Source organism: Streptomyces sp. MS19, assembly GCF_047200595.1.
GTDB lineage: Bacteria > Actinomycetota > Actinomycetes > Streptomycetales > Streptomycetaceae > Streptomyces.
Genome location: NZ_JBJZOH010000003.1, coordinates 165,229 through 276,651, shown reverse-complemented (window position 1 = coordinate 276,651; position 111,423 = coordinate 165,229). Strand labels below are relative to the sequence as shown.

At 74.2% G+C, this 111,423-nt stretch carries 109 protein-coding genes and 2 pseudogenes (1 of these 111 only partly in view); 45 read left to right on the top strand and 66 right to left on the bottom strand.

The features are described 5' to 3' along the window. On the bottom strand, nt 1-477 hold the start of the coding sequence (gene trpS, locus ACL02R_RS05380) for a tryptophan--tRNA ligase (RefSeq protein ID WP_412795676.1). The gene continues 537 nt to the left of window position 1, outside the view; the window shows 477 of its 1,014 coding nt (coding positions 1-477); it begins with the start codon at nt 475-477; its stop codon lies off the left edge, out of view. A gap of 169 nt (nt 478-646) precedes the next feature. Between trpS and ACL02R_RS05375 the strand changes: the two genes are divergently transcribed. Both ACL02R_RS05375 and ACL02R_RS05370 read left to right on the top strand, forming a co-directional pair. Further along, nucleotides 647-1,636 (top strand): malate dehydrogenase, encoded by a 990-nt coding sequence (locus tag ACL02R_RS05375; protein WP_412795675.1) that lies wholly within the window; start codon nt 647-649, stop codon nt 1,634-1,636. Nucleotides 1,637-1,728: 92 nt separating this feature from the next. Then, nucleotides 1,729-2,637 (top strand): glycine betaine ABC transporter substrate-binding protein, encoded by a 909-nt coding sequence (locus tag ACL02R_RS05370; RefSeq protein WP_412795674.1) that lies wholly within the window; start codon nt 1,729-1,731, stop codon nt 2,635-2,637. A 26-nt stretch (nt 2,638-2,663) separates the two neighbouring features. Here ACL02R_RS05370 and ACL02R_RS05365 read toward each other — a convergent pair whose 3' ends face one another. Continuing rightward, complete coding sequence (locus ACL02R_RS05365; protein ID WP_412795673.1) at nt 2,664-2,792, bottom strand: hypothetical protein; 129 nt, start codon at nt 2,790-2,792, stop codon at nt 2,664-2,666. Nucleotides 2,793-3,001: 209 nt separating this feature from the next. Here ACL02R_RS05365 and ACL02R_RS05360 point away from each other — a divergent pair, with 209 nt between their 5' ends. Next, nucleotides 3,002-4,354: a sporulation protein gene (locus ACL02R_RS05360; protein WP_412795672.1), complete on the top strand. Its 1,353-nt coding sequence runs from the start codon at nt 3,002-3,004 to the stop codon at nt 4,352-4,354. A gap of 339 nt (nt 4,355-4,693) precedes the next feature. Here ACL02R_RS05360 and ACL02R_RS05355 read toward each other — a convergent pair whose 3' ends face one another. The 6 genes from ACL02R_RS05355 to ACL02R_RS05330 all read right to left on the bottom strand — a co-directional run bounded on the left by ACL02R_RS05355 (nt 4,694) and on the right by ACL02R_RS05330 (nt 8,032). Continuing rightward, nucleotides 4,694-4,921, bottom strand: a complete 228-nt coding sequence (locus ACL02R_RS05355) for a DUF397 domain-containing protein (RefSeq protein WP_412795710.1) — start codon at nt 4,919-4,921, stop codon at nt 4,694-4,696. Beyond that, entirely contained in the window at nt 4,918-5,955 is a 1,038-nt protein-coding gene (locus ACL02R_RS05350) for a hypothetical protein (protein WP_412795671.1), read from the bottom strand. Before ACL02R_RS05350 ends, ACL02R_RS05355 begins: the two co-directional genes overlap by 4 nt. Then, nucleotides 5,934-6,197 (bottom strand): DUF397 domain-containing protein, encoded by a 264-nt coding sequence (locus ACL02R_RS05345; RefSeq protein WP_412795670.1) that lies wholly within the window; start codon nt 6,195-6,197, stop codon nt 5,934-5,936. The genes ACL02R_RS05350 and ACL02R_RS05345 overlap by 22 nt, the downstream gene beginning before the upstream one ends. Next, entirely contained in the window at nt 6,194-6,676 is a 483-nt protein-coding gene (locus tag ACL02R_RS05340; protein WP_412795669.1) for a helix-turn-helix domain-containing protein, read from the bottom strand. Before ACL02R_RS05340 ends, ACL02R_RS05345 begins: the two co-directional genes overlap by 4 nt. Before the next feature lie 268 nt (nt 6,677-6,944). After that, complete coding sequence (locus tag ACL02R_RS05335; RefSeq protein WP_412795668.1) at nt 6,945-7,157, bottom strand: DUF397 domain-containing protein; 213 nt, start codon at nt 7,155-7,157, stop codon at nt 6,945-6,947. Nucleotides 7,158-7,171: 14 nt separating this feature from the next. Then, nucleotides 7,172-8,032 carry a helix-turn-helix domain-containing protein gene (locus tag ACL02R_RS05330; RefSeq protein ID WP_412795667.1) on the bottom strand — a complete coding sequence of 287 codons (861 nt, stop codon included), beginning with the start codon at nt 8,030-8,032 and terminating at the stop codon, nt 7,172-7,174. A gap of 224 nt (nt 8,033-8,256) precedes the next feature. Between ACL02R_RS05330 and ACL02R_RS05325 the strand changes: the two genes are divergently transcribed. The 3 genes from ACL02R_RS05325 (at nt 8,257) to ACL02R_RS05315 (ending at nt 9,843) form a co-directional block, all read left to right on the top strand. Beyond that, on the top strand, nt 8,257-8,688 hold the full coding sequence (locus ACL02R_RS05325; protein ID WP_412795666.1) for an ATP-binding protein: 432 nt from the start codon (nt 8,257-8,259) through the stop codon (nt 8,686-8,688). Between the two features lie 480 nt (nt 8,689-9,168). Next, the gene (locus tag ACL02R_RS05320; RefSeq protein WP_412795665.1) at nt 9,169-9,501 is read left to right on the top strand and encodes a hypothetical protein; all 333 of its coding nucleotides are present in this window, start codon (nt 9,169-9,171) and stop codon (nt 9,499-9,501) included. Between the two features lie 72 nt (nt 9,502-9,573). Then, on the top strand, nt 9,574-9,843 hold the full coding sequence (locus tag ACL02R_RS05315) for a hypothetical protein (protein WP_412795664.1): 270 nt from the start codon (nt 9,574-9,576) through the stop codon (nt 9,841-9,843). A gap of 282 nt (nt 9,844-10,125) precedes the next feature. On the opposite strand, the gene ACL02R_RS05310 is transcribed toward ACL02R_RS05315, so the two are convergent. After that, nucleotides 10,126-10,503, bottom strand: a complete 378-nt coding sequence (locus tag ACL02R_RS05310; RefSeq protein WP_412795663.1) for a DUF3017 domain-containing protein — start codon at nt 10,501-10,503, stop codon at nt 10,126-10,128. Beyond that, nucleotides 10,503-11,378 carry a bifunctional methylenetetrahydrofolate dehydrogenase/methenyltetrahydrofolate cyclohydrolase gene (locus ACL02R_RS05305; protein WP_412795662.1) on the bottom strand — a complete coding sequence of 292 codons (876 nt, stop codon included), beginning with the start codon at nt 11,376-11,378 and terminating at the stop codon, nt 10,503-10,505. The genes ACL02R_RS05310 and ACL02R_RS05305 overlap by 1 nt, the downstream gene beginning before the upstream one ends. Nucleotides 11,379-11,647: 269 nt before the next feature. Here ACL02R_RS05305 and ACL02R_RS05300 point away from each other — a divergent pair, with 269 nt between their 5' ends. From ACL02R_RS05300 to ACL02R_RS05290, 3 genes are all read left to right on the top strand, one after another. Further along, nucleotides 11,648-12,106, top strand: coding sequence for a DUF4234 domain-containing protein (locus ACL02R_RS05300; RefSeq protein ID WP_412795661.1), 459 nt, complete (start codon nt 11,648-11,650; stop codon nt 12,104-12,106). 150 nt (nt 12,107-12,256) lie between these two features. Beyond that, the gene (locus tag ACL02R_RS05295; protein WP_412795660.1) at nt 12,257-12,886 is read left to right on the top strand and encodes an HNH endonuclease family protein; all 630 of its coding nucleotides are present in this window, start codon (nt 12,257-12,259) and stop codon (nt 12,884-12,886) included. Between the two features lie 21 nt (nt 12,887-12,907). Next, nucleotides 12,908-13,159, top strand: a complete 252-nt coding sequence (locus tag ACL02R_RS05290; protein ID WP_412795659.1) for a hypothetical protein — start codon at nt 12,908-12,910, stop codon at nt 13,157-13,159. A gap of 73 nt (nt 13,160-13,232) precedes the next feature. Here the strand turns inward: ACL02R_RS05290 and purH are convergent, their stop codons facing one another. After that, the gene (purH, locus tag ACL02R_RS05285; protein WP_412795658.1) at nt 13,233-14,837 is read right to left on the bottom strand and encodes a bifunctional phosphoribosylaminoimidazolecarboxamide formyltransferase/IMP cyclohydrolase; all 1,605 of its coding nucleotides are present in this window, start codon (nt 14,835-14,837) and stop codon (nt 13,233-13,235) included. Further along, entirely contained in the window at nt 14,834-15,442 is a 609-nt protein-coding gene (purN, locus tag ACL02R_RS05280) for a phosphoribosylglycinamide formyltransferase (RefSeq protein WP_412795657.1), read from the bottom strand. The genes purH and purN overlap by 4 nt, the downstream gene beginning before the upstream one ends. A gap of 131 nt (nt 15,443-15,573) precedes the next feature. Here purN and ACL02R_RS05275 point away from each other — a divergent pair, with 131 nt between their 5' ends. Further along, complete coding sequence (locus ACL02R_RS05275; RefSeq protein WP_412795656.1) at nt 15,574-16,362, top strand: hypothetical protein; 789 nt, start codon at nt 15,574-15,576, stop codon at nt 16,360-16,362. A 459-nt stretch (nt 16,363-16,821) separates the two neighbouring features. Here the strand turns inward: ACL02R_RS05275 and ACL02R_RS05270 are convergent, their stop codons facing one another. After that, a complete protein-coding gene (locus ACL02R_RS05270) occupies nt 16,822-18,291 on the bottom strand; it encodes a DUF6350 family protein (RefSeq protein WP_412795655.1) in 1,470 nt (489 codons plus the stop codon). A gap of 74 nt (nt 18,292-18,365) precedes the next feature. On the opposite strand from ACL02R_RS05270, the gene ACL02R_RS05265 reads away from it, so the two are divergent. After that, nucleotides 18,366-19,079: an RNA polymerase sigma factor gene (locus tag ACL02R_RS05265; RefSeq protein WP_412795654.1), complete on the top strand. Its 714-nt coding sequence runs from the start codon at nt 18,366-18,368 to the stop codon at nt 19,077-19,079. 115 nt (nt 19,080-19,194) lie between these two features. Here ACL02R_RS05265 and sucD read toward each other — a convergent pair whose 3' ends face one another. The 3 genes from sucD to ACL02R_RS05250 all read right to left on the bottom strand — a co-directional run bounded on the left by sucD (nt 19,195) and on the right by ACL02R_RS05250 (nt 21,933). Further along, nucleotides 19,195-20,082: a succinate--CoA ligase subunit alpha gene (sucD, locus tag ACL02R_RS05260; RefSeq protein WP_412795653.1), complete on the bottom strand. Its 888-nt coding sequence runs from the start codon at nt 20,080-20,082 to the stop codon at nt 19,195-19,197. A 17-nt stretch (nt 20,083-20,099) separates the two neighbouring features. Beyond that, entirely contained in the window at nt 20,100-21,275 is a 1,176-nt protein-coding gene (gene sucC, locus ACL02R_RS05255; RefSeq protein WP_412795652.1) for an ADP-forming succinate--CoA ligase subunit beta, read from the bottom strand. A gap of 217 nt (nt 21,276-21,492) precedes the next feature. Further along, nucleotides 21,493-21,933 carry a cobalamin B12-binding domain-containing protein gene (locus ACL02R_RS05250; RefSeq protein WP_412795651.1) on the bottom strand — a complete coding sequence of 147 codons (441 nt, stop codon included), beginning with the start codon at nt 21,931-21,933 and terminating at the stop codon, nt 21,493-21,495. Nucleotides 21,934-22,266: 333 nt separating this feature from the next. On the opposite strand from ACL02R_RS05250, the gene ACL02R_RS05245 reads away from it, so the two are divergent. Beyond that, a complete protein-coding gene (locus ACL02R_RS05245; protein WP_412795650.1) occupies nt 22,267-23,670 on the top strand; it encodes a M23 family metallopeptidase in 1,404 nt (467 codons plus the stop codon). Nucleotides 23,671-23,767: 97 nt separating this feature from the next. On the opposite strand, the gene ACL02R_RS05240 is transcribed toward ACL02R_RS05245, so the two are convergent. From ACL02R_RS05240 to ACL02R_RS05230, 3 genes are all read right to left on the bottom strand, one after another. After that, nucleotides 23,768-24,466 (bottom strand): hypothetical protein, encoded by a 699-nt coding sequence (locus ACL02R_RS05240; RefSeq protein ID WP_412795649.1) that lies wholly within the window; start codon nt 24,464-24,466, stop codon nt 23,768-23,770. 153 nt (nt 24,467-24,619) lie between these two features. Beyond that, nucleotides 24,620-27,088 carry a DNA helicase PcrA gene (pcrA, locus tag ACL02R_RS05235; RefSeq protein ID WP_412795648.1) on the bottom strand — a complete coding sequence of 823 codons (2,469 nt, stop codon included), beginning with the start codon at nt 27,086-27,088 and terminating at the stop codon, nt 24,620-24,622. 49 nt (nt 27,089-27,137) lie between these two features. Beyond that, nucleotides 27,138-27,923, bottom strand: coding sequence for a methyltransferase domain-containing protein (locus tag ACL02R_RS05230; RefSeq protein WP_412795647.1), 786 nt, complete (start codon nt 27,921-27,923; stop codon nt 27,138-27,140). Between the two features lie 102 nt (nt 27,924-28,025). Between ACL02R_RS05230 and ACL02R_RS05225 the strand changes: the two genes are divergently transcribed. Further along, the gene (locus ACL02R_RS05225; RefSeq protein WP_412795646.1) at nt 28,026-28,523 is read left to right on the top strand and encodes an Lrp/AsnC family transcriptional regulator; all 498 of its coding nucleotides are present in this window, start codon (nt 28,026-28,028) and stop codon (nt 28,521-28,523) included. A gap of 13 nt (nt 28,524-28,536) precedes the next feature. Further along, a complete protein-coding gene (locus tag ACL02R_RS05220) occupies nt 28,537-28,926 on the top strand; it encodes an SRPBCC family protein (protein ID WP_412795645.1) in 390 nt (129 codons plus the stop codon). A gap of 24 nt (nt 28,927-28,950) precedes the next feature. On the opposite strand, the gene guaA is transcribed toward ACL02R_RS05220, so the two are convergent. Beyond that, complete coding sequence (guaA, locus tag ACL02R_RS05215) at nt 28,951-30,543, bottom strand: glutamine-hydrolyzing GMP synthase (RefSeq protein WP_412795644.1); 1,593 nt, start codon at nt 30,541-30,543, stop codon at nt 28,951-28,953. Between the two features lie 245 nt (nt 30,544-30,788). Here guaA and ACL02R_RS05210 point away from each other — a divergent pair, with 245 nt between their 5' ends. Then, entirely contained in the window at nt 30,789-31,136 is a 348-nt protein-coding gene (locus tag ACL02R_RS05210; RefSeq protein WP_412795709.1) for a chorismate mutase, read from the top strand. Between the two features lie 361 nt (nt 31,137-31,497). Here the strand turns inward: ACL02R_RS05210 and ACL02R_RS05205 are convergent, their stop codons facing one another. The 6 genes from ACL02R_RS05205 to ACL02R_RS05180 all read right to left on the bottom strand — a co-directional run bounded on the left by ACL02R_RS05205 (nt 31,498) and on the right by ACL02R_RS05180 (nt 42,515). Continuing rightward, complete coding sequence (locus ACL02R_RS05205) at nt 31,498-33,294, bottom strand: GMC oxidoreductase (RefSeq protein WP_412795643.1); 1,797 nt, start codon at nt 33,292-33,294, stop codon at nt 31,498-31,500. Continuing rightward, nucleotides 33,294-34,868, bottom strand: a complete 1,575-nt coding sequence (locus tag ACL02R_RS05200) for a succinic semialdehyde dehydrogenase (protein ID WP_412795642.1) — start codon at nt 34,866-34,868, stop codon at nt 33,294-33,296. The genes ACL02R_RS05205 and ACL02R_RS05200 overlap by 1 nt, the downstream gene beginning before the upstream one ends. A gap of 452 nt (nt 34,869-35,320) precedes the next feature. Then, nucleotides 35,321-35,737: a PGPGW domain-containing protein gene (locus ACL02R_RS05195; protein ID WP_412795641.1), complete on the bottom strand. Its 417-nt coding sequence runs from the start codon at nt 35,735-35,737 to the stop codon at nt 35,321-35,323. A gap of 100 nt (nt 35,738-35,837) precedes the next feature. Next, entirely contained in the window at nt 35,838-38,702 is a 2,865-nt protein-coding gene (locus ACL02R_RS05190) for a serine/threonine protein kinase (protein WP_412795640.1), read from the bottom strand. 115 nt (nt 38,703-38,817) lie between these two features. Further along, on the bottom strand, nt 38,818-40,686 hold the full coding sequence (locus tag ACL02R_RS05185) for a serine/threonine-protein kinase (RefSeq protein WP_412795639.1): 1,869 nt from the start codon (nt 40,684-40,686) through the stop codon (nt 38,818-38,820). A 122-nt stretch (nt 40,687-40,808) separates the two neighbouring features. Next, nucleotides 40,809-42,515 (bottom strand): glycerol-3-phosphate dehydrogenase/oxidase, encoded by a 1,707-nt coding sequence (locus tag ACL02R_RS05180; RefSeq protein ID WP_412795638.1) that lies wholly within the window; start codon nt 42,513-42,515, stop codon nt 40,809-40,811. A 190-nt stretch (nt 42,516-42,705) separates the two neighbouring features. Here ACL02R_RS05180 and ACL02R_RS05175 point away from each other — a divergent pair, with 190 nt between their 5' ends. Continuing rightward, entirely contained in the window at nt 42,706-43,932 is a 1,227-nt protein-coding gene (locus ACL02R_RS05175; protein ID WP_412795637.1) for a nucleotide sugar dehydrogenase, read from the top strand. Between the two features lie 64 nt (nt 43,933-43,996). On the opposite strand, the gene ACL02R_RS05170 is transcribed toward ACL02R_RS05175, so the two are convergent. The 4 genes from ACL02R_RS05170 to ACL02R_RS05155 all read right to left on the bottom strand — a co-directional run bounded on the left by ACL02R_RS05170 (nt 43,997) and on the right by ACL02R_RS05155 (nt 48,210). Next, complete coding sequence (locus tag ACL02R_RS05170) at nt 43,997-45,112, bottom strand: GuaB3 family IMP dehydrogenase-related protein (protein ID WP_362961519.1); 1,116 nt, start codon at nt 45,110-45,112, stop codon at nt 43,997-43,999. Between the two features lie 62 nt (nt 45,113-45,174). Beyond that, a complete protein-coding gene (gene guaB / locus ACL02R_RS05165; protein WP_412795636.1) occupies nt 45,175-46,680 on the bottom strand; it encodes an IMP dehydrogenase in 1,506 nt (501 codons plus the stop codon). 96 nt (nt 46,681-46,776) lie between these two features. Beyond that, the gene (shbA, locus tag ACL02R_RS05160) at nt 46,777-47,352 is read right to left on the bottom strand and encodes an RNA polymerase sigma factor ShbA (RefSeq protein WP_362961515.1); all 576 of its coding nucleotides are present in this window, start codon (nt 47,350-47,352) and stop codon (nt 46,777-46,779) included. A gap of 246 nt (nt 47,353-47,598) precedes the next feature. Next, the gene (locus ACL02R_RS05155; RefSeq protein ID WP_019431595.1) at nt 47,599-48,210 is read right to left on the bottom strand and encodes a response regulator transcription factor; all 612 of its coding nucleotides are present in this window, start codon (nt 48,208-48,210) and stop codon (nt 47,599-47,601) included. Nucleotides 48,211-48,542: 332 nt separating this feature from the next. Here ACL02R_RS05155 and ACL02R_RS05150 point away from each other — a divergent pair. Next, nucleotides 48,543-48,860 (top strand): annotated as a pseudogene (locus ACL02R_RS05150) (WhiB family transcriptional regulator); the annotation flags it as partial. A gap of 193 nt (nt 48,861-49,053) precedes the next feature. Further along, nucleotides 49,054-49,848, top strand: coding sequence for an SDR family NAD(P)-dependent oxidoreductase (locus ACL02R_RS05145; protein WP_412795635.1), 795 nt, complete (start codon nt 49,054-49,056; stop codon nt 49,846-49,848). Between the two features lie 87 nt (nt 49,849-49,935). Here the strand turns inward: ACL02R_RS05145 and groL (ACL02R_RS05140) are convergent, their stop codons facing one another. The 3 genes from groL (ACL02R_RS05140) to ACL02R_RS05130 all read right to left on the bottom strand — a co-directional run bounded on the left by groL (ACL02R_RS05140) (nt 49,936) and on the right by ACL02R_RS05130 (nt 53,419). After that, nucleotides 49,936-51,561: a chaperonin GroEL gene (gene groL, locus ACL02R_RS05140; protein WP_412795634.1), complete on the bottom strand. Its 1,626-nt coding sequence runs from the start codon at nt 51,559-51,561 to the stop codon at nt 49,936-49,938. A gap of 231 nt (nt 51,562-51,792) precedes the next feature. Next, nucleotides 51,793-52,101: a co-chaperone GroES gene (gene groES / locus ACL02R_RS05135; protein WP_362961585.1), complete on the bottom strand. Its 309-nt coding sequence runs from the start codon at nt 52,099-52,101 to the stop codon at nt 51,793-51,795. Between the two features lie 277 nt (nt 52,102-52,378). After that, the gene (locus ACL02R_RS05130; RefSeq protein ID WP_412795633.1) at nt 52,379-53,419 is read right to left on the bottom strand and encodes a polysaccharide deacetylase family protein; all 1,041 of its coding nucleotides are present in this window, start codon (nt 53,417-53,419) and stop codon (nt 52,379-52,381) included. Nucleotides 53,420-53,483: 64 nt separating this feature from the next. Here ACL02R_RS05130 and ACL02R_RS05125 point away from each other — a divergent pair, with 64 nt between their 5' ends. Beyond that, nucleotides 53,484-54,728 (top strand): THUMP-like domain-containing protein, encoded by a 1,245-nt coding sequence (locus tag ACL02R_RS05125; protein WP_412795632.1) that lies wholly within the window; start codon nt 53,484-53,486, stop codon nt 54,726-54,728. 601 nt (nt 54,729-55,329) lie between these two features. On the opposite strand, the gene ACL02R_RS05120 is transcribed toward ACL02R_RS05125, so the two are convergent. The 4 genes from ACL02R_RS05120 to tsaB are packed head-to-tail and all read right to left on the bottom strand — an operon-like array spanning nt 55,330 to nt 57,860. Continuing rightward, on the bottom strand, nt 55,330-55,593 hold the full coding sequence (locus ACL02R_RS05120; protein WP_412795631.1) for a hypothetical protein: 264 nt from the start codon (nt 55,591-55,593) through the stop codon (nt 55,330-55,332). After that, entirely contained in the window at nt 55,593-56,675 is a 1,083-nt protein-coding gene (gene tsaD / locus ACL02R_RS05115; RefSeq protein WP_412795630.1) for a tRNA (adenosine(37)-N6)-threonylcarbamoyltransferase complex transferase subunit TsaD, read from the bottom strand. Before tsaD ends, ACL02R_RS05120 begins: the two co-directional genes overlap by 1 nt. Further along, nucleotides 56,668-57,204 carry a ribosomal protein S18-alanine N-acetyltransferase gene (rimI, locus tag ACL02R_RS05110; protein ID WP_412795629.1) on the bottom strand — a complete coding sequence of 179 codons (537 nt, stop codon included), beginning with the start codon at nt 57,202-57,204 and terminating at the stop codon, nt 56,668-56,670. The genes tsaD and rimI overlap by 8 nt, the downstream gene beginning before the upstream one ends. Further along, entirely contained in the window at nt 57,201-57,860 is a 660-nt protein-coding gene (gene tsaB, locus ACL02R_RS05105; protein ID WP_412795628.1) for a tRNA (adenosine(37)-N6)-threonylcarbamoyltransferase complex dimerization subunit type 1 TsaB, read from the bottom strand. The genes rimI and tsaB overlap by 4 nt, the downstream gene beginning before the upstream one ends. 100 nt (nt 57,861-57,960) lie before the next feature. Here tsaB and ACL02R_RS05100 point away from each other — a divergent pair, with 100 nt between their 5' ends. Both ACL02R_RS05100 and ACL02R_RS05095 read left to right on the top strand, forming a co-directional pair. Then, on the top strand, nt 57,961-58,584 hold the full coding sequence (locus ACL02R_RS05100; protein WP_412795627.1) for a L,D-transpeptidase: 624 nt from the start codon (nt 57,961-57,963) through the stop codon (nt 58,582-58,584). A 207-nt stretch (nt 58,585-58,791) separates the two neighbouring features. Further along, nucleotides 58,792-59,286 (top strand): annotated as a pseudogene (locus tag ACL02R_RS05095) (phosphotransferase); the annotation flags it as partial. Between the two features lie 167 nt (nt 59,287-59,453). Here the strand turns inward: ACL02R_RS05095 and tsaE are convergent. The 3 genes from tsaE to alr are packed head-to-tail and all read right to left on the bottom strand — an operon-like array spanning nt 59,454 to nt 62,336. After that, entirely contained in the window at nt 59,454-59,957 is a 504-nt protein-coding gene (tsaE, locus tag ACL02R_RS05090) for a tRNA (adenosine(37)-N6)-threonylcarbamoyltransferase complex ATPase subunit type 1 TsaE (protein ID WP_412795626.1), read from the bottom strand. After that, on the bottom strand, nt 59,941-61,161 hold the full coding sequence (locus ACL02R_RS05085; protein ID WP_412795625.1) for an alpha/beta fold hydrolase: 1,221 nt from the start codon (nt 61,159-61,161) through the stop codon (nt 59,941-59,943). Before ACL02R_RS05085 ends, tsaE begins: the two co-directional genes overlap by 17 nt. Before the next feature lie 14 nt (nt 61,162-61,175). Beyond that, on the bottom strand, nt 61,176-62,336 hold the full coding sequence (gene alr / locus ACL02R_RS05080) for an alanine racemase (protein WP_412795624.1): 1,161 nt from the start codon (nt 62,334-62,336) through the stop codon (nt 61,176-61,178). Nucleotides 62,337-62,387: 51 nt separating this feature from the next. Here alr and ACL02R_RS05075 point away from each other — a divergent pair, with 51 nt between their 5' ends. Beyond that, nucleotides 62,388-63,851, top strand: a complete 1,464-nt coding sequence (locus ACL02R_RS05075; protein WP_412795623.1) for an NAD(P)H-hydrate dehydratase — start codon at nt 62,388-62,390, stop codon at nt 63,849-63,851. Between the two features lie 649 nt (nt 63,852-64,500). Here the strand turns inward: ACL02R_RS05075 and ACL02R_RS05070 are convergent. From ACL02R_RS05070 to ACL02R_RS05060, 3 genes are read right to left on the bottom strand one after another with little or no spacing between them, the layout of a single operon-like run. Then, a complete protein-coding gene (locus ACL02R_RS05070; protein ID WP_412795622.1) occupies nt 64,501-65,121 on the bottom strand; it encodes an HAD-IA family hydrolase in 621 nt (206 codons plus the stop codon). 5 nt (nt 65,122-65,126) lie between these two features. Then, complete coding sequence (locus ACL02R_RS05065) at nt 65,127-65,495, bottom strand: holo-ACP synthase (protein ID WP_362961484.1); 369 nt, start codon at nt 65,493-65,495, stop codon at nt 65,127-65,129. Continuing rightward, nucleotides 65,492-66,214 carry a glucosamine--fructose-6-phosphate aminotransferase gene (locus ACL02R_RS05060; RefSeq protein ID WP_412795621.1) on the bottom strand — a complete coding sequence of 241 codons (723 nt, stop codon included), beginning with the start codon at nt 66,212-66,214 and terminating at the stop codon, nt 65,492-65,494. Before ACL02R_RS05060 ends, ACL02R_RS05065 begins: the two co-directional genes overlap by 4 nt. Nucleotides 66,215-66,242: 28 nt before the next feature. Between ACL02R_RS05060 and coaA the strand changes: the two genes are divergently transcribed. Further along, nucleotides 66,243-67,199 (top strand): type I pantothenate kinase, encoded by a 957-nt coding sequence (coaA, locus tag ACL02R_RS05055; RefSeq protein ID WP_412795620.1) that lies wholly within the window; start codon nt 66,243-66,245, stop codon nt 67,197-67,199. A gap of 7 nt (nt 67,200-67,206) precedes the next feature. Here the strand turns inward: coaA and glmM are convergent, their stop codons facing one another. The 3 genes from glmM to rplM form a co-directional block, all read right to left on the bottom strand. Beyond that, nucleotides 67,207-68,556 (bottom strand): phosphoglucosamine mutase, encoded by a 1,350-nt coding sequence (gene glmM / locus ACL02R_RS05050; RefSeq protein WP_412795619.1) that lies wholly within the window; start codon nt 68,554-68,556, stop codon nt 67,207-67,209. Between the two features lie 103 nt (nt 68,557-68,659). Next, nucleotides 68,660-69,172 carry a 30S ribosomal protein S9 gene (gene rpsI, locus ACL02R_RS05045; protein WP_362961476.1) on the bottom strand — a complete coding sequence of 171 codons (513 nt, stop codon included), beginning with the start codon at nt 69,170-69,172 and terminating at the stop codon, nt 68,660-68,662. A gap of 42 nt (nt 69,173-69,214) precedes the next feature. Continuing rightward, nucleotides 69,215-69,658: a 50S ribosomal protein L13 gene (gene rplM, locus ACL02R_RS05040; RefSeq protein ID WP_412795618.1), complete on the bottom strand. Its 444-nt coding sequence runs from the start codon at nt 69,656-69,658 to the stop codon at nt 69,215-69,217. A 325-nt stretch (nt 69,659-69,983) separates the two neighbouring features. On the opposite strand from rplM, the gene ACL02R_RS05035 reads away from it, so the two are divergent. Next, nucleotides 69,984-70,877 carry a hypothetical protein gene (locus ACL02R_RS05035; protein ID WP_412795617.1) on the top strand — a complete coding sequence of 298 codons (894 nt, stop codon included), beginning with the start codon at nt 69,984-69,986 and terminating at the stop codon, nt 70,875-70,877. A gap of 54 nt (nt 70,878-70,931) precedes the next feature. Beyond that, complete coding sequence (locus ACL02R_RS05030; protein ID WP_412795616.1) at nt 70,932-71,570, top strand: LysE family translocator; 639 nt, start codon at nt 70,932-70,934, stop codon at nt 71,568-71,570. 3 nt (nt 71,571-71,573) lie between these two features. Here the strand turns inward: ACL02R_RS05030 and truA are convergent, their stop codons facing one another. From truA to ACL02R_RS05005, 5 genes are all read right to left on the bottom strand, one after another. After that, nucleotides 71,574-72,467 (bottom strand): tRNA pseudouridine(38-40) synthase TruA, encoded by an 894-nt coding sequence (truA, locus tag ACL02R_RS05025; RefSeq protein ID WP_412795615.1) that lies wholly within the window; start codon nt 72,465-72,467, stop codon nt 71,574-71,576. Then, nucleotides 72,464-73,633, bottom strand: coding sequence for an MFS transporter (locus ACL02R_RS05020; RefSeq protein WP_412795614.1), 1,170 nt, complete (start codon nt 73,631-73,633; stop codon nt 72,464-72,466). The genes truA and ACL02R_RS05020 overlap by 4 nt, the downstream gene beginning before the upstream one ends. 84 nt (nt 73,634-73,717) lie before the next feature. Continuing rightward, nucleotides 73,718-74,290 (bottom strand): TetR/AcrR family transcriptional regulator, encoded by a 573-nt coding sequence (locus tag ACL02R_RS05015; protein WP_412795613.1) that lies wholly within the window; start codon nt 74,288-74,290, stop codon nt 73,718-73,720. Nucleotides 74,291-74,318: 28 nt separating this feature from the next. Continuing rightward, nucleotides 74,319-74,786, bottom strand: a complete 468-nt coding sequence (locus tag ACL02R_RS05010; protein ID WP_412795612.1) for a GNAT family N-acetyltransferase — start codon at nt 74,784-74,786, stop codon at nt 74,319-74,321. Between the two features lie 1,078 nt (nt 74,787-75,864). Beyond that, the gene (locus ACL02R_RS05005; protein WP_412795611.1) at nt 75,865-76,827 is read right to left on the bottom strand and encodes a hypothetical protein; all 963 of its coding nucleotides are present in this window, start codon (nt 76,825-76,827) and stop codon (nt 75,865-75,867) included. A 304-nt stretch (nt 76,828-77,131) separates the two neighbouring features. Here ACL02R_RS05005 and ACL02R_RS05000 point away from each other — a divergent pair, with 304 nt between their 5' ends. From ACL02R_RS05000 to pstB, 6 genes are all read left to right on the top strand, one after another. Beyond that, nucleotides 77,132-77,944, top strand: coding sequence for a phosphate ABC transporter ATP-binding protein (locus ACL02R_RS05000; protein WP_412795708.1), 813 nt, complete (start codon nt 77,132-77,134; stop codon nt 77,942-77,944). A 97-nt stretch (nt 77,945-78,041) separates the two neighbouring features. Next, nucleotides 78,042-78,710 (top strand): response regulator transcription factor, encoded by a 669-nt coding sequence (locus tag ACL02R_RS04995; RefSeq protein WP_412795610.1) that lies wholly within the window; start codon nt 78,042-78,044, stop codon nt 78,708-78,710. 240 nt (nt 78,711-78,950) lie between these two features. After that, a complete protein-coding gene (locus ACL02R_RS04990) occupies nt 78,951-80,069 on the top strand; it encodes a phosphate ABC transporter substrate-binding protein PstS (protein WP_412795609.1) in 1,119 nt (372 codons plus the stop codon). Between the two features lie 133 nt (nt 80,070-80,202). Next, nucleotides 80,203-81,147 carry a phosphate ABC transporter permease subunit PstC gene (pstC, locus tag ACL02R_RS04985; protein ID WP_412795608.1) on the top strand — a complete coding sequence of 315 codons (945 nt, stop codon included), beginning with the start codon at nt 80,203-80,205 and terminating at the stop codon, nt 81,145-81,147. Further along, nucleotides 81,147-82,295 (top strand): phosphate ABC transporter permease PstA, encoded by a 1,149-nt coding sequence (pstA, locus tag ACL02R_RS04980; protein ID WP_412795607.1) that lies wholly within the window; start codon nt 81,147-81,149, stop codon nt 82,293-82,295. The genes pstC and pstA overlap by 1 nt, the downstream gene beginning before the upstream one ends. 37 nt (nt 82,296-82,332) lie before the next feature. Next, the gene (gene pstB / locus ACL02R_RS04975) at nt 82,333-83,112 is read left to right on the top strand and encodes a phosphate ABC transporter ATP-binding protein PstB (protein WP_412795606.1); all 780 of its coding nucleotides are present in this window, start codon (nt 82,333-82,335) and stop codon (nt 83,110-83,112) included. A gap of 91 nt (nt 83,113-83,203) precedes the next feature. On the opposite strand, the gene ACL02R_RS04970 is transcribed toward pstB, so the two are convergent. Next, nucleotides 83,204-84,061, bottom strand: a complete 858-nt coding sequence (locus ACL02R_RS04970) for a helix-turn-helix domain-containing protein (protein ID WP_412795605.1) — start codon at nt 84,059-84,061, stop codon at nt 83,204-83,206. 298 nt (nt 84,062-84,359) lie between these two features. On the opposite strand from ACL02R_RS04970, the gene ACL02R_RS04965 reads away from it, so the two are divergent. Continuing rightward, nucleotides 84,360-86,765, top strand: coding sequence for a helicase-associated domain-containing protein (locus tag ACL02R_RS04965; RefSeq protein ID WP_412795604.1), 2,406 nt, complete (start codon nt 84,360-84,362; stop codon nt 86,763-86,765). A 324-nt stretch (nt 86,766-87,089) separates the two neighbouring features. After that, complete coding sequence (locus ACL02R_RS04960) at nt 87,090-87,974, top strand: aminoglycoside phosphotransferase family protein (RefSeq protein ID WP_412795603.1); 885 nt, start codon at nt 87,090-87,092, stop codon at nt 87,972-87,974. Between the two features lie 364 nt (nt 87,975-88,338). Here ACL02R_RS04960 and ACL02R_RS04955 read toward each other — a convergent pair whose 3' ends face one another. Continuing rightward, nucleotides 88,339-88,527: a recombinase family protein gene (locus ACL02R_RS04955; RefSeq protein WP_412795602.1), complete on the bottom strand. Its 189-nt coding sequence runs from the start codon at nt 88,525-88,527 to the stop codon at nt 88,339-88,341. Between the two features lie 108 nt (nt 88,528-88,635). Here ACL02R_RS04955 and ACL02R_RS04950 point away from each other — a divergent pair, with 108 nt between their 5' ends. Then, complete coding sequence (locus tag ACL02R_RS04950; protein ID WP_412795601.1) at nt 88,636-90,309, top strand: DNA repair helicase XPB; 1,674 nt, start codon at nt 88,636-88,638, stop codon at nt 90,307-90,309. A 10-nt stretch (nt 90,310-90,319) separates the two neighbouring features. On the opposite strand, the gene ACL02R_RS04945 is transcribed toward ACL02R_RS04950, so the two are convergent. Together ACL02R_RS04945 and ACL02R_RS04940 are read right to left on the bottom strand one after the other, a co-directional pair. Next, on the bottom strand, nt 90,320-91,384 hold the full coding sequence (locus ACL02R_RS04945; RefSeq protein ID WP_412795600.1) for a glycosyltransferase family 4 protein: 1,065 nt from the start codon (nt 91,382-91,384) through the stop codon (nt 90,320-90,322). Then, nucleotides 91,291-92,679 carry a glycosyltransferase 87 family protein gene (locus ACL02R_RS04940; RefSeq protein WP_412795599.1) on the bottom strand — a complete coding sequence of 463 codons (1,389 nt, stop codon included), beginning with the start codon at nt 92,677-92,679 and terminating at the stop codon, nt 91,291-91,293. Before ACL02R_RS04940 ends, ACL02R_RS04945 begins: the two co-directional genes overlap by 94 nt. Nucleotides 92,680-92,843: 164 nt before the next feature. Here ACL02R_RS04940 and ACL02R_RS04935 point away from each other — a divergent pair, with 164 nt between their 5' ends. Both ACL02R_RS04935 and ACL02R_RS04930 read left to right on the top strand, forming a co-directional pair. Then, a complete protein-coding gene (locus ACL02R_RS04935; RefSeq protein WP_412795598.1) occupies nt 92,844-94,166 on the top strand; it encodes a sensor histidine kinase in 1,323 nt (440 codons plus the stop codon). Further along, nucleotides 94,154-94,810, top strand: coding sequence for a response regulator (locus ACL02R_RS04930; RefSeq protein ID WP_412795597.1), 657 nt, complete (start codon nt 94,154-94,156; stop codon nt 94,808-94,810). Before ACL02R_RS04935 ends, ACL02R_RS04930 begins: the two co-directional genes overlap by 13 nt. A 196-nt stretch (nt 94,811-95,006) precedes the next feature. Here the strand turns inward: ACL02R_RS04930 and ACL02R_RS04925 are convergent, their stop codons facing one another. Next, entirely contained in the window at nt 95,007-95,183 is a 177-nt protein-coding gene (locus ACL02R_RS04925) for a hypothetical protein (RefSeq protein WP_412795596.1), read from the bottom strand. 491 nt (nt 95,184-95,674) lie between these two features. On the opposite strand from ACL02R_RS04925, the gene ACL02R_RS04920 reads away from it, so the two are divergent. After that, a complete protein-coding gene (locus tag ACL02R_RS04920) occupies nt 95,675-97,771 on the top strand; it encodes a HelD family protein (protein WP_412795595.1) in 2,097 nt (698 codons plus the stop codon). A 648-nt stretch (nt 97,772-98,419) separates the two neighbouring features. On the opposite strand, the gene ACL02R_RS04915 is transcribed toward ACL02R_RS04920, so the two are convergent. Next, nucleotides 98,420-98,881, bottom strand: a complete 462-nt coding sequence (locus ACL02R_RS04915; RefSeq protein ID WP_412795594.1) for a hypothetical protein — start codon at nt 98,879-98,881, stop codon at nt 98,420-98,422. Nucleotides 98,882-98,964: 83 nt separating this feature from the next. Between ACL02R_RS04915 and ACL02R_RS04910 the strand changes: the two genes are divergently transcribed. Genes ACL02R_RS04910 through ACL02R_RS04895 form a run of 4 tightly spaced genes read left to right on the top strand, consistent with a single transcriptional unit; the run spans nt 98,965 to nt 101,416 of the window. Beyond that, a complete protein-coding gene (locus ACL02R_RS04910; RefSeq protein ID WP_412795593.1) occupies nt 98,965-99,309 on the top strand; it encodes a PadR family transcriptional regulator in 345 nt (114 codons plus the stop codon). Next, complete coding sequence (locus ACL02R_RS04905; protein WP_412795592.1) at nt 99,306-99,980, top strand: permease prefix domain 1-containing protein; 675 nt, start codon at nt 99,306-99,308, stop codon at nt 99,978-99,980. The genes ACL02R_RS04910 and ACL02R_RS04905 overlap by 4 nt, the downstream gene beginning before the upstream one ends. A 56-nt stretch (nt 99,981-100,036) precedes the next feature. Next, the gene (locus ACL02R_RS04900; RefSeq protein WP_412795591.1) at nt 100,037-100,717 is read left to right on the top strand and encodes a YoaK family protein; all 681 of its coding nucleotides are present in this window, start codon (nt 100,037-100,039) and stop codon (nt 100,715-100,717) included. A gap of 48 nt (nt 100,718-100,765) precedes the next feature. Continuing rightward, complete coding sequence (locus ACL02R_RS04895) at nt 100,766-101,416, top strand: metal-dependent phosphohydrolase (RefSeq protein WP_412795590.1); 651 nt, start codon at nt 100,766-100,768, stop codon at nt 101,414-101,416. On the opposite strand, the gene ACL02R_RS04890 is transcribed toward ACL02R_RS04895, so the two are convergent. The 4 genes from ACL02R_RS04890 to ACL02R_RS04875 all read right to left on the bottom strand — a co-directional run bounded on the left by ACL02R_RS04890 (nt 101,379) and on the right by ACL02R_RS04875 (nt 103,974). Then, nucleotides 101,379-102,596 (bottom strand): Cmx/CmrA family chloramphenicol efflux MFS transporter, encoded by a 1,218-nt coding sequence (locus ACL02R_RS04890; RefSeq protein WP_412795707.1) that lies wholly within the window; start codon nt 102,594-102,596, stop codon nt 101,379-101,381. The two genes, ACL02R_RS04895 and ACL02R_RS04890, sit on opposite strands and share 38 nt — an antisense overlap. Nucleotides 102,597-102,724: 128 nt before the next feature. Continuing rightward, complete coding sequence (locus tag ACL02R_RS04885) at nt 102,725-103,261, bottom strand: hypothetical protein (protein WP_412795589.1); 537 nt, start codon at nt 103,259-103,261, stop codon at nt 102,725-102,727. A gap of 10 nt (nt 103,262-103,271) precedes the next feature. Beyond that, entirely contained in the window at nt 103,272-103,568 is a 297-nt protein-coding gene (locus ACL02R_RS04880) for a DUF4031 domain-containing protein (protein WP_362961405.1), read from the bottom strand. 31 nt (nt 103,569-103,599) lie between these two features. After that, nucleotides 103,600-103,974, bottom strand: a complete 375-nt coding sequence (locus ACL02R_RS04875) for a hypothetical protein (RefSeq protein ID WP_362961403.1) — start codon at nt 103,972-103,974, stop codon at nt 103,600-103,602. A 104-nt stretch (nt 103,975-104,078) separates the two neighbouring features. Here ACL02R_RS04875 and ACL02R_RS04870 point away from each other — a divergent pair, with 104 nt between their 5' ends. The 3 genes from ACL02R_RS04870 (at nt 104,079) to ACL02R_RS04860 (ending at nt 106,724) form a co-directional block, all read left to right on the top strand. After that, nucleotides 104,079-105,023 (top strand): MurR/RpiR family transcriptional regulator, encoded by a 945-nt coding sequence (locus tag ACL02R_RS04870; RefSeq protein WP_412795588.1) that lies wholly within the window; start codon nt 104,079-104,081, stop codon nt 105,021-105,023. A gap of 86 nt (nt 105,024-105,109) precedes the next feature. Then, nucleotides 105,110-106,021 (top strand): N-acetylmuramic acid 6-phosphate etherase, encoded by a 912-nt coding sequence (gene murQ / locus ACL02R_RS04865; protein WP_412795587.1) that lies wholly within the window; start codon nt 105,110-105,112, stop codon nt 106,019-106,021. Between the two features lie 115 nt (nt 106,022-106,136). Then, the gene (locus ACL02R_RS04860) at nt 106,137-106,724 is read left to right on the top strand and encodes a phosphotransferase family protein (protein ID WP_412795586.1); all 588 of its coding nucleotides are present in this window, start codon (nt 106,137-106,139) and stop codon (nt 106,722-106,724) included. 12 nt (nt 106,725-106,736) lie between these two features. Here the strand turns inward: ACL02R_RS04860 and ACL02R_RS04855 are convergent, their stop codons facing one another. Further along, nucleotides 106,737-107,060 carry a DUF1330 domain-containing protein gene (locus ACL02R_RS04855; protein ID WP_412795585.1) on the bottom strand — a complete coding sequence of 108 codons (324 nt, stop codon included), beginning with the start codon at nt 107,058-107,060 and terminating at the stop codon, nt 106,737-106,739. Beyond that, the gene (locus ACL02R_RS04850; protein ID WP_412795584.1) at nt 107,057-107,431 is read right to left on the bottom strand and encodes a nuclear transport factor 2 family protein; all 375 of its coding nucleotides are present in this window, start codon (nt 107,429-107,431) and stop codon (nt 107,057-107,059) included. The genes ACL02R_RS04855 and ACL02R_RS04850 overlap by 4 nt, the downstream gene beginning before the upstream one ends. An 87-nt stretch (nt 107,432-107,518) precedes the next feature. On the opposite strand from ACL02R_RS04850, the gene ACL02R_RS04845 reads away from it, so the two are divergent. After that, a complete protein-coding gene (locus tag ACL02R_RS04845; RefSeq protein ID WP_412795583.1) occupies nt 107,519-108,301 on the top strand; it encodes a helix-turn-helix domain-containing protein in 783 nt (260 codons plus the stop codon). A gap of 7 nt (nt 108,302-108,308) precedes the next feature. Here ACL02R_RS04845 and ACL02R_RS04840 read toward each other — a convergent pair whose 3' ends face one another. From ACL02R_RS04840 to ACL02R_RS04830, 3 genes are all read right to left on the bottom strand, one after another. Then, entirely contained in the window at nt 108,309-109,085 is a 777-nt protein-coding gene (locus tag ACL02R_RS04840; RefSeq protein ID WP_412795582.1) for a hypothetical protein, read from the bottom strand. Between the two features lie 147 nt (nt 109,086-109,232). After that, entirely contained in the window at nt 109,233-110,861 is a 1,629-nt protein-coding gene (gene groL, locus ACL02R_RS04835) for a chaperonin GroEL (protein WP_412795581.1), read from the bottom strand. Between the two features lie 272 nt (nt 110,862-111,133). Continuing rightward, nucleotides 111,134-111,337 carry a cold-shock protein gene (locus ACL02R_RS04830; RefSeq protein WP_362961383.1) on the bottom strand — a complete coding sequence of 68 codons (204 nt, stop codon included), beginning with the start codon at nt 111,335-111,337 and terminating at the stop codon, nt 111,134-111,136. Nucleotides 111,338-111,423: the final 86 nt, after the last annotated feature.

Here is a 111,423-nt window from a genome sequence, read left to right as displayed (position 1 = left end):
CTCGATGTGCTGCCGCTGGTCCTCGCCCACCGGCACGCGCTCGGCGTGGTAGAGCAGGATGTCGGCGGCCATCAGCATGGGGTACGTGAACAGGCCGACGGTCGTGGCGTCCGAGCCCTGCTTGGCCGACTTGTCCTTGAACTGCGTCATCCGCGACGCCTCGCCGAAGCCCGTGAGGCAGTTGATCACCCACGCCAGCTGCGTGTGCTCCGGGACATGGCTCTGGATGAACAGCGTGCACCGCTCCGGGTCCACCCCGGCGCCGAGCAGCTGCGCGGCGGCCAGCCGGCTGGACTCGCGCAGCGCGGCCGGGTCCTGCGGGATGGTGGCGGCGTGCAGGTCCACGACGGAGTAGACCGCGTCGTACGTCTCCTGGAGCTCGACCCACTGGCGCACGGCGCCGAGGTAGTTGCCGAGGTGGAAGGACCCGGCCGTGGGCTGGATGCCGGAGAAGACGCGGAGACGATCAGTGGCCATGGGCCCATTCTCTCAGGTCCCCCTGACAACCGGCCCTCCCCCGCCGCCCCGGCCCCGCACGCCCGTACGGCGCCGCCCGCCGCATGGCGCGGGAAGCCGTTCGGTTAACCTGGCGGCGGCCCCGGACCCTCGCCGCCTGAACCGTTCCGACCTCGGAAGGCCACTCATCATGCCCCGCACCCCCGTCAACGTGACCGTCACCGGCGCCGCCGGCCAGATCGGCTACGCCCTCCTCTTCCGGATCGCCTCCGGACACCTGCTCGGCCCGGACACCCCGGTCCGCCTGCGGCTGCTGGAGATCACCCCGGCCCTCGGCGCCGCCGAGGGCACCGCCATGGAGCTGGACGACTGCGCGTTCCCGCTGCTGAGCGGCATCGACATCAGCGACGACCCGAACGTCGCCTTCGACGGCACGAACGTCGCCCTCCTCGTCGGCGCCCGCCCCCGTACCAAGGGCATGGAGCGCGGCGACCTGCTGGAGGCGAACGGCGGCATCTTCAAGCCGCAGGGCCGGGCCATCAACGACCACGCGGCCGACGACGTGAAGGTCCTCGTCGTGGGCAACCCGGCGAACACCAACGCGCTCATCGCCCAGGCCGCCGCCCCCGACGTCCCGGCGGAGCGCTTCACCGCGATGACCCGCCTCGACCACAACCGCGCGCTGACGCAGCTGGCGAAGAAGACCGGCACGGCCGTGGACGAGATCCGCCGCCTGACCATCTGGGGCAACCACTCGGCCACCCAGTACCCGGACATCTTCCACGCCGAGGTCGCGGGCCGTAACGCCGCCGAGGCCGTGAACGACGAGAAGTGGCTGGCCGAGGACTTCATCCCGACCGTCGCCAAGCGCGGCGCGGCGATCATCGAGGCCCGCGGCGCGTCCTCCGCCGCGTCGGCCGCGAACGCCGCCATCGACCACGTCCACACGTGGGTGAACGGCACCGCCGAGGGCGACTGGACCTCGATGGCCGTCCCGTCCGACGGCTCGTACGGCGTTCCCGAGGGCCTGATCTCGTCGTTCCCGGTGACCACGTCCGCCGGCGCGTACAGCATCGTGCAGGGCCTGGAGATCAACGACTTCTCGCGCCCCCGGATCGACGCGTCCGTCCAGGAGCTGGCCGACGAGCGCGAGGCCGTCCGCGGACTCGGCCTCCTCTGACAGAACCCGCCGACACCTGTGGCCCCGGACACGCTCCCGGGGCCACACTGCGTGGTGTCGCGTCCGCCGTCACGCCAGAAGGAACCCACACCATGCGCCGCATACGTCTTCCGCTGTTCGCCGGGGTGGGCGCGCTGAGCCTGCTGGCCACCAGCGCCTGCGGCCTCGCCGACCGGGTCCCTGGCGCGGGCGGCGGCGAAGCGGCGGCCGACCCGGTCCGCATAGCCGTCCCGGAGTGGCCGGGCGGCCGGGCGAACGCGGCGGTGGTCGCGTACGTGCTGGAGAACGAGCTGGAGATACCCGTCGAGAAGGTCTACGCGCCTCAGGAGCAGGCGTGGGACGGGCTCGGCACGGGCGACGTGGACGCGATCCTGGAGGACTGGGGCGCGCTGCCCGACCTGCGAGACCTGTACGTGGACCGGCGCGAGACGGCGGTGGACGCGGGCCCGCTCGGCATCACGGGGCACGTCGGCTGGTACGTGGCGGGCGACACGGACTTCGCCGCCGACCACCCGGACGCGCTCGACTGGCGGCACCTCAACGAGTACGCGGACGCCCTCGGCGGGGAACTGCTGCACGGCGACCCGGGGTTCACGACGCGCGACGACGACATCATCGCCGACCTCGGCCTGGACATCACCCCGGTCGCGGCGGGCAGCGAGGACGCGCTGGTCGAACGGATAGCCGCCGCCACGCGGTCGGGCGAACCGGTCCTCACCTACCTGTGGCAGCCCCACTGGCTGGCCTCCGAGGTGGAGCTCTCCGAGGTCCAGCTCCCCGGCTACTACCCGCGCATAGAACTGCGCAAGTACCTCAACACCGAGTTCGCCGAGGACGGCGGCCGGGCCGCCGACTTCCTGCGCGCGTTCAGCTGGAGCGAGGCCGACCAGAACGAGGTGGCGGCCCTGATGGCCGGCGAGGGCCTGAGCCCGACGGCAGCCGCGGAACGCTGGGCCACCGACCACCCCACCGAGATCGCCACCTGGACCGAGGGCCTCTGACACCGCCCACCGGCACCGTCGGCGTTTCAGCGGTCTTCCTCCTCCGGCGGCAACGTGTCCACATCGCCGTCCGTCTCACCGTACGGGCGGCCGTACGGCGGCACCTCCTCGGCAGGCCGTGCGGTGAACAGGCCGTCCGACGGCTGCTGATCCATCTCGTGACTCCTTCCCTGCGGGTTCCCTGCGGAACGGGACCCGCCCCGGCGGGCGATGACGCCCGGGGGCACGGGCACCAGGAAAGCGATGTCCCGCGCCGGGGGAGGCTCACAGGGGGGCCGAAAACCCACAAGGGGACCGAAAAGCCCGGTACTTGTCCTACGCTCGGCGAGGAAGCGGTGACGTTCCATCACGAGAGGACGACGCAGTGACCCGTTCACCCAACACCTCACTCGCCGCCCTCGTCACCGCCTCCGGCGCCAGCCACAAGGCACTGGCGCACCGCGTCAACCAGCTCGCGGCCGCGGCCGGCCGCCCGACCTCCTACACGCACACGAGCGTGCTGAACTGGCTCGACGGCATGGTCCCGCGGCAGCCCGCCCCCGCCATGCTCGCCCAGGCACTGGGGGAACGGCTCGGCCGCGCGGTCGATGTCGCCGAGATCGGCCTGCCCGCGCAGGGCCCGGGTGGCGACAGCGGGCTGGAGTTACCCCGTGATCCCGCCGACGCCGCACAGCGGGCGTCGGAATTCTGGAGAGACATGCACCGCCGCACTTTCGGCCGGGCGTTCGCCGTCAGCGCCTACACCCTGCCCGTCACACGCTGGCTGATCCAGCCCGCCGCCGCCCACACCCCCGCCCAGGGCGGTGGCCGACGCGTCGGGCAGCGCGACCTGGACGCGTTGTGGGAGCACGCCGAGCAGGCACGGCAGTGGGACGCCCGCCACGGCGGCGGCACCTGGCGCACGAGCCAGGTCGTGGACTGCCTGACCACCCGCGCGGCCCCCCTGCTCGCCGGACGCGCCACCCAGCAGATCGCCGACGGCCTGAACTCCGCCACGGCCGAACTCTCCCGGCTCGTCGGCTGGTCCGCGTTCGACTCCGGCGAACACGCACTCGCGCAGCGGCACTTCGTCCAAGCCCTCAGCCTGGCACGCGCCGGGGGCAACGCCGAGCTGGGCGCGTACGTCCTGGCGACCATGGCGCTCCAGACGATGCGCCGCGGCTACCCGGACGAGGCCATCGACATGGCGCAGGGCGCGGTCCAGCGCGCCGGCCGCGACGCCACACCCCGCGTGCTCGCGTTCGCCCGCCTCATCGAGGCCCGCGCCCACGCCCGGCTCGGCGACGAACGCGCGGCCACTCGCGCCCTGTCACACTGCGAACACCTCCTCGACACCGCACGCGAGCGCCAATCCCCCACGTACATCGCCTACTTCGGCCCCACCCGCATGGCGAGCGACGCGGTGGAGATCTACCGCGACCTCGGCAAACCACGCGTCGCCGCCGGATGGGACGCCCAGTGCGCCATGCCCGCAGGCCACACCCGCGCCGTCGGCCTGCGCCTGTCCGTCACCGCCACGGCACACCTCCAGGCACGCGACCTCGACCAGGGCCTCACCGTCGCACGCCGCGCGGTGGACATCCTCTCCGGCGTCACCTCCGCACGAGCCCGCGAATACATCAACGACATCCACACGGCCCTCACCCCCTGGTCCCACGACCCCCGCGTCCAGACATGGCAAACCCACACCCGCCGCCAGCTGGCAGGAAACCCCTGAAACGGCGCAGCCGTTCGGACATCTCTGGTGGAGGACGCGACGCTGCCGTGCACTCCGGTCACTGCTTCGGCGAAACGAACCGACAGCTCACGCGGGAGCATCACCCGCCTGTGGCGGACGTGCCACAGCGAGCCGTGGCTGCGGCGGGGCCGTCGAGGGCTCCCGCCTTGACGGCCGCGTCCTCGATCTGGCCTGTTCGAGGGTTCTTTCCCAGCAGTGCCACTCGTACGAAGTACATGGCGGATACGGGAGGTTGCCCAGGAAGTCACATGGCTCAGGCTGGGCACTCGCACACGGCGAGTCCAGGCGAGGCGTGCCCCGCCACGACCTCCCGAGCGGTCACCGTGTCACGAACGTATCGGTGGCGACGGCGCCCAGAAACGTGTCCCATGCTCCGCGCGAGACGCGGGTGGGAGGGATGTCCAGGTCCTTGGAGTCGCGGACAGCGACGCCGTCAACGCCGGCGATCTCCATGCAGGCGCTTGCTCGGCGCCCGCCGGCCCGGGGAGACGCGGACCGTCCGGCCCCTACGGCGAGTCGCCGGACGAGGAGCCGCGGGCCGGTCAGGCGGAGGCGAGGAAGCCGGTGGCGCGTTCATCGAGTTCGGCCGCGCAGCGCAGTCCGCGGGTGCGGTAGGGGGCGAGGTCGCGGCGCATGGTGCGGACGGCTTTGCGGGTGCGGGCGGAGGCGACGCCGTTCATGTGGTCCATAGCGCGCGACCAGGTCACGCACGCTTCTTCGACGCCGCCTTGCTTGAGCTGGGACTCGGCGGCGGCGACCAGATCGAGGGCGACGATGCGGGCGTAGGTGCCGGCCGGGCGGGAGGCGGCGGCTCGGACGTAGTGCTGTCCGGCGCGGCGGTGGTCACCGAGGGCTTGGTGGACCTTGGCGGTGCGAGAGGCGACGGTGGCCTCCGGCGGTCCCCAGGCCAGGGCCCAGAACGGCACGTCCTCACCGAGGCCGTCGTCCAGGGCGGTGCGGGCGGCTTCGACTGCGGCGACGGCCTGGCGGCGCCGGCCGGTCTTGGCCAGGGCGTGGGCGTGGGTGATGTCGAACAGCGCCTCGGCACGGGCCGGAACGTGCCCGGCGGCACGGGCGAGCCCGGTCTCGGCGAGGTCCAGGCAGCGCTCGGGCCGGTGCAGCTTCATCCCCTGCTGGGACATGGTGCGCATCACGAACCCGTCCTGACCGGGCTCGCCGGACTCGACCGCCAGGGCGAAGGACTGCGTGTAGTACCGCTGCGCGAGGCCCTGCTCACCGGAGTCGTACGCCTTCCATCCGGCGAGGTGCGCGGCGCAGGAGGCGACGGAGAGCATCTGGCGGCGCAGGCCGTCGTTGTGGAAGCGGGCCCGGCACAGCGGGGCGATGTCGGTGATGAGGTACTGCACGAATGCGGCCCGTCCGTGCTGGCCGCCGAGGCGTTCGTCCATCTCGGTGAACAGGGCCACCATGTCGCGGACCGCGGTGATCTCCGCCGCCCCCGCCGTGGCGCCGCTGCGGACCGCGGCGGTGCGCTCGGCCGTCTCCTTGACGTGGCCGAGGGGAAGCGCGGTGGCGGCCATGGAGTAGGCGGAGGCGGTCAGGAACCGGCGTCGGCGCACGTCAGCCTCTCCGATCGTCGGTCGAGGGCTCCCGCCTTGACGGCCGTGATGAAGGCGGTGAACTCGCGGTGGGCGTAGCACTGGGGTGTGAGGTGGGGAGACTTGGAGTCGCGGATGGCGACGCCGGTGTCAAGGGTCATCAGCTCGACGCAGTTGTCACCGCTCCCGTTGCTGTACGACGACTTGAACCACTTCCCGCCGAGAGGGGTGCTGCGAAGGTCTTCCTTCTCGGGGCTCATCATCGGATCTCTTCCTCAATGGCCTGCATCAGCTTGATGGTCTTCTCCGGACTCAGGGCGTGCTCCGCCAGGTCGTTGTACTGCTGTGTCTGGAGCAGGCCGGGGATGTATGTGCCCGCATGGTGGAACAGCCGCTCGGCCGCGTCCTCGACGTAGAAGTAGCGGTACGAGTCGCCGTGGAACAGGTCGCGGTACCGCTGGTCCTCCCACCAGGCGCGGCCGTACGACCGGCCCTGCGCGATCTTCGCCTGGAGCGCGGCCGCCTCGTCGGTGTCCGCGCCGTACAGGCCGAGCAGCACCTTGAGTTGCCGGTCGGTGGGGAAGGCCCGGCCGCGCTCGATCTTGCTGACGGTGAACCGCGACACCTTCAGCTTCGCCGCCGCGTCATCCTGCCGCAGCCCGGCCCGCCCGCGCAGGCGCTGCAATTCCTCCCCCACCTCACGCATGGCGAAGACCGCATTCGTGGTGCCGGTGGCGGACACGGCCTTCCTCCCGACAGCGGGTCACGGACGGGAATCAGCGTACCGATCTGGTGCGTTCGAGAGGCGTTTAGCGAGAGCGTCACTCGTACGAAGTAATCGATGGGTACAGGAGGTTGCCCGGGAAGTCACGTGACCGATGCTGGACATTCGCACGCTGCCCAGCTCGCCCTCTTCATGACATGGGGTCGCCGGTCGGCCTGACGCACGTCGAAGGGTGCCGGGCGGGGGCGCGGGCACACCGCCGTCGCCCCCTACCCCTCCCGCACGGTCACCCTGCGGTGAAGGTTGCGGTGGCGACGGCGCCCAGGAACGTGTCCCATGCTCCGCGCGAGACGCGGGTGGGAGGGATGTCCAGGTTCTTGGAGTCACGGACAGCAACGCCGTCAACGCCGACGATCTCGGCGATCTCCACGCAGGCGCCGGTGTCGCCGCTGCTGTAGCTCGACTTGCGCCAGGCGTCCGAGGGGAAGTCGTATCGCATGTCAACGGCCTCGACTAACTGTCAACGTCCCGCGCGATGCGCGAGATCAGCTTCAGGGAGTCCTCCGACGATAGCGCTTGCTCGTCAAGGCATCGCACGGTGGTCTTGAAGCGCTGCACGTCTGTGTCACCTTCGAGGAAAAGATGGCCGCCCAGGTACTCGATGAAGGCGAACTCCATCATTGTCGGGGTGGGGTAGGTGAAGAGTTTGAAGCCACCGTCGATCGCTGCGTGCACACCCTGTGAGTGTGGGACCACGCGGACGGTCAACGTGGGCGATGCCGCACGTTCCAGCAGGCTCATCAACTGCTCGCGCTGCACCTTCGAACTGCCGATCTGTCGCCGGACCGCCGCCTCGTCCAAGACACAGGTGAGTTCGGGACCGTTGGCGTCGTCCAAGATCCGCTGGCGCGACATGCGTACGCTGACGGCCGCGTCGATGTCCTCTGGTGGGAGGTCGGACAGGCCGCCGATGAGGGCTCGGGCGTAGTCCTCGGTCTGCAACAGGCCCGGCACGACAGCCGGCGAGAACTGGTACATGGCGGTCGCCGTCGCCTCCAGCTCGATCAACTGGAGAACGGACGGCGGGATGGCTCCCCGGTGCTGGTACCACCACCCGTGCTTGCGGCTCTCCCTGTTCAGCGTGATCAGGAAGTCGAAGATCTCCTCATCCGCCGAGACGCCGTACAGCCGCAGCAGCTCGGCGAGTTCCGGCCTGCTGATGGAACTGGTGCCGGACTCGATGCGGCTCATCTTCGAGTCGTCGGCATCGATGACCTGGCCCGCCTGGCTCTGCGTCACCTTGGCGAGGGAGCGGAGGCGCTTCAGTTCCATACCCAGCAGGTACCTGCGAACGGTCGCTTGTGGCTTGGCCATGCCCTCATCTCTCCTGATCGATCAGGGACCAGTCTGCCCCAACCCGAGCATCGTCCCGCACACACACAGAAGATCAGAACATTTCTGCGAAGTGAGATTTGCTGCACCGTGACTTGCGGATCGGCGAGTCATCGCGCCATGCTTCCCTAACGCTTGGTTCTCGGTGGACCGCTCAGTGTGATCCCCCTGCGCCTGAGCACGTTGCAGACTTCGATGGAGGCGCCATGGCGGTTCTGACCCGATCTCCCGAGCAGCAACATCACACCTACTGCTGGGACTTGTTGGCCCATCCCCGGCAGATCGAGACGTGGCGGCGCACGGTCGCACTGGTGTTGCGGGCGTGGGGGGCCTCGGACGCCACGGTCGAGACGGCCCGGATGGGACTGTCCGAACTCCTTGCGAACGTCGTGCGGCACGCCGGTGACCCGTACTGCCGTCTGTCGGTGGTGATGGGCGGCGGGCTGGTGACGGTCCGGGTGGAGGACCGGTCGCCGTGTGTGCCGGTCGTTCGTGAGCCCGCGTGGGATGCCGAGTCGGGGAGGGGGTTGTGGATGCTGCGGGCGATGTGTCTGGGCTTCGGGTGTGACCGTGAAGTCGTCGGTAAGAGCATGTGGTTCAGCCTCGGTCTCGATCCGGTGGACGAGGGGGCGGTGTGATGGCGGCGTTGCGGTGTGTCGGGAGCGTTCTCGCCGTGGGTGCTGTGGTGGGTGGTGGTGTGCTGCTGGGGTTGGTCGGCGCGTTCCTCTACCTGCTGCGTGTGCTCGCCAAGGCTGGGGAGGGCGAGGGGTGAGGGTGCAGGAGTGGTTGGTGGGTGCCTGCTGGTTGTGGTGTGGGCACCGGGTCACGCTGGTGACCAGGGTGGGTGATGTCGTGGTGGCGTCGCCGCCGGGTGAGGCGCCGTTGTATGCCTGTGGGCGGTGTGTGGAGCAGCTTGAGGCGTCCGTCGCCGACTTCGGGGAGGTGGACGGTCCGGGCCTGTACGTCGTCCCCGGCGAAGCGGCACCTGTTCCCCGGCCTCGGGCGCGGCGGTGGTTCTGCGGGCCGCGCACCCTGCTGGGGCGGCGGTGGCGCGGACTGATCGAGAAGAGTGAGGAGCCCTCCATACCCGGGGCTGCCATGACCAGCGAGGGGGAGAAGTGGTCCACAAACTCATCGGCCAGATCGTGGTGGCGGGCGCGCTCGGAGCAGTATCGGGAATGGTCGCGGCGCTGGGGCCCACCGAAACCGCCCGCCGCGCCCTCGTCCGCACCGACCGGGCCTGGTGGCGGGCCTACCGGCGCGCGTTGATCGCCCTCGGCGAGAACCCGGACGGTTTCGACACCACCGCCCCCGACCCGGCGGACGTCGCCCTCGGCCTCGGCGTCTTCGCCGCACTCGACCATGCCGCACACCTACGACGGGCCATGCCCACCGAAGCCGAACTCGCCTTCCGCATCCTCACCGACCCCGACCCCGACCCCGACAACTGAGCAACCACAGACGCCCGCCCCGGAGGAACCGGACCTGGGGAGGTCACGCGGAGTCACGCTAGGGTGACGCGCATGGTCCATGATTCCGGTCTGCCGGAGCAGATCGAGGAGTCCGAACTGCCAGCCGTGCTCGACGCCGCGCTCGCACGAGCCGCCGACGACGGAGTCACCGTCATCACCCGCGCGGGAAACCCCATCGCCGCCGTCATGTCGATGAACGACCACGACACCGTGGAGGACGAGATCGACCGGCGGCTCGCCGCCCGCCCGCGCCCCGCCGACGACGGCACGCGGTACTCCCTGGCAGACCTCCTGGCCGAGCACGCCGAGGGAGACCGCTGAGCGCGTACGAGGTCTCCTTCACCCCCGGCGCCGAACGAGACCTCAAGAAACTGGACAAGAACGCGCGGTCGGCGTTCTTGGGCGGGACCCGTTCGCGGCGGGGCTCGGTGTGAAGACGATGGCGGGCCGTGGCGATGAGTACCGGTTGCGTGTGGGGGTCTACCGGGTGCTCTGCAAACTCAGCCAGCACAGGCTTCAGGTCATGGTGATCCAGATTGCGCACCGCCGGGAGGCGTACCGCTGAGCCGCCCTCGGGGTCCGGCGTGCTGTGGGCGGGGCGGGTCAGCCGGCCGAGAAGCGGAGGATGTCGTTCAGGAAGGGCAGTTCGAGCCACGGCTCGGGCTCGGCCATCAGGGTCAGCAGCACGATCAGCGCGCCGAGCAGGCCGTACGTCAGCACGTCCGTGAAGCGCGAGCGGACCGCCAGCATGCCGACCGCCGGGAGCCAGCCGCGCAGCACCGCGCCGGTGAGCAGCGCGCCGCCGACGACCAGCAGGCCGATGCGGAACGTCGCCAGCGTCACGAGCAGCCCGAGCAGCGTCGCGCCGAGCACGACGAGCAGCGGCCACTGCCGGATCGGCGCGGGCGCGGAGCCGCCGGCCGTGCGGCGCCCGCCCTCGGGGCGGGCGGTGCTGCGCGTCGGGTACCCGTCGGCGGCCATCAGCCGGCCGCCAGGAGGCCGGGGGCGGCGGCGCGCTCGGCGGCCTCCACCACGTTCTGGAGGAGCATGGCGCGGGTCATCGGGCCGACGCCGCCCGGGTTCGGCGAGAGCCAGCCGGCGACCTCGGCGACGGCCGGGTGGACGTCGCCCGCGATCTTCCCGTTCTCGTCACGGCTGACGCCGACATCGAGGACGGCCGCGCCCGGCTTGACGTCCTCCGGCTTCACCAGGTGCGGAACGCCCGCCGCCGCGACGACGATGTCGGCGCGCCGCAGCTCGGCGGAGACGTCGCGGGTGCCGGTGTGGACCTGTGTGACCGTGGCGTTCTCGCTGCGGCGGGTCAGCAGCAGCGGCAGGGAGCGGCCGACCGTCACGCCGCGGCCGACGACCACGACGTGCGCGCCCTCGATCGCGACGCCGTTGCGGCGCAGGAGGGCGATGATGCCGTTGGGCGTGCAGGGCAGCGGGGCGGGCTCGCCCAGGACGAGGCGCCCGAGGTTGGTGGGGTGGAGGCCGTCCGCGTCCTTGGCGGGGTCGATCAGCTCCAGGACGCGGTTGACGTCGATGCCGCGCGGCAGGGGGAGCTGGACGATGTAGCCGGTGCAGGCGGGGTCGTCGTTCAGCTCGCGGACGACGGACTCGATGTCGGCCTGGGAGGCGGTGGCGGGCAGTTCGCGCTGGATCGACGCGATGCCGACGGCGGCGCAGTCGCGGTGCTTGCCGGCCACGTACTTCTGGCTGCCGACGTCCTCGCCGACCAGCAGGGTGCCGAGCCCGGGGGTGACACCGCGTTCACGGAGTACGGCGACCCGGGCGGCCAGGTCGGACTTGATGGCTGCTGCGGCGGCCTTGCCGTCCAGAATCTTCGCGCTCATGCCCCCATCCTCGCGGATGGGGGGCGCCGGGGACCAATCAGGGACCCCACCGGGCGGGGCGGCCCGGCGCGGCCAGGTCGCGGCTTGGCCACAGGACGGTGAACCGACTGGACATGCCAAGTGGTTGAGCGGTCCAATGTGCTCCGCACGGGCCGGGGGAACGCGTGTTCCCCGCTCGTCGTCGCCCCGCGATCAGGCCCCCCACCGGGGAAGGGACGACGGCCCGAGCGAAGGAACCGTGACTCGAATCCATGAGGAGTCTCACCACTGTGAGCACTGACCACACCCCGCCCGGCGCGTACTCCGCCCCGGGGCCCGGCGGCGCGCGGACCGGACGGGCGATGCGTTCGCGCAACGTCTTCGCCGTCTGGCTCGGCCTGCCCATCATCACGCTGGGCATCTACCACCTGGTGTGGTGGTACAAGATCAACAAGGAGCTGTCGCAGTTCGACAGCCGGATCGAGGTGAATCCGGGGCGTGCCGTCCTGGCGGTCTTCCCCGGTTCGTTCATCTGGATCCCGCCGTTCGTCACGGCCTACAACACGGGCAAGCGCGTCGCCGAGGCGCAGCGGGCGGCCGGCCTGGCGGCGACGTGCAGCCCGGCCATCTCGTGCGTGCTCGTGTTCCTGCTCAGCGCGCACTCGCTGTACCTCCAGTCGGAGATCAACAAGATCAACGACCACTACCGCAACCCCCCGGAGGGGACGCAGATCCCGCTGGTCGCCTGAGCCGCGCGGGGCGTGCGCCGGGTCCGTCCCGGCGTGCGCCCCGGGCGTACGGGGGCGGGGCGGGCATCACCAGGTTTCACTGGGTGTCATGATCACGTCACGCAACGGGTAGGACGGGGGCAGGTGACCCCGTACCCCCGGAGGTACCCGATGCGTTCCCCCCACAACCTCCGCCGCGCGCTCGTCGCGGCCCTCGCCGCGCTCGCGGCCCTCCTGCCGGGGCCCGCCGCCCAGGCCGCGCCGCCCGGCATCCCCGACGCCGACACCGCCCGCACACAGCTCGACGCCCTCACCGTCGCCCCACAGGCCGGGATGTCCGGCTACTCGCGCGACAAGTTCCCGCACTGGATCACGCGCGACGGCTGCACGACGCGGCAGACCGTGCTGAAACGTGACGGCACCGACGTGGCGACGGGCGCGAACTGCCGCGTCGAGTCCGGCAGCTGGGAGAGCCCGTACGACGGGACGACCGTCACCTCGCCGTCCAGGGTGGACATCGACCACACCGTGCCGCTCGCCGAGGCGTGGCGCTCCGGCGCGGCCGAGTGGACCACCCCGCGCCGCCAGGACTTCGCCAACGACCTCGACCACCCCCAACTCCTCGCCGCCAGCGCCTCGTCCAACCGCTCCAAGGGCGACCAGGACCCCGCCGACTGGCAGCCGGCCGCGGCCTTCCACTGCGAGTACGCCCGCATGTGGATCTCCGTGAAGCACACCTGGGAACTGACCGTCGACGAAGACGAGAGAGCCGCGCTGGACGAGATGCTGGGTACGTGCTGACGCATCCGGTATGAACGGGGCATGAGCGAGAAGTACACCGTCTTCACTGCGCCGCGCGGCGGAGTGATGACCAAGGAAGTCGGCGTGATCACCGGCGAGCTGGAGCTGCACACCGACGCCGACGAGCAGGGCACGCTGACCATGCGCATCCGCTACGCGGGCGCCGACGAGTGGTACACGGTGGACGGCGGCCCGTACCGGCTGCACGACCCGCGCGACCACGAGGTGCTGCACGAGGTCCTGGTGCAGCTGCTCCACCGGCCCCAGCCCTGACGTACGGAACGGCCGCGCCGCGGACCGTGAACTCCGGTCGGCGGCGCGGCCGCACGCGTCGGACGGGCGGGCGTCAGTGGAAGAAGTGCCGTGTCCCCGTGGTGTACATCGTGACCCCGGCCGCCTTCGCCGCCTCGGTCACCGCCTCGTCGCGCACCGAGCCGCCCGGCTGCACGACGGCCCGCACCCCGGCGGCGGCCAGCACCTCAAGGCCGTCCGGGAAGGGGAAGAACGCGTCGGACGCCGCGTACGAACCGGCCGCCCGGTCCGCGCCCGCCCGCTGCACCGCCAGCTTCGCCGAGTCCACGCGGTTGACCTGCCCCATGCCGACGCCGACCGTCGCGCCGTCCTTGGCGAGCAGGATCGCGTTCGACTTCACCGCGCGGCAGGCGCGCCACGCGAAGGCGAGCTGCGCCAGCTCGTCCTCCGGCAGCTCCTCGCCCGCCACCAGCTGCCAGTTGCCCGGGTCGTCGCCCGGCGCCTGGAGCCGGTCGGTGACCTGCACCAGCGTCCCGCCGTCCACGGGCCGGAACTCGGTGCGGGCCGCCGGGGGTTCGGGGCAGCGCAGCACCCGGATGTTCTTCTTCTTCGTCAGGGCTTCCAGGGCGCCGTCCTCGTAGCCGGGCGCGACGATGACCTCGGTGAAGATCTCCGCGACCTGCGCGGCCAGTTCGGCGCTGACCGGCCGGTTGACGGCGATGACGCCGCCGTACGCGGACAGCGGGTCGCAGTCGTGCGCCTTGCGGTGGGCCTCGGCGACGTCCGCGCCGACCGCGACACCGCACGGGTTGCTGTGCTTGATGATCGCGACGCACGGCTCGGCGTGGTCGTACGCGGCGCGGCGGGCGGCGTCCGTGTCCACGTAGTTGTTGTACGACATCTCCTTGCCGTGCAGCTGCTCGGCGGCGGCGAGCCCCGAGCCGCTACCGTCGCGGTAGAGCGCGGCGGCCTGGTGCGGGTTCTCGCCGTAGCGCAGGACGTTCTCCAGGCTGAACGCGACGTTCGCGCTCGCCGGGAACAGGTCGCCCCCGCCCTCGGCGCCGGTCTCCGCGAACCAGCCCGCCACCGCCACGTCGTACTGCGCCGTGTGCTGGAACGCCGCCGCCGCCAGCTTCCGCCGCTCGGGCAGCGTGAACCCGCCGCCCTGGGCGGCCGTCAGCACGTCCGCGTACGCCGCCGGGTCCACGACCACGGCGACCGACGGGTGGTTCTTGGCCGCCGCGCGGACCATCGAAGGGCCGCCGATGTCGATCTGCTCGACGCACTCGTCGTTCGAGGCGCCGGACGCGACGGTCTGCGTGAACGGGTACAGGTTCACCACGACCAGGTCGAACGGCTCGATGCCGAGCTTCTCCAGCTCCGCCCGGTGCTCGGCGCGCCGCAGGTCGGCGAGGATGCCCGCGTGCACGCGCGGGTGGAGCGTCTTCACGCGCCCGTCCAGCGTCTCGGGGAAGCCGGTCAGCTCCTCCACCGGCGTCACCGGCACCCCGGCGGCGGCGATCCGCGCGGCCGTCGAGCCGGTGGACACCAGCTGGACACCGGCGGCGTGCAGGCCGGTGGCCAGCTCGTCGAGCCCCGTCTTGTCGTACACGCTGACCAGCGCGCGGCGGATGGGCCGCCGTCCGTCGCCGGTGCCCTCGGGGGCGGTGCCTTCGGGAGATGTGCTGTCGGCCGTCACGGGATGTATACCTTTCGTCCCTCGATGCGGTAGCCGTCGCGGGCGAGCCGGCCCACGACGTCGGCGAGCAGCCGCCGCTCGACTTCCTTGATGCGCTCGTGGAGCGTCGCCTCGTCGTCGTCCTGCTCCACCGCCACCGCCTCCTGGGCGATGATCGGTCCGGTGTCCACGCCGCCGTCCACGAAGTGGACCGTGCAGCCGGTGACCTTCACGCCGTGCGCGAGCGCGTCCCGTACGCCGTGGGCGCCGGGGAAGCTCGGCAGCAGCGCCGGGTGGGTGTTGAGGAGCCGCCCGCCGAACTCCGCGACGAAGTCCGGGCCGAGGATCTTCATGAACCCGGCCGAGACGACGAGGTCCGGCTCGTACGCGGCGACCGAAGCGGTGAGCGCCCGGTCCCAGGCGGCGCGGTCCGTGAAGTCCCGCACGCGGTGGACGAACGTCGGCAGTCCGGCGCGCTCGGCACGCCGCAGCCCCTCGATCCCCGGCCGGTCGGCACCCACCGCGACGACCTCCGCACCGTACGCCGCGCCCCCTGCCGCCGCCGCGTCCAGCAGGGCCTGGAGATTGGTACCGGACCCGGACACGAGGACGACGATGCGAGCCACGGGGAGGTCTTTCTTTCGGGGAGGTCTCGGCGCAACGATACCGGCACGCCCCACTCCCCCCGTGCCGTGGGGCGGCCCCGGGCAGGTACGGTCGGGACAACGGCACCTAAGAGGGAGATTCGACGACCACGATGACGGACCGACGCCGTGCCCCCGGCCCGCAGGACCGGCCCGACGAGGAGGACAACCCCTTCGCCCCGCCGCCCGAGGGCACTCCCGACCGTCCGTGGCGGCCCCGGCATCCCGACGGCGGCGAGGGGAACGGCGACGGCGGCGACCGTGGCGGCGACCAGGACGGCGGGCAGGACGGCGGCCACGGCCCCCGCTGGGGCAGCCAGTGGAGCGACCGGCAGCCGGAGCGGCAGAAGGGCCGCTGGGGCGAGCCGGCGGGCGGTCAGGAACGGCGGCCTGGCGGTCTCGGCGGCGGCCCGCGCGGCTGGGACCCCACCGACCCGGCGCAGCGGCACGCGCGGTACGCGATGCTGTCCGGCATGTGGGGCGTGTGCAGCGGCGTCCTGCTGGGCTGGCAGTGGCTGGCGCTGCTGCTGGGCGCGTTGGGCCTGTACTGGGGGATCAGCGGTCTGCGGGGCGGGCCGAAGGACAGCCCGGAGGCCAGGGAGAAGAAGGTACGGGCGCTCCAGGGGCAGGGCGAGCAGTCCCCTCCCCCGCCCCCGCCGGGCGCGACCCCGGCCCCGCTGCCGCCGCCGCGCGGTGGCGGCAAGCCGCGGGTGACGGCGTCGGTGACGGGCATCGTGCTGTCGGCGCTGGCGCTGGCGATCGTGGCGGCGTCCTACACGCTGCAACTCGTGTACAAGGACTACTTCGACTGCGTGGACGACGCCCTGACGCGGCCGTCACGCGAATCGTGCGAGCGGCTGCTGCCGCGCGAACTGCGCCCGATCTTCGGCGAACAGAACTGACCCCGCTCCCCGCCCCCTCCTCCGGCACGGGAAGCCGACGGCGGGAACGCGGCACGCGCGGCTGCCCGCCCGCCGCCACACCGGAACACCCAACCCCCCACCCACACAAGGGAAACGGCGACGCACAACGCACGCCACACCGGCCGCCGAACCGCAGAACGGCGGCGCCGGACACACAACCCCCCGGCCAGTACGCCCGGCATCCGCCGCTCGCCCAGCGGGAGCGGCACCCCACAGCGGCGCTTCCACCAACCGCGACCGCAGGACGACGGCGCCCGACGCGTAACCCCCCGGCAGGAACGCCGGACACCCGACGCCCGCGCAGGGAAAGGCGACGCGCGAGTCCGGCCCCGCCGCTCACCCGAACGCCGTCGCTCCGCTCCGCGTAGGGGCCTGCGCCCGCGCGCTCCGGACGGCCGTGTCCTCCCGTCCGCGGGGAGGCCGCCGTGCCCGGTGCCGTCAGCGGCGGTCCGGGTCGTCGGTCGGGCGGGCGGGGTTGGGGACGGCGCGCGCCGTCCGCCTGTTCCCCGGGTCCGCTGTGCCCGCTGTGTCCCCCGCGTCCGGCAGTTCCGGCACGAGCACCCCTGACGTCCGCCGCAGCGCCGCCCAGCGCGACAGCCGCGCGTCCGTCCTGTGCCACGCCTTCGCGTCCGCCGCCTCACGCGGACGGCGGACCATCCGGACCAGCCGCGCGTTCAGCCCGCTCACGCGCGCCGCCCGCAGCAGCAGCGCGAACGGCGGGACCAGCACGGCCGTCCAGACGGCGGCGGCCAGGCCCGTCAGCCACGGCTCAGGGCCGAACTCGGCCAGCGCCCGCGTTCCCAGCGGCCCGCCCGCCCAGGCGGCGAGCACGCCGAGGCCCACGCCCGTGCCGCAGGCGGTCCCGAGGCCGACCAGCGCCGTCGCCGCCACGCCCTCGTCGGCCGCGCGCGAACGGGCCACGAACCACGCCGTCACCAGCGCGCCCGCCAGCGGGACCGCGGCGAGGACGCCCCACAGCAGCGGGTTCCCCGGCGTGCCGGACGGGAGCGCGGCGAGCAGCGGGAAGCCGGGCACGGCCGGGTCGCCGCGGACGGCGAGCGGGCCGACGGCACTGCCCGCGCCGAGGGTGAAGCCGGGCCCGAGCGCGTACGCGGCGCCCCACACGGCGGCGTTCGGCGCGAGCGCGCCCGCGAGCAGCAGCACGGACAAGCGGCCCGACCAGTCGGTGCCGAGCGCGCCGAACGCGTCCTGCGCGGCACCGGCCCGTACGGCCAGGCACGCGGCGACCAGCAGCGCGCCCGCGCCGCACGTGGCGGCGAGGCCCGCGACGGACGCGCGGGCGGCGGCGGCGATCCGGGCGCCGGGCAGCCGCCGCGCCCAGCGGGGCAGCGCGGCCGACGGGAGGGCGCCGCAGACGGCCCAGGCGGCGCCGAGGGTCACGGCGAGCGTGAAGAGCGGCAGCTGGACGGCGGCGTCCAGCGGGCGCACGGCGAGCGGGCCGCCGCGCGCGCAGATCACGACGACGCCGGCGGCCAGCAGGTAGCCGCCGGTGACCCACAGCGCGGCGCGCGGCCCGTCCGCCGGATGGACGCCCCAGTCGTGGGCGTACCGGTCGGGGACGAGCGCCGTGCGGACGGCGCGGTGGAGCAGCCAGGCGGGCAGGGCGGCGAGGAGCAGCGGGGTCAGGCCGACGGGCGCGGGGGCGCCGGTGAGGGTGTCGGGGCGTACGAGGTCGGCGCCGTGGCCCAGCAGCCACAGGTCGGCGGCGACGTGGAGGGCGCCGCCCGCGCCGCTGTCGGGGAAGGGCGAGAGGGTCCACAGCAGCAGGACGAGCGCGGCCGGGACGCCGAGGCCGAGCCCGGCCGCGAGCAGGCCTTCGAGCAGCCAGCGGGCGCGGACGCGGCCGAGCGGGGCGGTGTGCTGGAGCAGCCGGAGAAGGTGACGCACGCGGCCATGCTGCCAACAACACCCCATATGCCCGGGTAACGGGTTTTCGCCGCTGTGTCGCCCAGTATGTCGGTATGAGCGTATTTACCGATGATCCGCCCAGAGCGGACCTCGCGACCGCCGCCCCGCCCGACCCCACGCCCGAACCCGACCCCACGCAGGCCTTCGACGCCCTCCACGCCGCGCACGCCACCACCCTGAGCCGCCAGGCGTACCTGCTCACCGGCTGCGGCATGCTCGCCGACCGCGCCGTCGGCTGGGCGTTCCGCCGCGCCTGGGAACACTGGCCCGAGGTCGCGGGCCGCTCCGACCCGGGCGGCTGGGTACGGGCCGCGGCCTACGACTACGCGCTGTCGCCCTGGCACACCTTCTCGCCCGGCCACCGCCGCCGTACGGCCGAGGTCGCCGCGGGCGTGCTGACCGCCATGGTGAGCCTGCCGCCCGCGTACCGCAGGGTCGTCCTGCTGCACGACGTGATGGGTCTCGACATCGTGCGCACCGCCCTGGAGGCCGAGGCGACCATCGGCGCCACCGAGCGCCGCGCCGCGCACGCGCGCGAGCTGCTGGCCGCCCGGCTCCCCGCCCTCGCGGAGGCCGCGCCCGAGGAGCGCCGCGACGTGCTCAAGGACCTGATGGCACGTGCCCTGGCGGGCCACGCGCCGCAGACACCGACCGCCGAGTCCGTGCGCAGGGCGGGGGAACGGGCCACGCGGCACCGGACCCTCGCCGGGCTCGGCGGCACCGCCGTCACGGCCGGGGCCCTCGTCGCCGCCGCGCTGCTGAACTGACGCGGAACGGGACGGGGCGCGGAACGCGCAGCGCCCCCGGGGTCCTGGCCTTGGACCGTCGGGGGCGCGAGCGCGGACCCGCGCGCGTGCCGGACGCGTGCGGGCGGGAGCGGGGTCAGCCCGCGGCGAGCAGCTCCCGGGCGAGACGCGCGGTCTCGGACGGGGTCTTGCCGACCTTCACGCCGGCGGCCTCCAGGGCCTCCTGCTTGGCGGCGGCCGTGCCGGAGGAGCCGGAGACGATGGCGCCCGCGTGGCCCATCGTCTTGCCCTCGGGGGCGGTGAAGCCCGCGACGTAGCCGACGACCGGCTTGGTCACGTTCGCCTTGATGAAGTCGGCCGCGCGCTCCTCGGCGTCGCCGCCGATCTCGCCGATCATGACGATCAGATCGGTGTCGGGGTCGGCCTCGAACGCGGCGAGCGCGTCGATGTGCGTGGTGCCGATGATCGGGTCGCCGCCGATGCCGACGCAGGACGAGAAGCCCAGGTCACGCAGCTCGTACATCATCTGGTACGTGAGCGTGCCCGACTTCGAGACCAGGCCGATGCGGCCGGGCTTGGTGATGTCGGCGGGGATGATGCCCGCGTTCGACTGCCCGGGGGTGATCAGACCGGGGCAGTTCGGACCGATGATGCGCGTCTTGTTGCCCTTCTGGCCCGCGTACGACCAGAAGGTGGCGGTGTCGTGGACCGCGATGCCCTCGGTGATCACGACGGCCAGCGGGATCTCGGCGTCGATGGCCTCGATCACCGCGTCCTTGGTGAACTTCTCCGGGACGAAGATCACGGTCACGTCGGCCCCGGTGGCCTCGATGGCCTCCCGCACACCGCCGAACACCGGTACCTCGGTGCCGTCGAAGTCGACCTTCTGGCCCGCCTTGCGCGGGTTCACGCCACCGACGATGTTGGTGCCGGACGCCAGCATGCGACGGGTGTGCTTCTGGCCCTCGGACCCGGTCATCCCCTGGACGATGACCTTGCTTTCCTTGGTGAGGAAGATAGCCATGGTGAGTGTCGGTTCCTTTACTTCGCGGCCAGCTCGGCGGCGCGGGCAGCCGCTCCGTCCATGGTGTCCACCTGCTCGACGAGCGGGTGGGCGGCGTCGGTGAGGATCTTCCGGCCCAGTTCGGCGTTGTTGCCGTCGAGCCGCACGACGAGGGGCTTGCTGACGTTCTCGCCCTTGGTCTTCAGCAGCTCAAGGGCCTGCACGATGCCGTTGGCGACCGCGTCGCAGGCCGTGATGCCGCCGAAGACGTTCACGAAGACGGAGGTGACCTCCGGGTCGCCGAGGATGATCTCCAGACCGTTGGCCATCACCTCGGCGGAGGCGCCGCCGCCGATGTCCAGGAAGTTGGCCGGCTTCACGCCGCCGTGGGCCTCGCCCGCGTAGGCGACGACGTCCAGGGTGCTCATCACGAGACCCGCGCCGTTGCCGATGATGCCGACGCTGCCGCCTTCCAGCTTCACGTAGTTGAGCCCGCGCTCCTTGGCGCGGGCCTCCAGCGGATTGGCCGCCGCCTTGTCCTCCAGGGCGGCGTGGCCGGGCTGCCGGAACTCCGCGTTCGCGTCGAGCGACACCTTGCCGTCCAGCGCGACGATCCGGCCCTCACCGGTCTTGACCAGCGGGTTCACCTCGACGAGGAGGGCGTCCTCCTTGACGAAGACCGTCCACAGGCGCTGGAGCACGTCCACGACCTGGTCGGCGATCTCGGCCGGGAACTTCGCCGCCTCGACGATCTCGCGGGCCTTGGCCTCGGTCACGCCCTCCACGGCGTCCACCGGGATCCTGGCGAGCGCCTCGGGGTTGTTGACCGCGACCTCCTCGATCTCCACGCCGCCCTCGACGGACGCCATGGCGAGGAACGTCCGGTTGGTGCGGTCGAGGAGGAAGGAGACGTAGTACTCGTCCACGATGTCGGCCGTCTGGGCCAGCATCACGCGGTGGACGGTGTGCCCCTTGATGTCCATCCCGAGGATCGCGCGGGCCTTCTCCACCGCGTCGTCCGGGTCGGCGGCCAGCTTGACGCCGCCTGCCTTGCCACGACCACCGGTCTTGACCTGCGCCTTGACGACCGCGCGGCCGCCGAGCCGCTCCGTCGCCTCGCGCGCCGCCTCCGGCGTGTCGATGACTTCACCGGCCAGCACCGGCACGTCATGCTTGGCGAAGAGATCCCTCGCCTGGTACTCGAACAGGTCCACGCGCGTCCGTCCCTCAATCTGGTGTCTCGCGGTTCGTTGTCAGCGTGGGCGTGCCGCGTCGTCGCGGCGTGAGCAACGGTCGCGTCTGCAAGCGCCCGGCGCGTCGTGAGCAACGGACGCGTGGTGGGCGCCCGGCACGCGGCATGTCCGGAGACGAGCGTATCCGGGCCGTCCGGGAGGTCGTGAACCGCATGTCGCACGAGAGTGGTGAGACCAGTCACAATTCGGCCTTCCGGTCCCCTTCCGCACCGGTGCGCGCGGCCCCCACGTGCTCCTCCACCCACCGCACGACGTCCCCCGTCGGGGCTCCGGGGGTGAAGATCGCGGCCACGCCGAGCTCGCGCAGCGGGGCGATGTCCTCGTCCGGGATGATGCCGCCGCCGAAGACGGTGATGTCGGCGGCGTCGCGTTCCCGCAAAAGCTCCAGCACACGCGCGAAGAGGGTGTTGTGCGCGCCGGAGAGGATCGACAGGCCGATGGCGTCGGCGTCCTCCTGGATCGCGGTGTCCACGATCTGCTCCGGACTCTGGTGCAGCCCCGTGTAGACGACCTCCATCCCCGCGTCGCGCAGGGCGCGGGCGATGACCTTCACGCCCCTGTCGTGCCCGTCGAGCCCCGGCTTGGCCACCACGACGCGGATCGGACCGTGCACACCCATCTCTGCCTCCAGTGCTTCCGGCGGCGCTGCCGGACGAGGGGGGACGTCGCTGTCGTCCCCGGATTTCCCCACGAGCATCCCCCATGAACGCCGCGCACGGCCCGGAAAGGCCACGGTTCGCCATCGATCAGAATTCGAACTGGCATCGAACACTTCGTGCGGTCTCGATGGGCACGCCGCCGAAAAGACGGCTTATTGCCCCTTTCCTCTCCGGGGGAAACCCGCGAACAGCCCGCGGAAGATTGTGGCCACGAGGCGGCGGCGGGTACAGTCGCCGCACTACAGCCGCGGGGGGCCACCCCAGCTCTGTTGTCGAGCCGAAAGGCATGGTCGGTGAGCGATCGTCTGCTGTCCGGGGTCACCGGGCATACGGATTACCCCGGCTTCGGCTCTTACCCCGATACGGGGTACGGCACGCCAGATCCGTACGGCCAGGCCGCCTCCGGCTACGACGGCTACGACGGCTCCGCCGCCTACGAGGGCGCGCAGTGGACGGCCACCGCGACCGTTCCCCAGGCCGGGCAGACGCAGCAGATGCCGCAGATGCCGCAGATGCAGGCGCAGCAGCCCCAGCAGCGCGACCCCTGGTACGACCAGCAGCACGCGTTCGCCCCCGGCCCGTGGGACACCGGCGCGGGCTCCGGCTACGCCGCCGCGTCCCTGCACGACGCGCCGACCAGCACCGTTCCCGTCCTCGACCAGGACCTGTACTCCGGCGGCTACGCGGGGGGTTACGACGGCGGGTATCCGCAGGAGGCGCCGCAGTACGCGGAACCCACGGCCGGCCACGCGCCCGCCGACGGCACATGGGACGGCCCGGCGGACGACGCGTCTGGCCGGGAGCACGCGGCGGACCAGGACCTCCGCGAGACGACCGCCGAGTTCGCCGCCTTCACGGCACGCGACGACGAGCCCGGCCAGGCCGCCCCCGACACGGCCGACGCCCCCGACGACCTGGTGGACGTCACCCCGCCGCAGCGCCCCGGCAGCCGCGGACGGCGGCGGTCGTCCGTACGGCCCCGCGCCCGCTCCGCGTTCCTGACCGTCGCCGCGCCCTCCCTGTGCGTCCTCGGCGTCACCGCCGTCGCCACCGCCGCGACCGTCAACGAGACGACGGGCAGCACCGACGACCGTGCGCCGGTCGCCGCGCCCGACCCGGCCGAGGCCGAACCGATCGAGGCGAACGCCCAGTTCGACACCCAGCTCGTCAGCCTCTCCGCCGCCGCCGACGACCTCGCCGAACGCGCCAGCCGCACCCAGGGCCGCATGGACCTGGAGGTTCAGCAGGAACGGGAGGCCGAGGAGGCCGCCGAGGAGGCCGCGCGCATCGAGGCGGCACGGCAGAAGTTCTTCATCCCCGTCGCGCAGCACGGCCTGAGCGCCTACTACGGCCAGGCGGGCGTCAACTGGATGTCCCAGCACACCGGCATCGACTTCCCCGTGAGCTACGGCTCACCGGTGATGGCGGCGACGGACGGCACCATCAGCACGCAGTGGCACCCCAGCTACGGCAACCTCGTCGTCCTCACCGCCGCCGACGGCACCGAGACCTGGTACGCGCACCTCGACAGCTCGGTCTACCAGTCGGGCTGGGTGCAGGCCGGCACCGTCATCGCGTACTCGGGCAATTCCGGCAACTCCACCGGCCCGCACCTCCACTTCGAGGTCAGGCCGGGCGGCGGCTCCGCGATCGACCCGCTGCCGTGGCTGCGCAGCCACGGCCTGGAGCCGACATAGACCCTCAGGACACCCACACGCCGGAACGCCCGCCGTACCACCGTCCGCGAGGACGGGGAGTGGCGGGCGTTCCGGCGTGTGAGGCGGTGCGGCGCGGTCAGGACGACCTGCGGGCCACGATCTGCGAGATGCCGAGCGCGCCGACAGGCGCGAGTATCCACAGGACGACGTCCACGGCCGCCAGGTCTTCCTTCCAGACGTCCCACGTGTCGCCGAAGTACTGGAAGAACGCGGTGAAGGCGCTGTCCTCGAAGCCCGGGTAGTACTCCTCCACCATCAGCGCGACGCCCCACAGGCCGCCCAGGATCATGGCGACGACCGCCAGCACCGCGCCCGTGATGATGACCGGCCAGTTGCGCTTGGCGAAGAAGGCCGGGCCGAGACCGACGACGGCACCGACGGCGATGGCCGCGTAGTTGTACTGCCTCAGCTCACCCGTGTTCTCGTCGAAACCCGCCTTGTACAGGTAGCCGTAGATCACCGCCGTGACGATCGTGCCGAGCACCGCCAGCAGGATGGCGAGGCCCACGTTGTTGCCCGCGGGGGCAGGCTGGCCCGGGGGCATGTAGCCGCCGGGGCCGCCGCCGTAGGGGTTCGGCTGCTGGGGCGGGTAGCCGTAGCCCGGCTGCTGGGGCGGGGCGCCGTACGGCTGCTGTTGCTGCTGGGGCGGGGCACCGTAGGGCGAGGCGGGCGGCGGGGGCGGGGCGCCGTACGGCTGCTGCGGCGCTCCACCGGGCGGGGGCGGCGGTCCGCCGTAACCGCCGTTGTCAGGCGCCGGCTGCCAAGGCTGGCTCATAAGTGTGTTCCCCCTGGGAATCCTTGGGTGTACGTACTCCGGGGACAGAGGAACTGGAGTACGAGCTTTGCAGGGAAGCTAACCGCTTCCGCCGCGCCCGGGACAAGCCCCTTCCCCGGTCTGTGACATATCGGCGACACTACCCGGCCGAGGTCACAGCTTTTCCACGGGGGCGTACCGGAGCAGCAGGCGCTTGGGCTTCTCGCCACCGAAGTCGATGGTCGCCTCGGCCTTGTCGCCCGCGCCCTGCACCGAGACGACGGTCCCGAGACCGAAGCTGTCGTGCGTCACGCGGTCGCCCGCGGCGAGCGCCACGACGGGCCGGTCGGGGGTGCGTCCGGTGGCGAATCCGCGTGCGCCGAGCCGCCCGCGTTCGCTTCCGGAACCGGTACGGGAGCGCGCCGGCACGGGGGTCGCCGGGAGCGTGGCCGGTCCGGAGCGGCGCCAGTCGAGGTGCGCCTCGGGGATCTCGTCCAGGAAGCGGGACGGCGGGTTGTGCTGCGGCTGGCCCCACGCGCTGCGCAGCGCGGACCGCGTGACGTAGAGCCGCTGCCGGGCGCGGGTGATGCCGACGTAGGCGAGGCGGCGTTCCTCCTCCAGCTCCTTCGTCTTGCCGAGGGAGCGCATGTGCGGGAAGACGCCGTCCTCCATGCCGGTGAGGAAGACGACGGGGAATTCGAGGCCCTTGGCGGTGTGCAGCGTCATCAGGGTGATGACGCCCGCCTCCTGCGCCTCGGGGTCGGGGTCGTCGGGGATCTCGTCGGAGTCGGCGACGAGCGCGACGCGTTCGAGGAAGTCGGCGAGGGTCCCCGGGTCGTCCTCGTCGCGGTCCTGCTCGAACTCCAGGGCGACGGCGGCGAGTTCCTGGAGGTTTTCGACGCGCGTCTCGTCCTGCGGGTCGGTGGACGCCTGCAACTCGGCGAGGTAGCCGGTGCGTTCGAGGACCGCTTCGAGGACGGTCGCCGGACCCGCGCCCGACTCGGCGACGGTCCGCAGCTCTTCAAGCAGGGTGTTGAAGCGCTTGACGGCGTTGAGCGAACGGGCGGCCATCCCGTACGCCTCGTCCACCCGCCGCAGCGCCTGGGCGAACGGGATGCGCTCGCGCTGCGCGAGGGCGTCGATCATCGCCTCGGCGCGGTCGCCGATGCCGCGCTTGGGCACGTTGAGGATGCGGCGCAGCGGCACGGTGTCCTCGGGATTGGCGAGGACGCGCAGGTAGGCGAGGACGTCGCGGACCTCGCGGCGCTCGTAGAACCGGACGCCGCCGACGACCTTGTACGGCAGGCCGACGCGGATGAAGACCTCTTCGAAGACGCGGGACTGCGCGTTCGTCCGGTAGAAGACGGCGACCTCGCCTGGCCGCGCCTCGCCCTTGTCGGTGAGGCGGTCGATCTCGTCGGCGACGAACTGCGCCTCGTCGTGCTCGGTGTCGGCGACATAGCCGGTGATGCGGCTGCCCGCGCCCTCGTTGGTCCACAGGTTCTTGGGGCGGCGGTCCTCGTTGCGGGCGATGACGGCGTTGGCGGCTTCGAGGATCGTCTGCGTCGAGCGGTAGTTCTGCTCCAGCAGCAGCGTCGTGGCCTGCGGGAAGTCGTGCTCGAACTGGAGGATGTTGCGGATCGTCGCGCCGCGGAAGGCGTAGATCGACTGGTCGGCGTCGCCGACGACGCACAGCTCGGCCGGGTCCCGCTCGCCCACCAGGAGGCGGATCAGGGTGTACTGCGCGATGTTCGTGTCCTGGTACTCGTCCACCATGATGTGCCGGAAGCGGCGCCGGTAGTGCTCGGCGACGTCGGGGAACGCGTCGAGCAGGTGGACGGTCGTCATGACGATGTCGTCGAAGTCCAGCGCGTTGGCCTCGCGCAGCCGCGACTGGTACATGGTGTACGCCTCGGCGAGGGTCTTCTCGAAACCGTCGGTCGCCTGCGCGGCGAAGTCCTCGGGGTCGATCAGCTCGTTCTTGAGGTTGGACACCTTGGCGCTGAACGACTTCGGCGGGAAGCGCTTCGGGTCGAGGTCCAGGTCGCGGCAGACGAGCGCCATCAGGCGGCGCGAGTCGGCGGCGTCGTAGATCGAGAAGCTGGACGTGAAGCCGAGCGTCTTGCTCTCCCGGCGCAGGATGCGGACGCACGCGCTGTGGAACGTCATGACCCACATCGCGTTCGCGCGCGGGCCGACCAGCTCCTCGACGCGCTCGCGCATCTCGCCCGCGGCCTTGTTGGTGAACGTGATGGCGAGGATCTGCCCCGGGTGCGCGCCGCGCGCCGCCAGCAGGTGCGCGATCCGGTGCGTCAGCACGCGGGTCTTGCCCGACCCGGCGCCCGCCACGATCAGCAGCGGCGCGCCACTGTGGGTGACGGCGGCGCGCTGCTGCTCGTTCAGCCCGGCGAGGAGCTGGGCGGGGTCCTGCACGGGCTTGCGGGCGCCGTTGCGGTAGAAGAGGTCGTCATCGGCGGCGCGCGGCTCGGCGAACGTGCCCGCGAACAGATCGTGCGGCACCTCCTCGCGTGGCTCCTCGGGGCCGTACGCGCCCGGGTCGTCCGGCTCGTCGGGCACGCCGGGGCCCGCCGGGGCGGGGGAGCCGAGGCGGGTGAGGAAGTCGTCGTCGAAGAGGCCGCTCATCGGTGCCGAGTCTAGGCGGCCCGGCGGGGGAACGGTGGGGGGAGTCCCGTCACTGGCCCCAGGCCCGCGAGGCGTGCCGGAGCACGACCGTCCGCATCCCGCCGGGGCCGCTGCGCTCGTGCGTCACCCGCAGCCCGGCCGTACGGCACTGGTCGAGCACCCAGGCGTGCGACAGCCGCAGCTTGCGGTAACTGCTCTTGCGCAGCGTCCAGTCGTCGGCCGGGCCGCCGCGGGTGTGCACCAGGTCGTGGACGACGACCGTGTAGTCGTCGTAGTCCTCCGGGTATTCGAGGAAGCAGGTCATGATCCGGTCCTCGGTGGCCCGGACGGGCAGGAACCGCTCGGTGCCGGTGAGCGGCTCGGTGAGGTCCCGGTACGCCAGCACCGCGAGGCCGCCGGGCGCGAGGGCCGTCGCGATGCCGCCGAGCAGCGCCGCGACGTCGCCCCGGGTCGGCAGGTGCGTCAGGGTGTCGCCGAGGCAGACGACGGCCCCGGCCCCGCCTGGCCCGACGCGGTCGCGCAGCACGGCCCGCAGGTCCGCGTGGACCGGCTCGACGGCGGGTACGGCGGCGGCGTGCGCGGCCAGTTCGTCCAGCAGCGGGCGGCTCAGGTCCACGGCGAGCACCGGGTCGAAGCCGAGGCCCGCCAGCGCGAGACTGCTGTGCCCGGGGCCGCAGCCCAGGTCCACGGCCAGCGGCCCCGCCAGGTCGGCCCCGACACCGAGGTCCGACAGCAGCGCGCGCTGGGCCGCGACGAGCGCCGGCACGTCCCCGCCCAGCATCCAGGTGTAGTGCTCCGCGAGAAGCCGGTCGTAGTGCTCGACAGCGGTCGCCATGGTGCGCGGGCCTTTCCTCGGGACGTCGGGTCACCCTCGAATCTAGGCCGGTATACGGCCGGTTGGCGGCCCCGCCGAACGCTGTTCGGCGGGGGCGGGAGAATGGCGGCCGTGGACCCCATAGATTCGGCGATCCTCGGCCATCTCCAGCGCGACGCACGGCTGACCAACCGCGAGCTGGCCCGGCTGGTCGGCGTCGCCCCCTCCACCTGCCTGGAACGCGTCCGGAGCCTCCGCGCGCGCGGCGTGATCACCGGCTACCACGCGGCCGTCGAGCCCCGCGCCCTCGGCCGCACGCTCCAGGCCCTCGTCTTCGCGCGCCTGCGCCCGCTGAGCCGCGAGGTGATCACCAGCTTCGAGAGCTACCTGTACGAGCTGCCCGAGGTGGTTTCGGTCATGGTGGTGTCGGGCGACGAGGACTTCGTCGTGCACGTGGCCGTCCCCGACATCGAGCACCTGCACGGCTTCCTGATGGACCGCTTCAGCGCGCGCCGCGAGGTGGTGAGCTTCCGCAGCTCGATGATCTACCGGCGGACCGCGACCCGTACCCTCACCCCGATGACCGGCCCGGACGAACGGGGCAGGCGCGCGGACCCGTGACACCGTGGGCCGCATGACGACGGTGGCACTCCGCGCCTCGGGGCGCGCCGACGCCGCGCTGGCGTGGGAACGGTACGCGCGCCCGGCGCTGTGGCCGGCCTGGTCCCCGCAGATCAGGGGCGTGCGGACGGACGGCGAGCGCCTGGTGGCGGGGCTGACGGGCGAGGTGGTGACGTTCTTCGGCGTCCGCGTCCCGTTCACGGTCGAGGCGGTGGACGAGGCGCGGCGCGCCTGGACGTGGCGGGCGCGCCTCGGCCCGTTCGGCATCCGGCTGCACCACACCGTGACGGCCCGTCCTGGCGGCGGGACGGTGACGGGGCTGCGCGCGGAGGGCGCGGCGCCGGTCGTCACCGCCTACGCCGCGCCCGCGTACGTCGCGCTGCGCCGCCTGGTCAGGCCCTGACACGGGCCGCGCCGGGGCGGGCGCTCACTCCCACTCGATGGTGCCCGGGGGCTTGCTGGTGACGTCGAGGGTGACGCGGTTCACGTCCTTCACCTCGTTGGTGATCCGGTTGGAGATCTTCGCCAGCAGGTCGTAGGGCAGCCGGGACCAGTCGGCCGTCATGGCGTCCTCGGAGGAGACGGGCCGCAGCACGACAGGGTGGCCGTACGTCCGCCCGTCGCCCTGCACACCGACGCTGCGCACGTCCGCGAGCAGCACCACGGGGCACTGCCAGATCTCCTGGTCGAGCCCGGCGGCCGTCAGCTCCTCGCGCACGACGGCGTCCGCCTGGCGCAGGATCGCGAGCCGCTCGGCCGTGACCTCGCCGATGATGCGGATGCCGAGCCCGGGTCCCGGGAACGGCTGGCGGTGCACGATCTCGTCCGGCAGGCCCAGCTCCTCCCCGACCATCCGCACCTCGTCCTTGAACAGCTTGCGCAGCGGCTCGACCAGCTCGAACTCCAGGTCCTCGGGGAGGCCGCCGACGTTGTGGTGCGACTTGATGTTGGCGGTGCCGGTGCCGCCGCCGGACTCGACCACGTCCGGGTAGAGCGTGCCCTGCACGAGGAACGCGACGTCCTCGCCCGCCGCGCCCGCCTCGGCGACCAGCTCGGCCTGCGCCTGCTCGAAGACGCGGATGAACTCGCGGCCGATGATCTTCCGCTTCTGCTCCGGGTCCGACACCCCGGCCAGCGCGGACAGGAAGCGGTCGGCGGCGTCCACGACGCGCAGCCGTACGCCCGTCGCCGCCACGAAGTCCTTCTCGACCTGCTCGGTCTCGCCCTCGCGCATCAGGCCGTGGTCCACGTAGACGCAGGTCAGCCGGTCGCCGATGGCGCGCTGGACGAGGGCGGCGGCGACGGCGGAGTCCACGCCGCCGGACAGGCCGCAGATCGCGCGCTTGGCGCCGACCTGGGCGCGGATCGCCTCGATCTGCTCCTCGGCGATCGAGCCCGGCGTCCACGTGGGGGCGAGCCCGGCGCCGCGGTACAGGAAGTGTTCGAGGACCTGCTGGCCGTGGGTGGAGTGCATGACCTCCGGGTGGTGCTGCACGCCGTAGAGGCGCCGCTCGTCGTTCTCGAACGCGGCGACCGGCACGGTGTCCGTGGACGCGGTGACGGTGAAGCCCTCCGGCGCGGCCGAGCAGGCGTCGCCGTGCGACATCCACACCTGCTGCTCGGCGGGGGTGCCCTCGAAGAGGGTGGAGGCGGAGCGGCTGACGGACAGGCGTGTGGCGCCGTACTCGCGGGCGCCGGTGTTGTCGACCGTGCCGCCGAGCACCTGGGCCATCAGCTGGAAGCCGTAGCACATGCCGAAGACGGGCACCCCGGCCTCGAACAGCGCCGGGTCGATGCCGGGGGCGCCGTCCGCGTACACCGAGGAGGGGCCGCCGGAGAGGATGATCGCGCCCGGCTCGCGGGCGAGCATCTCGGCCACCGGCGTGGTGGACGGCACCACCTCGCTGTAGACGCGGGCCTCGCGGACCCGCCGGGCGATGAGCTGCGCGTACTGGGCGCCGAAGTCGACGACGAGGACCGGGCGCGTGCCCGGGTCCGCCACGTCTGCCACGTCTGTCACGAGGAGCCTTCCGTGCCTTCCGGTGGTGCTGCCGCCCGGCGGGCCGGGCGGTGCGTGCGATGGGGAGGTGCGATGAGAGTACGAGACGGGCTCGTTCCTCCGAGTCTAGATGGCATACTCGGAGGCATGCTCCGTACCGCTCAGCACCGCTCCTTTACCTACGGCACCGGCCCGGCCGGCTGCCACAGGGAGCGCTGCACGCGGTACTGACCAGCAGCGTCCTTCGCGCCCCGGGCCCCCAGCGGCTGCCCGGGGCGCTCGCTTTTCTCTCCGGTGGCCGCCGTCACTTCCGACCGCACACCCACCAGAGGAGAACCTCCGTGAGCAGCACCACCACCGAAGCCGCCGACGCCGAGCGGACCATCGCCGCCGCCCGCGCCAGGATCGACGCGCTGGACGAACGGATCATCGCCCTGATCACCGAACGCGTCGCCGCCTCCGCCGAGGTCCAGCGCGCCCGCATCTCGGCGGGCGGCCGCCGCGTCCACCTGGCGCGCGAGAACGAGATCCTCCGCCGCTACCGCGCGGGCCTCGGCGGCGCGGGCACCGACGTCGCGATGCGGCTGCTCGAACTGTGCCGCGGCACCCTCTGAGCGCGGGCCGCCCGTAAAGCACAGGCCCCGCCTGTCACCCGTACGGAGCGTGACCGGCGGCGCGCGGGCTTCGTTGAAGGTGTGTCCCCGGGGCGATGAGACGCACCGGCCCTCCGCGGTGTGGCGAGGGCGGGCGCGTCGTGGGACCTCGCTCCGGTGCGGTGGCCGGGCAGCAGGGGACAGCGGGCCGGTCACGACCTCGGCGGCCGGCTCCCGGGACGCCGGGGGCCGGCCGCCGTACCACCGCCCCACCTCTCCCCCCACCCGGCGGGCCGCCGAAGACCGTCGCCGAGGCGCCGCCCTGTCGCCCGCGCGACCAACGGGCCCCGGCACCCCCCGGCCGGGGCCCGTTCCCCTGCTCTCAGCCCCGCGCGCGGGGCGGCGGTACGGGCGGGACCGGCAGGAGCAGCGCGCCGAACGCCGTCGCTGGCACGGCCGGGCGGTCCGGGGGCACGGGCGGCAGCGTGCGGTACGGCGCGCCCTGCGGCGGGCGGGGGTCGGCGCCGCCCTTGTTCGGCCACAGGGCCATGGCGCGTTCTGCCTGGGCGGTGATGGTCAGCGACGGGTTGACGCCGAGGTTCGCCGAGACCGCAGAGCCGTCCACGACCGAGATCCCCGGGTGGCCCCACAGGCGGTGGTACGGGTCCACGACGCCGCGCGCCGGGTCGGCGCCGATCGGGCAGCCGCCGAGGAAGTGGGCGGTCAGCGGGGTGCCGAGCAGTTCGCCGACGTTCGTGCCGGGGAAGCCGTTGATCTCCTCGGCGAGCCGCCGGGCCGCCTCGGCGCCCTGCGGGATGTGGTCCGGGTGGGGCGCGCCGTGGCCCTGCCGCGCGGTCAGCCTGCCCCGGCCGGGCGGGCGGCGGCGCCGGTAGGTCGTGAGGGAGTTGTCGTGCGTCTGCATGACGAGGCCGATGATCGTGCGCTCGGACCACTTGCGGTGGGAGAGGGAGCGGAGGAACCGCCCGGGGTGGCGCAGCGCCGCCGCCGCGAAGGCGAGGGCCCGGGGCAGGCGGGGCACGCGGGGGAACTGCTGGATGGACAGGAAGCCCATCGCGTTCGACCCCCTGCCGTAGCGGACCGGCTCGATGTGCGTGTGCGCGTCCGGGTGGATGGACGAGGTGATGGCCACGCCGCGCGTGAAGTCCGGGGTGGCGTCGGCGCCGTGGCGGGCGCGGTAGCGGCGGGGGGTGGTGTGGGCGCCCACGAGGGCCTCGGAGTTGGTGCGGGTGAGGGAGCCGAGGCGGTCGGAGAGGTGCGGGAGGGTGCCCGAGTCGCGCATGCGGTGCAGGAGTTGCTGGGTGCCGTACGTACCGGCCGCGAGGACGACGTGCCGGGCACGCAGTGTGCGGGCGCGGGAGCGGCGGCGGGCGCCGGTGGGCATGGTGGTGACGAGGTGCCCCGCGCCGTCCGGGAGTTCGGCGACGGCGGTGACGGTCGTCAGCGGGTGGACCTCGGCGCCCGCGCGCTCGGCGAGGTGGAGGTAGTTCTCGGTCAGTGTGTTCTTGGCGCCGTGGCGGCAGCCGGTCATGCACTCGCCGCACTCGGTGCAGGCGCGGCGGGCGGGCCCCGCGCCGCCGAAGTACGGGTCGGGCACCTCCTGTCCTGGGCGGGTGGCGGACGCGCCGTCCGCGTCCTGCCCGTCGCCGAAGAAGACGCCCACCGGCGCGAGGTGGAACGTGTCGCCCACGCCCATCAGTTCGGCGGCGGCGCGCAGGTGCCTGTCAGACGGGGTGAGCGTCGGGTTGACGCGGACGCCGAGCATCCGGCGGGCCTGCGCGTAGTAAGGGGCCAGCTCCGCCCGCCAGTCGGTGATGCCGCCCCACTGGCGGTCCGCGAAGAAGGCGGCGGGCGGGACGTACAGGGTGTTCGCGTAGTTGAGCGAGCCGCCGCCGACACCCGCGCCGGCGAGGATCATCACGCCGCGCAGCAGGTGGATGCGCTGGATGCCGAAGAGGCGCAGCCGGGGTGCCCAGAGGTAGTTGCGTATGTCCCAGGAGGTGCGCGGCAGTTCGTGCCGGGCGAAGCGGCGGCCCGCCTCCAGGACGGCGACGCGGTAGCCCTTCTCGGTGAGCCGCAGGGCGGCGACGGAACCGCCGAACCCCGAGCCGACGACCACGACGTCGTAGTCGAAGCCGGTTTCCCGTGCGGTGCCGGTCATCAGCGCCACCTCAGCGTCTTGAGCGCCTTCAGCGAACGGGTCAGCAGTGCCGCGTACCGCCGGTCGTCCATGCCGGACACGGGGGCGAGCGGCATCAGGCGCTGCTCGGCGACCGTCTGCGCCTCGGTGTAGCGCAGGATGCCCTCGGCACCGTGGCGGCGGCCGATGCCCGAGTCGCCCCGGCCGCCCATGGGCGCGCGGACGCTGCCGTACGCGGCGGCGTAGCCCTCGTTGACGTTCACCGTGCCGGTGCGCAGGCGGGCGGCGACGCGGCGGGCGTGGCGGGCGTCGCGCGACCAGACGCTCGCGTTGAGCCCGTACGGGCCCTCGTTGGCGCGGGCGATCGCGTCGTCCTCGTCGGTGAAGCGGTGGACGGCGACGACGGGTCCGAACGTCTCCTGGTCGTACGCGAGCATCGGCGGGCGCACGCCGGTCAGGATCGTCGGCTCGTGGAACCACGGGCCCAGGTCGGGGCGCGGCGCGCCGCCCGCGACGACGGTCGCCCCGTGCGCGACGGCGTCCTCGACGTGCCGCCGCACCGTGTCGAACTGCGCCTGGGACGCGAGCGATCCGAGGTCCGTGCCCCAGTCGAGCGCCGGGCCCATCGTCAGCGCGCGGGTGCGGGCGGCGAAGCGGTCGAGGAACGTGCCGGCGAGCGCGTCGTGCACGTAGATCCGCTCGGCGGAGACGCACAGCTGGCCCGTCGAGGAGAAGCAGGCGCGGACGGCGCCCTCGGCGGCCCGTTCCGGATCGGCGTCGGCGAGGACAAGCAGCGGGTTCTTGCCGCCCAGTTCGAGGCTCGCGCCGACGAGGCGGGCGGCGGCACCGCGCGCGACCTCGCGGCCGGTGCGCGTGGAGCCGGTGAACGTGACGTAGTCCGCGTGCCGGACGATCAGCGGGCCCGTGACGGGGCCTTCGCCGAGGACGATCTGCCAGACCTCGGCGGGCAGTCCGGCGTCGATCATCAGGCGGCGGGCCCACAGGGCGGTGAGGGCGGTCTCGGTGTCCGGCTTCATGACGACGGCGTTGCCCGCGACGAGGGCGGGCAGCGCGTCGCCCGCCGAGAGTTCGAGCGGGTAGTTCCACGGCGAGATGTGGCCGACGACGCCGCGCGGGTGACGCAGTTCGCGGACCCGGGTGAGCAGCGGGATCACGCCGCCGTGCCGCCGGGGCCGCAGGTAGGCGGGGGCGGCGCGGCCGTAGTGCCTGGCCGCCTGGCAGACGGCCTGGACCTCCTCGTGCGCGTGCAGCCTGGCCTTGCCGGTCTCCAGCTGCACGAGGTCCAGCACCTCGTCCTGGCGGCGCAGCAGCGCGTCGTGGAAGCGGAGGAGCACGGCCGCCCGCCGCCGTACCGGCCACGCCGCCCAGCCGGGCTGGGCGGCGCGGGCGCGGCCGAAGACGGCGGCGACCTCGGCCTCGGTGGCGGCGGGCAGCTCGGCGAGCCGGGCGCCGGTGAACGGGCTGTGGCAGGCGGTGCGTTCGCTGCCCGCGACGTCGCCGGTCAGCGTGCGGACCAGACCGGGGGTGACCACGCGGGCGGCGACGGCCTGGGCTTCGGACTCCGCTGTCGTCATGACGGGAGCGTACGACCGCACCGCACCGCGTGCCTACCCGCCGGTAACGCCCGGCGCCCGCCGGCCCTGGTTGCCGTCGTCCGCCTCGGACCCACGGGGTGCCGGTGTGGCCACCCGTGTCGGCGTGCAGCGTCTTCTCGGCGGTGCCGAAGGCGTCGAACAGGTCCAGGGCGCGGGCGCGCTGCCGGGGGTTCCCCTCGTCGTCCCACTGGAGCAGGAACAGCAGCGGCACGGTGACCCCCCGCGAAGAACCCGGCGGCGGCGATGCGGGCGCTGCCCCGGGCACCCACCCGTTCCGGTCAGGTGGCCTCCCCACTCGCAGGGCCTCTCGCGCCACGCGCCCGGCCCGGCGGAGACGGTCGTGATGCGGGCCCGGCGGGCTCGTGGTCCACGGCCTCGCGCCGTCGTCCCACCCCATCGCCGTGCGCCGGGGCGCCGCGCCCCCGCGCGCGTCAGTCCTCGTGCGCCTTGATCCGCTGCCTGGGGCCGTGCACCTGGCGGTAGCTCCACACGAGCAGCCCGGCCAGCACCAGCCCCGACAGGATCAGCCCGGAGCCGACGCTCCAGCCGTGCAACGGCAGCTCCGGCACCAGCCCCCACGTCACGCCCGCCCCGATCAGGCACAGCGCCGCGAGCACCGAGCCCGCAATCCGCCAGCCGGAGGACACGCTCTCCTCCGACGCCCACACGGCGCGCACCCGCACCGGCTCGATGTACCGGTCCACGCTCGGGAACTCGCGCCCGAGCACCAGCAGGCCCGCCAGGACCAGCAGCAGCCCAGGGCCGGGCAGTACGAGCAGTGCCAGGCCGATCAGCAGCAGTACGCCCCCGGCGGTCAGCGCGAACGCGCGCCTGATGTGCCGTGCCATGTGATCCCCTCCGCGGGCGGCCGTCGTCCCGGCAACCGTAGCTGTGTTCGGGACGGGAACCACGCATCGCCCGCCGTCGGGTGCCGCGCCGGACCGCCGCCTACTCCGCCGCGCGGTAGCTCGCGGCCGTCACGCCGTAGACCTCCGCGAGCCGCTCCTCCTCGGCGGCGGGGCCGCGGACGAGCACGACGTGGTAGGCGTCGTCGACGAGCATCACCCGGTTGTAGGCGACGAGGTCCTCGTCCTCTCGCCAACGGAAGACGCCCTCGGCCATCTCGACGTTGCCCACCCGCGTCTGGATGAGGCTGGACTCCTCGCCGAACTGGTACGCGCGGTACGCGCCCAGCTCCGGCTGCCGCGTGAGCTGGTACGCCATCGGGTCCACGCCGGAGTCCGCCGCGCCGTCCCTGCCGGGCACGACGACGATCTCCAGCGCCCCGTCCGCGTACACGATCCGGCCGCCGCCGTCCTCGCGGCGCTGCCAGCCGTCCGGCACGGTGAGGCTGAAACCGGCCGCGTCCTGCTGCGCCGTGTACCCCTCCGGCGGGGGCGCGGGCTCCTGGTCGCCCTCGGCCGGGGACGGGCGGGTCGCGTCCTCGGTCGGCTCGGACGACGGCGTGTCCGCGCCGTTCCCGCCGTCGTCCCCGTCGTCCGTGGGGTCGGGCGAGGGTTCCGCCTCGGCCGGTGGCTGCTCACGCGCCGTTCCGCCGCCGCGCGACCCGGTGTCCGCCGTGAACGCGAGGACGTACGCGATCCCGCCCGCGAGCCCGAGCAGCACCAGCGCGAGCAGCAGCTTGCCGAGCATGCGCGGGCTGCGCGGCGCGCGCGGCTTGCGCTGCCGCGGCCTGCGGCGCGGCCCGACCAGCTCGCCCCGGCGGCGCACGATCGGCAGCCGCCTCGGGTCGGCGGGACGGCCGGGCTCCAGCGCGGGCGGCGCGGTGACCGTGCGGCGGCCGACCTCGGGCTCGGGCGCGGACCGCAGCAGCGACCGCAGCCAGCCGCGCAGCTCCTCGGCGCTCGGCCGCTCGGTCGGGTCCTGGCGCAGCAGCGACTCGACGATGGGGCGCAGCGCGCCGCAGTCCTCGGCGAACGCGGGCTGCTCGCCGCAGACGGCCTCGACCAGTTCGGCGGCGCTGTCCTCGGGGTAGGGCGGGTAGCCCTGCACGGCGCGGAACAGCAGGGCGCCCAGCGCCCAGAAGTCCGCCGGGGGGCCGACGGGGGGTGCGAGCTGCCAGTGGTCGTGGACGGGGCCCGCCTGTTCGGGCGCCCAGCGCTCGGTCACGGCGCCGACGGTCATGATGCGGGCCTGGCGGGCGCGTTCCGCGGCCAGCGCGCCCTCGGGGCCGCGGTAGCGCCCGCCGGGGGCGGTGGCGGACCGCTGCGCGGGCAGGAGGGCGGGGTCGGCGGGCGGGCGCGGTTCCTGCCGCTCCTGTCGCTCCTGCGGCTGCTCAGGCCGGCGAGGGGGCTGCTGGTTCTGCTGGGGCTGCTGGTGCTGGGCGGGTGACTCCCAGCCGCTGCGCGCGGGCCCCGGGGGGCGCCCGGCGGGCCGGTCGGCGCTCGGCGGCTCGCCCTGGCGCCTGGCCGCGGCCGCCTGCGTACCGGCGCGGTACGCCGCGATGGCGCCGCTGCGGGCCGCGCGGTCCGCCGGGGACCCGCCGGGCGCCGGGGGGCGCGCGGCGGGCGCGCCGGGTCCCGTGCGGCCCTCGGGGCCCGTGCCGTTCTCGAAGTCCCAGGTGGCGGGCAGCGGGTCGCGCCCGTGGCCGGTCTCCTCGGCCGCCGCGGGGCGCGCCCAGCGCTCGTAGGACGCGGACGTCTCGCCGTGCGGGCGGATGCGCGCGGCGCTCTCGCCCCGGCCGCCGCCGCCCGGCCGTTCCTCGCGCGGGGAAGGGGTGTCCGGCGCGCCGTGCCAGTCGTGGCCCGCCACGGGTCCCGGGCCGGTGTGGCCGGTCCCGCGCTCCCAGCCCTCGGGGACGGGGGGCAGCGCCGTCGTCTCGTCGGCCCACGGGTCGGGGCGGCCGGGGGAACGCTCGGGGGCGCGCCGTTCCCAGCCCTCGGGGACGGGCGGCAGCACCGTCGTCTCGTCGGCCCACGGGTCCGGGCGGCCGGGGGAACGCTCGGGCGTCTCCTCGTACGGCTCCCAGCTCTCGGGCGCCCACGGGCCGGTCGAGCCGCCGCTGCGCTCCCAGCGGTCGAGCGCCTCGGCGGGCGGCTCGACGGGACGCACGCCGTCCGTGTGCGGGGCGGCCGTGTGCGGGGCGGCCGGGCGTGGTCCCTCGACGGCGAGCGGGCCGTCCGCGCCAGGGGCCGCGTCGCGCGGGGCGGGGAGCGTGCGGGGCGCCGCGGCGAAGGTGTCGGGCACCCCGGCGGGCGGCGGCAGCGGGTCGTAGCCGCAGAGCACTTCCTCGGCGGCGCCCGCGACCAGGCCGGTCAGCAGGGCGCGCCCGTCGTCCAGGATGAGCACGGTGCGGGCGGTGACGTTACGGTGCGTCCAGCCGTGGGCGTGCACGATGCGCAGGGCCGCCAGCAGGTCGGCGGCGACCTCGGCGGCGCGGAACGGGCCGAGCCGCCGCTCGGCGAGCAGCGCGGCCAGCGGCCTGCCCGACACGAGCTCGCTGACGATCCACAGGCCGCCGCCCTGCACGAAGACGTCGAAGACCTGGTCGAGCCTGGGGTGGTCGGGGAGCCGGGCGGCGGCCATCGCCGCCTCCAGCGCGCGCCGGACCACCGGGTCGTCCGGCGTGCGGGTGGCGCGGTCGCGGTCGCGCGCGCCGGGCGCACCCGGGCCGCGGCCGTCCGCGTCCAGCACCTCGGCGTCGAGGACCTCGGGCAGCGGGACCTGGCGGACGAGGACCTCCTGCCCGCTCGCCGTGTCGAACGCCCGGGACTCGGCGAACTCGAACTCCTCGGACGGCAGTCTCGGCAGGCGATAGCGATCGGCAAGCAGTCGTCCCGCGTAGTGATCCACGCCGCCTCCCCACCGCGCCGCGCCGTCCCGACGATTCCGGTCTCACACGATACGTGCCATGGACGCACCACGGCTACGGTCCGTCAACTCCCGTTACATTTCAGTCGTATACCGCTCAATCGAGGGGCTCGAACGTCTCGAAAGCGGTCTCGCGCAGCGCGCGGCAGTCGTCGCCGTCCCACGCGTCGGCCGCGCAGGTGATCATGACCGCGTAGCCCCGCTCGTCGTCCACGCGGAAGCCACGGTCCAGGACGCGCACCGGCTGCCCGCCGTCCCGCCGCGTGAACCCCCAGTCGGCGACGGTCGGGTAGTCCCGCCACTCGACGGTCTCGATGCCCAGCAGGTCGTAGTCGTCGCTGCTGCCGCTCACTGCGGGTTCGAGTTCGCGCCATGCCTGTGCCGCGTCGTCGCCGGGCTCCGGGTTGAAGTCCACCTGGAGCCTGGCGGGCCCGTCGGAAGGCCCGTACACGGCGCCCGAGTTCTGGCCCGCCGTCCGCAGAAACTCCCAGCCCTCGGGCATGGCTATCCGGAAGTGGAAGTCCTCGTTCTCCACCTGCGTGAAGCCGTCCGGCAGGCCGGGCAGCCCGGTGTCCGGGTCGTTCTCCGGGGCGGTGCCCGGCGGGTCGTCCCGGCCGTCCTCCTCGCCGCCTGCGGCCTCGTCCCCCTGGCCGCTCCCCGCATCCTCCTCGGCGCCCTCGTCCGGGGCGCCCCCCGCCGAGTCGTCCGCGGGCTCCTCGGACGCGGTCGCCGGGTCCTCCCCGGCCGGCGCGCCGCTGGTGGCGCCGGTCTCCCCGCCCGCGTTGTCGTCGCCGCCGCCGAGGGACGCGGCGAGCGCCGCGCCGATGACGGCCAGCACGACCACGACCACCGCGGCGATGATCAGCGTCCGCCGTCTGGCCGCCGCGTCCGGCGCCGCGGCGGCGGCGGGCAGCGGCACCCCGGGCGCGGGCGGTGTGGCCGGCTCGCGCGAACGGCGCACCGGCGGCGGCGTGCGCCCCTCGGCGGCGGCGCCCGCCCCCGCTGCCGCGCCCATGCCGACGACCAGCGTCGGGTCCGACGCGTCCCGCGGCTCCGCCTCGGCCGTCAGCGCCTTGTCCAGCAGCGCGCGCGCCTCGGGCCCGGTGAGCCGGGCCGCCGGGTCCTTGACCAGCAGACCGGTGATGGCCTCGGTGAGCGGCCCCGAGTGCCGGGGCGGGCGTATGGGGTTGTGCATCACGGCGGCGAGCGTGGCGATGGCGCCGCCCTCGTCGTACGGCGGGCGGCCCTCGACGCAGCAGTACAGCAGGGCGCCCAGCGACCACATGTCGGCGGGCGGCCCCGGCGTCTCGCCCTTGGCGCGCTCCGGCGAGATGTAGGAGGGGGCGCCGACGAGCATGCCCGTCGAGGTGACGGACGGGTCACCCTCGACCTTGGCGATGCCGAAGTCCGTCAGGACGACGCGGCCGTCCTCCTCGGCGACCAGCACGTTCGACGGCTTCACGTCGCGGTGCAGGATGCCCGCCGCGTGCGCCGCGCGCAGCACGTCGAGGATGGCGAGGCCGATACGGGCGGCGTCCCTCGGCTCCATCGGGCCGTCCTGGCGGATGATGTCGGCCAGCGAGCGGCCCTCGATCAGCTCCATGACGAGCCAGGGCCGGTCGCCCTCGTCCACGATGTCGTAGATCGTGACCACGCCCCGGGCGCGGATCGCGGCGATCGCCTTGGCCTCCCGCAGCGTGCGGGTGACCATCAGGCGGCGCTCCGCCTCCTCCACCCCGGCGGCCAGCCGCAGCTCCTTGACGGCGACATGACGGCCCAGCACCTCGTCGGTGGCGTGCCAGACGGTGCCCATCCCGCCGCGGCCGACGACGTCGCCGAGCCGGTAACGCCCGTTCAGCAGGCGGCCGTCACCCCCGGCCTTCGCCCCGCCGGACCCGTCCCCACGGGGCGCTGCGCCCCGCGACGACTCGTCCCGTGCCTCGTTGTCCCCGCTGCCTTGGCCCATTGCGTCGCGTCCCCTCCGGCTTCCCCGGACATTGTGACCCATCACGCCGACAGCCGGGCCGCCGGGCGGCGCGGCACCGGTGAAGACCCGTCAGCGCGCCGCCGCCGCGCCCGCCCGGCGGCTCACAGCGGCGCGGTGTCCGGCGCGCCGAGGCGGGCCGCGTCCGCCGTGCGGTCGTCGGGTTGCAGCTGTGACTCGCGCTCGGCCTCGACGCGCTTCTCGTAGTTCTCCACCTCGCGCTCGACCTGCTGCGGCGTCCAGCCGAGCACCCCGGCCATCAGCTCGGCGACCGCACGGGCGCTGCGCGTGCCGCGGTCGAACGTCTCGATCGAGATGCGCGTGCGCCGCGTCAGGACGTCCTCCACGTGCCGCGCGCCCTCGTGCGAGCAGGCGTAGACGACCTCGGCCTTCAGGTAGTCGTCGGCGGCGGGCAGCGGCTCGCCGAGCGCCGGATCGGCGGCGACCAGCTCCAGCACCTCCTCCGCCATCGACCCGTACCGGTGCAGCAGGTGCTCGACGCGCGCCTCGTGCAGCCCGGCGCGGGCGGCGATGCGCGCGCGGGCGTTCCACAGCGCGTGGTAGCCCTCGGCGCCGGCGAGCCGCACCTCGTCCGTGCAGCAGGCGGCGACCCGGCGGTCGAGGCCGTGCACCGCCGCGTCCACCGCGTCCTTCGCCATGACGCGGTACGTCGTGTACTTGCCGCCCGCGACGACGACCAGGCCCGGCACGGGATGCGCCACCGTGTGCTCGCGCGACAGCTTGCTCGTCGCGTCCGACTCGCCCGCCAGCAGCGGGCGCAGCCCGGCGTACACGCCCTCGACGTCGTCGCGCGTCAGCGGCACGGCCAGCACGGAGTTGACGTGTTCCAGCAGGTAGTCGATGTCGGCGCTGGACGCGGCCGGGTGCGCCTTGTCGAGGTCCCAGGCCGTGTCGGTCGTGCCGACGATCCAGTGCCTGCCCCACGGGATGACGAACAGGACGCTCTTCTCCGTCCGCAGGATCAGCCCCGTGGAGGAGTGGATGCGGTCCTTCGGCACGACGAGGTGGATGCCCTTGGACGCCCGCACGTGGAACTGCCCGCGCTCGGCGATCATGCCCTGCGTGTCGTCCGTCCACACGCCCGTGGCGTTGACGACCTGCCGGGCGCGGATCTCGTACGTCCCGTCGAGTTCGGTGTCCGTGACCCGCACGCCCACCACGCGCTCCCCCTCGCGCAGGAACTCGGTGACCCGCGCGCGGTTCGCGACGTGCGCCCCGTATCCGGCGGCGGTGCGCACGAGCGTCGCGACGTACCGCGCGTCGTCCACCTGCGCGTCGTAGTACTGGAGCGCGCCGACCAGGGCGTCCTTCTTCAGCGCGGGCGCGACGCGCAGCGCCCGGCCGCGCGACAGGTGCCGGTGCGGCGGCAGGCCGCGCCCGTGCCCCGACGACAGCGACATGGCGTCGTACAGCGCCACGCCCGAGCCCGCGTACAGCCGCTCCCAGCCGCGGTGGCGCAGCGGGTAGAGGAAGGGCACGGGCCGTACGAGGTGGGGGGCGATGCGGCTGAGCAGCAGTCCCCGTTCCTTCAGCGCCTCCCTGACCAGCCCGAAGTCGAGCATCTCCAGGTAGCGCAGCCCGCCGTGGATCAGCTTGCTGGAACGGCTCGACGTGCCCGACGCCCAGTCACGCGCCTCCACGAGCCCGGTGGACAGGCCACGTGTCACGGCGTCGAGCGCGGTGCCCGCGCCGACGACACCGCCGCCCACCACCAGTACGTCCAGCTCGCCCTCGGCCATGCGGGCGAGCGCCGCGGCCCGTTGCTCGGGGCCCAGTGCGGCAGTCCTCACAGATGCCTCCCTGTTCGTCCCGCCCCTGCGGGCGGTCGTACGTCGGCGTAGGTCAGCCCTTGTTCATGGTCTCCCATGTCGCCCGGATCGGCGCGCCACAGCCCGCCGCCCGGGGTCAATCATCCTGAACTGTCATATATGCCCCTAAGCTGACTTGACGTGCATCGGGGGAGAAGGGAGCCCGCCGCGAATGCCCGCCGATCTCGCCGTTCTCTGCCCCGGGCAGCTGGGCCTTCCGGCCGCCCGAGCCGCCACCGCCGCCGGCATCGCCACCGTCGGCTTCACCTCCGATCCCCGGACCGCCGCCCTGCTCAACGCGGGCCGCCCGCCGGGCGACGGCGCCCTCGCCGCCGCCGACCTGCGGCGGATGCTGGCCACCGGATTCCGTGCCACCAGCGACCCCGCCACCCTCGGCCGCGTCCGTACGGCCCTGATCTGTGCCCCTACCCCACCCGGCGCGGGACACGCGCCCGACCTCACCGCCCTGCGCGCCGCCGCCACCGCACTCGCCGCCCGGCTGCGCCCGCGCACCCTCGTCGTCCTGGAGTCGGCCGTCTCCCCCGGCACCACCGAGGAGGTCCTGCGCCCGCTCCTCGAAACGGGCTCCGGGCTGCGCGCCGGGCGCGACTTCCACCTCGCGCACGCCCCCGCCCGCCAGGACCCCGGCGTCAGGGGAGCCGCCGCCCCGCGCGTCATCGGCGGCCTCACCCCCGCCTGCACCGAGGCCGCCGCCGCATTCTACGGCCGCTTCACCGACAAGGTCGTCCGCGCCAGGGGCGTCGCCGAGGCCGAGGCCGTCAAGCTGCTGGAGACCAACTACCGGCACGTCAACATCGCGCTGGTCAACGAGATGGCGGTCCTCTGCCACGACCTCGGCATCGACCTGTGGGACGTCGTGCGCTGCGCCGAGACCAAACCTTTCGGCTTCCACGCCTTCCGCCCGGGGCCCGGCGTCGGCGGCCACACCATGCCCGTCGTCCCGCCGGGCCGCAGCCTGCCGATGGTGGAGCTGGCGCGGCAGACGAACGCCCGCATGCCGCGCTACGTCACCCGCCGCGCCGCCGCACTCCTCAATGAGCACGGCAAGTCCGTGCGCGGCGCCCACGTCCTCCTGCTCGGCGTCACCTACCGGCCCGACCTGCCCGACGAGCAGGGCGCCCCCGCCCGGGAGATCGCCGGACGGCTGCTGGCGCTCGGGGCGCAGCTCACGTACCACGACCCGTTCGTCGGCGAGTGGGACGTGCAGGGCGGCCGGGTGCCGCGCGCCGACTCGCTGTACGAGGCCGCGGCGGGCGCCGACCTGACGCTGCTGCTCCAGCACCACAGCACGTACGACCTCCAAGGCCTCGCCGCCAAGGCGCAGCTGCTGCTCGACACGCGCGGCGCGACCCCGGCGGGCGCCGCCCACCGCCTCTGACCCGTACGCACAACGGCCCGGCACCCCGTCGGGGCGCCGGGCCGCGGACAGCTCGGGAACGGGCTCAGCGGGAGCGGGCGACCGTCACCTCGACGCGCTGGAACTCCTTCAGCTCCGAGTAGCCCGTCGTCGCCATCGCCCGCCGCAGGGCGCCGAAGAAGTTCATCGACCCGTCCGGTGTGTGCGAGGGACCGGTGAGGATCTCCGTCGTCGTGCCGACCGTGCCCAGGTGCACCTTCTTGCCGCGCGGCACGTCCTCGTGCACCGCCTCCATGCCCCAGTGGTGCCCACGCCCGGGGGCGTCGGTCGCACGGGCCAGCGGGGAGCCGATCATCACGGCGTCCGCGCCGCAGGCGATGGCCTTCGGCAGGTCGCCGGACCAGCCGACGCCGCCGTCCGCGATGACGTGCACGTAGCGGCCGCCGGACTCGTCCATGTAGTCGCGCCTGGCCGCCGCGACGTCCGCGACCGCCGTGGCCATCGGCACCTGGATGCCCAGGACGTTGCGCGTCGTGTGCGCCGCGCCGCCGCCGAAGCCGACGAGGACGCCCGCCGCGCCGGTCCGCATCAGGTGCAGCGCCGCCGTGTACGTGGCGCAGCCGCCGACGATCACGGGGACGTCCAGCTCGTAGATGAACTGCTTGAGGTTCAGCGGCTCGGCCGCGCCCGACACGTGTTCGGCCGACACGGTGGTGCCGCGGATCACGAAGATGTCCACGCCCGCGTCCAGCACGGCCTTGGAGAACTGCGCCGTCCGCTGCGGCGACAGCGCGGCGGCCGTCACGACGCCCGACTCGCGCACCTCGCGGATGCGGCGGAAGATCAGCTCCTCCTGGATCGGCGCCGCGTAGATCTCCTGCATGCGCCGCCCGGCGGTCGCCTCCGGCAGCTCCGCGATCTCCGCGAGCAGCGGCGCGGGGTCCTCGTAACGGGTCCACAGCCCTTCGAGGTTCAGCACGCCGAGGCCGCCCTGCTGGCCGATCGCGATGGCCGTCGCCGGGGAGACGACCGAGTCCATCGGCGCGGCCAGGAACGGCAGCTCGAAGCGGTAGGCGTCGATCTGCCAGGCGATCGAGACCTCCTTCGGGTCGCGCGTGCGGCGGCTCGGCACCACGGCGATGTCGTCGAAGGCGTACGCCCGCCGTCCGCGCTTGCCGCGCCCGATCTCGATCTCAGTCACGTCCAGTGCCTTTCCTCACGCGGTGCCCCTCCTCACGACGGGCGGCACCCAGTATCCCCGGCTCAGCGGCCGGAGTAGTTGGGGGCCTCCGCCGTCATCTGGATGTCGTGCGGGTGGCTCTCCTTGAGACCGGCCGAGGTGATGCGGACGAAGCGGCCGTTTGCCTGGATGTCCGGGACGGTCCTGCTGCCCAGGTAGTACATCGACTGGTGCAGGCCGCCGATCAGCTGGTGCACGACCGAGGCGAGCGGGCCGCGGTAGGGCACCTGGCCCTCGATGCCCTCGGGGATCAGCTTGTCGTCGTCGCCGATCTCGTCCTGGAAGTAGCGGTCCTTGGAGTACGAGCGGCGCTCGCCGCGCGACTGCATCGCGCCCAGCGACCCCATGCCCCGGTAGGACTTCCACTGCTTGCCGTTGATGAACTTCAGCTCGCCGGGCGACTCCTCGCAGCCCGCCAGCAGGCTGCCGAGCATCACGGTGTCGGCGCCGGCCGCGATGGCCTTCGCGATGTCGCCGCTGTACTGGAGGCCGCCGTCGCCGATCACGGGGATGCCGGCGGCGCGGGCCGCCTGCGACGCCTCGTAGATCGCCGTGACCTGCGGCACGCCGACTCCGGCGACGACGCGGGTCGTGCAGATCGAGCCGGGGCCGACGCCGACCTTGATGCCGTCCACGCCCGCGTCCACCAGCGTCCGCGCGCCGTCGCGCGTCGCGACGTTGCCCGCGATGACGTCGACCCGGTCGAAGTTCGACTTGATCTTGGCGGCCATCTCCGGGACGAGGCGCGAGTGGCCGTGCGCGGTGTCCACGACGAGGAAGTCCACCCCGGCCTCGACCAGCGCGGAGGCGCGGTCGTACGCGTCGCCCGCCACGCCGACCGCGGCGCCGACGACGAGGCGGCCCTCGGCGTCCTTGGCGGCGTTCGGGTACTTCTCGGCCTTGACGAAGTCCTTGACGGTGATGAGGCCCTTGATCCGGTTCTCGTCGTCCACCAGCGGCAGCTTCTCGATCTTGTGCCGCCGCAGCAGCTCGGCCGCCTCCTCGCCGGAGATCCCGACCCGGCCGGTGACCAGCGGCATCGGCGTCATGACCTCGCGCACCTGCCGGTCGCGGTCCGACTCGAAGGCCATGTCGCGGTTGGTGACGATGCCGAGCAGCCGCCCCGCCGCGTCCGTCACGGGGACGCCGCTGATGCGGTACCTGCCGCACAGCTCGTCGGCCTCGCGCAGCGTGGCGTCCGGGCGGATGGTGATGGGGTCGGTGACCATGCCGGACTCGGACCGCTTCACGCGGTCCACCTGCGCGGCCTGCTCCTCGATCGACAGGTTGCGGTGCAGCACGCCCGCGCCGCCCTGCCTGGCCATGGCGATGGCCATCCGCGCCTCGGTGACGCGGTCCATCGCGGCGGAGAGCAGCGGCACGTTCACCCGGACGTTGCGCGAGATGCGCGAGGAGGTGTCGATCTCGTGCGGTGCCAGATCGGCGGCGCCCGGAAGCAGCAGCACGTCGTCGAACGTCAGTCCGAGCGTCGCGAACTTCTCCGGTACCTCACCCGCGTAGTCAGTCATGACTGCCTTTCCCGCATTTCTCCGCGCCGCCCGCTGCGTCACTCCTCCGGGCCCGTCCGGCCGGGGTTTCCATGCTACGGCCATGCCGGTGATGGTTCAGCGCCCGGCGAGAGCCCGCAGCCTGCTCAGCGCGCGGTGCTGAGCGACCCGTACGGCGCCGGGGGACATGCCCAGCTTCTCGCCCGTCTCCTCGGCCGTCAGGCCGATGGCGACGCGCAGCATGACCAGCTCGCGCAGGTGGTCGGGGAGGTTCGCCAGGAGGCGGCGGGCCCACTCGGCGTCGCTGCTCTGGAGGGCGCGCTCCTCGGGGCCGAGGGAGTCGTCGGGCCGCTCGGGCATCTCGTCGGAGGGGACGGCCGTGCTGCCGGGGCGGCGGAGCGCGGCCCGCTGGAGGTCGGCGACCTTGTGGTGGGCGATGGCGACGACGAAGGCGTCGAACGGGCGCCCGGTGTCGCGGTAGCGCGGCAGCGCGCACAGGACCGCGAGGCAGACCTCCTGCGCGAGGTCGTCCACGAAGTGACGAGCCTCACCGGGAAGGCGGGCCAGGCGCGTACGGCAGTAGCGCACCGCGAGGGGGTGCACGTGGGCCAGCAGGTCGTGGGTGGCCTGGGGGTCGCCCTCGGCCGCACGATGGACGAGGGTGCCGATCCCCGTCACCTCGTCGTCGCGCATCGGTCCATGGTGCACCGTCGCCGCGCGGTCCGTGTCACCGCGGGCTGAGTTGTGCATCGAAGCGTTATGTGCGGGAGCGCTCAGAGTCATGTTCCGGGCCCTCCCCTCGCGCCTGGCCGGCTCGTCCCCAAGGAGCGTCATGCATTCAAGCATGCGTCAACCGCGGATGTTTTGAGTCGCCTCCTCACCGGACGGGGGGTGACGGCCGCCGCCGCGCTCCCCGTCCGGTCGCGTCCCCGGCGCCCGTCAGCGGACCAGACCCCACCGGAACCCCAGCGCCACGGCGTGCGCGCGGTCCGACGCGCCGAGCTTCTTGAACAGCCGGCGCGCGTGCGTCTTGACCGTGTCCTCCGACAGGAACAGCTCACGGCCGATCTCCGCGTTCGAACGGCCGTGGCTCATGCCTTCGAGCACCTGGATCTCGCGGGCGGTCAGCGTGGGGGCCGCGCCCATGTCCGACGAGCGCAGCCGGCGCGGGGCGAGCCGCCAGGTCGGGTCGGCCAGGGCCTGGGTGACCGTGGCGCGCAGCTCCGCGCGGGACGCGTCCTTGTGCAGGTACCCGCGGGCACCGGCGGCGACGGCGAGCGCCACGCCGTCGAGGTCCTCCGCGACCGTGAGCATGATGATGCGCGCCCCCGGGTCGGCGGACAGCAGCCGCCTGACGGTCTCGACACCGCCGAGGCCGGGCATACGGACGTCCATGAGAATCAGGTCGGAACGGTCGGCACCCCAGCGGCGGAGCACTTCCTCACCGTTGGCCGCCGTCGTGACCCGCTCGACGCCGGGCACGGTCGCGACCGCGCGGCGCAGCGCCTCCCGGGCGAGGGGGGAGTCGTCGCAGACGAGGACGGAAGTCATGGCCGCCCTCCGCAGCTGATGCGCATCACCTTGTGCCTCCAGGCAGTTATGTGTCGTCACCTGTGCGATTGACGGGGCTTGAGCACCGCTGTCAACCGCCTCCGCCCTCTCAACGACGGTCACCCGAAAGAGTTACGGTCGCCAACCACAGAGTGAGAGCACTCTACGTGAGCATCCGGCCACGGCAGTGCCGCGATTTGCTCAACACGCCGAACATTCATTTTTGCCCTTTTTAGACCTTGTTGCCCTTCTTTGGGTGTCTGCGGCTATATTCAGCGGGTAGTCATATTTACATCTACTTCCGCGGTACCGAAGACGATGGGACACCTGTCATGGCAGATTTCTCCCGCCTTCCCGGCCCGAACGCCGACCTGTGGGACTGGCAGCTCCTCGCTGCCTGCCGGGGCGTGGACAGCTCGCTGTTCTTCCACCCCGAGGGCGAACGCGGCGCGGCACGCAGCTCGCGGGAGGAGGCGGCGAAGGAAGTGTGCATGCGCTGCCCCGTGCGCTCCGAGTGCGCCACGCACGCCCTCTCCGTCCGCGAGCCGTACGGCGTGTGGGGCGGCCTGACCGAGGACGAGCGCGAGGAACTGCTCGGCCGGGCGCGCCGCAGCGACCTGGTGCACTCCGGCGGCGCGGCGCGCGGCGGGGCGCACGACCCGGCGCACGGCGCGTCATCCGGAGCGGTCAACACGGCGGACACCGGCGGCACCCGCGTCCGTACCTCCCCCGGCTCCGGCTGGGACGACCCGGCCGGCTCCGGCGGCTTCGCGGACCACGAGGACGAGCCCGTGTGACCGACGCCGGGTAGGCCCGGGACACGGGGAGCACTACCGTCCCCCTATGACAACTGCATTGGTGACGGGCGCCACCACCGGGATCGGCGCGGCCTTCGCGCGCAGGCTGGCACGTGACCGGCACGACCTCGTGCTGGTGGCCAGGGACAGGGACGCGCTGCGCCGCCAGGCCGCCGAGCTGCACGACCGGCACGGCGTCGAGGCGGACGTCCTGCGCGCCGACCTGTCCACGGACGAGGGCATCGCGGACGTCGAGGCACGGCTCGCCGACCCGGCGCGGCCGGTCGGCCTGCTGGTCAACAACGCGGGCTTCGGCCTGCGGGGCGCCTACCTGAAGGCGCCGGTGGCGGACGAGCTGCGGATGCTGAAGGTGCACTGCGAGGCGGTGCTGCGGCTGACGACGGCCGCGGCCGGGCCGATGCGGGAGCGCGGGCGCGGCGGTGTGGTGAACGTGGCGTCGGTCGCGGCGTTCCTGCCGCGCGGGACGTACGGGGCGTCGAAGGCGTGGGTGGTGCAGTTCACCGAGGGCGCGGCGCGCGACCTCGCGGGCGGCGGCGTGCGGATGATGGCGCTGTGCCCCGGCTTCGTGCGCACCGAGTTCCACCAACGCGCGGAGCTGCGGACGGACAACATCCCCGGCTGGATGTGGCTGGACGCGGACCGCGTGGTCGACGCGGCGCTGCGGGACCTGGCGCGCGGGCGGACCGTGTGCATCCCGGACGCGCGCTACCGCGCGCTGCTCGGCGCCGCGCGCCTGATGCCGCGCGGGGCGCTCGGCGGCATCTCGTCGCGCGCCGGGCGGCGCTTCGGCCCGCGGCGGGGCGGTGACGCGACGGCCTGAGCCCGTTCGTACGGCCGCGGGAACGGCGGGACCCCGCCGCGCGGTGTGCGTGGCGGGGTCCTGTGCCGTTCGGCGGTGCGGCGCGGGTCAGTGCGAGTGACCGTGGCCGTGCCCGGCGGCGGCCTCGGGCTCCTCTTCCTTCTTCTCCACCACGAGGGTCTCGGTGGTGAGCAGCAGGGAGGCGATCGAGGCGGCGTTCTCAAGCGCGGAGCGGGTCACCTTGACCGGGTCGATGACGCCGTCCTTGACCAGGTCGCCGTAGGTGCCGGTGGCGGCGTTGTAGCCCTCGCCCTTGTCCAGCTCGGCGACCTTGGAGGTGATGACGTAGCCCTCAAGGCCCGCGTTCTCCGCGATCCAGCGCAGCGGCTCGACGGCGGCGCGACGGACGATGGCGACGCCGGTCGCCTCGTCACCGGTGCGGCCGAGGCCGCCGTCCAGGACCTTCGCGGAGTGCACGAGGGAGGCGCCGCCACCGGGGACGATGCCCTCCTCGACCGCCGCGCGGGTCGCCGAGATGGCGTCCTCCAGACGGTGCTTCTTCTCCTTCAGCTCCACCTCGGTGGCGGCGCCGACGCGGATGACGCACACGCCGCCGGCCAGCTTGGCGAGGCGCTCCTGGAGCTTCTCGCGGTCCCAGTCGGAGTCCGTGTTCTCGATCTCGGCGCGGATCTGGGCGACCCGGCCCTCGATGTCGGCGCGCTCGCCGGCACCGTCGACGATCGTGGTGTCGTCCTTGGTGATGGTCACGCGGCGCGCGGTGCCGAGGACGTCGAGACCGACCTGGTCGAGCTTGAGGCCGACCTCCTCGGAGATGACGGTGCCGCCGGTGAGGGTGGCCATGTCGCCGAGCATCGCCTTGCGGCGGTCGCCGAAGCCGGGGGCCTTGACGGCGACCGAGTTGAAGGTGCCGCGGATCTTGTTCACGACCAGGGTGGACAGCGCCTCGCCGTCCACGTCCTCGGCGATGATCAGCAGCGGGCGGGACGCGCCGGACTGCATGATCTTCTCCAGCAGCGGCAGGAGGTCCTGGATGGAGGAGATCTTGCCCTGGTGGATCAGGATGTACGGGTCGTCGAGGACGGCCTCCATGCGCTCCTGGTCGGTCACCATGTAGTGCGACAGGTAGCCCTTGTCGAAGGCCATGCCCTCGGTGAAGTCCAGGTCGAGACCGAAGGTCTGGGACTCCTCGACGGTGATGACGCCGTCCTTGCCGACCTTGTCCATCGCCTCGGCGATCAGCTCGCCGACCCGCTTGTCCTGGGCGGACAGGGCGGCGACCGCGGCGATGTCCTCCTTGGAGTCGATCGGGCGGGCGCTGGCCTTCAGGTCCTCGGCGACGGCGGCGACGGCCGCGTCGATGCCGCGCTTGAGGCCGGAGGGCGAGGCGCCGGCGGCGACGTTGCGCAGGCCCTCGCGGACCAGCGCCTGGGCCAGGACGGTCGCGGTGGTGGTGCCGTCACCCGCGATGTCGTTGGTCTTGGTCGCCACCTCCTTGACGAGCTGGGCGCCCAGGTTCTCGTAGGCGTCCTCGACCTCGACCTCGCGGGCGATGGTCACACCGTCGTTGGTGATGGTGGGCGCGCCGAACTTCTTGTCGATGACGACGTTGCGGCCCTTGGGGCCGATGGTCACCTTGACGGCGTCGGCGAGCGCGTTGACGCCGCGTTCGAGGGCGCGCCGCGCGTCCTCGTCGAACTTCAGGATCTTCGCCATGGCTGTGGGTGTCCCCTTGTGCGTGATCTCTCGGACTGCTGGAGGACCCGTGGTGCCGCGCGGGTGCGTCGGGCCACGGGGTCGGCCGGCCGTTCAGGTGGTGGACGGGCCGGTGTCACCGGTCCTGTCCGCCGCCTGAGCGGCCGGCGGACGCGTCCGTGCCCCGGGCCCGGTCAGCCGAACGGGTCGGCGCGGGTACCGGGGCACGGTCCGGCGTCGCGTGCGATGCCGTTACTTCTCGATGATCGCGAGGACGTCGCGAGCCGAGAGGACGAGGTAGTCCTCGTTGTTGTACTTGACCTCGGTGCCGCCGTACTTGCTGTACAGCACCACGTCGCCGACCTTCACGTCGAGCGGCAGACGGTTGCCGTCCTCGAAGCGGCCGGGGCCCACGGCAAGGACGGTGCCCTCCTGGGGCTTCTCCTTGGCGGTGTCAGGAATGACCAGGCCCGAGGCCGTGGTCTGCTCGGCGTCGAGCGGCTGGACCACGATGCGGTCCTCAAGCGGCTTGATGGCAACCTTGCTGGCGGTCGTCACGATCCGACCTCCCCCTTCGGAGATCCGGGGCTTCTATGGCTGGATGGCGACCTGGTGGACCCGTCGTCGCGGGTGCCGAGTCCGCCCGTCGCGCGTAGCTGGCACTCTCATGGTGTGAGTGCCAGAGTTGAGATTAGGCGGCGGTTAGCACTCAGTCAACCAGAGTGCCAATGCCGCCGGTCGCGAGCCTAACGGACGAGCGCGGCGCGCGGGGCCGTTCCCCCGGCCCCGGCGGGTCCCGGCGGGTCCCGGGCGGGTCCCGGCGCCCGTGCCGCACGGGTCACACGTAGTCCTCCAGCCGGGCGATGGCGAATCCTTGTTCGCTCACGGCGTCAAGGAGACGGCGCAGCATGTCCGCCATGCTGCCGTCCCACTCGCGCTCGCCCCTGAAGTGGGTGAGGACGATGTCGCCCGGGTGGAAGCGGCGGTCGGCGCGCCCGTAGTCGATGTGGCCGGGGAACGCCTCCTCCGCCCAGAGGGAGACGACCTCGATGCCGCAGTCGGCGGCGGCGCGGAGGGTGTCGCGGTTGTAGGCGCCGTAGGGCGGGCGGAAGAGGGTGGGGCGTTCGTCGAGTTCGCGGGCGAGGTTCGCCTGCTGGCCGCAGATCTCGGCGCGCTGCTCGGCGTAGGTGAGGCGGGGCATCTCGCGGTGGTTGATGGTGTGGTTGTGGCTGTGGTGGCCGTCTTCGAGCGCGTCGCGGAAGAAGCCGTAGTCCTCCCGGGCGACCTCGTCGGAGAGGAAGCCGCTGACGGGGACGTCCAGTTCGCGGAGCATGCGCAGGAACTCCGGGTCCTTGTCGGCGCCGTCGTCGATGGTGAGGAAGACCACCTTCCGGTCGGTGGGGACGCGGACGATCACCGGGGGGAGCCCTTCGCCGGCGAGGTGGCCGGGTTCGGGAACGAGGCGGGGCGGGGTGGCCGGGGGTTCGGGGGCGCGCAGGGGGACCTTGCGCAGCCCCCATGTCTTGGCGGCGGCGACGCGGCGGGTCTCGGCGCGTTCCAGCTTTTCGGCGTACGCCTCCAGCGCGTGGGCGGCGGTGCGCGCCTGGTCGCGCTGCGGGGCGCCCAGGGCGAGTGCCGTCACGCGCTCGGCGGCGCCGGGCCCGGGGGCGCTGTCAGTGGTGGCGTCCATGCCGTAGGCCTGGTCCTGCCCGTGGTCCTGGCGTGCGGGGTCCTGGGCGAGGAGGCGGACGGGCAGTCCGGAGCAGGCGACGGCGAGTATCGTCGCGCCGCCGATGGCCAGGGAGCGGCGGATTCCGACCGGGGCCCGCCGTCCCGTATACCGCTTATCGTTTTGTCGTACTTGTCCGATAATCCCCATGGTTCGGGATGGTGCCACCGGCTGCGGGCCGGTCCCCGAACGCCGTTCCGGTGGAGCGGGGAGAATGACCCGTGTGGCCGCACCCTCACCTCCCGCCGACCCCGCCGACCCCGCCGCTTTCCGCGCGCTGCTGACCGGGACGGGCCGGGACCTGCTCGCGCAACTGCGCGACCTGGACCCCGCCGACGAGCTGACGGTGGCCACCCGGCTGCGGCGCGACCACCCGCCCGCGCTGGTGTCCGCCGCCATCGGGCAGGCGCGGCTGCGGCAGCGGGCGGCGGCCAAGTTCGGCGCGGACGCGGGGCGGATGTTCTTCACGCCGGACGGCGTGGAGCAGGCGACGCGGGCGCCGGTCGCCGCTTGGCGGGCGGCGCGCTTCGCGGGGCTCGGGGTGCGGCGGGTCGCCGATCTGGGGTGCGGGATCGGGGGTGACGCCATCGCGCTGGCGCGTGCCGGGATCTCGGTGGTGGCGGTGGACCGCGACCCGCTGACCTGCGCGGTCGCGGAGGCCAACGCGGCGGCGCTGGGGCTGGCGGACCTGATCGAGGTGCGGCGGGGCGATGTGACGGACGTGCTGGACGGCGGCGCGCTCGCGGGATGTGACGGGCTGTTCGCCGATCCGGCGCGGCGGGGCGGGCGCGGGCGGGTGTTCGACCCGGAGGCGTACTCGCCGCCGCTGTCCTGGGCCGTCGCCGCCGCCCGGCGGGTGCCGTTCGCGGCGCTGAAGACGGCGCCAGGCATCCCGCACGAGGCGGTGCCGCCCGGGGCGGTGGCGGAGTGGGTCTCGCACCGGGGCGAGGTGAAGGAGGCCGTGCTGTGGTTCGGGCACGACGGCCTGCCGCCGCGTACGGCCGCGCTGCTGCCGGGCGGGGACGTGCTCGGCGGCGACGGCACCCGGCAGGCCCCGGACGGCCCGCCGTGCCGCTACCTGTACGAGCCGGACGGCGCCGTGATCCGCGCGCACCTGGTGGCGGAGGCGGCGGAACGGCTCGGCGGGCACCTGCTCGACCCGTCGATCGCCTACGTGACGGCGGACGAGCTGCGCCCCGCCGACCCGTTCACCAGCGCGTACGAGATCACGGACGTGCTGCCGTTCCACGTCAAGCGGCTGCGGGCGCTGCTGCGGGAGCGGGGCGTGGGGACGGTGACGGTGAAGAAGCGCGGGTCGGCGCTGACGCCGGAGGAACTGCTGCGGCGGCTGAAGCCGCAGGGCCCTGGCAGCGCGACGGTCTTCCTGACGAAGGTGGCAGGCACCGCGACCATGCTCATCGGCCACCCGTTCCCCCCTCCGGGGTCGGGGACCGCCTGAGGCACGGCTCTCCCCCAGTCACGGACGCCGTCGGCACCGCGCGGGACGACGGCTACAGCCCTGGTTCCCCCCCGGCTCGACGCCACCGGGGCCACCCCCGCGTGTGCGGGGAGCAGGCTGCGCCGTGGAGTGCGGTCCAGGCGGATTCGGGGCCACCCCCGCGTGTGCGGGGAGCAGGCGGTGATGTCCGAGCCGACGCCGACGGAGGCGGGGCCACCCCCGCGTGTGCGGGGAGCAGAGTCGTTGAAGTGCGGGTTTCTCGTGGCGAGAGTGGATTTTGCTTAGCTTTACCAAATCCCGTGCAGTGCCTGCAACATCAGGGCGGCGGCTGGACATCCGCGCGGAGTCCGACCTGGGAGGGGCCCCAGGGCGTCGCCCGCCGCTGAGGCGACGGTTGTGTCAGCGGCCCGCTACGTCCGCGCGGGGGTCCTGTGAGGAGCCGAAGGCCGCGCGGCGCTTGCCCCTCGGCCGTGGTTTCGGAACGGACGCCGGGCGCGGGACAGCAGGGGTTCACCGTATCGAGGGATACCGAAACCGTCGCGCAGCGTATACCTTTCCAGCATGAGCAACTACCGAGAGTCATCGAGTAGGGCAACTGTCGTCAAGGGCCGGGGGTTTCCGGGACTGGTTCGAAGTGCCAGCGGTGTACGGGGCGGTGCAGCAGGTCCGGGGGTGGGTCGGGGAGTTCGGTGGGGACCGTTCCGTCCGGCCACCAGGTCAGCACGAGCACCCGGTCCGGCTCCGCGCGGAACGTCTCGCGCCGGTCCGGTGCGGGGGCGAGGGTCCGGGACCTGGCCCAGGCGAGGAGTTCGGGCCCCCGGCCCGCCGCCGCCCGCGCCTCCCACATCAGCGTCACGGCGGCCATCAGTGGTGATGCCCGTGGTGGTGATGGTGGTGATGCTGCTCGGCGGGGATGTGGGGCTCGGTCACCGGGAGGGAGGAGTCGGCCGGCAGGTCGAGTGCCGAGGGCGTGCGGCCCCGGGCCACCATCTCCGCGCCCAGCGCGGCGACCATCGCGCCGTTGTCGGTGCACAGGCCCGGCCGGGGCACGCGCAGGACGATCCCGGCGTCGGCGCACCGCTCCTCGGCCATCGCGCGCAGCCGCGAGTTGGCCGCGACGCCGCCGCCGACCATCAGATGGTCGACGCCCTCGGCCTTGCACGCCTTGATCGCCTTGCGGGTGAGCACGTCCGTCACGGCCTCCTGGAACGACGCCGCCACGTCCGCGACCGGCACCGTCTCGCCCGCGGCCCGCCGTGTCTCAACCCAGCGCGCCACGGCGGTCTTCAGGCCGGAGAAGGAGAAGTCGAACGGGGCGTCGCGGGGGCCGGTCAGGCCGCGCGGGAAGCGGATGGCGGCCGGGTCGCCCTCCCGTGCCAGGCGGTCGATGGCCGGGCCGCCGGGAAAGCCGAGGCCCAGGACGCGCGCCACCTTGTCGAACGCCTCGCCCGCCGCGTCGTCGATCGTCGCGCCGAGCGGCCGGACGTCCCGCGTGATGTCCGGTGCGAGGAGCAGCGAGGAGTGCCCGCCGGAGACGAGCAGCGCCATGGTCGGCTGCGGCAGCGGGCCGTGCTCCAGCTGATCGACGCAGATGTGCGACGCCAGGTGGTTGACGCCGTACAGCGGCTTGCCGAGCGCGTACGCGTACGCCTTGGCCGCCGAGACGCCGACCAGGAGTGCGCCGGCCAGGCCGGGGCCCGCCGTGACGGCGATGGCGTCGAGGTCGGCGGCGGCGACCTTGGCGTCCGCCAGGGCGCGTTCGATGGTCGGGACCATCGCCTCCAGGTGGGCGCGGCTCGCGATCTCGGGGACGACGCCGCCGTAGCGGGCGTGGTCGTCCACGCTGGAGGCGACGGCGTCGGCCAGCAGGGTCGTGCCGCGCACGATGCCGACGCCGGTCTCGTCGCAGGACGTCTCGATGCCGAGGACCAGGGGTTCGTCAGCCATACCGTTCCGTGCTCTCCACTGGGGTGGTCTGTGCGGTCTGTGCTGCCTGTGCGGTCTGCGACGGGGGCGGCAGTTCGCGGCGCATCACGAGGGCGTCGATGTTCCCCGGCTGGTAGTAGCCGCGGCGCACGCCGATGGCGCGGAAGCCGAAGCGTGTGTAGAGGCGCTGCGCGCGCACGTTGTCCTTGCGGACTTCGAGCAGCACCTCGTCGCAGCCGAATCCGGCCGCCGCCGCCAGCAGCGCGGCCAGGAGGCGCGAGCCGAGGCCGGTGCCCTCGTGGTCCCGGGTCACGCCGATCGTGAGGACATCGCCGGTGCTGCCCGCGACGCCGAGGCCGCCGTAGCCGGCGAGGCGACCGTCGGGGCGTTCGGCGACGAGGTAGCGGCGCGTCGGGGCGGTGCCGCGCGCGGACGCCAGCTCGTTCCAGAACATGCCCACCGACCAGGCGTCGTCCGGGAACAGCTCGGCTTCGAGCCCGAGGACCGGCTCGATGTCCCACCAGCGCATCTCGCGCAGGACGACGGTCATGCGCGGGTGACCGCCTTGTACCCGGCCGGGACCTTCGCGTCCGGGCGGCGGAGGTACTGCGGCTGGGGCGCGTCCAGGGGGAGACCGGCGGCGAGGCGTTCCGCCGCCAGCGCGGCGAGGGCGGCGGCGGACGCGTGCTCGGGCAGGTCGTCGCGCACGGCGCGGAAGGCGTCCCGGTACAGCCGGGCGCCCGCGCCGGCGGCGGGCAGCGCCAGCACGTCCGGCGGCAGGTCGGCCGCCCTGGCGACGGCGGGGCCGTCCAGGCGGGTACGGGCGTCGGCGTAGCGCGCCCAGTACACCTCCTTGCGGCGGGCGTCGGTGGCGACGGTGAACGGCTCGGTGAGGCCGGTTCCGTAGGCGATGGCGTCCAGGGTGCCGAGGCCGTGCACGGGGATGCCGAGCGCCGCGCCCAGCGCGGCGGCGGTGGCGAGCCCGACACGCAGCCCGGTGTAAGGGCCGGGCCCGGTGCCCGCGACCAGCGCGGTCACCTCGCCGATCCCCCGTCCCGCCTCGGCGAGCACCCGGTCCACGGCCGGCATCAGCAGCTCGCCGTGCCTGCGGGCATCGGTCTCCCCCGCGGTGGCGAGGACGTGCCGCCCGTCGTGGAGGGCGGTGGTGACGGCGGGCGTGGCGGTGTCAAGGGCGAGCAGCAGCACCCAGCAAGGGTACGGCTCCCCGCCGGTACGGCCCGTCCCTGGTAGCGTCGGCTGACGGCCCGGGGACCCCGGGGACAGTGCGAAAGGCAGGCAGTCGATCGTGGCGCGCCCATCCTCCGGCTCCGGCTCCGGTCTGTTCGTCACCGCGCTGACGGCGGCGGCGCTCGCGGTCGTGGCCTTCTTCGCGTTCCAGGCGTCCGCCGCCGACGACCGCCCGTCCGCCGCCGCCGAGCCCTCCGCCCCCGCGGCGTCCGAGGGCGACTCGGACGGCGCGGGCGGCGCGGGCGGCGGCGGCGAGGGCGAGGGTGCCGAGGAGCCGTCGGACCCGGCGCTGCCCGAGGAGTCCGGCACGGGACGGCGGGTCGTGTACGCGCTGGCGCAGCAGCGGGTGTGGCTGGTGGACGTCGCGGCGGACGGGTCGGGCGAGGAGGTCGTCTCGACGTTCGAGGTGTTCCCCAGCCCGGTGAGCCCGGAGCCGGGCGAGTACGCCGTCTCCTCGCGCAATCCCCAGGGCACCGGCTCGGACGGCGTCCCCATGGAGCACGCGGTGATCTTCCACGCGGACGCGGAGGGCGTCGTCTTCGGCTTCTCGGCGGCGACGGACGGCTCGGTGCCCGACCCGGAGTCGACGCAGCGGACGGGCGCGGTCCGGCAGAGCCGGGCGGACGGCGACACGATGTGGGAGTTCGCCGAGCAGGGCACGGCGGTCGTCGTCGTCGCCTGACAGCGGCGGGCGAACCGTTCGACACGGCCGGACACGCGCCGGTGGGATGGCCCGCATGGCTCCCGCACGGATGCACGCCGACGAGGTGGACACCGCTACGGAACTCGTGCGGCGCCTGGTCGCCGCGCACGGCTTTCCAGGGTGAGCTGCCCCCGGTGGGCGGACCTGCCGGTGGCGGCCGTGGCCTCGACGGGCACGGACGACGCGATGTTCCGGCTCGGCGACGACCTGGCCGTACGCCTCCCCCGCATCCCCGTCGCGGTCGGCAACGTGGCCGCCGAGCAGCACTGGCTCCCCCGCCTCGCCCCGCACCTGCCCTTCGCCGTCCCCGCGCCGGTCGGTCTCGGCGCGCCGGGCGAGGGGTTCCCCTGGCACTGGTCCGTCCTGCGCTGGCTCGACGGCGCCAACCCGGCTGTCGGACGGCTCGCCGAACCGGCCGCGCCCGCCGCCGGCCTGGGCCGTTTCGTCAGCGCCCTGCGCGACGTACCGGCCGATGGCGGCCCGGCGGCCGGGACCCCCGAGGGCCGTGACGGGCGCCCGTTCGACCTGGACGCCGTGACCGCCGCCTGGGACGACGCCCTGCGCGCCCCCGCCTACACCGGCCCGCCCGTCCGGTTCCACGGCGACCTGTCGCCGGGGAACGTCCTGACCGGCCTGGACGGCCGCCTCACGGCCGTCATCGACTTCGGCTGCCTCGGCACCGGCGCCCCCGGCATCGACCTGATGCCCACCTGGAACCTGCTGCCCGCCGCCGCGCGGCCGTGGCCGGGCGCTGTCGGTCGCGCTGCTCCAGCTGCCGTACCACCGCGAGACGAACCCGGGGCTCGCCGCGAGCGCCCGGCACGTCATCGGGGAGGTGCCGGCCGACGTCAGTCGCGCGGCAGCCGCACCCCGCGCCAGCGCTCGCCGACGCCCGTCAGCGTGACCCGCCGCACGTCGTCGCCGTTCTCGTCTCCAGCGGTGCCCGTGGTCCGGTCGATCACCACGTGCAGCCGGTCCTCGGACAGGTCCTCGACCCGCCCCTCGCCCCACTCCACCACGACCACCGACTCGGGCAGCGCCACATCGAGGTCGAGGTCCTCCATCTCGTCGAGCCCGCCCCCGAGCCGGTACGCGTCCACGTGCACCAGCGGCGGCCCCGAGCCGAGCGACGGGTGCACCCGCGCGATCACGAACGTCGGCGACGTCACCGCGCCCCGCACCCCCAGGCCCTCGCCGAGCCCCCGCGTCAGCGTGGTCTTCCCGGCGCCCAGTTCACCCGTCAGCAGGACGAGGTCCCCCGCCCGCAGCAGCGCGGCCAGGCGGCGGCCGAGGTCACGCATCCGCTCGGCTCCGGTGACGGTCAGCGCCACGCTCTCAGACAGCTGGTTCATGGAACGGGATGCTACGCGCGAGCAGCGCGCCCAGCCGGTCGTTCACCTCGCGGGGCGCTTCGAGCAGCAGCAGGTGCCCCGCGTCGGGCAGCACGGTGTGCTCGGCGCCCGGCAGGACCTCCGCGATCCGCTCGCTGTGCTCGGGCGGCGTGACGAGGTCCTTGCCGCCCGCGAGCACGAGCACCGGCAGGTCGTGCGCGAGCCCGGCGAGCACCGGCAGCGCGCCCGTCGTGTCGTGCTCGCCGAAGGCGGGGTAGAAACCGGCCACCACGTCCATCGGCACCGACTCCAGCAGCCGTTCGGCGAACCGCGCCACCCCCGGGTCGACCTGCTCCGGCCTGCCGAACGCATACCGCCGCACGACGCCGCCGTACAGCTCGCCGGCCGCCCGGCGCCCCGCGTCCACGAGCCCCTGCCTGCTGCCGAGCGCCCGCACGACGCCGGGCAGCACCTTGCGCACGGCCCGCGCGGCGGACGGCGGCAGCCCGTACCCCACCTCGGCCATGCGCCCGGCGGACGTGCCGAGCAGCGCGATGCCCGCGACGCGGGAGGCCACGTAGTCGGGGTACTGCTCGGCGAGCGCCATGACGGTCATGCCGCCCATCGAGTGCCCCACCAGCACCACGGGCCCCTCGGGCACCGCCGCGTCGAGAACGGCCTTCAGGTCACGGGCCAGCAGCGGGATGCCGACGGGCTCGGGCGACCGCCCGGGTGCCGAACGGCCGTGCCCCCGCTGGTCCCAGTAGACGGCGCGGACGGCGCCGCGCAGGGCGGCGCGCTGGAAGTGCCAGACGTCCTGGGAGAGGCAGTAGCCGTGGCAGAAGACGACGGTGGGCGGGGGGCGGCGCGCGGCCCGGGACGCGGGGCGCAGGAGCCGCGCGAGCCGCCCCGGCGCGCCCGGCGTGCGCGGCGCGGGAACGGCGGGTGGTGGTGCGAGGGGTTCCGTGACGGGGCCGCCCGCGCCGTCGTCGGCGGGCCGGTCGTACGCGCCGTCCGCCGGGCCGCCCCCCACCTCGTCGGTCTCGTAGTACAGCTCGGTGCCGTCCTCGGCGGTGGCGGTGCCGGGCGTGCCGCGCAGCGTGCCGTAGGGACCGGCCGCGTCGAGCGCCGCCAGCGCCTCACGCCGTACGGAACGGGTCGCGGTCAGCCGGTCGACGGCCACCGTCGTGGCGACCGCGCCCAGCGCCGCTCCGGCTATCCCCACGCCCCGCGCCCACCTCACGTCCTGGTCTCCCCGTGGTGGACCCGGGGGACGCGGTGGCCGACGCGGGTGACGATCTCGTACCCGATGGTCCCGGTCGCGCGGGCCCAGTCCTCGGCGGTCGGCTCGCCCCGGTCGCCCGGCCCGAACAGCACCGCCTCGTCCCCGGCCTCGGCGGTGTCGCCGCCGAGGTCGACCACGAACTGGTCCATGGCCACCCGTCCGGCGATCGTCCGCCACTTCCCCGCGACGAGCACGGGACCGCTGCCCGACGCGTGCCGGGGGATGCCGTCCGCGTACCCGGCGGGGACGAGGGCGAGCGTCGTTTCGCCCGGCGTCGTGTACTGGTGGCCGTAACTGACCCCGTGCCCGCCCGGGACGCGTTTCACTCCCGCGAGGGCGGCGCGCAGCGTCATCACGGGGCGCAGGCCGAAGTCCTCGGAGGTGCCGACCTCTGGCGAGGGCGACAGGCCGTAGACGGAGATGCCGGTGCGGACGAGGTCGTAGTGGGTGGCCGGGAGGGTGAGGGTCGCCGGGGAGTTGGCGAAGTGGCGGACCTCGGGGCGCAGTCCGGCGCGGTCGGCGATCTCCAGGGCCTCGGTGAACGCGGTCTGCTGCGCCGCGATGGACGGGTGGCCCGGCTCGTCGGCGCAGGCGAAGTGCGACCACAGCCCGGCGACGGTGAGCGCGCCGGTCGCCTCGGCGGCGCGCGCGGCGGCGCACAGCGCGGGCCAGTCGCGGGGGGCGCAGCCGCTGCGGCCGAGTCCGGTGTCGATCTTGAGGTGCACGCGCGCGGTACGCCCGGTGGCGCGGGCGGCGGCGACGGCGGCGTCCAGGGCCCAGGGGGCGCTGGCCGACACGTCGATGTCCTGGGCGACGGCGCCGCGCCAGGGCCCGTTCGGCGTCCACAGCCAGCACAGCACGCGGCCGGTGTCGCCGTCGGCGCGCAGGGCGAGCGCCTCCTCGGGCGTCGCGGCGCCGAGCCAGGCGGCGCCCGCGACCCGCGCCTCGCGGGCGCACGGCAGGAGGCCGTGGCCGTACGCGTCGGCCTTGACGACGGCCATCAACGCGGCGCCGCCGGTGAGGCGTTCGCGGAGGGCACGGACGTTGGCGCGCAGCGCGGGCAGATCGATGTGCGCCCGCAACCGCCCGCTTTCTTCCGTCGTGTGCTCGTTCATCGCCCCCCAGTGTCGCAGGAAGACCCGCCGGACGAGCGTCAGACTGGGGGCATGAGGACTGCTCACCCTGTCGAGACCGTGCGGGCCGCCGAGCGCGCGCTGATGGCCACGCTGCCCGAGGGAACGCTGATGGCGCGCGCGGCGGCGGGCCTCGCCGCCGTGGCCGCCGGGCTGTTGCGGCCCCGGCTGTACGGCGCCCGCGTCGTCCTGCTGACGGGCAGCGGCGACAACGGGGGCGACGCCCTGTACGCCGGTGCCCGGCTCGCCCGGCGCGGCGCGGCGGTGACCGCGCTCCTGCTGCGACCCGAACGGGCGCACGCCGGCGGAGTCGCCGCGCTGCGGGCGGCGGGCGGCCGTACGGCGGACGTGGACGAGGCGGAACGGGCGCTGGCGGGCGCGGCCCTGGTCGTGGACGGGATCACGGGCATCGGTGGGCACGGCGGGCTGCGGGAGGACGCGGCCCGGCTCGTCGCCCGCGTGGCGGCGGCGGGCACGCCGGTGCTGGCCGTGGACCTGCCGAGCGGCGTGGACGCGGACACGGGCGAGGTGCGGGGCGACGCCGTACGGGCGGCGGTGACCGTCACGTTCGGCACGTACAAGCCGGGCCTGCTGATCGACCCGGGCCGCGAGTACGCGGGCGAGGTGCGGCTGGTGGACATCGGCCTCGGCCCGCACCTGCCGCCGGAACCGGCCGTGGAGGCGCTGGGCGGCGCGGAGGCCGCGGCGCTGCTGCCGCGCCCGTCGGCCGAGAGCGACAAGTACCGGCGCGGCGTGGTCGGCGTCGTGGCCGGCTCGGCGCACTACCCGGGCGCGGCCGTCCTGGCGGTGGGCGGCGCGCTGCGCGGCGGCGCGGGCGCGGTCCGCTACTCGGGCCCGGCGGCGGACGCGGTGATCGCCCGCTACCCCGAGACGCTCGTGTCGGGCGGCGCGCCGAGCGAGGCGGGGCGGGTGCAGGCGTGGGTCGTCGGCCCGGGGCTCGGCCAGGACCCGGACGCCGCGCGGCGGGTGGACGACGTGCTGGAGTCGGACGTTCCGATCCTGATCGACGCGGACGGCCTGCGCGGCCTCGACCCGGAGCGGCTGCGCGCCCGTCCGGCGCCCACGCTGCTCACCCCGCACGCCGGGGAGGCGGCCGCGCTGCTCGGCACCGACCGGGGGCGCGTGGAGGCGGCGCGGCTCGCGTCGGTCTGCGAACTCGCGGCGCGCTACGGCGTCACGGCGCTGCTGAAGGGCTCCACGACCCTGATCGCCGCCCCGGACGGCGGCACGGTCCGCGTCAACCCGACGGGCACGCCCTGGCTGGCCACGGCGGGCAGCGGCGACGTCCTCTCCGGGCTGACCGGCGCCCTGCTCGCGGCGGGGCTGAGCCCGCTGGACGCCGCCTCGGCGGGCGCGTACGTCCACGGTCTCGCCGGCTCACTGGCCCCGGAGCCCCCGATGGCGTCCACGGTCGCCGAGGCGCTGCCCGACGCGTGGGCCCGCCTGACCGACGCGCCGGGCGAGGCGGACGCCTGACGGGGCAGGACGGGGCAGGACGGGACCGCCCGTGGCCGGAACGGACCGGGCGAAGGCCGCGACGCCGCGTAGGTCCGGCCGGCGGGTGCTTCCGGCCGGTGGCTCGTCGGCAGGTGGAGCGCCGCCCTGAACTGTCGACGCGGGGTTGTCGCGGGAGGGGCCGGTGGGACGGTGCGGGCGGATTCCGCCGTCCGCTCCCGGTTCGCCACGGGGACGGGGGGCCGGATGGGGCGCCCCGGCACCGGCTCCGGCCGGCCTCGGGCCTGGCCGCGTCACCTCGTCGGCGGCAGGGGGTGCAACGCGGAGGCGCGCCGCAGCCGGGCGACGAGCGCCGCCGGTCGTGTCGGGGACGCGGGCGGGCGTCCAGGTGATGTGGCGGCGCGGGCGGTTGCCCCGGTGGGTGGTCGGCGCCCCACCCCACCCCACCCCACCCCGCGCCGGACCACCGGCAGCGCCGGCACGGCGAACAGAGGCAGGACATCGGGCACGTCCCCGCCCGCGACGTGCCCCCGGCAGCCGCCGGGACGGACGGCCACGCGGCGGTGGCGGAGGCGCTCGCACCTCCCCTGCCTGCCCAGCCAGGTGAGTACGGCGGGCGCGACCCCGCGCGGCCGGGACCCCAGCCCTTCCCGGCACCGGCGCGGTCAGCTCACCCGTGCCCGGTCGCGGCGCGGACGGCGGCCCGCAGGGAGGGGAAGACGGCGTGGGCGCAGGCGAGTTGCCCGGCGGTGTGCGTCGTGGTCACGGCGTGCACCGTGCAGCCGGCCGCCCGGCCCGCCGCCACGCCGGCGGGCGAGTCCTCCACCACCAGGCAGTGGCGCGGGTCGGCCCCCAGCCGCGTGGCCGCCGTCAGGTACCCCTCGGGCGAGGGCTTGCCCTCGGTGACGTCCTCGGCGCACACCCGGACCGCCGGGACCGGCAGCCCCGACGCGGCCAGCCGCCGCCGGGTCGCCTCACCACGGCTGGACGTCACCACCGCCCACGCCCCGGCCGCCAGGCCGCGAAGGACCGCACCCGCCCCGTCGTACGCCCGCACGGTGTGCTCCTCGGCGGCCATCAGCCGGTTGAGCAGCGCGTGTTCCTCGGCGGGGTCCAGGTGCGGGGCGACGAGCCGCAGCGTATCGACCCGCCTCCTGCCCTGCGTGGCCCCCCACACGCTGCCGGGGTCGAGCCCGCGCGCGTCCGCCCACGCCGCCCACACCCTGCGGTGCGCCGCGCCGGAGTCGATCAGCACGCCGTCCACGTCGAACAGGAACACCGGTTCGGTCATGGTGGTCAGCCCTCGGCGATGACCACGGCCGACGCCACGCCCGCGTCATGGCTCAGTGAGAGGTGCCACGACCGCACGCCAAGCTCCGCCGCGCGCGCCGCGACCGTGCCGCGCACCTCAAGGCGCGGACGGCCCGAGTCCTCCTGGCACACCTCGGCGTCCGTCCACCGCAGCCCGCCCGGCGCGCCCAGCGCCTTGGCCAGCGCCTCCTTCGCCGCGAACCGCGCCGCGAGCGAAGCGGGGCCGCGCCGTTCCCCGGACGGCAGCCACAGCTCGCCCGGCACGAACAGCCGGTCCGCCAGCTCGGGCGTCCGTTCCAGCGACCGCGCGAACCGGTCGATCCCCGCCACGTCGATCCCCACCCCGATGATCACGCCCGGACCACTCCCCCCTCGGCGTCCGTGATCTCGCAGCCGACCTCGTCGGCCCCGCGCCGCAGCACCACCACGTCCTCCCCCGCCCCGTCCAGCGGCAGCACCTCGTGCGCCGCCTCGCCGCCGAAGGCCGCGCCGTCCGACGCCGCGAACGCCTCCCCGCCGCCGAGCCCCACCGTCAGCGGCAGGCCGCGCCGCGCCGCCACCAGCGTGTCGGGCGCGTCGGCGTGCACCGCGAGCAGGACGAACGTGCCGCGCGCCGCCCGGCACACCTGCCGCATCGCCTCGCCGGGGTCGCCGCAGGAGGAGAACGCCTCGGCGAACAGGTGCGCGACGGCCTCGGCGTCCGTGCCCGACACCAGCCGGTGCCCCCGGCCCGCCAGTTCGGCGCGCAGCGCGTCCCCGCCGTCGAGGGCGCCGTCCTGCGCGACCGCGACCCGCCCCGCGTCGTCGGACTGCGGGCACGCCGCCGCGTCCGTGAGCGGCCGTACGTCCGGCGCGCCCAGGTGCCCGATGCCCGTTCCGGCGGCCGGCAGGGGGCGCGCACCGAGCAGCGCGCGCAGGTCGTCCGCCGTTCCCGCCCGTTTCGCCACCGCGAGCCCCCCGTCCGCGACGAGCGCCACGCCGCACGCCCCGCCCGGCGCCCGGAGGGTGTCGAGCCCGCCGAGCAGCACGTCGAGAGCGGACCGGAACCCGAGGTAACCCACACACCCGCGCATGCGGGCAGATTAGCCCGCCCGCGACAATGTGCGCGTGGCCACCTCACCCCGCCGGACGACCCCGTACACCGAGCTGAGCCGCGCCGAGTGGAGCGCGGCCGGCGCCCGCGCCCCGCTGCCGCTGACCGCCGCCGAGCTGGCCGGGCTGCGCGGCCTCGGGGACGTCACCGACCTGGCGGAGGTCCGCGAGGTGTACCTGCCGCTGGTCCGGCTGCTGCACCTGCACATCGCGGCGGCGCACGGGCTGCGCGGCGCGGTGGGCGCCTTCCTGAACGGCGGCGAGGGGAAGGCCGTGGCGCCGGCCGGCCCGTTCGTGATCGCCGTCGCGGGCAGCGTGGCGGTGGGGAAGTCGACCGTCTCGCGGCTGGTCCAGGCGCTGCTGGAGCGCGGCCACGGGCGGCCACGGGTGGCGCTGGTGACGACGGACGGCTTCCTGCTGCCGTCGGCCGAGCTGCGGCGGCGCGGGCTGATGGCGCGCAAGGGGTTCCCCGAGTCGTACGACCGGCGGGCGCTGACGCGCTTCGTGACCGACGTGAAGGCGGGCCGCCCGGAGGTGACCGCGCCCGTCTACTCGCATGTCACCTACGACATCGTGCCCGGCGAACGCCTCACCGTCCGCCGCCCCGACGTGCTGATCATCGAGGGGCTCAACGTCCTCCAGAGCGCGCCGCCGGGACACGTCGGCCTCGCCGACCACTTCGACTTCTCCCTCTACGTGGACGCGCGGCCGCAGGACATCCGCGCCTGGTACCTGAGCCGCTTCCGGACGCTGCGCGAGACCGCGTTCCGCGACCCGGACTCGTACTTCAGGAAGTTCGCCGACCTGTCGGAGGAGGCCGCGCTCGACCTCGCCCGCAACACCTGGCGGACCGTCAACGAGCCCAACCTCGTGACCAACATCGCCCCGACCCGGGCCCGCGCGACACTCGTGCTGCGCAAGGGCCCGGACCACGCGGTGCGTTCGCTGCGGCTGCGGCGGCCCTGACGGGCCGTCAGCCGAGCTGTGACTTCACGACGTCGGCGAGACCGGCCGCGACCGTCCTGGCCTGCGCCGCGTCCGGCGCCTCCACCATCACGCGCACCAGCGGCTCCGTCCCGGACGGCCGCAGCAGGACGCGCCCGGTCGCGCCGAGCTGCCGCTCCGCCTCGGCCACCGCGTCGGTCAGCTCGCGGCAGTCGGCGACCCGGCTGCGGTCGACGTCCCGCACGTTGATCAGCACCTGCGGCAGCCGTTCCATCACGCCCGCCAGCTCGGCGAGCGGGCGGCGGGTCGCGGCGACGCGGGCGGCGAGGAGCAGGCCGGTGAGCGTGCCGTCGCCGGTGGTGGCGTGGTCGAGGACGATGACGTGCCCCGACTGCTCGCCGCCGAGCGAGTAGCCGCCGCGCCGCATCTCCTCCAGGACGTAGCGGTCGCCGACGGCGGTCTGCTTCAGGCGCAGGCCCTCGCGCTCCATGGCGAGGGTGAAGCCGAGATTGGACATGACGGTCGCGACGACCGTGTCCTGCGCGAGGCGGCCCGCCTCCCGCATGGCGACGCCGAGGACGGCGAGGATCTGGTCGCCGTCCACCTCCCGGCCGTCCGCGTCGGCGGCCAGACAGCGGTCGGCGTCGCCGTCGAGGGCGATGCCGAGGTCCGCGCCGTGCTCGGTGACGGCGGCGCGCAGGGCGTCGAGGTGGGTGGAGCCGTAGCCGTCGTTGATGTTGAGGCCGTCCGGCTCGGCGCCGATGGTGACCACGCGGGCGCCCGCCCGCGCGAACGCCTCGGGCGCGACGCGCGCCGCCGCGCCGTGCGCCGTGTCCAGGACGATCTTCAGGCCGTCGAGCCGGTTGGGCAGCGCGCCGACGAGGTGGCTGACGTACTCGTCGAAGCCCTCGTCCCAGTCGGTGACGCGGCCGACGCCCGCGCCGACCGGTCTGTCCCACGGCTGCCCGGCGGCGTGCTCGCGGTAGGCGGCCTCGATGCGGTCCTCCAGGTCGTCGGCCAGCTTGTGGCCGCCGCCCGCGAAGAACTTGATGCCGTTGTCCGGCATGGGGTTGTGGCTGGCGGACAGCATCACGCCGAAGTCCGCGGTGAGCGAGCCGGTGAGGTAGGCGACCGCGGGCGTCGGCAGCACGCCGACCCGCAGGACGTCCACCCCGGCGCTCGCGAGGCCCGCCACCACCGCCGCCTCCAGGAACTCGCCGGAGGCCCGGGGGTCGCGGCCGACCACCGCCAGGGACCGGCCGGCGCCGGTGCCGCCGAGCACGCCCGCCGCGGCCACCGAAAGGCCGAGGGCCATCTCGGCGGTGAGGTCCGCGTTGGCGACGCCGCGTACACCGTCCGTGCCGAAGAGTCGTCCCACAGTGTTTCCTCCGAGTTCCCGAGTGCGACCAACGGCGTAAACCCTATAAAAGGAACGCCCCGGCAGCACGGATGTGCTGCCGGGGCGCCGGGAATGACCCCGATTAGCGCTTGCTGTACTGGGTACCCTTACGCGCCTTCTTCAGACCGGCCTTCTTCCGCTCCACCGCGCGCGAGTCGCGGGTGAGGAATCCGGCCTTCTTCAGCGGGCCGCGGTTGTTGTCGACGTCCGCCTCGTTCAGCGCGCGGGCCACGCCGAGGCGCAGCGCGCCGGCCTGGCCGGAGACACCGCCGCCGGAGATGCGGGCGACGACGTCGTAGCGCTCGTCGAGTTCGAGCACCTTGAAGGGCTCGTTGACGGACTGCTGGTGCACCTTGTTCGGGAAGTAGCCCTCAAGGGTGCGACCGTTGATCTTCCACTTGCCGGTGCCCGGCAGGATGCGGACGCGGGCGATCGCGTTCTTGCGACGGCCGGTGCCGGCGCCGGGGAGCGGGTCGCCGAAGCGGCCGGTCAGCTCGTCGGCGGACGCCGCGAACTCCTCCGGCGTGCTCTCGGTCGTGTACTCCTCGACCTCGGGGACCTCGGCGTCAAGGGTCTCAGCGGTGGGCTCGGCCACGATTCTCCTCAGATTCTTTCTGGTCTTTGGGGGTGGCCGGGACTACTGCGCGACCTGGGTGATCTCGAACGCCACCGGCTGCTGGGCGGCGTGCGGGTGCTCGGGGCCCGCGTAGACCTTGAGCTTGGAGAGCATCTGGCGGCCGAGGGTGTTCTTCGGCAGCATGCCCTTGATCGCCTTCTCGACGGCGCGCTCGGGGTTCTTCTCCAGGAGTTCCCCGTAGCGCACGGAGCGGAGACCGCCCGGGTAGCCGGAGTGGCGGTAGGCGAGCTTCTGGGTCCGCTTGTTGCCGGACAGGTGCACCTTGCCCGCGTTGACGATGATGACGAAGTCACCGGTGTCGACGTGGGGGGCGTACACCGGCTTGTGCTTGCCCCGCAGGAGGGTGGCGGCCTGGGAGGCCAGTCGTCCCAGGACGACGTCGGTGGCGTCGATGACGTGCCACTGACGCTGGACGTCGCCGGGCTTGGGGCTGAACGTACGCACGGTCGTAGCCTTCGCTTCTTCAGTGATGGGTTCCTGACAAGGCCACCCGGAATCACGTCGGCGCAGGCCGTACCCCGGTGACGCATACCGTGGTACTGGCCGCCGGCGGACATCCTGGCGGACCGGCGCAAGGCCCGTCACGTGAGATCGAGCAAGCCATACGCATAGAGTTTCCAACGAGGCAGGTTACCGTCCCCGCCACGGACGGGTCAAAACCGCCCGTCACGCCCCGTCCCGCACGCCCTCCCGCGCGGCCACCGGTCACGTACCGCGACGGCGGCCACCGGCCGGTGGGGAAACGCACACCTCCCCTTAGACTGCGCGCATGAGTTACGGGCAGGGAGGACCCGCGTGGGTCCCGGGGGGCTCGCAGCAGCAGCCCGACTGGAACGCGCTCGCCGCCGACGCCGAGCGGCGGCAGCGCCGCAGGCGCGGCTTCCTCATCGGCGGCGGGGCCCTCGGCGCCCTGATGGTGGGCACCATGGTGGCCCTCCTGATCACCGGCTCCGGCGGCGGGGACGACGGCCCGGACGACCGGGCGGGCGGCGGCGGCAGCCTGCCGGCCGAACCGTCGGGGGCCTCGACGTCCGACTCCGACTCCGGCTTCGAGCCGACGCAGCTGCCGCCGCTGCCGGAGCCGCGCGAGTTCATCTCCGACGCGGACAAGGACGTCGCGGCCTTCGAGCCGGAGAGCTTCTTCACCGGCGACACGGCGGAGCTGGAGGGGCGCACCTACACCGAGGTGGCCACCGACGCGGCGCAGGGCTGCCCGGCCGAGGTCTTCTCCGGCGACCTGTCGGCGGCGCTCACCGAGCTGGGGTGCGGCGCGGTGCTGCGCGCCACGTTCACGGGCGAGGGGGTGGCGGTGACGGTGGGCGTGGCGCAGTTCCCGACCGCCGAGGCGGCGGAGCAGGTGCGCGGCGCTGCGGCAGGCAACCTGGTCGCCCTCACCGGCGGCGGCGCGCCCTCGTTCTGCCAGAACGGCGGCTGCCGGACGACCACGAACGCGGTCGGCCGCTACGCGTACTTCACCATCGCGGGCAACGCGGACGGCTCACCGGACAGCGGCGACGGGACCCCGGCGCAGCAGGCGTCGCGCGACGGGAACGACCACGCGTTCAACTGCATCATCCGGCGCGGGGAGACCCAGGCGTCCGCCTCGGCCAGCGCGCTGGTGGAGGAGCGCCGCCGCAGCCAGCAGGGCGGCGGCGAGGACTAGGGCGCGGCCGAAAAGCCGGTGACGCCAGGCGGGGGTGTCCGGGACGATCGCGCCATGGTGTCCTCCGACCGGCTGCTCGCGTTCGCCGCTCTTTCCTTCGTCCTGATCATCGTCCCGGGGCCCAGTGTGCTGTTCGTGATCGGCCGTGCCCTCGCGCAGGGGCGCCGGGCCGCGCTGACGACGGTGCTGGGGAACACCGTCGGGGCCTATCTGCTCGTCGTGGCCGTGGCGCTGGGGCTCGGCGCCGTGGTGGAGCGTTCCGTCGTCGTGTTCACGGTGCTGAAGCTGGTGGGCGCCGCGTACCTGGTCTATCTGGGGGTGCGGGCGATACGGCAGCGGCACGCGCTGCGGGACGGGTTCGCCGAGGGGGCCGCCGGGGCGGGCACGCTGCGGACGCTGTGGGAGGGGTTCGCGGTCGGGGTGGCCAATCCGAAGACCGTCGTCTTCTTCGCGGCCGTGCTCCCGCAGTTCGTGGACCGGGAGGCGGGGCACGTGACGCTTCAGATGCTGCTGCTCGGGCTCGTCTTCAGCGCGATCGCGCTGGTCTCCGACAGCGCGTGGGGGCTCGTCGCGTCGGGGGCCCGGGTGTGGTTCGGGCGGTCGCCGCGGCGGCTCTCGCTCGTCGGCGGCACGGGGGGTGTGGCGATGATCGGGCTCGGCGTCACCGTCGCGGCGACGGGGCGCGCGCAGTAGGGGTCAGGGAAGCAGGAGCGTGCGCAGGTTGCGTGCCTCGCGGTTGCGGGCGGCGAGCTGGTCGTCCGGCGGGTAGCCGACGGCTTCGAGCGTGAGCCCGTGCGGCCGTACGACGTGGACCGCCGAGTCGCGCACGCGCCCGGCGAGGACGGCGGCGGGCCAGTCCGGCGGCCGGTGCCCGTCGCCGACGAACAACATCGCGCCGACGAGGGCGCGCACCATGTTGTGGCAGAACGCGTCCGCCTCCACCGTGCAGGCGGCGATGCCGTCCGCGCCGCGCTCCCAGCGCAGCTCGCGCAGGGTGCGGATGGTGGTGGCGCCCTCGCGGCGCTTGCAGTAGGCGGCGAAGTCGTGCTCGCCGAGGAGGCGGCGGGCGGCCTCGTTCATGGCATCGACGTCCAGCGGCCAGTTGTGCCACAGGACGTGGCCGCGCAGCAGCGGATCGACGCCGCCGGGGTGGTCGCCGACGCGGTAGACGTACCGCCGCCAGACGGCGGAGAAGCGGGCGTTGAAGTACGGCGGCGCGACGGCGGCCGAGCGGATGCGGACGTCCTGCGGCAGGCGGCCGGTGAGGCGGCGGACCAGCCGGTCCTCCTGCCCGGCCCACACGTCGGCGGGCAGGTCCACGTGCGCGACCTGCCCCCTGGCGTGGACACCGGCGTCGGTGCGGCCGGCGACGGTCAGTTCGTACGTGCGGTCGCCGGAGCGGGTGACGACGCGCAGGGCGTCCTCGATCTCGCCCTGGACGGTCCGCCTGCTGCCCTGCCGCGCCCAGCCGGAGAAGGCGGTCCCGTCGTAGGCGAGGTCGAGGCGTACGCGGACGAAGCCGTCCGGTACCGCGTCCCGCTCGGCGGCGGCCGTCGCGTCCGCCGTCTCCGTGCACACACCGTCGTTCACATGGCCGATCCTCTCAGAACGGCGGGGCGGGCCTTGCGGGCGGCCAGTTCGGGGAGGACGAGGGCGAGGCCCGCGGCGGCGAAGGCGGCGCCGAGCCAGAGCGGTGCGCGCAGCCCGGCGGCGTCGATGGCGAGGCCGCCGAGGGACGAGGACAGGATGATGCCGAGGGTGATGAAGGAGGCGTGGACGGTGTTCACGAGCGGTCCGGCGTCGGCGGCCTGCTGGACGCGGGTGGCCATCGCGGGGTTCATCGTGACGCCGACCAGGCCGATGCCGAGGAACGCGGCGACGGCGGCGGCGGGCAGGTCGGTGAGGAGGGCGAACGCGGTGAGGAAGGCCGCGTTCAGGGCGAGGCCGGTGGCGAGGACGGGGAGGGCGTGGCGGTCGGCGAGGCGGCCGACGACCGTGTTGCCGACGACGGTGGCGGCGCCGTACGCGACCAGGAGGAGGGGCACGGTGGAGGGGGCGAGGCCGGTGATGTCGGTGAGTATCGGGTTGATGTAGCTGAACGCGCAGAAGGTCGCGGCGATCACGGTGGTGCTGGTGAGGAGGCGCTTCCAGAGGGCGCGGCTGCGGAAGACGGCCGCCTGGGAGCGGAACCCGCCCGTGTCGGCGGGCCGTTCGAGGGTGGGGATGCCGGCGATCGTGCCCAGGGCGGCGAGGGCTGCGAGGGCGGTGATGGCCCAGAAGGCGGCGCGCCAGCCGAAGTGTTCGCCGACGAGGGTGGCCAGGGGGAGGCCGAGGAGGGTGCCGAGCATGAGGCCGTTGAGAGTGACGGCGACGGCGCGGCCGCGTCGCTCGGGGCCGACGAGGCGTACGGCCAGGGAGATCGCGGTGCCGAACAGGGCCTGCGATGCGACGCCGGTGATGACGCGGGCGGCGAGCATCGTGCCGTAGCCGGTGGCGGTGGCGGCGAGGGCGTTGCCGGCGAGGAAGACGGCGAAGAGGACGAGCAGGGCGTTTTTCGGGGGGAGGCGCAGCAGGGCGACGGTGAGGATCGGGCCGCCGACCGCCATGGCGGCGGCGAAGGCAGTGATCAGGTAGCCGATGCGGGGGACGGTGGTGTCGAGGCCCTCGGCCATCTGCGGCATGAGTCCTGCGACGACGAACTCGCTGGTGACCATGGCGAAGATGCCGAAGGCGAGGAGGTGGATGGCGCGGGGCACGGGGGGCTCCGTTTCTCTGTTTTGGATGGATCGGTTCAAAATGCGGGCAGGGTGGAGCGCCCGGGTGGCGCGGGGTGGGCGGCGTCAGGTGAGGGCGTCGAGCGCCGTCGCGGCGATGGCCTCCAGGGCGGGGCGGTCGGCGCCGCCCTGGGCGGAGACGCGGATGCCGCTGATGACGGCGACGAGGTAGCGGGCGAGGGCGGTCGCGTCGCGGGTGGCGGCGATCTCGCCGGCGCGCTGGCCCGCGGCGATGACGGCGGTCATGGCGGCGAGGCGGCGCGCGGTGTCGCGTTCGAGGGTGGTGGCGATCTCCGCGTCGCGCCCGGCGAGTTCGACGGTGGTGTTGACGGTGAGGCAGCCGAGGCCGGTCTCGGCCTCGACGGTCCGCTCCAGCACGGCGCGGATGCGGTCGAGCGGCGGTCTGGTGTGGTCGTCGAGGATCGCGAACTGGGTCTCGTTCATCGCCGTCATGTAGCGCGCGAGGGCGCGGCGGAAGAGGTCGCGCTTACTGGTGAAGGTGTTGTAGATGCTGCTGCGGCCCAGGCCGGTCGCCTCGCACAGGTCCTGGGTCGAGGTGGCCTCGTAGCCGTTGATCCAGAACGCGCGCATGGCGGCGTCCAGGGCCCGGTCCTCGTCGAACGTCCTGGGGCGGGCCACGGGGAGCACGCTACCCGTATTGGAACGCTCAGTGCAATACGTGGCGGGCGTGGCGGGCGAGGCGGAAGAACAGCTCGGGGTCGCCTTCGTCCAGCCCGTGCAGCAGCCCGGCCGCTTCCCAGCCGGCGCTGCGCAGCAGCCGCTGCATCGGGTGGTTCGAGAAGTTGGTGGAGGTGAACAGCTTCGGCGTCGCGCACTCGGCCTCGACGGCGGCGAGGAGCCGCCGTCCGACGCCGCGCCGCCGGGCGGCGGCGGTGACCGTCAGGAGGGTGAGGAAGCCCTGCTCGAAGAAGGTGTACTCCAGCACGGCGAAGCCGAGCGGGCCGGTCGGGTCCTCGGCGAGGAGGACCACGGCGTTCCCGCCGCACCAGCGCGCGGGGCTCGCGCGCCGCCCCTCGTCGCCCGCCGCCGCGAGGGCGTCGACCGCCATCAGCGCCGCGGCGTCCGCCGCGCCCGCGCGCCGGACGGCCGGCACGCCGTGCTCACTTTCGTCCATGGACAGGCATCGTGGCGCAGACCGAAGTCGCGGCGCATTGGACTTTCGGCGCTAGCAGGCGGGTCGGCGGCGTCCGTACCGTCGTCACCATGAACAGCACGACGAACGGCGGCGGCGGAACCGCCGCCTTGGTGGCGGCCAGGCTGAGCACGGCGAACCCGTGGTGGACGGTGCGGGCCGCGCGCGGCCGGGGCGCTGGGGCTGGTCCCCGTCCTCGCCTCGCTGCCGCCGGCGCAGCGGTGCGTGGCCGTGGTGGTCGCCGCGATGACATCGGCCCGGTGCGCAGACCGGTTCCGCCGCCGGTACCGGCAACTCATACGCTCCGGCCGGGAGCGCGCCGCGCGGGACGAACGCGAGCAGCGGCTGACCGCCCGCTGCATAGCCCGGACGCCCATGGCCTGAGCCCGCTGCTCCTCGCCGCCCCGCCCGCCGGAACGCTCGCGCCGACGCCAGACCGCAGCGGCGGCCGAACGGACGGGTGCACCGACCGGCATACGAGATCCGTGGGACGCCCCGGCGGCTGGGACGACCGCCGGAGAGGGGAACGGCTCGCTGCCTGGCTCTCCAGCGGTTGCGGTCAGGGGCTCGTGAGCCGAAGAACGCCGCTTACAGCCACGGGCCGTGCGGTGGTCGCCCAAGGTCCCACCACACCCCGCGCGGCGGCGGGGCAAGCGGGGCATGCACGCGGCACGGTCGGACCGGCCCTGCACGTCGGGGCCGGGCCACGGCACGGGAAAGGAGGTTCGCCACCCACGACCGCACCGGCGAAGGCCGCGACGGCACGGGGGCGTCGGCCCACCGGGCAGGGCCGCCGCCCGGTGGGCACGAGCGAACTGTTGAGAGGACCGGTCGGCCCCGCCGCGAAGGCCGGGTCCGGGCCGACAGGGGCAGTCGTCGCCCGCCGGAGGCGCCTCGCGGCGGCGAGAGCGAAGCCGGGCGCGGCCCCGGCGGCGAGTTCGTCGTGCACGACCGCACCCGCGAAGGCAGTAGCGGCGGGGGGCGGGTCGGATGGTCGCCACGCCTGAATGCGCGGTGACCAGAGCGGGGCGGCGGGGTGGTCGTTTCGGAGTGGCGTGTGTCAGGTCTGGGCGGGGGGTGGGAGGTGGCGGCGGGCGCGCCAGAGGAGGAACGCGGCGCTCGCCAGCGCGGCCACGCGCAGCAGCACCGGCCAGTCGTTGTCCAGCATCCGCTCGGCCTCGCCCGGCGCGAGGGGCTCGCCCCAGTAGCCGCCGTTGCGGCCGCCGATCCAGAGCGCGTACGCGCCCGCGACCAGGGCGGGCATGCCGAGCGCCGCCCACTGCGCCTCGCGGCGGCCCAGGCGCGGCGACCACCAGGCCGCCGCCCAGCCGAGGCCGAGGGGCACGAGGGAGCCGACGACCGTGCCGGCCACCAGCAGGGCGACGGCGGCGAGTTCGACGAAGCCGCCGACGCGGCGCCCGGCGAGCGCGGCCTGCGCGAACCGGCGGCGACCGCCCGGCTTCGCGGCCTCCGGCGCGGGCGGCGGCGCGGCCTGCGGCGCGTCGGTCTCCGCCGCCTTCTCCGCCGCGGCCTCCTCCTCGACCGGCGGCTGGAGCATCTCCGGGATCTCGATGCCGCCGCGGAACCGGCCGATGTCGCCGTCGGGCCAGTAGGTACGTCCCGGCGGCGCGGGGCGCAGGAACGGCGAGCCGCCGCGCTCCGGCTCCCGCTGGGGCGGCAGCGGCACGGCCGGACCCTCCACCCCGGTGCCCACGGCAGGCGCGGCCGACGCGGGACGGGAACGGGTGCGCGGCGGCGACGGACGCGGCGCGGCAGGGGCGGGCGCGGCCCCGGGGCTCGCCGCGGCGGCCACCACATCCTCCGGGCTCCCCATCCGTCCCAGGATGCGCTTCACCGACGCCCGGCTCTCCGCGGGCCCGGCGGCGGACCTGGCGCGGTGGATGTCGTCGCGGAGCCGGTTCACCAGCGCGGCGCGCTGCGCGGCCGACATGCTGGTGCCGTGCGCGAGGTCGCCGACGCGGCTGAGATAGTCAAGTACGAGCTGTTCGCCTTCGATGCCCACAACCAACTGCCCTGCGCCTGGCGGGCTGACCCGCCCACGGACCGGAATCGCCACGATGCTACGCGGGCGACTCCCGCGCGGGCGAGCGGAACACCGTACAACCCGCCGCGAGAACCGGCGCGTCGCGCGGAACCGGAGGGAACGCCGTTGTTCATCGCGGGTTCACCGATTGCCGCACAACCCGCTACCCACGGCTCGTTACATGGTGAACGTCCCTGCCTGACCGCCTTTTCACGCCCGGGGGTCCGCCGTGCCGTCCGCCTCGCCAGCCCACCACGGCCACGCCGCGGCCCGCCGCCGCGCCGTGCGGTGGCGGGAACGGGCGCCGGTCGTCTCCGGCGTCGGGGAACCGCACGTCCGCCACGGTGGGCGGCCCGCCGTGCGCGACGTGTCGCCGACGGTCCACGAGCGCGAGATCACCGCGCTGATCGGTCCGTCCGGCTGCGGCAAGAGTTCGGTCCTGCGGTCGCTGAACCGGATGAACGACTTCGTTCCCGGCGCCCGCGTGACCGGCAGGGTGACCTACCGGGGCGACGACCTCTGTGCCCCGGACGCCGACCCGACCGCCGTGCGGCGGCGCGCCGGCATGGTCTTCCAGCGGCCCAGCCCGTTCCCCAGGACCGTGTACTACAACGTCGCGTACGGGCTGCGGGCGGGCGCCGGGCTGCGCGCCGGGCTGCGGAGACCACAGCTCGACGAGCGCGTGGAGGAGGCACTGACGGGCGCGGCCCTGTGGGACGAGGTCAAGGACAAGCTGAAGAGCAGCGGGCCCGCCCTCTCCGGCGGCCGGCAGCAGCGTCTGTGCATCGCCCGCGCGACAGCCGTGCGGCCGGACGTGGTGCTGAGGGACGAACCGTGCGGCGCGCTCGATCCCGTCGCCACGGCAAGGATCGAGGACCTGATGCTGCGGCTGCGGGACGAGTTCACGCTCGTGATCGTGACCCACCACATGCACCAGGCCGCCCGGATCTCCGACCGCACCGCGTTCTTCACTGCCGACACCGACAGCGAGGGAGTGCGCCATGGGCGCCTGGTTGAGTACGACACGACCGAGAAGATCTTCAACCGCCCCGCCGACCGGCGTACCGAGGACCACATTTCCGGCCGCTTCGGCTGACGGCGCGGGTGCCGGCGGCGGGGACGACGGGGCGCCCGGCCGGGACGACGGCCCCGACGGCGTACCGGCGGCCATCCCGCTGGGCACCAACCCGGTCGTGCTCCTGGCCGACTCGGACGAACGCATCCGGCAGGGCCTGACGGCGCAGCTCGCCAAGTACCAGGTGTCGGTCGTCCACTGCGGCGACGGCGCGGCGGCGCTGCTGGAGGCCGGGCTGCGCAAGCCAGACGTGCTGCTCGTCTCGGCGGACCTGCCGGTGATCGACGGCGCGACCGTGCTGCGGCTGGTGCGGCGGCGGCTGTCCATCCCGGTGGTGCTGGGCGTGGGCCCGGACGACACCGACCAGGTCGGGCCCGCGCTGGCGGCGGGGGCGAGCGCCTGCGTGGCGCGCCCGTACCGGCCGCGCGAGGTGGCGCAGCTGCTGAGCCTGGCGGACCGGGGGCACCGGGGCTGGGACCAGCCGCTGGTGTGCGGGCCGCTGACGCTGGACCCGTCGACGTACGAGGTGCGCATGCACGGCGTCTCGACGGCGCGGCTGCCGCTGCGCGAGTTCCAGCTTCTGCACCTGCTCATGCTGCACGCGGAGAAGGTGATCACGCGCGATCGCATCCGGGCGGAGCTGTGGGGCGAGGGCGCGCGCCGGTCGAACACCATCACCGTTCACATTCGGCGGCTGCGCGAGCGGCTCGGCGACGATCCGCACCACCCGGAGATCATCCAGACGGTGCGGGGCGTCGGGTACCGCCTGGTGCCGCCGGAGGCATGAGCCGCGCCGCCCTGCGGGCCGGTGCGGCGCGCCGACCGTGGGCTGCCCGGATCTCACCGAGGCTGTCGTTTCCTTAACGATTCCAACTCTTTTTGTGAAACCGCCGGTTCCTCCGAACCTACGTTTCTGTTCACCTTCTGGCCCTCGCTGCTTCGCTGGCCGCTCTTACGTTCTCCTCGACACCTTCAGACATCACCCACAGCCCGGCCGAGGGCCGGGATCGAACGAGGAGCAAAGGCCATGCGCAACTGGCGCGCCACTTCCGCCGCGATAGCCGTGGTATCCGCCCTGGCCCTGGCCACGGCGTGCAGCAGCGAGAACGAGGACGACGGGGGCAGCGGCGGCACAAGCGGCGGCAGCGAGAGCGCGGCGGCCGAGCTGTCCGGCACGATCGCCGGCGCGGGCGCCAGCTCGCAGGACGCCGCCCAGCAGGCGTGGATGGCCGGCTTCCAGGCCGCCAACCCGGACGCCACCATCACGTACGACCCCTCCGGCTCCGGCGCGGGCCGTGAGCAGTTCATCGCGGGCGGCGCCACCGCGTTCGCCGGCTCCGACGCGTACCTCGACGAGGAGGAGCTGACCGCCGCCAACGAGCGCTGCGGCGGCGAGGTCGTCGAGCTGCCGGTCTACGTGTCCCCGATCGCCGTGATCTTCAACCTGCCCGGCGTGGACTCCCTGAACCTGAGCCCCGAGACGATCGCGGGCATCTTCGACCAGCAGATCACCAGCTGGGACGACGAGGCGATCGCCGCCGACAACCCCGACGCCGACCTGCCGGACACCGCGATCACGCCGGTCAACCGCGCCGACGACTCGGGCACCACCGAGAACTTCACCGACTACCTGGCGGCCGTCGCCCCCGACGCGTGGCCGCACGAGGTCAGCGACGTCTGGCCGGTCGACGGCGGCGAGGCCGCGCAGGGCACCTCCGGCGTCGTCCAGGCGGTCACCAGCGGCGAGGGCACCATCGGCTACGCCGACGCCAGCCAGGCCGGCGACCTGGGCACCGTGCACGTCGGTGTCGGCGACCAGTTCACCGAGTACTCCCCCGAGGCCGCCGCGGCGGTCCTGGAGGTCTCGCAGCGCGCCGAGGGCCGCGGCGAGCACGACTTCGCCTACGACCTGGCCCGCGACACGACCGAGGCCGGCACGTACCCGATCGTCCTCGTCTCGTACGGCCTGGCCTGCGCGACCTACGACGACGCCGCCACCGCCGAGCTGGTGCAGGGCTACTTCCACTACATCATCAGCCCCGAGGGCCAGCAGGCCGCCGCCGAGACGGCCGGCTCCGCGCCGCTGTCGGACGCGCTGCGCCAGCAGTTCCAGGCCGCCGTGGACGCGATCGGCTCCGCGGCCTGAGTCCGCGCACCGTCGGCAGGCCCGGCCCGCCACCCGCCCGGGGGCGGGCCGGGCCTGCCGCGTCACGCCGCCCGCCGCGGCCGCCCGCCCGGCGCACGGCTCGTCGGACTTCAGCACGAGAAGGGACAAGAGAGTGCCCCCCACCACCGAGAGGACACGCCCGCGCGGCACCGTGCAGCGGCCGGGTGACCGTGTCTTCGCCGGAGCTTCCACCGGGGCAGGCGTACTGATCCTCGTCATCCTCGCGGGGGTCGCGGCCTTCCTGGTGACCGAGGCGTGGCCGGCCCTGTGGGCATCGGACAGCGAGATGCCGGAGGGCGAGGGGCTCGTCCTGTACGTCTGGCCGCTGCTGTTCGGCACCCTGATATCCGCCGCGTTCGCGCTGCTGATCGCCGCGCCCTTCGCGGTGGCGATCGCGCTGTTCATCACGCACTACGCGCCGCGCCGGGTCGCCGTGCCGCTGGGCTACCTGATCGACCTGCTCGCGGCCGTGCCCAGCATCATCTTCGGCCTGTGGGGCGCCGCCGTGCTGGCGCCGCGCACCGTGGAGCCGACGCGGTGGCTGGCGGACAACCTGGGCTTCATCCCGCTGTTCGAGGGTCCCGCCTCGGCGACGGGCCGCACGATGCTCGTCGCGGCCATGGTCCTCGCGGTGATGATCCTGCCGATCACGACGGCCGTCGTGCGCGAGGCGTTCCTCCAGACGCCGCGGCTGCACGAGGAGGCGTCGCTCGCGCTGGGCGCGACGCGCTGGGAGATGATCCGCATGGCGGTGCTGCCGTTCGGCCGCTCCGCGATGATCGGCGGCGCGATGCTCGGCCTCGGCCGCGCGCTCGGCGAGACGATGGCGGTGGCGATCGTGCTGTCCGGCTCGGGCGGCGTCACGTTCAACCTCATCGGGAACGGCAACCCGACCTCGATCGCGGCGAACATCGCCCTGCGCTTCCCCGAGTCCTCCGGCCTGGACATCAACGTGCTGATCGCCTCTGGCCTCGTCCTCTTCGCCGTCACGCTCTTCGTCAACATGGGCGCCCGTGCGGTGATCAACCGGCGCCGCGACTTCTCGGGGGCCAACTGATGAGCACCACTCCCACCAACCCCGCCCCGGGCGGCCCGGCCGAGTCGCCGGCCGCGTCCCTGGACACGGCGACGCTCCCGGCGCCCGAGCGGCCGGGCCCGCGCACGGTCACGCTGGAGGCCGTGCCCCTGACGCGCGGCAGCCTGCCCCGCTCCGGGCCGCGCCTGACGCTGCTCGGCGCCGTCGTCGCCGGCGCGGCGCTGTACGCGGCGGGGCTCGGCCTCGCCTGGGCCGCCATCGTCGCCGCCGCGGGCTACACGGCGGCGGTCTACCTGTGGTCGCGTGCGGTCGAGGGGCGCCGCAGGGCGTTCGACCGGTTCGTGACGGCGGCGGTCAGTTCGGCGTTCCTGGTGGCGCTGCTGCCGCTGGTCTCGGTCGTGTGGACCGTGGTGGACCGCGGACTCGGCCGGTTCGACTCCGAGTTCTTCTCGTACTCGATGCGCGGCGTCGTCGGTGAGGGCGGCGGCGTGCACCACGCGATCTTCGGCACGCTGATCATCACCGGTCTCGCGGCGGTCATCTCCGTACCGGTCGGCATGCTGACCGCGATCTACCTGGTCGAGTACGGTCGCGGCGCGCTGGCGCGGGCGATCACGTTCTTCGTGGACGTCATGACCGGCATCCCCTCGATCGTCGCGGGCCTGTTCGCCTACGCGCTCTTCGAGCTGTTCTACGGGCCCGGCGTCCGCATGGGCGTGATGGGCGCGGTCGCGCTCAGCATCCTGATGATCCCGATCGTCGTGCGCTCCACCGAGGAGATGCTCAAACTGGTGCCGAACGAGCTGCGGGAGGCGTCGTACGCGCTGGCCGTCCCGAAGTGGCGCACCATCACCAAGGTCGTCCTGCCGACGGCCGTCGCGGGCATCGCGACCGGCGTGACGCTGGCCATCGCCCGCGTCATCGGCGAGACGGCGCCGCTGCTGATCACGGTCGGCATCACCACGAGCGACAACTTCAACCCCTTCGACGGCCGGATGGCGACGCTGTCGGTCTTCTCCTACAGCCAGTACGCCACCCCGGGCATCCCGCGCGAGGCGTACTTCGACCGGTCGTGGTCGGCGGCGCTGCTGCTGATCCTCATCGTGATGGTCCTCAACCTGGCGGCCCGGCTGATCTCCCGGCTGTTCGCCCCCAAGACGCGCGGCTGACGGCCGCGGGCACACCCGGAACAGAAAGCGAAGCACTGTGGCCAAGCGCATCGAGGTCAAGGGCCTCGACATCTACTACGACAAGTTCCTCGCCGTGCAGGGTGTGTCGATGACGATCGAGCCGCGCTCGGTGACCGCCCTGATCGGCCCGTCCGGCTGCGGCAAGTCCACGTTCCTGCGCACGCTCAACCGCATGCACGAACTGGTGCCGAACGCGCGGGTCGAGGGCAAAGTCCTCATGGACAACGAGGACCTGTACGGCGCGAACGTCGACCCGGTCAACGTCCGGCGGCACATCGGCATGGTCTTCCAGCGGCCCAACCCGTTCCCCACCATGTCGATCTACGACAACGTGGTGGCGGGCGTGCGGCTCAACAGCAAGCGCATGAAGCGCGCCGAGATGGACGGCCTCGTGGAGCGCTCCCTGCGCTCGGCGAACCTGTGGGAGGAGGTCAAGGACCGCCTCAACCGTCCCGGTTCCGGCCTCTCCGGCGGCCAGCAGCAGCGCCTGTGCATAGCCCGCGCGGTCGCCGTGCAGCCGGACGTGCTGCTGATGGACGAGCCCTGCTCGGCGCTCGACCCCATCTCGACGCAGGCGATCGAGGACCTGATGCTCCAGCTGAAGGAGGAGTACACGATCGTCATCGTCACGCACAACATGCAGCAGGCGGCGCGGGTCAGCGACGTCACCGGCTTCTTCAACCTGAAGGCGGTCGGCGAGCCCGGCGGCCTGGTGGAGATCGACGAGACGACGAAGATCTTCTCCACGCCGGGCAACCAGGCCACGGAGGACTACATCTCGGGCCGCTTCGGCTGAGCCGGCCCGCGCCCGCACGGGCGGTACGGGCGGTACGGCCCGTACGGGCCCACCGCCGCCGCCCCGGCCGCCGCGCCGCCGGGGCGGCCGGTCACAGCTCGCGCGCGATGTGGTGGATCAGCTGCCGCGACTCGCCCGGGTCGAGCGAGAACTTGCCGCAGCGGCCGAAGAAGAGGCGGTAGCGCTCCAGCTGCGCCTCGCTGTCGATGAACGAGCCGCCGCCCGTCGCCGCGTCCACCTGCACGGTGTCGAGCTGCGGGACGACCCCGTCCGCGTACAGCACGGGCTGGATGGCCTCGAAGTAGTTCTCGTTGGTGAACGGGACGACGCGCAGCGTGATGTTCGGCTGCTCCGCGTCCGCCATCAGCCGGGCGAGCTGCCGCCGCATGACCTGCCGCCCGCCGATCCGCATCCGCAGCGCCGCCTCGTGGAGGAACACGTCGAACGGCGGCGGGTGTTCGCGTTCCAGGACGACCTTGCGCCGCATCCGGTGCCGGGTGCGCAGCTCGACCTCCTCCGGCGGCAGTTCGACCAGCGCGCCGGTGAACAGCGCCCGCGCGTACTCCTCGGTCTGCAACAGGCCCGGGACGGAGACCGTGTGGAATATCCGCATGGAGACGGCGTGGTGCTCCAGCTCGCACATGTCCATCCACAGCGGGGCAAGGATGCCACGGTACTCGTCCCACCAGAACTGGCCCCGGTGTTCACGGGCGATGGCGCACAGCGCCTCCACCAACTCCTCGTCGCGGCAGGCGTAGAAGTCCGTGAGCCGCCGGATGCGCTCCTCGCTGACGCCGATGCGGCCCGACTCTATGTGGCTGATCTTGCCCTGGTCCGTGCCGAGCATGGCGGCGGCCTCGCGAGCCGTTCTCCCGGCCCGCTCGCGCAGACGGCGCAACTCCGTTCCCAGGCGCACCTGTCGGGCGGTCGGGCTCTCCCTCGGCGGCATCGGTCATCCGGTCCTTTCCGTCGCCTGACAGGAGTGTGCCGCCCGGTCACCCCCTGAGTCCACTTGCCTACCGAGGCGGTCAAGCGTGCGCATCGGGCGTGGCGCAACGTTACTCCTGCGGTACGCGGGGCCACCGGGGCCGCCGCACCCGGCCCGGGGAGCGGCCGCGGCGGTACCGGGCGAGGGAGCGCGTGCGGACGCGCGGGCCCGCGTGCGCCGGGTTCTTTACCGGAAGTTGTCGCTGAGTGTGACCTCCGGCCGGTGCCGCGCACGGGGCGGGACAGGTAGCGTTGGGGGGATGACCGCACCGTCCGCCCTTCCGCCCCGCACCCTCGCCGACGAGCTGCGCGCCCGCTCCGACGCGGAGCTGGCCGGACTGCTGCGGACCCGCGCCGACCTGCTCTCCCCGCTGCCCGGCGACCTGTCCCAGCTGGCCACCCGCGCGGGCGCCCGCGCCTCGGTCCTGCGCGCGCTGGAACGTCTGGACACCTTCACCCTCCAGACCGCCGAAGCACTCGCCGTCGCCCCGCAGCCCTGCCCCGTCGATACCCTCACCGCCCTGCTGCCCGGCGGGGAGGACGCGGTCCCCGGCGCAGTCGCCACGCTCCGTGCCCACGCGGTGCTGTGGGGGCGAGCGGACGGCCTGCGGCTCGTACGTACCGCGCAGGAACTGCTCGCGCCCTCCGCCGCGCGCCCCAGCGCCACCGGGCTCGGCCCCACCCTCGCCGAGACCGCCACCGGGATCTCCCCGCGCCGCATCCAGGAGCTGCTGCACCACGCGGGCCTGCCCGGCACGCACGACCCCGTCAGCGCACTGACCTCGCTCACCACCCTGTTCACCGACCCCGAACGACTCGCCGCGCTGCTCGCCGACGCCACCGACGCGTCACGCGCCGTACTGGACCGCCTCACGTGGGGGCCGCCCTACGGGGAGGTCTCCGCCCAGCCCGCCGCGCATCTGCGCTGGCTGCTGGACCGCGGCCTGCTGATGCCCACGTCCCCCGGCACCGTCGTGCTCCCCCGCGAGGTCGCGCTCCAGCTGCGCGGCGGGCGCGCCCACCGCGTGCTCTCCCCCGCCCCACCCCCGCTCGCGCCGTACGCCACGCCAGGGCAGGACGCGGCCGACGCGGCCGCGGCAGGGGCCGCCTACACCGCGCTGACCATCGTCGAGGAACTGTGCAGCGAGTGGGAGCGCGAGGGACCACCCGTGCTGCGGGCCGGCGGCCTGGGCGTGCGCGACCTCAAGCGGACCGCCGTCGCGCTGGACGTCCCCGAGCCGGAGGCGGCGTTCTGGACCGAACTGGCCTACGCCGCCGGGCTCCTGGCCTCGGACGGCGAGGCCGACGAGCGGTACGCGCCCACCCCCGCGTACGACCGGTGGCTCGCCGAGCCGTCCGAGCGGCGCTGGCTGCTCCTCGCCGCCGCCTGGCTGGCCGGGACGCGGGTGCCAGGACTGGTCGGCGGCCGGGACGCCAAGGGCCGCCCGCTCACCGCGCTCGGCCCCGGGCTCGACCGCGGCCCGGCGGTCGCGCTGCGCCACCGCGTCCTCGCGCTGCTCGCCGCGGCCGGTCCCGGCGTGGCCCCCGCGCCCGACGCGGTCGCGGAGCGGGTCGCCTGGGAACTGCCCCGGCGCTGCCCCGCCCCCACACGCGCGCTGCTGACCGGCGCCGCGCTGACCGAGGCGGAACGGCTCGGCGTCACCGGGCGCGGCGCGCTGGCCGCCTTCGCCAGGCCGCTGCTGGACGACGCCCCGGACCTCGACACCGCGGCCGCCCTGCTGGCGCCGCTGCTGCCCGAACCGCTCGACCACTTCCTCCTCCAGGCCGACCTGACCGCCGTCGCCCCAGGACCGCTGCGGCGCGACGTGCGGCAGGCGATGGCGCTGGCGGCCGACGTGGAGTCCACCGGCGGCGCGACGGTCTACCGCTTCACGGCGGGCTCGGTGCGCCGCGCGCTCGACGCGGGCAGGACGGCGGCCGAACTGCACGCGTTCCTGGCCGAACGGTCCCGCACGCCCGTGCCGCAGCCGCTGTCGTACCTGGTGGACGACGTGGCCAGGCGGCACGGCCAGCTGCGGGTGGGCGCGGCGTCCGGGTACGTCTGCTGCGAGGACGAGGCGGTGGTCGCGCAACTGCTCGCCGACCGGCGCACGGAGCCCCTGCGGCTGCGCCGCATCGCGCCGACCGTCCTGGTCACGGGCATGTCGCCCGACCAGACGCTGCTGCGCCTGCGCGAGCTGGGCTTCGCCCCGGCGGCCGAGGGCACGGACGGCGCGGTCGTCACCCTGGCCGCCGAGCCGCGCCGCACCCCGCCGCGCGGCGCGCCAGAACCGGCCCCGGACAGCCCGCCGCACGCCGACGACGCGCTGCTCGCGGCGGCCGTACGGGCGATCCGCGCGGGCGACCACGCCGCCGGGGAAGGCGCCCGCCCGGCGGGTACCCGGCTCCCCGCCACGGCCACCGACCCGGCGGGCGCCACGCCGCGCACCCCGGCCGCCGAGACGCTGGCGGCCCTGCGCGCCGCCGCAGGGGGCGGGACGCTGGTGCGGATCGGCTACGTGGGCGCGGACGGCGTCGCGGCGCAGCACGTACTCTCCCCGGTCCGCGTGGAGGGCGGCTTCGTGACGGCCTTCGACCACACGGCCGACGAGGTGCGCACCTACCCCCTGCACCGCATCACGGGCACGGCCCCGCTGTCCGACTGATCCTCACGCCGCGCCGTTGCCGCGCGCTCTCCGTGATCTCTCGACGCCCCACGTCCACAACCGCCACAACCGCCACAGTGGCCACAGTGGCCACAGCGGCGGATTCCTGGTCGGCGGCCCTGGGCGCCACCGCCCGCCCTTCCCGTCGGAACCGCAGTCCACTTCCCCTCCACGACGCGACGCGCGGGCTGGTCACCACCGTGCAGGCGGTGGACGACGCCCCCGCGCCCGCCTGGACATCGAGACCGACGACGCCCAGGGCGCCGAGCAGATCGCGCGCCGGCGGGAGTGCCCCGTCCACGACCCTCCCCCTACGCTGGCCCGGTGATCACCGTCCCCGCGCGCCTGGCCGAGCACCACGCCGCGTTCTCCGGTGACGCGGGACGTGCCTGGACCGCCGCGCTCCCGGCCCTCGCCGACCGCATGCTGGCGCACTGGCGGCTGCGCCTGGCAGGGCCCGGCCTGCACGGGATGGTCGCCCTTGTCCTGCCCGTGCTGACCGAGGACGGCACACCCGCCGCCCTCAAGCTCCAGCCGCCCGACGACGAGACCCGGGACGAGCCCCGCGCCCTCGCCGCCTGGGCGGGCGACGGCGCCGTCCGCCTCCTCGCGCACGACCCCGCCACCGGCTCGATGCTGCTGGAACGGCTCTCCCACCGCTCGCTCGGCGCCGTCGCCGACGAACGCGAGGCCGTCACCCGCCTCACCGGCCTGCTCGCCCGTCTCACCGCCGCCACCCCACCCCCCGGCCTGCGGCACCTGCGCGACATCACGGCCGACATGCTGGAACGCGTCCCCCACGCCCTGCCCAAGGCCGACCCCGCCTGCCGCCCCCTGCTCAAGGACTGCGCGGCAGCCGTACGCGAAGTGACCGGCGAGCCTGGGGACCGACTGCTGCACTGGGACCTGCACTACGACAACGTCCTCGCCCCACTGCCCGACTCCCACCGCGCACCCTGGCTCGCGATCGACCCCAAACCCCTCATCGGCGACCCCTGCTTCGACATCGCGCCCGCCCTCTACAACCGCTACACCCCGGACGGCACCCGCGCCCGCTTCGACCTGATGACCGGCCTGCTCGACGCGGACCGCGCCCGCGCCCGCGCCTGGACGCTCGGCCGCGTACTCCAGAACGCCCTGTGGTCCGTCGAGGCTGGCGACGGCGGCCCCTCCCCCGAGCTGACCGGCATCTACGCAGCTCTCCGCTGACCCTCCCGCCGGGTGCGACACTGGTTCTTTCACCCATTCCCCGCAGCCATCGCACCACCCCGGAGGAGAAGCGCGGGAACGGGCCGCTCATCGTGGAATCCATCAAGGCCGGCCTGCTGACAGCCGCACCCCGCTATGAACCCCAGCCGCGTACTCGCCTCTCGTTCCGCCTCGCCAACGCACACGCCCTCGGCGGCTTCCGCCTCAGTTCCCCCTCATGGGACCTGGCAGAGTCCGTCCCCACGCTCAGGAAGGCACTGTCCGAGGTGCTCCGCGAGTCGCATGATCTCCGCGAAGTCGACCGTCGAGCGCGCAAGCCGGTCGATTGTGAAGAACACGATCACGTCCAGCTCGGCGAGCCTGGTCAAAGAATGCGTTGCAGTCCCGGCCGGTCGAGCCCGCGCGAGAAGCCTGAGACGTCGATGTCCTCCTCGGCGGCCACGACCTCCCAGCCGCGTGCCTCGCACCATGCTTCACAGGCCGCGCGCCGGCGTTCTGGCGAAGTCGTCTCGTCGGTTTCGCGCGATAGGCGAACATAGACAGCGGCGCGCATCCCCGGCGCGCTGGCCGGGACGCCCTTCCGGCGTCGGGCACGGGGCATAGCCCGTGCTGTGACAGGCGTTGGTTCTGTCATGAGACGACCTTATCTCCGGAGGTATGCGTGTCCTGCCTGATCGTCCAGAGCGACAAGACCCTGCTGCTCGAAGTCGATCACGAGCGTGCCGAGGAGTGCCGCCGTGCCATCGCGCCGTTCGCCGAGCTGGAGCGGGCGCCCGAGCACATCCACACCTACCGCGTCACCCCCCTCGGGCTGTGGAACGCGCGCGCCGCCGGGCACGACGCCGAGCAGGTCGTGGACGCCCTCGTCACGTACTCGCGCTACCCCGTGCCGCAGGCGCTGCTGGTGGACGTCGCCGAGACGATGGCGCGCTACGGCCGCCTGTCCCTCGTCAAACACCCCGCGCACGGCCTCGTCCTCCAGACCACCGACCGGCCCGTGCTGGAGGAGGTGCTGCGCAGCAAGCGCATCCAGCCGCTGGTCGGCGCACGCGTGGACGCGGACACCGTCGTCGTGCACCCCTCCGAGCGCGGCCAGATCAAGCAGTCGCTGCTGCGGCTCGGCTGGCCCGCCGAGGACCTCGCCGGGTACGTGGACGGCGAGGCGCACCCCATAGACCTCAACGAGGACGGCTGGGCGCTGCGCCCGTACCAGCGGCAGGCCGTGGACGGTTTCTGGCACGGCGGGTCGGGCGTCGTCGTGCTGCCGTGCGGCGCGGGGAAGACGCTGGTGGGCGCGGGCGCGATGGCGCAGGCGCGGTCCACAACGCTGATCCTCGTCACCAACACCGTCTCCGCCAGGCAGTGGAAGTCCGAGCTGGTGAAGCGCACGTCGCTGACCGAGGACGAGATCGGCGAGTACAGCGGCACGCGCAAGGAGATCCGCCCGGTCACCATCGCGACGTACCAGGTCCTCACGACGAAGCGGAAGGGCGTCTACCCGCACCTGGAGCTGTTCGACTCGCGCGACTGGGGGCTGATCGTCTACGACGAGGTCCACCTGCTGCCCGCGCCCGTCTTCAAGTTCACCGCCGACCTCCAGGCGCGGCGGCGGCTCGGCCTGACGGCGACGCTGGTGCGCGAGGACGGGCGCGAGTCGGACGTCTTCTCCCTCATCGGGCCGAAACGATTCGACGCGCCGTGGAAGGAGATCGAGGCGCAGGGGTACATCGCGCCCGCCGACTGCGTCGAGGTCCGTGTGGACCTCACCGAGTCGGAGCGGCTCGCGTACGCCATGGCCGAGCCCGAGGACCGCTACCGCTTCTGCGCCACGACGGACGCCAAGCGCCGCATCACCGAGGCCCTGGTGGCGCGGCACGCGGGCCAGCAGACGCTCGTCATCGGCCAGTACATCGACCAGCTGGACGAGCTGGGCGAGCGGCTGGGCGTCCCGGTCATCAAGGGCGAGACGACGAACGCGCAGCGCGAGAAGCTGTTCGACGCGTTCCGCTCCGGGGAGGTGAACGTGCTGGTCGTCTCGAAGGTCGCGAACTTCTCCATCGACCTGCCCGAGGCGACGGTCGCCATCCAGGTGTCGGGCACGTTCGGGTCGCGGCAGGAGGAGGCGCAGCGGCTCGGCCGGGTGCTGCGGCCGAAGGCGGACGGGCACGAGGCGCGTTTCTACTCGGTGGTCGCGCGGGACACCATCGACCAGGACTTCGCCGCGCACCGGCAGCGCTTCCTCGCCGAGCAGGGGTACGCGTACCGGATCATGGACGCCTCCGAGATCGGGACCCGCGGCGAGGTGGACGAGGAGGGCCGGCGCGACGGCGTGTGACGCGCGGCGCTCAGTGCGCCGGGGGCGTGAGGAGGCGCGCGAGGTGGCGCGCGGATGCGTCCCAGGTCCACTCGCGGGCGACCCAGCGCCGCCCCGCCTCGCCCATGGCCTTCGCGCCGGGTGCGACGAGCAGCCGTACGACCGCGTCGGCCACGGCCCCGGTGTCCCGGCCGTCCACGACGGTGCCGGTGCGGCCGTCGAGCACGGCGTCCGGTGCCCCGCCGGAGTCGCCCGCGACGACGGGCAGACCGCCCGCCGCCGCCTCCAGGTAGACGATGCCGAGCCCCTCCGCCTCAAGACCGGCCCTGCGTGTGCGGCACGGCATGGCGAAGACGTCGGCGGCGGCGTACGCGGCGGGCGTCTCCGTGTGCCGGAGGCCGCCGGCGAGGACGACCGCGCCGCCGCCGTACGTGTCCGCGAGCCGCCGCAGCCGCCGTTCGTACGGCCCGGTGCCGACGAGGACGAGCGCCGCGTCGGGCACGGCGCGGCGTATCAGCGGCAGGGCCCGGACCAGCGTGTCCTGCCCCTTGCGCGGGACGAGGCGGGCGACGCACAGGACGATCCTGCGGCCGTGCAGCCCGTGGCGCGTGCGGAAGGCGTGCCCGGCCGCGGCCGCCGCGGGTCCCGGCCGGAACGCGTCCGCGTCCACGCCGGGCACCAGGCGGCTCAGGCGGGCGCGGGGGCCGAGGGCGGGGGCGATCCGGTCGCGGGTGTACGCGCCGAGGTATGTCACGACGTCCACGCTGTCGCCCACCCGGCGCAGCAGGGCGCGCGCCCCGGGAATCCTGGCCCACCAGATCTCGTGCCCGTGCGTGGTCGCGACGATCCGCCGGGCCCCGGCGCGGCGCAGGGCGGGCGCCATCGCGGCGAGGGGTGCTGCCGCGCCGAACCACACGCGGTCGCAGCCGTGGTCGCGCATCACCCGCAGGGCGCGCGCGGTGACGCGGCGGGTGGGCAGCAGCGTGCGGGAGGGGACGCGTATCACCGGGAACGGGAGGGTGGCGTCGAACGCCGCGGCGCCCGGCTCGGCCGAGGTGAGGACGACGACGTCGTCCGCGGGGAGGCGTGTCGCCATGGCGTGGACGAACGTCTCGATGCCGCCCTGCCGTGGGGGGAAGTCGTTGGTGACGATGAGGGTGGAACGCACGGGGCTGGCCTTTCGGAAGGGCGGGCGATGCGGGCCTGCGCGACGAGCAGCAGCGGCAGCGCGAAGTAGCCGAACCGCCCGGCGGGGGCGAGGAGGAACGCCAGACACAGCCCGGCAGCGAGGCGGTCGGCGGCGGCCAGGGCGTCGCGCGGTGGGTGGGTGACGAGGGAGGCGGCGACCACCGTGCCGCCGCAGGCAAGCAGCAGGACGGCCGTCCACCGGCCCGCCGTGCCGAGGTCGGCGAGCAGGCGGCCCGGCAGCGGGCTGGCGGCCGGGGTCGGCACGTCGGCGAGGCCGAGGGGGAAGGCGAGGACCTGTTCGGCCATGGCCCCGGGGGACAGCAGGGCGGACGGGAGGATCGCGGCCAGGGTTCCGGCCAGCCAGACGGCGGCGCAGCGCAGGGCGGCCCGGCGGTCCGCCGTCGCGGTGGCCAGTGCGGCGGCCACCGCGACGGCGGGCAGGGCGGTCCACTTGAGCGCGCAGGCGCAGGCCAGGGCGAGCCCGGCGGGGCCGGGGCGGCCACGCGCGACGAGGGCGAGGCCGAGCCAGCACAGCCCAGCCAGCGGAAGGTCCACACCGCTGACGCACAGGGGGAGCGCGACCAGCGGCGAGGCCACCAGGACGGCGAAGGCAGTACGGGCAGTGCGGGCAGTAGAGGCAGTGGGGGCGGCGTGGGCAGTGGGGACGGTTCTGGGAGCGGCACGGACGGCCAGACAGGCCAGCAGGGCGAGGGCGCACCAGAGCCGGGCGTCACCGAGGAGGCGGGCCGGGGCCGTACCGTCGTCGAGCAGCGCGGCGGGTATGCCGAAGACGGCCATGGCGGGGAGGTACGGGTTGTAGTCCGTCACCGCCTGGGCGTCGGCCAGATACGGCGTGCCGTGGTGCAGCAGCAGCGCGGCGGACCGTTCGATCACGGCCACCTCGCTCTGCGCACCGCCGGTCAGCGCGAGGACGGCGAACGGTACGGCCACGGCGCCCGTCACCGCCGCCGCGACGGAGAACGCGCGGGCACGGGGCCGGGGCAGGAAGCAGGCGGCGAGCGCCGCGACCCCGTAACCGAGCGTGGCGCTCATGCCCCAGGCGCGGTGCGGCGGGAGGGTGGAGACGGCGGCGGTGGCGGCCGCCCAGCAGGCGGCGGCCAGCCATCCGGCGACCCACAGGCCGCGCCGCCCGAGGAGCGGACGGACCCGGCGCGAGGGCGTTTCCACGTGGTGTTTCGGCACGTCCACCAGCGAACCCGGGAACGGGCGCGAGGTCATGACAGGCAGGTCGAGACCCCCTGGTCGGGTTTCCCCTACCGACAGGCGGGGGCGCGCCGACTAGGGTCGGCATGTCCTCCGGCGAACACGGAGAGGCACCGCAAGCCGAGCAGGGAGAGGCACACAGCATGTCCGCCACGGAGGCACCCGCCGTCCCGGACGGCACGGGCGTGCCGGCGTTCGCCGTCCGCGCGGCACTCGCCCGGCCACCGGTCCGCTTCCTGCTCTCCTCCTGGCCGCTGCGCTGCTGGGCCCACCTGGCGGGCGGCGCGCTGCTGGGCGTGGCGTCCCTGCTCACGCTGGTCGTGCTGGCGTTCACCGGGGGCGTGCTGGCCGTGGTCGGCGTGGGCCTGCTGCTGCTGGCGTGCACGGCGCTGCTGGGCATACCCGTCGCCGCCGTGGAACGGCGCAGACTGCGCCTGGTCGAGCCCACCACCCTCACCAGCCCGCACCGGCCCCCGCCACGCGCCGGGGCGTGGCGGCGGCTGCGCCACCGCTGGACCGAGCGTGCCACGTGGCGCGAGTTCGACTACCTGATCCTGCTCGGCGTCGTCTTCGCCGGGGCGGGGCTCGTCGTGCTCGCACTGCTCGCCCTGTCCTGCGCGTACGTCGTGAGCCCCTTGATCGTGTGGTCACTCGCCCCGGAGTCGGTGATGCTGATCCCGGGGCACGCCGTGCCCGGCCCCCTCGCCGCCGTGCCGTTCAGCGTCACGGGGGTGGCCGGTCTGGTCCTGTCCGCCTACGCGGCGGGCTGGCTGACCCTGGCGCAGGTACGCACCGCCTGGTTCCTGCTGTCCCCGCGCGAGGACCGGATGCGGGAACACGCCATCGAACTGACCCGTTCACGCGCCCGACTCGCCGACGCCTTCGCCGCCGAACGCCGCCGCATCGAACGCGACCTGCACGACGGCGCGCAGCAGCAGCTCGTCGCCCTCACCATGACTCTGGGCCTGGCCGAGGTCGAGCTGCGCGGCAGCGATCCCGAGGCAGCCGCCCTGGTCGCCCGGGGCCGCGAGGAGGCCGGACGCGCCCTGGAGCAGCTGCGTGACCTCGTGCGCGGCATCCACCCGCAGGTACTGACGGACCACGGGCTGGCCGCCGCCGTGGCGGAGGTGGCGCTGCGCACACCCGTCCCCGTCGCGGTGGACATCCGCCTGCCGCGTCGCCTGCCCGCGCCCGTGGAGACGACCGCGTACTTCGCGGTGCTCGAAGGGCTGGCCAACGCGGCGCGGCACAGCGGCGCCTCGCACGTCGGGGTGACGGGGCGGTTCGAGGGCGGCCGGCTCGTCCTGCTGGTCGAGGACGACGGCCGCGGCGGGGTCGATCCGGCGCGGGGCACGGGCCTGTCCGGGCTGGCGGACCGGCTGGCCGTCCTGGACGGGCGGCTGGTCGTCGAGAGCCCGGCCGGCGGCCCGACGCGGCTGCGGATGGAGGTGCCGTGCTCCGCGTAGTCATCGCCGAGGACGCCGTACTGCTGCGCGCCGGGCTGACGGAGATCCTGACCCGCGGCGGCCACGAGGTGGCCGCCGCCGTCGGGGACGCGACGGCGCTGGCCGAGGCCGTGGAGGCGCACCGGCCCGACGTGGTCATCACGGACGTGCGCATGCCGCCGGACTTCCGCGACGAAGGGCTCAGGGCGGCTCTCGACCTGCGCGCCAGGTACGACCCGCTGCCGGTCCTCGTGCTGTCCCAGTACGTCGCGACGGCGTACGCGACCCAGCTGCTCACCGGCGGCGGGCAGGCCGGGCTCGGCTACCTGCTCAAGGACCGGGTGGGCGAGGTGGGCGAGTTCCTCGACGCGCTGCGGAGGGTCGCGGAGGGGCGGACGGTGATCGACCCGGAGGTCGTCCGGGTGCTGCTCGGCCGGCGGACGGCCGCGACGCCGCTCGACCGCCTCACGCCGCGGGAGCGCGAGGTCCTGGGGCTGATGGCCGAGGGGTTCACCAACCAGGGCATCGCGCACCGGCTCCACGTGACCGAGGCCTCCGTGGTGAAGCACGCCGGGAACATCTTCATGAAGCTCGACCTCGACCCGGCCGAGGGCAATCGCCGCGTCCTCGCCGTCCTCGCCCACCTGCGCGGCGGACCGGACTGACGCGGACACCCCCCGGCCGCCGCCCCCGGCACATCGCCTCGCGGACGCCGGGCAGGGCGCGTTGCCCGCGACGCCCGGACTGGTCGCCCCGGACCGGGGGTCCGCCGCGACGGGCTGACGACAGGGCCGGGCAGGACGCCCCGCGTCCGGCGGGGTTCCGCCGGCGGCCGGAAGGGCGTACCAGGGCCTGATCCGTTCAGCGGCGGTGGCGGACCAGGCCGGGCTCCTCGTCGACACGGCCGAGTACGGCGACCTCGACGGCCGTCCCGGCCAGCACGCGGGCGGCACGCAGGGCGCCGCCCAGCAGGTGCCGGGTCCGCCTGACGGCGATCCGGCCGGTGGTCGTGGTGGCGTGTGCGGTGATGCTGCTCATGCCGTCCAGACTGCCGTCCGCCCTGGTCAGCGGGCATCGCCCGCGGGGCCGAGCACGCCCCCGAACCTTTCGGGGGTCCCACGGGCCAGCCCCCTAGGGTCTGTCCGGCGGATCTTGTCGCGGCTCACGGCGTCGGATGCGGTGCATCGCAAGGCGCCGGATCGCAGCTCATACCCGGCCGTATTCGCGCGATTCGGCAACGCAGCGAGGTGCCGTAGCCGGCGTCGTGAGACAGGCAAGATCCGCCGGACAGACCCTAGGGGGTTGTCCCCATGGCCACGTGGACCGGTGGGCCGGCCGCCCGTCGGTGCGGGCGGCGCCCTGCCCCGCGGGGGACAAATGATTTGCGCCCGGGGAAGCCCCCGCCCTAAGCTCCCGTGCTTCCCCTCCTGCGGCGCCACCGCCCGGCAGGAGTCGGCCGGACGGAAACCGGCCGGCGAGTCCGCTCCCACGGACGTACCCGCCCTGATCCATCCGCCGGAGGCACCGCCATGTCCTCTCCCGCCCCACCCCCCACACCCGCCACGTCCCCGGGCGGCCCGGACGACGGCGCCGCCTCGCCGCTCGCCACCGAACAGGCCCATCTCGCCGCCTCGCGGGCGGCCCTGCGCGCCATGCGCGCGGAGACCGAGGCCCTCGACATTTCCGACGTCGCCGCGAACTGGGTCAACGCCGAGGTCCTCGCGGCCGAGATCGAGCAGCGCATCAAGGCGCTGGCCGACCTGTCCGGGACCCCCCTCTTCTTCGGCCGCCTCGACTTCGAGCACCCCCTCGACGGAAGAGACGGCAGCGGCGAGCACGGGCACCGCTTCTACATCGGCCGCCGCCACGTCCACGACGGGAACGGCGACCCGATGGTCATCGACTGGCGCGCGCCGGTCTCGCAGCCGTTCTACCGCGCGACGAAGAAGGACCCGCAGGACGTCGCGCTGCGCCGCCGCTTCGGCTACGACGGCGGCGAGCTGACCGCCTACGAGGACGAGCACCTCACCGACCCGGCCGAGGCCGAGCAGGCGAGCGAACTGCTCCAGCGCGAGATCGAGAAGCCGCGCGTCGGCCCGATGCGCGACATCGTCGCGACCATCCAGCCCGAGCAGGACGAACTGGTCCGCGCCCCGCTCTCCGGCACCGTCTGCGTCCAGGGGGCGCCCGGCACGGGGAAGACCGCCGTGGGCCTGCACCGCGTCGCCTTTCTGCTGTACGCGCACCGGGAGCGGCTGGCACGCAGCGGAACGCTCGTGATCGGCCCGAACAGGTCGTTCCTGCGGTACATCGAGCAGGTCCTGCCGACCCTGGGCGAGCTGGAGGTCAAGCAGGCCACCGTCGGTGAACTCGTCGGCCGGGTCGAGGTGCGCGGCACCGACGACGCGGTGGCCGCCGGGATCAAGGGCGACGCGCGGATGGCGGAGGTACTGCGGCGGGCCGTGCGCGCCGGGGTGCGGATGCCGGAGGAGGGCATCGTCGTGGTGCGCGGCTCGCGCCGCTGGCGCGTGAGCGCGGGGCAGCTGACCGAGCTGGTCCGCGAACTCCTCGACCGGGACATCCGGTACGGCGCGGCGCGCGAGGCGCTCCCGCAGCGGATCGCGCACACCGTCCTGGTCCAGATGGAGCGGGCGGGCGAGGCGCCGGACGACCGCGTGCAGAACGCGGTGGCGCGCATGCCCGTCGTGAAGGCGCTGGTGAAGGACGTCCTGCCGCCGGTGGACCCGGCGAAGCTGGTGATGCGGCTGCTGTCGGACGCGGATTTCCTCGCCGCGCAGGCGGACGGTGTCCTGGACGCCGGGGAGCAGCGCGCGATCCTGTGGGAGCGCCCGCCACGCGGCCTGCGGTCCGTCCGCTGGTCGGCGGCCGACGCCGTGCTGATCGACGAGGCGCACGACCTGGTGGAGCGCACCGGCTCGCTCGGCCACGTGGTGCTGGACGAGGCGCAGGATTTGTCGCCGATGCAGTACCGCGCGGTGGGGCGGCGGTGCAGCACGGGCTCGGCGACGATCCTCGGCGACATCGCGCAGGGGACGACGCCCTGGGCCACGGACAGCTGGGAGTCCGCGCTCACGCACCTGGGGAAGGCGGACGGGCAGGTCGAGGAGCTGACGACGGGCTTCCGCGTGCCGCGCGCCGTCATCGCGTACGCCTCGCGGCTGCTGCCCGCGATCGCGCCGGGGCTGAAGGAGGCGACCTCGATCCGTGACGCGGCCGGGTCGTTCGAGATCCGGCCCGTGCCGGGGGACGCCGGGGACGAGGCCGTGGTGGCGGCGTGCCGCGAGGCGCTGGAGCGCGAGGGCTCGATCGGCCTCATCGCGGCCGACGGGCGGCTGCCCGCGCTGGCCGGGGCGCTGACGGCGGCCGGTCTGCCGTTCCTCGCGCCGGGCGACGAGACGTCCACCGGATCGCGGCTGACGCTGGTGCCCTCCTCGCTCGCTAAGGGCCTGGAGTACGACTACGTCGTGCTGGACGAGCCGGCGGCCGTCGTCGCCGGTGAGCCGGACCACCGCACCGGGCTGCGCCGCCTGTACGTCTGCCTCACACGTGCCGTCTCGGGCCTGACCATCACCCACACCCAACCGCTGCCCGCCGAACTGGGCTGAGCCCACGCCGCCCGGCCGCCCGCACCGGTCCGGCGCCGCCGCGCGCCGGACCGGGCGGCACCACCGCGACAGCGCCCGCCACCGCTTCCCCCGACCGTCCATCGCCCTCACCCTCCCCGTCACCGACCGGGACCCCCTCGGCCACCGCTCAGTCACCGAGTGTGACAGACCCCACTGACAATCGGCCTCGCCACCGCCCCGCGAGCGGGCGGAACCGGGCACCCTCTGCCACCAACTCACCTTCTCCAGAGAGGAGTTACGGCCCTCCTGCCTCGTATCCGGCAGCCCCTTCCAGCCTGAGAGGGCAGCAAGCCCCGGGGAGGGAAGGTGCTCGTCGAACTGGTCGGCCTCCCCTGCGGCCCGGCCGCGGGCCACGCGGGGGGCGCCCCTCGGTACAGCACCGCCTCGTACCACTCCGCCGACGGAACGCGCCAGGTCGCCGTGAGCTGGACGGACCGGGGCGGCGACGCCGACGACGTGGCCCTCGACATGGTGACGACGACCCTCTGCCCGGCCTGGGTCGTGTCGTCCGGATCTTGGCGGATCGGTCCGCGTCGCCGGACGCCGTGCGTCGCAAACGCGGCGAGGCGCGGCGACCGGCGGCGCGCGCCAGGCATGATCCGGACGACACGGCCTGGCCAGGAGGCGTCAAACCCCGGTGGTCGAGCCGGGGCGGACGATCATCAGCACCACGACGACCGCCCACAGCAGGTTGAAGAGCCCGGTGGACATGGCCAGGCGGCTGTTCACCGCGCCCGCCCCCGCATCCGCCGGACCGCCCCCGGCCACCGACTCCACCGAGGCCATGACCCGCCGCTGCCCCGGCACGACGGACAGCCCGAGCACGGCGGCGGCCAGTGCGGTCAGCGCGATCGACGCGACGAGCCAGGCATCGGTGAGCACCCCCATGTGGAGGGCCGTCGCGAAGCCGAAGACCGGCACCGTGACGGCCGCCACCGCGTAGCCGCCGCATATCCGGTGCAGGAGGGCGGCGGCCCCGGCGGACCCGGGCTGCCGCGCGTAGCGCGGGAAGAGCGACGCGGCGACGGCGATCGGGCCGATGGCGAGGATCGCGGCGAGGACGTGGACGGACAGCAGCAGCTTGGTCATGACCCGGCTCCGGTGGACGCGCTGGATATGTTGGCCACCAATGCATAGCACGCCAAGATATCCGACGTGTAGGCTGCCTACCCATGAAGGCAGACGCGGTACGGGGCCACCTCGACGGTGTGCTGCTGGCCGTCCTCGAAGCGGGCCCGCTGCACGGCTACGCGATCATCACCGCCGTCCAGCGCCGCAGCGGCGGCGCCCTGGAGCTGCGCACCGGCACGATCTACCCCGCCCTCAGCAGGCTGGAGCGGACGGGCCTGCTGCGCGGCAGCTGGGAGTCGTCGGGCGAACGGCGGCGGCGCAGCTACGCGCTGACGGACGCCGGGCGCCGCCGCCTCGCCGACGAGCGCACGGCGTGGCGGGAGTTCACGGCCGTCATCGGCTCGGTCCTGAACCCGGCGCCCCCGGCGGCGGGGGACACCGTATGACCGCCGCCACCGGGCCGCGCGACCCGGTGGACGACTACGCGACGGCCCTCGCGTCCGCGCTCCACGGCCCGGCCCGCGCCAAGGCCCGCCTGGTGGCGGAGATACGCGGCGGCCTCTCCGACGCCGTCGCCGCCCGTACGCGCGACGGCGTGCCGTACGGGACGGCCACCCGCGCGGCCGTCCGCGAGTTCGGCACCCCGGGCGAACTGGTCCCCGACTGCCAGCGCGAACTGACCCTCGCCCAGACCCGCCACACCGCCAGGACGGCTGCCCTCACCGTGCCCGTCCTGCTGCTGTGCTGGCTGCTCACGGGTACGGACGCGGGCTTCCCGCGCACACTGGCCGTCCACCTGGTGGCCGCCTCCGCGTCCGTGGCACTGCTCGCCGCCGCCGCACTGCCCGTCACGGGGTCCCTGGCACGCACCCTGCCCGTCCCGCACCGGCTCCCCCTCGCCGTCGCCTGGACCGGCAGCGCTGCCGCCGTGACCATGGGCGTCGCCTGCCTGGCCCTCGCCCTGGTGTCCGCACTCGCCACGGACTGGCGGCTCACCGCCCTGGCCTGCGCACTGGCCGCCACCTCGCACGCGGTCCTGGCGTCATCGGCCCGCGCATGCCGCCGTTGCGCCCGCCTCACACCGCCCGAGGGCGCCGAGGCGGTGTCTGACACATAGCGCCGTCCGCCGCCGTCCAGGAGGGATGTGCCCGACAGGGCCTAGGCTCGGTGCCCGTGCCTCCCACGCCCACCCCGGCCGCCTATCCCCGGGCGCTGCTCCTGCTGACCGCCGCCACTGGCGCCGTCGACGCGGTCAGCTTCCTGGCGCTCGACCGGGTGTTCACCGGGAACATGACCGGAAACGTCGTGCTGCTCGGCTTCGGCCTCGTCGGCGCGTACGGGCTGCCCGTGCTCCAGCCGCTCATCGCCCTCGCCGCCTTCGCGGCGGGCGCCGCCCTCACCGCCAGGCTCCTGCGCCCAACGCGCGACAGCGGTACGCCGGACACCACCCCCCGGCTGCCCCGCGCGGCACTGCTCGTCCTGTACGCCGAACTCTGCGCGGCGGTCGCCCTCACGGCGCTCTGGCCCGTACTCGGCGATTCCCCCGGCGGGACCACGCAGGCGCTGCTCACTGCCCTGCTGGCCCTGATGATGGGCGCCCAGGCAGCCGCCGTACGCCCCGTGGGCCTGCCGGACCTCAGCACCGTCGTCATCACGTCCACGCTGGTGACCCTCGTCTCCCCCGGCGCGCGCGACGCGGCACCGCGCCAGACCGGCGCCCTGGTCGCGATGCTGGGCGGCGCGGCCCTTGGCGCCCTCGCCGTGGTCCACGCGCACACCGCGATCGCCATGGCCGGGGTCTGCGCCGCACTGGCCGCCGCACTCGCCGTGCTGCACCACGCGCGCGCCACATAACGCACCCCCCATATAACGGATTGGCATCGGCCGCGCGAGAATGACCCCATGGCCGCCACACCCGACCCCGCCACGCCCGAGCCCGCCCCGGACGACGCGCTGCTGCGGCGCTTCACCGCCCTCCCGGGGAACGGGGGCCCCGCGGGCGCCCGCCTCGGCCGCGAACTCCTCGCCCGCTGGGCCGAGCCCCACCGCCGCTACCACACCACCGCCCACCTCGCCGCCGTCCTCGGACACCTCGACGAGCTGGCGGGACACCCGGCGGAGCCCGTCGCCGTCGAACTCGCCGCCTGGTTCCACGACGCCGTCTACGACCCGTACTCCCCGGACAACGAGGAGATGAGCGCCCGCCTCGCCGAGGAGCTGCTGGGCGGCGGCCCCCGCGCCACCGAGGTCGCCCGCCTCGTCCGCCTCACCGCGGGCCACGACCCCGACCCCGACGACCGCAACGGCGCCGCCCTGTGCGACGCCGACCTCGCCGTCCTGGCGGGCACACCGGAGCGGTACGCGGTCTACGCCGCCGAGGTCAGGCAGGAGTACGCGTACGTGGACGACGACGCGTTCCGCGAGGGGCGCGCCGACGTCCTGCGCCGCCTGCTCGCGCTGCCCGCCCTCTTCCACACCCCGTACGCCGCCGAGCACTGGGAGCGGGCGGCGCGCTTCAATCTGCGAGCCGAGCTGGAGCTTCTGGCCGTGTGACGGGCAGCCCGGCGGCGATCACGACCGACCGGCGCACGCCCCGCGCCTGCAACCACGCGCCCCCGAAGGCGGCGAGCACCATCAGCGCGCCCACCCACGCCGTCCAGGCGTAGCCGAGCCCGCCGCTGATCACCAGGCCACCGGCCCAGGGGCCCAGCGCGTTGCCGGTGTTGAACGCCGAGGTGGCCGTGGCGCCCGCGAGGGTGGGCGCTCCGGCGCCCGCCACCTCGAAGATCCGCGCGTTGAGCCCCGGCGCGCACAGGAAGCAGGCGAAGCCGAGCAGGCCGGACAGGATGACGATCGCGACGGCCGTCTCGGCCGTCAGCGCGGCGAGCACCAGCACGCCGAACGCCGCCAGCAGGCCCGTGTACAGCGTGCCGAACATGTGCGCGTCGGCGAGCCGCCCGCCCAGCACCGTTCCGCCGAACGCGCCGACGCCGTACAGCACCAGCACCGCGGGCACCCAGCCCTCGTCGAGCCCGGCGACATCGGTCAGCAGCGGCGCGAGGTAGGAGAAGAAGCAGAACGTGCCCGCCGCGAACAGCGCGATCGTCACACTGGCGAGCCACACCTGCGGGTCGCGGTAGACGCGCGCCTCCTGCCGCAGCGGCATCCGGGCCTCGGCGGGCCCCGCCGGGGTCGCGGGTACGAGGAGCAGCACGCCGGCCAGGCCGAGCAGCGCCAGGACGCCCACCGCCCAGAAGGCCGAGCGCCAGCCGAGGCTCTGCCCGAGCACGGCCCCGGCGGGGACGCCCGTGACGTTCGCGACGCTCAGGCCGCCGATCATGACGGCCATGGCGCGCGCCCGCGCGTCGCGGGGCACCAGCGAGACGGCGACGGCCGCGCCGACCGCCCAGAACCCGGCGCACGCCAGCGCGCTCACGACGCGGCAGACGAACAGCACGCCGTACCCGGGCGCCAGCGCGCCGACGACATGCCCGGCCGCGAAGACGGCGAGCAGCCCGACGAGCGTCAGCCGCCGCGGGAGCCGCTGCGTCGCCGCGGCGAGGACGGGGGCGCCGACGATCATGCCGATCGCGAAGGCGGATATCAGCAGACCGGCGGTGGGTATGGAGACGTCGAGGTCGTCGGCCATCTCGGGCAGCAGCCCGGACAACATGAACTCCGAGGTCCCCAGAGCGAATACGGCGGCACCGAGGACGTAGACGGCGAGGGGCAGGCGGGTCGTCCGCTCGGGGGCGGGGGATGCTGGGGTAACGGCCACTCGCGTCCGAACGCCCCGCGCCCCGCCGTCCATTCCCGGCACCGGGTGATTCCGGACACGTGCCGCCCGCCGTGGGCGCGCGTTCACAGCCAGCCCGCGCGCGTCAGCACGGCGCGCGCGATGTCGGTGACGGGCCCGGTGGAGGGGACGGTGAGGTCGGTGGTGCCGGACGCGGCGATGATGGCGTCCAGTTCGCCTGAGCGGTCCAGGTGCCAGCGCAGCGCGTCCTCGTCGCCCTGGTGCCGCGCCCGCAACCGCTCGTGGATCACTGGGAGTCCGACGGCGAGGCGGCACACGGTCAGCGGCACGCCGAGCGCGTCGGTGACGGCGCGGCGTCCCGCCGCGTCCTCGATGACGCCCGCCAGGACGAGGCGTACGGCCCCGGCGGCGCGGGCGTTGCGCGTCACGTCGCGCAGGTTGCGCAGCAGCAGCGCGCCGTTGAACGGGTCGCCGGGCGGCGCGGGCCAGGCGCGGCACAGCCAGTCCAGGTCGAGGACGGCGTGCGGGACGCCCGTCTCGGCCAGCAGCTCGCCCGCGGTGTCGGCCACCGAGGTCTTGCCCGCGCCCACGGTGCCGTTGAGGAACAGTGCGGCGGGCATGCCGTCGTGCGGTGTGCTCATACGACCGATGCTAGGGAGCGTCGCCCGGCCCGTCCGCCGGATTTCCCCGGTGGCGCTTGCGGCGGCGCAGCCCGGCGGCGGTGAGGCGCGCGACCAGTTCACGGCTCGGGGCGGGGACGGCGCCGAGCCGCAGCGCGTCGGCGTACCGGTCGGCGGGGATGTCGTAGTGGTCCCGCTCGAAGGCGCGCGGCGGGGCGCCCAGGCGCGCGGCGAAGGCGTGCAGTTCGCCGTACGACGCGTCGCTGACCAGATGCGACCACAGCCGCCCGTGGCCGGGCCAGGTGGGCGGGTCGATGTACACCGTCATCCGGCCACCCCGTTCACCCCCGCGCGCCCGCTCACTCGCGCGCCTCGGCCAGCGACCCAAGGGGGGCGACCGTGCGCCCGGTGATGCCGCAGACCCAGCGCGGGTCCTCGCCCAGCTCGGGTTCCAGGTCGAGCATGTGCGGCTCGGCGCGCGGGTCGGTGTCGCAGTGCGGGCAGACCGGCCAGCGGCCGCGCCGCTCCAGCAGCGCGTCCTGCACGTCCTGCGCGAGCAGCCCCGGCACGAAGACAGCGCCTTCCGGCCACTGGTCCGACCACCAACGGCGATGCGACACTGCTGCCTCCAGCAAGGAGACCTCCTCCGGCCCCGCCAGCCCGTCCGCCGCCAGATCCGCCAGCACCAGGGCCCTGCCCCGGTGGATGGCCCCTTCCGCAGTCGGCTCGTCCATACGGACCATTGCAGCAGAGTCGGGCCGAAATCACCCACTCGTGTCCAGCGGCGGCCTTGACGGGGCGTCAGGTTCGAAAATATGTTTCATCTGTGAGGATCGCGATGAAGGAAAATTTCGCCCGCCGGGCCGGCCGACCACGGTCCGTCGCCGTCCCGCCCCGCCCCGCGCCGCCCGAACCCGCCGCGCTCGCCGCCAAGGTCCGCACGATGGCGCCCTCCATGACCCGTTCCATGCAGCGCGTGGCCGAGACGGTCGCGGGCGACCCGGCGGGCTGCGCCGCGCTCACCGTCACCGGCCTCGCCGAACGGACCGGCACCAGCGAGGCCACCGTGGTCCGCACCGCCCGCCTCCTCGGCTACCCCGGCTACCGCGACCTGCGGCTCGCCCTCGCCGGACTGGCCGCCCAGCAGGCCTCGGGCGCCGCCCCCGCCGTCACCGCCGACATCTCCGTGGACGACCCGTTAAGCGATGTCGTCGCCAAGCTGACGCAGGACGAGCGGCAGACCCTCACCGACACGGCGGGCTCCCTCGACCTCGTGCAGCTCGAAGCGGCCGTCAGCGCGCTGGCCACCGCCCGGCGCGTGGACGTCTACGGCACGGGCGCCTCCTCCCTCGTCGCCCAGGACCTCGCCCAGAAGCTGCTGCGCATCGGCCTCATCGCCCACGCGCACTCCGATCCCCACCTCGCCGTCACCAACGCCGTGCAGCTGCGCGCGGGTGACGTCGCGATCGCCATCACCCACTCGGGCCGCACGGTGGACGTCATCGAACCGCTCCAGGCCGCCTTCGACCACGGCGCGACCACGGTGGCCGTCACCGGCCGCCCGGACGGCGAGGTGACGCACTACGCGGACCACGTCCTCACCACCTCCACGGCACGCGAGAGCGAGCTGCGCCCCGCCGCGATGTCCAGCAGGACGAGCCAGCTGCTCGTCGTGGACTGCCTGTTCATCGGCGTCGCGCAGCGGACGTACGAGTCGGCGGCGCCCGCGCTGCACGCGAGCTACGAGGCGCTCGCCCACCGCCACACCCCCCGCGAACGGTAGAGAACCGGCAGAACCGACAGAAACGGTAGAAACGGCAGAAACGGCACCCGCACGGCCACCGCCTCCCGCACAGAGAGAGCCGCCCGATGTCCACCGACTTCGAGTCGCTGACCACGGAAGCCCACCGATCCGACCTCTCCGACATCGACCGCCGCAGCACACTCGACATCGTCCGCCTGATGAACGCCGAGGACGCCCTCGTCCCCGCCGCCGTCGCCGGTCAGCTCCCCCTGATCGCGGCGGCCATCGACGCGGCGGCGGCCCGCATGGCGCGCGGCGGCCGGCTGCTGTACCTGGGGGCGGGTACGGCCGGCCGCCTCGGCGTCCTCGACGCCAGCGAGTGCCCGCCGACCTTCAACACCGACCCGGGTGAGGTCATCGGGCTGATCGCGGGCGGCCCCGCCGCCATGTCGGAGGCGGTCGAGGGGGCGGAGGACAGCCGGGCGCTGGCCGCCGCCGACCTCGACGGCCTCGGCCTCACCCCGGACGACATCGTCGTGGGCATCTCCGCCTCGGGGCGCACGCCGTACGCGGTCGGCGCGGTCGAGCACGCGCGCGCCCGGGGCGCGCTCACCATCGGCCTGTCGTGCAACGCGGGCTCGCCCCTGGCGGCCGCCGCCGAGCACGGCATCGAGGTCGTCGTCGGCCCCGAGCTGATCGCCGGCTCCACCCGCCTCAAGGCGGGCACGGCCCAGAAGCTCGTCCTCAACATGATCTCGACCATCAGCATGATCAGGCTCGGCAAGACGTACGGGAACCTGATGGTCGACGTCCGCGCCTCCAACGAGAAGCTGCGCGCCCGCTCGCGCCGCATCGTCCAGCTGGCGACCGGCGCGGCGGACGCCGAGGTCGAGGCCGCGCTGACCGCCACGGACGGCGAGGTGAAGCACGCGATCCTGACGATCCTCGGCCACGTGGACGCGCCCACCGCCGGGCGGCTCCTCACCGCGTCGCACGGCCACCTGCGGGCCGCCCTGGAGCAGGCCCACGGTGCCTGACACCCCGCCCCCGGCCGAACCGCCCGCCGCCGGGCTCGCCCCCGGCACGGTCGCCGCGTGCGAGCGCTGACCGACGGCACCCACCTCGTCCTTCAAGCTGCCGCACACCCCCGCGATGACCTACGAACGCGGCCTCCTCACCGGCGAGGCCGCCTTCTTCCGCGCGGCGGGCGAGGGCTTCCTGCTGATGACCGAGTGCCCCGGCACCTCCTGGGCCGAGGCGGGCCACGGCCTGACGCCGGGCGAACGGGCCGCGCTCCGCCGCGGACTCGGCGCCACCGTCGCCAGGCTCCACCGCGTGACGGGCCCACGCTTCGGCTACCCGGGCGCCCGACGCCGAGCGGTACGGCGCCGCGCTGCCCGTGCCCCCGCCCGCGTCCGCGACCTCGCCGACGCCGCGGCCCCCGCCCTGGACGAGGTGACGACGCCCGCGCTCGTCCACCTCGACCTGGGGAAAGGCGACATCCTGCTGCACCGGGGCCGCGTCGGGGCCGTCATCGACGGCGAGCGCATGTCCTGGGGCGACCCGCCGGCCGACTTCGCGTCCCTCACCCTGCTGTCCCCGCCCGTACCCGACGCGGACCTGCTCGCCGGGTACGCGGCGGAGGGCGGCCGTACGGACTTCGACGCCCCGGCCCGCACGCGGATGGCGTGCCCCGCGCCTACCCGCCGGAGCGCCTGGAGTGGGCGCGGCGCGCGGTGACGCCCCGCCCCGTCACCGCGTGAGGATGTCGGTGGCCCGGTGGCCGGGCGGGACCCCGTCGATCAGCACGACGGGTCCCGCCACGCCGGACCGCCGCAGCGGCAGGATCTCCCGGTAGGCGTCCGACGCGTACCACGCCTCGGCCCGCGCACGGTCGGGGAAGGCGATCACGACCAGGTCCCCCGGCCACTCGCCCTCCAGCACCGTCGGCGGATCGCCGTGGACGAGGTAGCGCCCGCCGAAGGGCGCGAGCGTCGCGTCGATGCCCTCCAGGTAGCGGACGACCCCCTCCTGCGGCCCGGCGGCGCGCAGCAGGGCGACCGCGTAGGCCGTCACGCCGGGACCTTGTCGAGGAAGCCGAGCACGTCCACGAGGCGCCCGTCGCCGTCCAGCGTCACCACGTCGAAGCCGATCACCAGCGGCTCCTCCCCCGCCGGGCCGAGGCCCCACCGGAAGCGGGCCTGCGCGTGGTGGCCGTCCACCTCGCCGACGAGCGTGAAGACGAGGCCGGGGAACTGCTCCTGCACCGCGCCGATGGTCGCGCTGATGGCCTCGGGGCCCGCCGCGTCGGCCAGCGGGTCGGTGTAACGGCCCTGTGGGGCCCAGGACTTCTCCAGCAGCGCCAGGCGGGCGGCGGGGTCCGTCGCGTTCCATAGGGACAGGTAGGTCTCGGCGATGCCGGAGTAGTTCGTCATGTGGTTCGTCATGGCCACGAGCTTCGCCGGGGCGGGTAGGGGCGGCAATTACCCCGGAGGTCATGGCCGCCGCCACGCGCCGCGTGCGAGTCTGGCCGCATGACCACCGTCTCCGCGCCCGCCCCGGTGGGCCCCCTGCTGCGCGAGTGGCGCACGCGCCGCCGCGTCAGCCAGCTCGACCTGTCCCTGGAGGCGGGCATCTCCGCCCGGCACCTCAGCTTCCTGGAGACCGGCCGCTCCCGGCCCAGCCGCGAGATGGTGCTGCGGCTCGCCGAGACGCTGGAGGTCCCGCCGCGCGAGCAGAACGGGCTGCTGGTCGCCGCCGGGTTCGCGCCGGTGTACGGGGAGCGGACGCTCGACGACCCGGACCTCGCGCCGTTCAGCGCCGGGATCGACCGCGTGCTGGCGGCGTACGAGCCGTACCCCGGCCTCGTCGTGGACCGGGGGTGGAACATCCTGCGGGCCAACGCGGGCGTCGCCCGGCTCACCGACGGCGTCGCCCCGCACCTGCTGGAGCGGCCCAACGCGCTGCGCCTCAGCCTCCACCCGGAGGGCCTGGCGCCGCGCATCCTGAACCTCGGCGAGTGGCGGCACCACGTGCTGACCGGCCTGGCGAGGGAGGCGGCGTCGAGCGGCTCGGCGGTGCTGCGGGAGCTGCACGACGAACTGGCGGCCTACCCGGGCGGCACGGCGCACCCGGCGGGGCCGCAGGAGGTGGCGGTGACGCTGCGGGTGGCGTCGGACGCCGGGCCGCTGGCGTTCGTCACGATGGTCACGACCTTCGGCACCGCGCTCGACCTGACGGCGGCCGAGCTGAGCATCGAGGCGTTCCTCCCGGCCGACGCGGCCACCGCCGCCGCACTGGCGGGTGGCGGCGGCTGACCGCACGTCAGAGGGCGTCGGCCGCCCGCTGCCACGTGCCGGGCAGCAGGGCCCGCGCGGCGTCGAGCCCGGCGGGGCTGCGGGCCGCCGCCAGGACGACGCGCGACCCGGCCGTGCACAGCAGCGTGTCCTCGCCCGCCAGGTAGTACCGCCCGCCGGGGTGGGCGAGGGCGAGCGGCGTGCAGTGGGTGTCGAGGGCGGTCCGCGCGGGGTCGTCGGGGTCGAGCAGCACGTCATGGTGCGCGTCGGGCCAGGTGGTCACCCACTGCCAGAGCACGAGGTCGAGGAACGCGGTGGACACCCGGTCGAGGTACGGATGCCAGCCGTCCTGCTCGCCGCCCTCGACGACCGGCGGGTCGTCCTGGTCGAGGTCGGCGACGCGGATGCCGAGCGCCGCGTCCGGGGTGCCGTCGCGGTGGAGGACGAGGACGCCCGCGTCGTCACCGGCGCCGACGCCGTCGTGCAGCCGCAGTTCGCCCGGCGGCACCAGGACGGCCGTCACCTCGCCCGTCAGGTCCTCCCGGCCGCCGAGCAGCGCGTAGCCCTCGCGCAGGGCGGCGGGCAGCGGGACGCCGAGGCGCGCGGCGGCGGTGTCCATCACGTACGCGTCCCAGCCCGGCTGGTGGTCCACCGGGAGCACGGGCGCCCACTCGCGCGTGAAGCGGTCGAGGAACGTCCAGGCGGCCGTCCTGTCCCGCAGCGCGGCGGCCACGTCGCCCGCGAGGTCGAAGGGGTCCGCTTCGGGTACGGCACCTGGCACGGCGGCGTCGCGTTCGTCCGTCACCCGGGCAGACTACGCGGCGGCACCGACAGCGGCGGCCACGCCAGGACGCGGCGAGGGCCCGCCCCGGGCGGCGTGCGCCACCCGGAACGGGCCCTCGTCAGCGCGGCTGTGCGAGCCGGTGCTGTGCGAGCCGGTGGAGGGGACTTCTCAGAAGTCCATGCCCCCGCCCATGCCCGCGGCGTCGGCACCGGCGCCCGCGGCGGCCTTCTCCGGCTTGTCCGCGATGACGGCCTCGGTGGTGAGGAACAGCGCGGCGATGGAGGCGGCGTTCTGCAACGCGGAGCGCGTGACCTTGGCCGGGTCGATGATGCCCTCGGCCAGCAGGTCCACGTACTCGCCGGTCGCGGCGTTGAGGCCGTGGCCCGGGGTCAGGTTGCGCACCTTCTCGACGACGACGCCGCCCTCAAGGCCGGCGTTGACCGCGATCTGCTTCAGCGGGGCCTCCAGGGCCAGCTTCACAGCGGCGGCACCGGTGGCCTCGTCACCCGTCAGGTCCAGCTTCTCGAAGACCGAGGCGGCCTGGAGCAGGGCCACGCCGCCACCGGCGACGATGCCCTCCTCGACGGCGGCCTTGGCGTTGCGCACCGCGTCCTCGATGCGGTGCTTGCGCTCCTTCAGCTCGACCTCGGTGGCGGCACCGGCCTTGATGACGGCCACGCCGCCGGCCAGCTTCGCCAGGCGCTCCTGGAGCTTCTCGCGGTCGTAGTCCGAGTCCGAGTTCTCGATCTCGGCGCGGATCTGGTTGACCCGGCCCTGGACCTGGTCGCTGTCGCCGGCACCGTCGACGATGGTGGTCTCGTCCTTGGTGATGACGACCTTGCGGGCGCGGCCGAGCAGGTCGAGGGTCGCGTTCTCCAGCTTGAGGCCGACCTCCTCGGAGATGACCTGGCCACCGGTGAGGATGGCGATGTCGCCGAGCATGGCCTTGCGGCGGTCGCCGAAGCCGGGGGCCTTGACCGCGACGGACTTGAAGGTGCCGCGGATCTTGTTGACCACCAGGGTGGACAGGGCCTCGCCCTCGACGTCCTCGGCGATGATCAGCAGGGGCTTGCCCGACTGCATGACCTTCTCCAGCAGCGGAAGGAGGTCCTTCACGTTGCTGATCTTGGAGTTGACGATGAGGATGTACGGGTCCTCCAGCTCGGCCTCCATGCGCTCCATGTCGGTCGCGAAGTAGGCGGAGATGTAGCCCTTGTCGAAGCGCATGCCCTCGGTGAGCTCCAGCTCAAGACCGAAGGTCTGGGACTCCTCGACGGTGATGACGCCTTCCTTGCCGACCTTGTCCATCGCCTCGGCGATCAGCTCGCCGATCTGCGTGTCACCGGCCGAGATGGAGGCGGTGGAGGCGATCTGCTCCTTGGTCTCGACCTCCTTGGCCTGGCCGAGCAGGGCCTCGGAGACCTTCTCCACGGCGGCCTCGATGCCCCGCTTCAGGGCCATCGGGTTGGCGCCCGCCGCGACGTTGCGCAGGCCCTCGCGGACGAGCGCCTGGGCCAGCACGGTCGCCGTGGTCGTGCCGTCACCGGCCACGTCGTCCGTCTTCTTGGCGACCTCCTTGACGAGCTCGGCGCCGATCTTCTCGTAGGCGTCCTCAAGCTCGATCTCCTTGGCGATCGACACACCGTCGTTGGTGATGGTGGGGGCGCCCCACTTCTTCTCCAGCACGACGTTCCGGCCCTTGGGGCCGAGCGTGACCTTGACGGCGTCGGCGAGCTGGTTCATCCCGCGCTCAAGGCCGCGCCGCGCCTCCTCGTTGAACGCGATGATCTTGGCCATGTGAAGTGGTCCTCCCAGAACAGGGGTGGATTGCGCCGGACCGCGCTGGTGCCCGCGACGGACGGCCCAGGGCCCGCGGTTCCTTGCCCCGCCTGGCCGCCGGACCTCACCGAACCGGTCCTTGCTGTCACTCTCACCTCTAGAGTGCTAACCCCATGATTAGCACTCTCCCCCGGCGAGTGCAAACCCCCTGGGGGGTGACACGCACCAGGGCCCGCACCCCTGTCCGGGATGCGGGCCCTGGTCGTGGCGCTCGCGGTGCGGTCGGCGGTTCAGACGGTCACCCGGACCATGTCGGCCTGAGGACCCTTCTGACCCTGAGAGATCTCGAACTCGACCCGCTGTCCTTCTTCCAGAGTGCGGTAGCCGTCCATCTGGATCGCGCTGTAGTGGACGAACACGTCCGCACCACCGTCTACCGCGATGAAGCCGTAGCCCTTCTCCGCGTTGAACCACTTGACGGTGCCCTGAGCCATTTCCTAACTCCCCATTTGTGCCGGCCCATTCACGAGACCGCACTCCGCGGGCCCGGGTCAGACCTGTCAGACCCCACCCCCCGGCC

Bases quoted from the DNA above. Each gene is read 5' to 3' on its own strand.
- ACL02R_RS05375 (WP_412795675.1), top strand. From the start codon at position 647: ATGCCCCGCACCCCCGTCAACGTGACCGTCACCGGCGCCGCCGGCCAG.
- ACL02R_RS05370 (WP_412795674.1), top strand. From the start codon at position 1,729: ATGCGCCGCATACGTCTTCCGCTGTTCGCCGGGGTGGGCGCGCTGAGC.
- ACL02R_RS05365 (WP_412795673.1), bottom strand. From the start codon at position 2,792: ATGGATCAGCAGCCGTCGGACGGCCTGTTCACCGCACGGCCTGCCGAG.
- ACL02R_RS05345 (WP_412795670.1), bottom strand. From the start codon at position 6,197: ATGATGAGCCCCGAGAAGGAAGACCTTCGCAGCACCCCTCTCGGCGGG.
- ACL02R_RS05335 (WP_412795668.1), bottom strand. From the start codon at position 7,157: ATGCGATACGACTTCCCCTCGGACGCCTGGCGCAAGTCGAGCTACAGC.
- ACL02R_RS05330 (WP_412795667.1), bottom strand. From the start codon at position 8,032: ATGGCCAAGCCACAAGCGACCGTTCGCAGGTACCTGCTGGGTATGGAA.
- ACL02R_RS05325 (WP_412795666.1), top strand. From the start codon at position 8,257: ATGGCGGTTCTGACCCGATCTCCCGAGCAGCAACATCACACCTACTGC.
- ACL02R_RS05315 (WP_412795664.1), top strand. From the start codon at position 9,574: ATGGTCCATGATTCCGGTCTGCCGGAGCAGATCGAGGAGTCCGAACTG.
- ACL02R_RS05310 (WP_412795663.1), bottom strand. From the start codon at position 10,503: ATGGCCGCCGACGGGTACCCGACGCGCAGCACCGCCCGCCCCGAGGGC.
- ACL02R_RS05305 (WP_412795662.1), bottom strand. From the start codon at position 11,378: ATGAGCGCGAAGATTCTGGACGGCAAGGCCGCCGCAGCAGCCATCAAG.
- ACL02R_RS05295 (WP_412795660.1), top strand. From the start codon at position 12,257: ATGCGTTCCCCCCACAACCTCCGCCGCGCGCTCGTCGCGGCCCTCGCC.
- ACL02R_RS05290 (WP_412795659.1), top strand. From the start codon at position 12,908: ATGAGCGAGAAGTACACCGTCTTCACTGCGCCGCGCGGCGGAGTGATG.
- ACL02R_RS05275 (WP_412795656.1), top strand. From the start codon at position 15,574: ATGACGGACCGACGCCGTGCCCCCGGCCCGCAGGACCGGCCCGACGAG.
- ACL02R_RS05265 (WP_412795654.1), top strand. From the start codon at position 18,366: ATGAGCGTATTTACCGATGATCCGCCCAGAGCGGACCTCGCGACCGCC.
- sucD (WP_412795653.1), bottom strand. From the start codon at position 20,082: ATGGCTATCTTCCTCACCAAGGAAAGCAAGGTCATCGTCCAGGGGATG.
- ACL02R_RS05250 (WP_412795651.1), bottom strand. From the start codon at position 21,933: ATGGGTGTGCACGGTCCGATCCGCGTCGTGGTGGCCAAGCCGGGGCTC.
- ACL02R_RS05240 (WP_412795649.1), bottom strand. From the start codon at position 24,466: ATGAGCCAGCCTTGGCAGCCGGCGCCTGACAACGGCGGTTACGGCGGA.
- pcrA (WP_412795648.1), bottom strand. From the start codon at position 27,088: ATGAGCGGCCTCTTCGACGACGACTTCCTCACCCGCCTCGGCTCCCCC.
- ACL02R_RS05230 (WP_412795647.1), bottom strand. From the start codon at position 27,923: ATGGCGACCGCTGTCGAGCACTACGACCGGCTTCTCGCGGAGCACTAC.
- ACL02R_RS05225 (WP_412795646.1), top strand. From the start codon at position 28,026: ATGGCGGCCGTGGACCCCATAGATTCGGCGATCCTCGGCCATCTCCAG.
- ACL02R_RS05220 (WP_412795645.1), top strand. From the start codon at position 28,537: ATGACGACGGTGGCACTCCGCGCCTCGGGGCGCGCCGACGCCGCGCTG.
- ACL02R_RS05205 (WP_412795643.1), bottom strand. From the start codon at position 33,294: ATGACCGGCACCGCACGGGAAACCGGCTTCGACTACGACGTCGTGGTC.
- ACL02R_RS05200 (WP_412795642.1), bottom strand. From the start codon at position 34,868: ATGACGACAGCGGAGTCCGAAGCCCAGGCCGTCGCCGCCCGCGTGGTC.
- ACL02R_RS05195 (WP_412795641.1), bottom strand. From the start codon at position 35,737: ATGGCACGGCACATCAGGCGCGCGTTCGCGCTGACCGCCGGGGGCGTA.
- ACL02R_RS05185 (WP_412795639.1), bottom strand. From the start codon at position 40,686: ATGGGCCAAGGCAGCGGGGACAACGAGGCACGGGACGAGTCGTCGCGG.
- ACL02R_RS05175 (WP_412795637.1), top strand. From the start codon at position 42,706: ATGCCCGCCGATCTCGCCGTTCTCTGCCCCGGGCAGCTGGGCCTTCCG.
- guaB (WP_412795636.1), bottom strand. From the start codon at position 46,680: ATGACTGACTACGCGGGTGAGGTACCGGAGAAGTTCGCGACGCTCGGA.
- shbA (WP_362961515.1), bottom strand. From the start codon at position 47,352: ATGCGCGACGACGAGGTGACGGGGATCGGCACCCTCGTCCATCGTGCG.
- ACL02R_RS05155 (WP_019431595.1), bottom strand. From the start codon at position 48,210: ATGACTTCCGTCCTCGTCTGCGACGACTCCCCCCTCGCCCGGGAGGCG.
- ACL02R_RS05145 (WP_412795635.1), top strand. From the start codon at position 49,054: ATGACAACTGCATTGGTGACGGGCGCCACCACCGGGATCGGCGCGGCC.
- groL (WP_412795634.1), bottom strand. From the start codon at position 51,561: ATGGCGAAGATCCTGAAGTTCGACGAGGACGCGCGGCGCGCCCTCGAA.
- ACL02R_RS05130 (WP_412795633.1), bottom strand. From the start codon at position 53,419: ATGGGGATTATCGGACAAGTACGACAAAACGATAAGCGGTATACGGGA.
- ACL02R_RS05125 (WP_412795632.1), top strand. From the start codon at position 53,484: ATGACCCGTGTGGCCGCACCCTCACCTCCCGCCGACCCCGCCGACCCC.
- ACL02R_RS05120 (WP_412795631.1), bottom strand. From the start codon at position 55,593: ATGGCCGCCGTGACGCTGATGTGGGAGGCGCGGGCGGCGGCGGGCCGG.
- tsaD (WP_412795630.1), bottom strand. From the start codon at position 56,675: ATGGCTGACGAACCCCTGGTCCTCGGCATCGAGACGTCCTGCGACGAG.
- rimI (WP_412795629.1), bottom strand. From the start codon at position 57,204: ATGACCGTCGTCCTGCGCGAGATGCGCTGGTGGGACATCGAGCCGGTC.
- tsaE (WP_412795626.1), bottom strand. From the start codon at position 59,957: ATGAACCAGCTGTCTGAGAGCGTGGCGCTGACCGTCACCGGAGCCGAG.
- alr (WP_412795624.1), bottom strand. From the start codon at position 62,336: ATGAACGAGCACACGACGGAAGAAAGCGGGCGGTTGCGGGCGCACATC.
- ACL02R_RS05075 (WP_412795623.1), top strand. From the start codon at position 62,388: ATGAGGACTGCTCACCCTGTCGAGACCGTGCGGGCCGCCGAGCGCGCG.
- ACL02R_RS05070 (WP_412795622.1), bottom strand. From the start codon at position 65,121: ATGACCGAACCGGTGTTCCTGTTCGACGTGGACGGCGTGCTGATCGAC.
- ACL02R_RS05060 (WP_412795621.1), bottom strand. From the start codon at position 66,214: ATGCGCGGGTGTGTGGGTTACCTCGGGTTCCGGTCCGCTCTCGACGTG.
- ACL02R_RS05035 (WP_412795617.1), top strand. From the start codon at position 69,984: ATGAGTTACGGGCAGGGAGGACCCGCGTGGGTCCCGGGGGGCTCGCAG.
- ACL02R_RS05030 (WP_412795616.1), top strand. From the start codon at position 70,932: ATGGTGTCCTCCGACCGGCTGCTCGCGTTCGCCGCTCTTTCCTTCGTC.
- ACL02R_RS05010 (WP_412795612.1), bottom strand. From the start codon at position 74,786: ATGGACGAAAGTGAGCACGGCGTGCCGGCCGTCCGGCGCGCGGGCGCG.
- ACL02R_RS04990 (WP_412795609.1), top strand. From the start codon at position 78,951: ATGCGCAACTGGCGCGCCACTTCCGCCGCGATAGCCGTGGTATCCGCC.
- pstA (WP_412795607.1), top strand. From the start codon at position 81,147: ATGAGCACCACTCCCACCAACCCCGCCCCGGGCGGCCCGGCCGAGTCG.
- ACL02R_RS04970 (WP_412795605.1), bottom strand. From the start codon at position 84,061: ATGCCGCCGAGGGAGAGCCCGACCGCCCGACAGGTGCGCCTGGGAACG.
- ACL02R_RS04965 (WP_412795604.1), top strand. From the start codon at position 84,360: ATGACCGCACCGTCCGCCCTTCCGCCCCGCACCCTCGCCGACGAGCTG.
- ACL02R_RS04955 (WP_412795602.1), bottom strand. From the start codon at position 88,527: ATGCGCGCCGCTGTCTATGTTCGCCTATCGCGCGAAACCGACGAGACG.
- ACL02R_RS04945 (WP_412795600.1), bottom strand. From the start codon at position 91,384: ATGGCGACACGCCTCCCCGCGGACGACGTCGTCGTCCTCACCTCGGCC.
- ACL02R_RS04935 (WP_412795598.1), top strand. From the start codon at position 92,844: ATGTCCGCCACGGAGGCACCCGCCGTCCCGGACGGCACGGGCGTGCCG.
- ACL02R_RS04925 (WP_412795596.1), bottom strand. From the start codon at position 95,183: ATGAGCAGCATCACCGCACACGCCACCACGACCACCGGCCGGATCGCC.
- ACL02R_RS04920 (WP_412795595.1), top strand. From the start codon at position 95,675: ATGTCCTCTCCCGCCCCACCCCCCACACCCGCCACGTCCCCGGGCGGC.
- ACL02R_RS04915 (WP_412795594.1), bottom strand. From the start codon at position 98,881: ATGACCAAGCTGCTGCTGTCCGTCCACGTCCTCGCCGCGATCCTCGCC.
- ACL02R_RS04910 (WP_412795593.1), top strand. From the start codon at position 98,965: ATGAAGGCAGACGCGGTACGGGGCCACCTCGACGGTGTGCTGCTGGCC.
- ACL02R_RS04905 (WP_412795592.1), top strand. From the start codon at position 99,306: ATGACCGCCGCCACCGGGCCGCGCGACCCGGTGGACGACTACGCGACG.
- ACL02R_RS04895 (WP_412795590.1), top strand. From the start codon at position 100,766: ATGGCCGCCACACCCGACCCCGCCACGCCCGAGCCCGCCCCGGACGAC.
- ACL02R_RS04885 (WP_412795589.1), bottom strand. From the start codon at position 103,261: ATGAGCACACCGCACGACGGCATGCCCGCCGCACTGTTCCTCAACGGC.
- ACL02R_RS04880 (WP_362961405.1), bottom strand. From the start codon at position 103,568: ATGACGGTGTACATCGACCCGCCCACCTGGCCCGGCCACGGGCGGCTG.
- ACL02R_RS04875 (WP_362961403.1), bottom strand. From the start codon at position 103,974: ATGGACGAGCCGACTGCGGAAGGGGCCATCCACCGGGGCAGGGCCCTG.
- ACL02R_RS04870 (WP_412795588.1), top strand. From the start codon at position 104,079: ATGAAGGAAAATTTCGCCCGCCGGGCCGGCCGACCACGGTCCGTCGCC.
- murQ (WP_412795587.1), top strand. From the start codon at position 105,110: ATGTCCACCGACTTCGAGTCGCTGACCACGGAAGCCCACCGATCCGAC.
- ACL02R_RS04860 (WP_412795586.1), top strand. From the start codon at position 106,137: ATGACCTACGAACGCGGCCTCCTCACCGGCGAGGCCGCCTTCTTCCGC.
- ACL02R_RS04850 (WP_412795584.1), bottom strand. From the start codon at position 107,431: ATGACGAACCACATGACGAACTACTCCGGCATCGCCGAGACCTACCTG.
- ACL02R_RS04845 (WP_412795583.1), top strand. From the start codon at position 107,519: ATGACCACCGTCTCCGCGCCCGCCCCGGTGGGCCCCCTGCTGCGCGAG.
- groL (WP_412795581.1), bottom strand. From the start codon at position 110,861: ATGGCCAAGATCATCGCGTTCAACGAGGAGGCGCGGCGCGGCCTTGAG.
- ACL02R_RS04830 (WP_362961383.1), bottom strand. From the start codon at position 111,337: ATGGCTCAGGGCACCGTCAAGTGGTTCAACGCGGAGAAGGGCTACGGC.